Raw genomic sequence first — 115,343 nt, 5'->3', positions numbered from 1 at the left:
CGAGATCACCGCCCCCAACACCGATGACGGTGTGGCCCGGGTGTTGGAACGCTGGTGGCGCTAACCCCCGCGAGTGGACCTAGACGCACAACCATGAAGCGCGCTTGGGGGCTGCGGCACGGTTCTGCGGCGGCGCAAGAAGTATTCGATTCCTCCGAGGAGGATCGCTAGGACAACGGCGTCGGTGCCGAGTGCGAGGGTCAGACGCATGTGGGTGCTGTGGTAGGCGCGAGCGTCCTTCTCGCTCCAGGCGTGGTTGGTGATGTGGTGTGCTACCCATCCGGGCCGGAACCATTCGATGAGTGATTCGGTGATGGGCCGATTTCTGATCAGGCCGGCGATGACGAAGATCTCGAATACCACGTCGGGGATGTGTGAGCAGCGCCGTATAGTCCACCCGGAGCGCTGATACCGCGGTACTGATCATCAGGGGCTGCCATCGCGGTCGTGCTCAGATAGCGTGGCCCCATAGTAGGAGCCCAGTCCGAGGAGCAGGCTGATCAAGCCGCGACGCAGTTCGGCATCGCCTGGTGTGTCTCGCCTCGCCGGCTCGGTTGACCGAGCGGATTGCGGGTCGACGGCGGATGAATTTAGCTGATCATGTTGAATACCGGGTTCAGTCAATAGATTTCCTTTACAGCGATGGATCTGTCGGTTCAAACGGCGCCAACAAGAATTCATCGAGGAAGCACGCGAACGCGTCATCGACATACTCGGGGTTGTCGGCGGTGAAATATTCGATGATGAATCCCTGGAACGCGGCAAGCGCGATCCGCGAGCGGGTTTCGGCCACATGGGTGGGCATGCCCAGAGCTTCCAGCCGGGCCTGAGAATTGCGGGTCAGCAGGGACAGGGTTTCCCAGGTGTAGGTGCGGTACGGGCTGTCGCGCCCACAGGCGGCGCCGAATACCTGGTCGCCTTCCCCGCGGGAGCGGTGCAGCTAGATGTCGACGCTGGTGGGGAAACACACCTGCAGATAACGTATTACCCACGATGGAAGATATCGCCGTCAACCACCCCAGACTGCTCTACTGAAGTCGCCCGATGTCCTGCCGAGCTCTCCATTATGGGCTCAGCGGCGAAGCTGTTAACCCGGTGCGACAGTTAAAAGATCTTGACAGTTAATATATTTCGGATGCGGGCGCTCACTGTCTGGCTGATTCCTGCCCAACTTGCGATCGCCGCGTGTATCGCCTGATTGGTGTGAAATAGGTTGGTAACGATGAAAACCCATTGAACGCCGGCGACGCGTGGCTCGAAGTATACGCGCCGGCATCGTCGATCTCGACGCTATCGCCGAGGCCCAGCATGTTACCGCCGCCGCGCGACAATGATGACGCTAAGGCGCCGGATGCGTTGGTAGCGAGAAATGTTCGGGCGGCACCGTCGGTCCGCTGGGGGTTTGTGTTGCCAGCGGCGTCGAGATCCCGTCGACGACCTGGGTGAGGTTGCCGGTCAGCCGCTCGAAGTTCAGCGTGCCATGCTGGAAATTCTGCGTGATCTGCAGCGGCTCCTGTATCTCCGCGCTAGTGGGCAGCCCGAGCGGACCACGTTCGTAGCTCAGCGAGGCCCAGGCATCGTAGATCGCGCCGGTGACTGGCTCGGCGCCAATCTCGGGCGACCAGTACATCGCGCCCTTGGCGAAGGTGACATAGCGGGCCGCGCCCTCGGCACTCGCCTCCGGTGCGGTCGGCGCACCCAGAACGCTGTTCATGCCGCCGATCGCCTGCCAGTGTTCGTAGATCGCGCCGCCTTCAAGCGCCTTGATCAGCTCCTCTGGCGGATCGTTGAAATGCGAAGCAATGTCCCGGATTTCATCCATCAGTGCGTAGGCGGCATTGCCCGGGCAGTCGGTGTTGCCGACGTCGCGATGGGTGAAGATGGTGGGCAGGGTCGCGGTGGTGCCAGCGGCAAAGGTGGTGTAGTGGCTCCCCGCCGATTCCAGCGCCACCGTGCCCTTAGGGTCGACGCCGTCCAGGCCCAGACGCCAGCCGAGGAGCCGGCCCACGGTTCGGATTTGGATTGGCGTTGGCGCCACGTCGTCAAAGTTGCCGATCATGGCCACACCCCAGGTGCTGCGATTGAAGCCGCCGGTGTGGAAGGCCTCGACTGCTTTAGTGAGCCCCCCGGCGCTGCCCTCGAACACCTGGCCGTATTTGTCGACCATCGCGTTGTAGGCGATGTCGCACCAGCCCAGCGTTTTGCTGTGGTAGGTGTAGATGGCCTTGACGATCCCGGCCGATTCCAGCGGCGAATAGTCATTGCTGCCCGCGGTGTGGTGTACGACCGCGGCGCGAACCCCATTGTCGTACTGCGGAGTACCGCATCGCAGCGACTCGTCGGCGCCCCACTCCGCGCGGCTGATGATGCTGGGCGCCTGGCCCGGCATGATGACCCCGGACGGCGGTGTCCACTGAGCTCGGGCCGGCGCTTGCGGCGGCGAAATGAGGATCGCTGAGATGTTCTGGGGGTCCGGCCCGAGGGGCAGTTCCTTGGTGGCAGGCTTATAGCCCAGCCCGTGTTTATCGGGCTTATCCGGTCCTTCCGGCGCGGCGCTTCGTGGCTGGGTCACTGGCGCATCGGCGGGACGGGTGATTGCGATCTGCACGGTTCTGGTGCTGCCGATGAACACCGGATCTGTGCTGCGGGGGCCTTGAGTCGGCTGGGCCGAAGCATCATCGGCCGCCGGGTCGGGTGCGGCGGTCTCATATTCGGTTTGGTACCAGGGCCCCCATGAACCATCGGGCCGCTTTGCGCGCACGCGGGTGGAGGTGCCGGCCAGGTCACCGGTCAAAGCGACCAATGAAAACGGGGTGTCCTGGGTGAGTTCGCGAATCGTGACACCGCCACCGAGCCCGATCAGCGGCTGCTCGGTGAGTTGGGTGTCGCGAACCGGTGGCGAGGCGGGAGCGTTTTCGCGTGTCGGATCCGTGATCCACGAGACGATGACGACCGTTGCCGCGATCGCGGCGAGCAACATCGTCGGGCTGCGGGACGACACCAGTCGATGTTACGTGTGTTTCTATTGTTATTCATGAGGCGACACACGGTGGACGCGTCCGGAATCTCGCCGAAAGCCTGTTCGACGGCACCGCAGAGGGTTAGTTGCTGGGCGGGTTAATTGGCCCCTCGATCGAGTGCGACTCTGCGGTGCCGTCGGGTGACGGGTTCGGCAAGGCTGCTATGCGACAGGCACCAGTTGCGTCGCGGGCGGTGCCACTGCGCCCGGCATGCCACCGGCCGCGCCGCCGTTTTGGACGCCCTGCATGATCGCCGGCATCAACACCCCCTTGAGCAGGTCGATGACCTGGTTGGCGCCCAACTGGTTCGCGACTTGCATCACGTCATTGACAATCCCACCACCGCCGGTGCTGGTGTTGCTGCCGGTACCGATCGGGCTGGTCGGTGACATACCGCCCAACGTGGAGGGATCGCCGAGGATCGGGTAGGTGCCGTCGGCGCCCGGGTCCAATGAGGCTGGCGTGGTGATCGGCACCTCACCGGGGCCGGTGCCCGGGTTCAGGCCCGGGGTGGTCCCTATCGGGCTGGTCAGCCCAGGGTTCGTGAGTGCCGGGTTGGTCAACCCGGGGGTCGTCAGCCCGGTGCCCGGCGTGGGGAGCCCAGGTGTCCCCAGCCCTGGATTTGTCAGGCCGGGGTCGGTCAGGCCGGGGTTGGTCAGACCGGGAGTGCCCAGGCCATTGCCGGTATCACCGGGGCCAGTGAGCGCAGGCACTGGCGGCATGTTGATTCCGAACTGCGAGAGTCCCTGCGAGAGCGCGGACATCACTTCTCCGGGCAGATCGGCTATCGCTGCCGCTTGTTTGAATTCATGGTGCTCGGGCGCGGGTTTGGCGCCGGCGGTCGATTCGTAAACAAGGAAGTATGCGCAAGGACTCGCGACTGCCAGGGCGGCGACCGCGCTCATGGCTGTCGAGAGCTTGCGTCGGCGTCGGTTCGGCACGGAGGTCTCCTCAATCTGGACTATGTGTGTTGTCGGGCTTGCCTGCCCTCGACGTTGCGAGTGTGCAGGATGGGCCCCACACGGTCGATGGTACGAGTGTGGCCGGTGTGACCAGAGTGGTTATATCGAATCGTGAGGTAATTGCGACCTTGAGTTCGCCCCTCGATTCCCGCCGTCGTCAGCCGTTCCTGCCCGGTCGAATCACGACCAACCCGAGCCGTCAAATGGGGTTATGCCCGAAAAGTCAGATACCCTAGGCAACCGATGACCGCTCGTTTCGATCTCCTCATTGTTGGCTCGGGGTTTTTCGGCCTGACAATTGCCGAGCGCGTGGCGACCCAGCTGGACAAGCGCGTGCTTATTGTCGAGAAGCGCCCGCACGTCGGTGGCAACGCCTATTCCGAAGCTGAGCCGCAGACCGGCATTGAAGTTCACAAGTACGGGGCTCACCTGTTCCATACCTCTAATAAGAGAGTGTGGGACTACGTGCGGCAGTTCACCGAGTTCACCGACTACCGGCACCGGGTTTTCGCGATGCACAATGGGCAGGCATATCAGTTCCCGATGGGCCTGGGCCTGGTGTCGCAGTTCTTCGGCAGGTACTTCACTCCGGACGAAGCACGGCGGCTGATCGCGGAGCAAGCCGCGGAGATCGACACGGCGAATGCACAGAACCTCGAAGAGAAGGCGATCTCGCTGATCGGCCGGCCGCTCTACGAGGCGTTCGTTAAGGGGTACACCGCTAAGCAGTGGCAGACCGACCCCGCGAAGCTTCCGGCTGCCGTCATTAACCGGCTGCCGGTGCGGTACACCTTTGACAACCGATACTTCAGCGACACCTATGAGGGCCTGCCGGTCGATGGTTACACGGCATGGTGCACGAAGATGGCCGCCGACGACCGCATCGAGGTGAGGCTTGACACCGACTGGTTCGATGTCGCCGATCAGCTGCGTGCTGACAGCCCCGCGGCCCCGGTGGTTTACACCGGCCCGCTGGACCGCTACTTCGACTACGCCGAAGGCCGCCTCGGCTGGCGCACCCTGGACTTCGAGGTGGAAGTGCTACCGACCGGGGATTTTCAGGGCACGCCGGTGATGAACTACAACGATCTCGACGTGCCTTTTACCCGCATCCACGAATTCCGCCACTTCCACCTTGAGCGCGACTACCCGACCGACAAGACGGTGATCATGCGGGAGTACTCCCGGTTCGCCGCGGATGACGACGAGCCCTACTATCCCATCAATACCGAGGCCGACCGCGCCCTGTTGGCCGCTTATCGGGCCAGGGCGAAGTCCGAGACCGCGTCGTCGAAGGTACTGTTCGGCGGGCGGCTGGGCACCTACCAATATCTGGATATGCATATGGCCATTGCCAGCGCGTTGAACATGTACGACAACATCCTTGCGCCGCACCTGCGCGACGGCGCCCCACTCGTTGAAGAGGAAGGCGCGCGCACATGACCCGTGCCGGCGACGATGCAGAGCGCAGCGATGAGAAGGAGCGGCACCAGTGACCGCCGTCAGCCTGCTCTCCCGGATTATCCTGCCGCGCCCAGGTGAACCCCTCGATGTCCGCAAACTGTATTTAGAGGAATCGACCACCAACGCCCGGCGTGCGCATGCGACCAGCCGCACCGCGCTGCAGATCGGTGCGGAATCCGAGGTGTCGTTCGCCACGTACTTCAATGCGTTCCCGGCCAGCTACTGGCGCCGCTGGACGACCTGCGAGTCGGTGGTGCTGCGGGTCGAAGTGACCGGAGCTGGACGCGTCGACGTCTACCGCACCAAGGCCACCGGGGCGCGCATCTTCGTCGAAGGCCGCGAGTTCGCCGGTGTCGAGGATGACCCCAGCACGGCCCAAGTCGTCGAGGTCGAGGTGGGCCTGCAACCGTTCGAGGATGGCGGCTGGATTTGGTTCGACATCACCACCGACTCGCACGTCACCCTGTGCAGCGGCGGTTGGTATGCCACCACACCGGCTCCGGGCAAGGCCAATATCGCGGTCGGCATCCCAACCTTCAACCGACCCGCAGACTGTGCCAACGCGCTGGCCGAACTCACCGCCGACCCGTTGGTGGACGAGGTGATTGGGGCAGTGATCGTGCCCGATCAGGGCGTCCGGAAGCTGCGCGATCATCCGGACTTCCCCGCCGCGGCTGCCCGGCTGGGCGGTCGGCTCTCCATTCACGATCAGCCCAACCTGGGCGGTTCCGGCGGGTATAGCCGAGTTATGTATGAGGCGCTGAAAAACACTGATTGCCAACAGATTCTGTTCATGGACGACGACATCCGCATCGAGCCGGACTCGATTCTTCGGGTGTTGGCGATGCACCGCTTCGCCAAGAGTCCAATGCTGGTCGGTGGCCAGATGCTCAACCTGCAGGAGCCGTCGCACCTGCACATCATGGGCGAGGTGGTGAACCGGTCGAACTTCATGTGGACCGCCGCGCCGCACGCCGAGTACGACCATGATTTCGCCGAATATCCGTTGAACGACAAAGAGGACAAAAGCAAGCTGCTGCACCGGCGCATCGACGTCGACTACAACGGCTGGTGGACGTGCATGATCCCGCGGCAAGTCGCCGAAGAACTGGGACAGCCGCTGCCGCTGTTCATCAAATGGGACGACGCCGACTACGGGCTGCGGGCCGCCGAACACGGCTACCCGACGGTCACACTGCCCGGCGCAGCGATCTGGCACATGGCGTGGAGCGACAAAGACGACGCCATCGACTGGCAGGCCTACTTCCATTTGCGCAACCGGTTGGTGGTCGCGGCCATGCACTGGGACGGCCCAAAGACGCAAGTCGCCGGCCTGGTCCGCAGTCACCTGAAGGCGACGCTGAAACACCTTGCCTGCCTTGAATATTCAACGGTGGCAATCCAGAACAAGGCCATCGACGACTTCCTGGCCGGCCCGGAGCACATCTTCTCGATTCTGGAATCGGCGCTGCCGCAAGTGCACCGCATGCGCAAGGAGTACCCCGACGCGGTTGTCCTGCCAGCAGCGACTGAGCTGCCGCCGCCGGTGCACAAAAACAAGGTGATGAAGCCGCCGGTGAACCCGCTGTCCATCGGCTATCGGCTGGCGCGCGGGATATTCCACAACCTCACCGCGGCTGACCCGGAATGCCACCAACGCCCGGAATTCAACGTGCCAACTCAGGACGCGCGCTGGTTCCTGCTCTGCACGGTGGACGGGGTCACCGTCACCACCGCCGACGGGTGCGGCGTGGTCTACCGGCAGCGTGACCGGGCCAAGATGCTCTCGTTGCTGTTTTCCTCACTGCGCCGTCAGCGTCAGCTGGTGCGCCGATTCGATGAGATGCGCAAGCTCTACCGCGATGCGTTGCCCGTGCTATCTAGTAAGCAGAAGTGGGAGACGGCGTTGTTGCCGGCCGCAGACTCATCCATTAGCCCTCCCGCCAAACAAGAGTCCGAGCATGCCTGAAGCACCTCTTTTTGAGGCGCCTACTGGCGAGGTGGCCGCGATGGTGGCCGTTCAGTCGGCGCTGGCTGGCCGAGCCGGTGTGCTGCCCACGGCGCGAGGAATGTCGCACTTCGGGGAACACAGCGTCGGCTGGCTGGCGGTGTCATTGCTCGGTGCGATCCTGGTGCCGCGCCGTCGCCGGGACTGGCTGGTGGCCGGGGCCGGCGCGTTCGTCGCACATGCGGCCGCTGTGTTGATCAAACGGATGGTCCGGCGTACCCGGCCGAACCATCCGGCCGTCGCAGTGAATGTCGGCACACCCAGCCAGCTGAGCTTCCCGTCGGCGCATGCCACGTCGACCACGGCCGCGGCCATCTTGATCGGCCGGGCCAGCGGGCTGCCCAAAGGAATAGCCGCCGCGGTGCTGGTGGCTCCGATGGCGCTGTCGCGGATAGTGCTGGGGGTGCACTATCCCAGCGACGTGGCCTTCGGCATCGCGCTTGGTGCCGCGGTCGCGGGTACTACCGCCCGTTTCGAAAGCCGGCTATCACGCAGATGGCCGGCCCAACACGGCCCCAGCGCGGGAGGTGCGGCCAAATGAGCGAAGACGTGATGATAGGGCCTCCGGGGAACCTGGTCACCGGGGTGGTCAAGGCGATTCGCCCGCGGCAGTGGGTGAAGAACGTGCTGGTGTTGGCCGCGCCGGTGGCCGGGTTGGGCGGCGGCATGCACTACAAATATGCCGAACTACTGACCGACGTGTCGCTGGCCTTCGTGGTATTCAGCCTGGCCGCCTCGTCGGTGTACTTGATCAACGACGTGCGCGACATCGAGGCGGATCGGGAGCACCCGACCAAAAGGTTCCGGCCGATCGCGGCCGGCGTGGTTCCCGAGTGGCTGGCCTACACCCTCGCGGCGGTGCTGGGAGTGGCCTCCCTGGTCATCGCCTGGCTACTGACGCCGAATTTGGCGCTAGTAATGGCGATTTACATTGGCATGCAGCTGGGCTACTGCTTCGGCCTCAAACACCAAGCCGTGGTCGACATCTGCATCGTGTCGTCGGCGTATTTGATCCGGGCTATCGCCGGCGGTGTGGCCACTAACATCCCACTGTCACAATGGTTTTTGCTGACTGCGGCGTTCGGGTCGCTATTCATGGTGGCCGGTAAGCGATACGCCGAGCTGCAATTGGCCGAACGCACCGGCGCGGCGATCCGCAAGTCGCTGGAAAGCTACACCAGCACCTATTTGCGGTTCGTCTGGACGTTGTCGGCCACCGCAGTGGTGATGTGTTACGGGCTGTGGGCATTCGAGCGGGACCGCCACTGCGGGTCTTGGTTCGCGGTGTCGATGGTCCCGTTCACTATCGCGATCCTGCGTTACGCGGTGGATGTCGACGGCGGGCTGGCCGGGGAGCCCGAAGACATTGCGCTACGTGACCGGGTGCTTCAGCTACTGGCACTGACATGGGTCGGAACAATTGGTGCCGCTGTTGCCTTCGGCTAGTCCCGATCTGACTGGCCGCACGGGCCCAAAGGGCCTAAATGGTCCGGTAATTCGGCGCCGGCCGGTGATCAGGCAGGTCGGTTGGCCGCTGTTTCCGTACCACATCGTGGTCCGGGTCAGCCTGTGGGTCAGCGTGGTGTTGGTGGCCGTGGTGTTTGGTTGGGGGGCCTGGCAACGACGTTGGATCGCTGACGACGGACTGATCGTCTTGCGCACCGTGCGCAATCTGTTGGCTGGCAACGGACCGGTGTTCAACCAAGGCGAGCGGGTAGAGGCCAACACCTCCACGGCGTGGACCTATCTGCTGTATGCGGGGAGCTGGGTCGGCGGGCCGATGCGCTTCGAGTATGTGGCGTTGGCCGCGGCTCTGGTGCTTTCTGTGCTCGGCGTGGTGCTGCTGATGCTGGGGACGGGCCGGTTGTATGCACCTAGCTTGCGGGGCCGTCAGGCGATCATGCTGCCCGCCGGGGCGCTGGTTTACATTGCGCTGCCGCCGGCGCGGGACTTCGCCACATCCGGCCTGGAGAGCGGCCTGGTATTGGCCTATCTGGGGCTGTTGTGGTGGATGATGGTCTGCTGGGCGCAGCCGCTGCGGAATCGGCCGCAAAGCCGGGGATTCATCGGTGCACTGGCGTTCGTGGCGGGGTGCAGCGTTCTGGTACGCCCCGAGTTGGCGTTGATCGGCGGGGTCGCGCTGATCATGCTGATGGTCGCCGCCCGGACCTGGCGGCTCCGCGCGCTGATCGTGGTGGCTGGAGGATTCCTACCGGTTGCCTACCAGATCTTCCGGATGGGCTATTACGGCCTGCTGGTGCCGGGTACCGCCCTGGCCAAAGACGCGGCGGGCGACAAGTGGTCACAAGGCATGGTTTATCTGTCGAACTTCAACCAACCCTACGCACTGTGGGTGCCGGTGGTGCTCTTGGTGCCGTTGGGATTGTTGCTGATGTCGATTCGTCGTCGGCCATCTTTTGTGCGCCCGATGGAGGCCCCCAACTACGGCCGGGTGGCCCGGGCGGTACAAAGCCCGCCAGCTGTCGTGGTCTTCGTCGTCGGCAGCGGGCTCCTGCAGGCGTTCTACTGGATCCGGCAAGGCGGCGACTTTATGCACGGCCGGGTGTTGTTGGCGCCGCTATTTTGTTTGCTGGCTCCGGTGGCGGTCATCCCGGTGGCGTTTCCCGACGGTGTGGACTTCTCGCGGCCGACCGGTCATTGGTTGGCTGGTGCGGCCAGCCTGCTGTGGCTGGGGGTGGCGGGCTGGTCGCTGTGGGCAGCCAACTCGCCGGGGATGGGTGACGACGCCACCCACGTCAGCTACTCGGGGATCGTCGACGAGCGGCGCTTCTACGCGCAGGCCACCGGTCACGCCCATCCGCTGACCGCGGCCGACTACCTGGATTATCCGCGGATGGCTGCGGTCCTGGTCGCGCTCAACAACACCCCTGACGGCGCGTTGTTGCTACCGTCTGGCAACTACATTCAGTGGGATCTTGTGCCGATGATCCAGCCGCCGCCACCTGCGCCGGGAAGCCCTCCGGCTGGCGCAGCGTCCCAAAAGCCCCAGCACACGGTGTTTTTCACCAACCTCGGCATGCTTGGCATGAACGTCGGGCTCGATGTCAGGGTGATCGACCAAATCGGGTTGGCAAATCCCCTGGCGCAGCACACCGAACGGCTGCAGCACGGCCGGATCGGGCATGACAAGAACCTGTTCCCGGACTGGGTGATCGCCGACGGTCCCTGGGTGAAGTGGTACCCAGGCATTCCCGGCTATCTCGACCAGGCATGGGTTGCGCAAGCGGTAGCGGCCCTGCAGTGCTCCGAGACCCAGGCGGTGCTGAGCTCAGTGCGCGCCCCGATGACCCCGCATCGGTTCGTCTCCAACCTGTTGAATTCGTTTGAGTTCACCCAGTACCGGATTGACCGTGTTCCGCTCTACGAGCTCGCCAGGTGTGGGCTGCCGGTGCCCGACGTGCCCGCTGCTGCCCCGCACGAGTGAGCACTCGGCGGCGGACTCGCCGGTGACGTGAAGCCGGCGAATTTTGGCCGCTGCGCCGTCCCGCGCAGCAGGAATTTTGGACAGCCATCGGTCGATCGAGGCCGCGGTCGATCGGCCGATCCTGCGAATACTGACAGCAAAATCACAATTAAGTCCTCACCTGCGCGGTGACGCCAGCCAGACACGTGCGGAAATGTCATTTCCAGGGGACGTGCGTGACGTGAAAATCACCGAAAACCGCCGCCGGATGGCGGTTTGAGCGACTCGCTCGATGACAGCGGATGCCCTAAGTTGTGGTTGACTACACGGGCACTGCAGCGTTTAGCGCATGCAGTCCTACCTGATTGAGGATGCGCCGAAACGTAACAATGCGCGTAAAGGATGAGGAAGCAAGGATGAAGTTTGTTGATAGGTTTCGAGGCGCCGTGGCGGGTATGCCGCGCCGACTCGTGGTTGGGGCCGTGGGTGCGGCCCTGCTGTCGGGTCTGATCGGCGTCGTCGGCTCGGCGACCGCCGGAGCGTTCTCCCGGCCGGGACTGCCGGTGGAGTACCTGCAGGTTCCCTCGGCGGGAATGGGCCGCGACATCAAGGTCCAGTTCCAAAGCGGAGGCGCCAACTCGCCCGCGCTGTACCTGCTAGACGGGTTGCGCGCGCAAGACGACTTCAGCGGCTGGGACATCAACACCCCCGCGTTCGAGTGGTACTACCAGTCGGGCATTTCGGTAGTCATGCCGGTCGGCGGGCAGTCCAGCTTCTACAGCGACTGGTACAGCCCGGCCTGCGGCAAGGCCGGTTGCCAGACCTATAAGTGGGAGACCTTCCTGACCAGCGAGTTGCCGCAGTACCTGCAGAGCAACAAGCAGGTCAAGCCCACCGGCAGCGCGGCGGTCGGTCTTTCGATGGCCGGGTCGTCGGCGCTGACGCTGGCGATCTACCACCCGCAGCAGTTCATCTATGCCGGCGCGATGTCGGGCTTGCTGGACCCCTCCAACGCAATGGGTCCCACGTTGATCGGCCTGGCGATGGGTGACGCCGGCGGCTACAAGGCCGCGGACATGTGGGGTCCGAAGGAGGACCCGGCGTGGAAGCGTAATGACCCGTCGGTGAACATTGGCACCCTGATCGCTAACAACACCCGCATCTGGGTGTACTGCGGCAACGGCAAGCCGACGGAGCTGGGCGGCAACAACCTGCCCGCCAAGTTCCTCGAGGGCTTCGTGCGTACCAGCAACATCAAGTTCCAGGACGCCTACAACGCAGGCGGCGGCCACAACGCGGTCTTCAACTTCCCGGACAGCGGCACGCACAGCTGGGAGTACTGGGGCGAGCAGCTACAAGCCATGAAGCCGGACCTACAGCAGCATTTGGGTGCGACGCCCAACGCTGGCGGTGAGGCCACTCAGGGCGCCTAGCCAATCCCGCTAACGGCGGCGACCTGTGAAGGTCGCCGCCGTTAGCTATTTCCGGGTAGCTCCCACGAGTGTGTTGTGGTCCACTACCCTGCGGACGTGGGTTCGCTGGGCGCTGGATAGTGTGCACACAGCGGCGGCGATGGAGGTAGACATGCGGGGTCTGTCAGCAGTTCTGCGGGTGGTCTGCGTTGCCACACTGGCGGTCGGGGTGGGAGCTGTGACCGTGCTGACGGGAACCACCGGCAACGCCGGGGCCGCGGGTTACGAAAGCTTGATGGTGCCGTCGGCCGCGATGGGCCGTGATATCCCGGTCGCCTTCATGGCCGGCGGGCCGCACGCGGTGTACCTGCTCGATGCCTTCAACGCCGCCCCGGATGTCAGCAACTGGGTGACCGCGGGCAATGCGATGAACACGCTGGCCGGCAAGGGGATCTCGGTGGTGGCGCCCGCCGGCGGCGCCTACAGCATGTACACCAACTGGGAGAACGACGGCAGCAAGCAGTGGGACACCTTCCTGTCCAGCGAGCTGCCCGACTGGCTGGCAGCTAACCGGGGCCTGGCGCCCGGCGGCCACGCGGCCGTCGGCGCCTCGCAGGGTGGGTATGCCGCGATGGCGCTGGCCGCCTTCCACCCCGACCGCTTCGGCTTCGCCGGTTCGCTGTCCGGGTTTGTGTACCCGTCGAGCACCAACTACAACGGCGCGATCCTGGCTGGCCTGCAGCAGTTCGGCGGCATCGACGGTAACGGGATGTGGGGCGCCCCGCAGCTGGGCCGGTGGAAGTGGCACGACCCCTACGTGCATGCCGCGCTGCTGGCGCAGAATAACACCCGCGTGTGGGTCTACAGCCCGATGAATATGGGCGGCGACGACGCCGCAATGATCGGCCAGGCGGGCGCGGCGATGGGCAGCTCCCGGGAGTTCTACCAGCAGTACCGCAGCGCCGGTGGTCACAACGGTCACTTTGACTTCCCGGGCGGCGGTGACAACGGCTGGGGGACGTGGGCGCCGCAGTTGGCTGTTATGTCGGGCGATATCGTCGGCGCCATTCGCTAGGGAGGCGCCAGCAGCACGGGCGGTGCTGTGCAACGAGCCGGTAGCGTGTAGGGCGTGCGCTCCGGGCGGTCAGGGTGCGCGTCACCACCGCCCACCGTATGTGCACCGGACCCCTTCGAAGCGACCTACCGACTCTGCTAGCAGGAGACCCCGATGGCCAAGAAGGCCAAGAACGCGCGGCGTAAGCGCCACCGAGTCCTCGCCTGGACGGCCGCCTTGTCGATGGCGGCCGTCGTGGCGCTGGTCATTGTGGCCGTGGTGATCATGTTGCGCAGCACCGAATCCCCGCCCAGTGCGGTGCCGCCCGGCGTACTGCCCACTCCGTCGACCTCACCTCACCCGCGCAAGCCCCGGCCCGCTTTTCAAGACGCGTCCTGCCCCGACGTGCAGTTGATCGTTGTTCCCGGCACCTGGGAATCGTCTTCGCAGGACAATCCACTTGATCCGGTGCAATTTCCGAATGCGTTGCTGCGCAACTTGACTACGACGATCGGCCAGCAGTTTCCGACCTCCCGAGTGCAGACGTACACGATTCCGTACACCGCGCAGTTCCACAATCCACTCAGTGGCGACAAGCAGATGACCTATAACGACAGCCGTGCCGAAGGCACCCGCGCGATGGTTCAAGAGATGACCAACGTGAACAACAAGTGCCCGTTGACCAGCTACGTGCTGGTCGGCTTTTCGCAGGGCGCGGTGATCGCCGGCGACATCGCCAGCGATATCGGCAACGGCCGCGGACCCGTCGATGACGACCTGGTGCTCGGTGTGACGCTGATCGCCGACGGCCGTCGCCAACAGGGCGTGGGCAACGACGTCGGGCCCAACCCGCCGGGCGAGGGTGCCGAGGTCACCTTGCACGAGGTGCCGGTTCTGTCCGGGCTCGGTCTGACCATGACGGGTGCGCGGCCTGGTGGTTTTGGCGCGCTGGACAGCAAGACCAACGAGATCTGCGCCCCCGGCGACCTGATCTGCGCTGCCCCGACGGAGGCATTCAGCGTCGCTAACCTGCCGGCTACGCTGAACACGCTGGCCGGCGGCGCCGGCCAGCCGATCCACGCGATGTATGCCACTCCCCAGTTCTGGCACCTCGACGGGGCGCCCGCGACCGTTTGGACATTGAATTGGGTGCATCGGCTTATCGAAGACGCGCCGCATCCTAAGCATGGATGACATGACTTAAAGTAGGCCGCTAATGGGCGCGATCAGCGGTACCTTGTGATTTGGTCTGCCGCGCGCCGCCGCCTAACATTAAGAGAAATTTAAGAGCATGTGGTTGACCCGTTCGGGTCGAAGCTAGCAGTGGCCAGCGCACGTCTAAATGTGCGCCGCGCGAAGGCTGGCCCGTGCGCAGATGGAACCGTCGGCGAAGCCGACCGAGAGATGTGTCGTGACAGGAGAGGGTCGCATGGCGTACCACAACCCGTTCATCGTGAATGGAAAGATCAGGTTCCCGGCTAATACCAACCTGGTTCGTCACGTCGAAAAGTGGGCGAAGGTTCGCGGCGACAAGCTGGCCTATCGGTTCCTGGATTTCTCCACCGAACGCGACGGTGTCGCGCGCGACATTCTGTGGTCCGAGTTCAGCGCACGCAACCGTGCGGTGGGGGCCCGCCTGCAGCAAGTCACCCAGCCGGGCGACCGCATCGCCATCCTGTGCCCGCAGAACCTGGACTATCTGATCTCTTTCTTCGGCGCCCTGTACTCCGGCCGGATCGCGGTGCCGCTGTTCGACCCGGCCGAGCCGGGGCACGTCGGCCGGTTGCACGCGGTACTTGACGACTGCACCCCCTCGACGATCCTGACTACCACCGACTCCGCCGAGGGTGTCCGCAAGTTCATCCGCGCTCGTTCAGCCAAGGAGCGCCCCCGCGTCATCGCGGTTGACGCGGTGCCCACCGAGGTCGCCGCCACCTGGCAGCAGCCCGAGGCCAACGAGGAAACCGTCGCTTATCTGCAGTACACGTCGGGCTCCACCCGCATTCCGAGCGGTGTGCAGATCACCCACCTGAACCTGCCCACCAATGTGGTGCAGGTGCTGAATGCGCTGGAAGGGCAGGAAGGCGACCGTGGGGTCAGCTGGCTCCCGTTCTTCCACGACATGGGTCTGATCACGGTGCTGCTCGCGTCGGTGCTTGGCCACAGCTTCACCTTTATGACGCCCGCGGCGTTCGTGCGTCGGCCTGGTCGCTGGATCCGCGAACTCGCGCGCAAGCCCGAAGACACCGGCGGCACTTTCTCGGCCGCGCCGAACTTTGCGTTTGAACACGCCGCGATGCGCGGGCTGCCCCGAGATGATGAGCCGCCACTGGACCTGAGCAACGTTAAGGGCATCCTCAACGGCAGCGAGCCGGTGTCACCGGCGTCAATGCGCAAGTTCTTTGAAGCGTTTGCGCCGTATGGTTTGAAGCAGACCGCCGTCAAGCCGTCTTACGGGCTGGCCGAGGCGACGCTGTTTGTCTCGACCACCCCGATGGACGAGAAGCCCACCGTGATTCACGTGGATCGCGACGAGCTGAACAACCAGCGGTTCGTTGAGGTGGCCGCCGACGCACCGAACGCGGTCGCCCAGGTCTCGGCGGGCAAGGTCGGGGTCAGCGAATGGGCGATTATCGTCGACGCCGACACGGCCACCGAGCTGCCGGACGGGCAGATCGGTGAGATCTGGCTGCACGGCAACAACCTCGGTACCGGTTATTGGGGCAAGGAAGAAGAGTCCGCCCAGACCTTTAAGAACATCCTCAAATCGCGGATCAGCGAGTCGCGCGCGGAGGGAGCCCCCGACGACGCGCTGTGGGTGCGCACTGGCGACTACGGCACCTACTTCAAGGACCACCTCTATATAGCGGGCCGGATCAAGGACCTCGTCATTATCGACGGCCGCAACCATTACCCGCAGGACCTGGAGTACACGGCACAGGAATCGACCAAGGCGTTGCGCGTTGGCTACGTAGCCGCTTTCTCCGTCCCAGCTAACCAGCTGCCCCAGACGGTGTTCGACGACCCGCACGCCGGCCTGAAGTTCGACGCCGAGGACACCTCCGAACAGCTGGTGATCGTCGGTGAGCGCGCCGCCGGCACGCACAAGCTCGACTACCAGCCCATCGCTGACGACATTCGCGCGGCCATCGCTGTCGGGCACGGGGTGACCGTGCGTGATGTGCTGCTGGTGCAGGCTGGAACGATTCCCCGGACCTCCAGCGGAAAGATCGGGCGCCGCGCCTGCCGCGCCGCCTATATCGACGGCAGTTTGCGCAGCGGCGCCAGCTCCCCGACGGTCTTCGCTGCTGAGTCCTGAAATCATGGCTGATACAGACGAACCGCAGGAGAACCCCCCCGCCAACAAGACCGAGATGCGCGCCGGCGACGATGCAGAGCGCAGCGATGAGGAGGAGCGGCGCATAACAACCGTGCCCGAAATGCGGCAGTGGTTGCGCAACTGGGTGGGTAAGGCCGTCGGGAAGTCGCCCGACGACATCGACGAGTCGGTGCCGATGGTGGAGCTCGGATTGGCGTCGCGGGACGCCGTGGCGATGGCGGCCGACATCGAAGACCTGACCGGCGTCACGCTATCGGTCGCGGTGGCCTTCCAGCATCCGACCATCGAATCGCTGGCGACCCGGATCATCGAGGGCGAACCCGAGCCCGACGATGACGGCGTGGACGCTGTCGACTGGTCGCGCACCGGCCCCGCGGAGCGCGTTGACATCGCGGTCGTGGGCTTGTCGACGCGGCTACCGGGTGACATGAACTCCCCTGAGGAAACCTGGCAGGCGCTGCTGGAAGGCCGCGACGCCATCACCGATCTGCCCGCAGGCCGCTGGTCGGAATTCCTAGACGAGCCGCGGCTGGCGCAGCGAATCGCGCAGGCCCGCACCCGCGGTGGCTATTTGAAGGACATCAAGGGTTTTGACTCCGAGTTCTTCGCGGTCGCCAAGACCGAAGCCGACAACATCGACCCGCAGCAGCGGATGGCGCTGGAGCTGACCTGGGAGGCCCTCGAGCACGCCCGCATCCCCGCGTCGAGTCTGCGTGGCGAGGCCGTCGGCGTGTACATCGGCAGCTCCACCAACGACTACAGCTTCTTGGCGGTCTCGGACCCGACGGTCGCCCACCCCTATGCGATCACCGGTACGAGCAGTTCCATCATCGCCAACCGGGTGTCGTACTTCTACGACTTCCGCGGCCCGTCGGTCACCATCGACACCGCATGCTCGAGCTCGCTGGTGGCGATCCATCAGGGCGTGCAGGCGCTGCGCAACGGTGAAGCCGATGTCGCGGTGGCCGGGGGGGTTAATGCCTTGATCACGCCCATGGTGACCCTTGGTTTCGACGAGATCGGTGCGGTGCTGGCTCCCGACGGCCGGATCAAGTCGTTCTCGTCGGACGCCGATGGCTACACCCGCTCCGAGGGTGGCGGCATGCTGGTACTCAAGCGGGTGGACGACGCCCGCCGTGACGGCGACCAGATCCTGGCGGTCATCGCCGGCAGCGCGGTCAACCATGACGGCCGGTCCAACGGTCTGATCGCACCCAACCAGGATGCGCAGGCCGACGTGCTGCGCCGGGCCTACAAGGACGCCGGCATCGATCCGCGCACCGTCGACTACATCGAGGCGCACGGCACCGGCACCGTGCTGGGTGACCCGATTGAGGCCGAGGCGCTGGGCCGCGTCGTCGGTAGGGGGCGTCCCGCCGACCGGCCGGCATTGCTGGGCGCGGTGAAAACCAATGTGGGACACCTGGAGTCGGCGGCCGGTGCGGCCAGCATGGCCAAGGTGGTGCTGGCTTTGCAGCATGACAAGCTGCCGCCGTCGATCAACTTCGCCGGACCCAGCCCCTACATCGACTTCGATGCGATGCGGTTGAAAGTCGTTGACACCGCGACTGATTGGCCGCGCTACGGCGGCTACGCGCTGGCCGGGGTATCCAGCTTCGGCTTCGGCGGCGCCAACGCGCACCTGGTGGTGCGCGAGGTCCTGCCTCGCGACGTGATCGAGCGTGAGGCCGAACCCGGGGCCCCCGCGCCAGCAGCGGCTCCGGCCGAAACGCCCACGCTCGAAGGTCACGCGCTGCGGTTCGACGACTTCGGCAACATCATCACCGACACGCCCGCGCCCGAGGACGAGGCTGAGCTGGAGCTGCCCGGCGTCACCGAAGAGGCGCTGCGGCTCAAGGAAGCCGCACTGGAAGAGCTTGCGGCCCAAGAGGTTGCTGAAGGTTTGTCCAAGCCACTGGTCCCCTTGGTGGTGTCGGCATTTTTGACATCCCGCAAGAAGGCCGCCGCCGCCGAGCTGGCGGACTGGATGGACAGCCCGCACGGCCGGGCGTTGTCGCTGGAGTCGATCGGTCGCTCGCTGTCGCGGCGAAACCACGGGCGCTCCCGCGCGGTGGTGCTGGCCCACGACCACGACGAGGCCATCAAGGGTCTGCGGGCGATCGCCGAGGGCAAGCAGCGGCCGAATGTGTTCAGCGTGGACGGTCCGGTGACCAACGGCGCGGTGTGGGTGCTGGCCGGGTTCGGCGCGCAGCACCGCAAGATGGGCAAGAGCCTGTACCTGCGCAACGAGGTCTTCGCCGAGTGGATCGAGAAGGTCGACGCCCTCGTGCAAGACGAGCTGGGTTACTCGATCCTCGAGCTGATCCTGGACGACGCGCAGGACTACGGCATCGAAACCACCCAGGTCACCATCTTCGCGATCCAGATTGCGCTGGGGGAGCTGCTGAAACATCACGGCGCCAAGCCCGCCGCGGTGGTCGGCCAGTCGCTGGGCGAAGCCGCCTGCGCCTACTTCGCTGGGGGGCTGTCGTTGCGCGACGCCACTCGGGCGATCTGCTCGCGCTCGCATCTGATGGGTGAGGGCGAGGCGATGCTGTTCGGCGAGTACATCCGGTTGATGGCGTTGGTGGAGTATTCCGCCGACGAGATCAAGACGGTGTTCTCCGATTTCCCCGATCTCGAGGTGTGCGTCTACGCCGCGCCCACCCAGACCGTCATCGGTGGCCCGCCCGACCAGGTGGACGCGATCATCGCCCGCGCGGAATCGGAGGGCAAGTTCGCCCGCAAGTTCGCGACCAAGGGCGCCAGCCACACCCAGCAGATGGATCCGCTGCTCGGCGAACTCGCCGCGGAGCTACAGGGCATCAGGCCGATGAGCCCGACGGCCGGCATCTACTCGACGGTGCACGAGGGCAGTTACATCAAGCCCGGCGCCGACCCGATCCACGACGTCGATTACTGGAAGAAGGGGCTGCGGCACAGCGTCTATTTCACCCAGGGCATCCGCAACGCCGTCGACAGCGGCCACACTACGTTCCTGGAACTGGCGCCCAACCCGGTGGCGTTGATGCAGGTGGGTCTGACCACGGCAGCGTCCGGTTTGCCTGACGCCCAGCTGATCCCGACGCTGGCCCGTAAGCTTGACGAAGTTGAGTCGATGATCTCGACCATGGCGCAGCTTTATGTGTATGGCCACGACCTGGACATCTGGACTCTGTTTAGTCGCGCCGTTGGACCCGAGGATTACGCCGACATTCCGCCGACCCGGTTCAAACGCAAGGAACACTGGCTCGACGTGCATTTCGCCAGCGACGGCTCGGTGCTCATGCCGGGAAACCATGTCGGGCTGCCGGACGGTCGGCACGTCTGGGAATTCGCGCCCCGGGACAAAACGGATCTCGCGGCGTTGGTGAGAGCCGCTGCGGCGCAAGTGCTTCCGGACGCACACTTGACGGCTGCCGAGCAGCGCGCGATGCCCGGCGAGAGTGCACGGCTGGTGACGACGTTGACTCGGCACCCCGGCGGCGCCTCGGTTCAGGTGCATGCCCGCATCGACGAATCCTTCACGCTGGTGTACGACGCCCTGGTCGCCCGGGCTGGTCAAGAATCAGTGCTGCCGGCCGCGGTGGGTGCGGGTACAGCGATGGCGGCTGCACCGACGGTGGCCCCAGAGGCTCCGCCAACGGAGACAGTGGAACCGGCGGCGGAAACCCTGACGGACAGTTTGACCAACCGTTACCTGCGGTCCGACATGGGCAGATGGTCACCCGACTCCGGCGAGACCATCAGCCAACGACTGGGCGCCATCGTGGCGGCGGCCATGGGTTACGAACCCGAAGACCTGCCGTGGGAGGTGCCGCTGATCGAGCTGGGCCTGGACTCGCTGATGGCGGTGCGGATCAAGAACCGCGTCGAATACGACTTCGACCTGCCGCCGATCCAGCTGCAGGCGGTACGCGACGCCAACCTTTACAACGTCGAGAAGCTGATCGAGTACGCGATCGAGCACCGCGACGAAGTCGAGCAGCTACACGAGTACCAGAAGACCCAGACGGCTTCCGAAATAGCCACTGAAATCGCTAAAGCGCAGGCGGACTTGGTGGCCGGTACTGCCGTCAGCACCCCCGCCCCCGCGCCGCCGGCAGCCGAGGCGCCGATTCCTCCTCCACCGACGGATCCGTCGGGCCCGTTGGGTAACGGCAGCAAGCCGGATCTCGCTGCTGCAGCAGAAGCGCTGAGCCAAGAAGCGGTGGCTAAGGCGCTGAACTCTGACGTGCCGCCGCGTGATGCCGCCGAGCGAGTCACCTTCGCGACCTGGGCGGTCGTCACCGGGAAGTCCCCGGGCGGCATTTTCAATACGCTGCCCAAGCTGGACGGTGACACCGCAGCCAAGATGGCGCAACGGCTCTCCGAGCGCGCTGAAGGGCCGATCACCGCCGAGGACGTGCTGACCTCGGAGAACATCGAGGCGTTGGCCGACAAGGTGCGCAACTACCTGGAGGCCGGGCAGATCGACGGGTTCGTCCGCACCTTGCGTGCTCGGCCGGAGGGCAGCTCGACGCCTCCGGTGTTTGTGTTCCACCCGGCCGGCGGCTCGACCGTGGTGTATGAGCCGTTGCTCAAGCGGCTGCCGGCCGATACCCCGATGTACGGCTTCGAGCGGGTCGAAGGCTCGATCGAAGAGCGCGCGGCGGCCTACGTGCCGAAGCTCATCGAGATGCAGGGCGACGGCCCCTACATTCTGGCCGGTTGGTCGCTGGGCGGCGTGCTGGCCTACGCGTGCGCGATCGGGCTCAAGCAACAGGGCAAGGACGTCGCGTGGGTGGGGCTGATCGACGCGGTACGCGCGGGCGAGGAGATCCCGCAGACCAAGGAGGAGATCCGCAAGCGCTGGGATCGCTACGCCCGGTTCGCTGAGAAGACCTTCAACGTCACCGTCCCGGCGATCCCCTACGAGCAGCTTGAGGAGCTCGACGACGAGGGCCAGGTCCGGTTTGTGCTGGACGCCGTCAGCCAGAGCGGGGTGCAGATCCCGGCCGGGATCATCGAGCACCAGCGCACGTCGTATCTGGATAACCGGGCGATCGACACCGCCCAGATCCAGCCCTACGACGGGCATGTCACCCTGTACATGGCTGATCGCTACCATGACGACGCGATCATGTTCGAGCCGCGCTATGCCGTTCGTAAACCGGACGGCGGCTGGGGCGAGTACGTTTCCGACCTCGAGGTGGTGCCGATCGGTGGCGAGCACATCCAGGCCATCGACGAGCCGATCATCGCCAAGGTGGGCGAACACATGAGCCGGGCCTTGACCAAGATCGGGGCTGAGCAGAAGGCGCCCAAATGACCACGAAGAGCACGGCCGCGAGCCTGGCCGAGTTACGCGAAAAGCTGGAGCTGGCCAAGGAGCCCGGCGGTGAGAAGGCCGCCGCGAAGCGCGAGAAGAAGGGCATCCCCAGCGCCCGCGCCCGGATCTATGAGCTGGTCGATCCGGGCAGTTTCCTCGAGATCGGCGCGCTGGCGCGGACCCCGGGTGATCCCAACGCGCTGTACGGCGACGGTGTTGTCACCGGGCACGGCCTCATCAACGGCCGGCCGGTCGGGGTGTTCTCGCACGACCAGACGGTGTTCGGTGGCACCGTCGGTGAGATGTTCGGCCGCAAGGTGGCCCGGCTGATGGAGTGGTGCGCGATGGTCGGTTGCCCGATCGTCGGCATTAACGACTCCGGCGGCGCACGCATCCAGGACGCGGTGACCTCGCTGGCGTGGTACGCCGAGTTGGGCCGCCGGCACGAACTGCTGAGTGGCATCGTGCCGCAGATCTCCATCATTTTGGGCAAATGCGCTGGGGGAGCGGTGTATTCGCCGATCCAGACCGACCTGGTGGTCGCGGTGCGCGACCAGGGCTACATGTTCGTTACCGGCCCCGACGTCATCAAGGACGTGACCGGTGAGGACGTCAGCCTGGACGAGCTGGGCGGTGCCGACGCCCAGGCCAGTTACGGCAACATCCACCAGGTGGTGGAGTCCGAGGCCGCCGCCTTCGGCTACGTGCGGGATTTCCTGTCGTTCCTGCCGCCCAACTGCTTCGACAAAGCGCCGATCGTAAACCCCGGGCTGGAGCCGCAGATCACGGCAAACGACCTTGAGCTCGACGCGATCGTGCCGGATTCGGACAACACGGCGTACGACATGCATGAGGTGCTGCTGCGGATCTTCGACGACGGTGATTTTTTGGATGTTGCCGCACAAGCCGGACAGGCCATCATCACCGGCTACGCCCGCGTCGACGGCCGCACCGTCGGCGTGGTGGCCAACCAGCCCATGCACATGTCCGGGGCGATTGACAACGAGGCCTCCGACAAGGCCGCGCGGTTTATCCGGTTCTGCGACGCGTTCAATATCCCGTTGGTGTTCGTGGTGGACACGCCTGGGTTCTTGCCGGGAGTGGAGCAGGAGAAAAACGGCATCATCAAGCGCGGCGGTCGGTTCCTGTACGCGGTGGTGGAAGCCGAAGTGCCGAAAGTGACGATCACGATCCGCAAGTCCTATGGCGGCGCGTACGCGGTCATGGGATCCAAGCAGCTGACCGCAGACCTGAACTTTGCCTGGCCGACCGCGCGCATCGCCGTGATCGGCGCTGACGGTGCCGCGCAGCTCTTGATGAAGCGCTTCCCCGACCCGAATTCGCCAGACGCGCAAGCGATCCGCAAGACCTTCGTCGACAACTACAACCTCAACATGGCGATCCCGTGGATCGCCGCCGAGCGCGGGTTCATCGACGCTGTGGTCGAGCCGCACCAAACCCGGCTGTTGCTGCGCAAGTCGCTACATCTGTTGCGCGACAAGCAGCAGTGGTGGCGGGTCGGACGTAAGCACGGGCTCATCCCGGTCTAGGAGTCCTCTTCGCCGAGTGTGAATTCTGCGACGCGACACGCCGATTCGGCGTCGGGCAATTCACACTCGAGGCGTAAACGCGCCGTCGACGAGTTCGTCGAAACGTTCCAGCGCCTCGTCGGAGTCGGCGTCGATGCCGCGCAGCGGCCCGCGGTCGGCGAGATGGCGCCGCGCATACAGTCGGGCAACCAGTGCCTTACGGTCGCTGCCCCGGGTGGCCTGTTCCCAGGCGGCCTGCTCGGTGAGCAACGCACCGGCGTAGACGTCGCCCATGAACTGGGCCAGCGGGAACAGTCGTGCCTCGGCGACTTCGCGGTCGAGTTTGGTCCAGGCGGTGATCGCGGCGTCCAGGTCGTCGAGGCGCTCGGCAACCAGCCGTGTGGTGTCCCCACCATCCTCGGTGTCGTCCGACACCGAGATCGCGTCGTGCAATCGCGCCAACAACGTCTCGTGGGCGCGGGTCTGCTCGATGCCGCGCCGCACGTCGAGGCACAGGATGTTGTCCGGCCCCTCCCAGATGGTGTTCACCTGCGCATCGCGCAGCAGCCTGGCCACCGGCCAGTCCTCGATGTAGCCGTTGCCGCCGTGGATCTCGATCGCGTCCGACGCCGCGGTGATCCCAAGCCGGCACACCTTCAGTTTGGTGACCGGCACCGCGATGCGTTGCCGCCTGTTGCGGGGCTGGCGGTGGTTGGTGGCTCCGGTGCAGTCGAATACCAGCGCCAGTGCGGCTTCGACGTCGACGATCAGCTCGCTCAGCTTGCGCCGCATCAGCGGCTTGTCGATGAGCGGCCCGCCGAACGCCCGCCGCTGCCGGGCGTAGCACAGCGACTCGACCAGGGCGCGGCGCGCGTTACCCAGCCCGAACAAGGCGATGCCGAGTCGCGCGGCGTTGGTCAGCTCCATCATCCGGCCGAGTCCCTTGCCGTCGGCGGGACCCGTATCACCGCTTGGCTTCTCGGACAGCAGAAAGGCTTCCGCATCGACAAATTCGACCTCGCCGGACGCGACCGAGCGGGTGCCGAGCTTGTCTTTGAGTCGGCGCACCCGCACGCCGTTGCGCGAACCGTCGCGGCGGGTGCGAAGCACGAGAAAGGTGGCGACACCACGGGTGGAGTCGGGCGCGCCCTCGGGTTTGGCCAAGACGACGAACGCCTCCCCGGCGCAATTCGAGGCAAACCATTTGACGCCGTTGAGCAGCCAGGCGTCGCCGCCTTCGGCTGCCCGTCGAGCCGTCGTCTCCAGCGCCCCCAGATCGGAGCCGCCGGTCCGTTCGGTCAGCAGCTGCGCTGTCCGGCCCGCCCATTCACCGGAGTCGAATTTGGCCAGCACATGCTCCCGCACATCGGGCGGCGCATAGGCGGCCACCAGCGATTGGACCATTCCGCCGCCGGTGCCCAGCGCGCAGCCCATCCCGATATCGGCTTGGTTGAGCAGATAGTTGGACGCGAACAACGGCAACGATGAGCTGAGCTTGGCGGCTTGCGCTTCCGAGCGCAGCGTCTGCTGCGCATCCAACACCGCACGCCTGGCCTGCGTGAACGAGGCCGGCATGGTGACGCGGCTGATGTCATGTCCCCAGCGGTCGTAGCGATCGAGCCGCGGCGGGTTACGGTCGGTCTCCTCGGCCCACCGTGCCACCGGGCCGCCCATCAGCTCACCGATGCGCGTCAAATGCGGCTCGGCGAACGCCAACTCGTCGGGCTGCAGGTAGTACGCCATGGTGAACTGCAGGGTGGGATCGGTGCGGTACCAATTACGCCCCACCGCACCGCGATAGTTGTCTGTTCGATAGCGCTGCGCCTTTTCTGCAGTGCAGAAGGGCAACCTGTCCGCAGGCTCTACGTCGTACTCATACATGCCAGGACCCACGGTATTACAGCGGGGGCGGCGGGTGGATGGGTTCGGCGGTGTCGGTTATGGCGGTGGCTTTGTGGCGAATGCGCTCAACAGTGGCTGTGACCGCTGAGCAGGCGGTGTCGATGATGAGATGGTCACGGTCCCAGGGCTCGTAGGTCCGATCGACCACTTGTTGCCAGGTCGGCAGAACCAGGCCTGGGATGTCTGATGTGCGGCTTTCGACTCGGCGCCGGTGTTCGTTTGGGTCGGAACAGACGAGTTCAACCTCGAGTATCCAGCAGTTGAGTTGAGCGGCGACGCGTTGCCAGGCGTCGCGCGTGATCTTGAGTGGATTGACGCATTCGGCGATCGTGGGCAGCCCTACGCGCAGTTGATCGGCGGCCAGGGCGTAGCCGGCGACGTAGCCCATCGCGGCGGGTGCCGCGGTGAGCTCACCGGAATCGACTAAGGCCTGCTCGATGGTGTCGATGCGCAGATACGCCGCGAGCAATCGGCGCGCCAGAGGCAGCGCTACTGACGACTTGCCGGTGCCGGGAAGGCCGGAGATGACGATGAGGCCAGGGCTGGGCAAATGACTTCTCCGATCGGCGGTTGGCTGCTGAATGCTGCCGTATGAATTGTGGCCGTTAGCATGGCCTAGCGTTGGGTTGGGGGTGAACTTATGAAACGTAGCGGCGATCTCGGCGCCGAGGGCCTTCATCGTGGTCTGGGAGTGTGGTCTGTGGTGTTGATGGTCTTAGCTGGCGCGGCTCCCTTGGCCTCTGTCGGCGCGGTGCTACCGATGGTGGTTCGGGTTAGCCAAAACCCTGTTCTGCCTATGTTTTTCATCGGTGCGACGATGATCCTCGCATTGTTTGCGATTGGATTCACCAGGATGACGCGATTTGTCGGTGATGCCGGAGCGTTTTACTCGTATATCCAAACTGGTTTGGGCCGCATCCCGGGCGTCGGAGCCGCTGCGCTGGCGATCAGTAGCTATTTCCTACTGCTGGTGTCCATCAGCTGCTATCTGGGTGCGGTGACTGCTACCACCGTCGCCCACCTGGGCGGTCCGGGCTCACCGTGGTTGCTGTGGACAGCGTTGTGGCTGGTCCTCACTGGGGTATTGGGCTACCGCGACATCGAACTGAGCTCCAAGGTTCTTGCATTTATGCTCGTTGCTGAGTGTGTTGTCGTCGTTGTCGTCGACGTCGCGCTGATTGCCGCCGGCGAGCATTTGGGGGGGAACGCTAGATTGGCCATGTTTGATCCGACCGCGCTGTCGCGAGGGGTGCCGTCGTTAGGGCTGATGTTCGCGTTCTTGTGTTTTATTGGATTCGAAACCACCGCTGTTTTTCGCAGCGAAGCCCTCACCCCGGAGCGCACGCTGCCGCGTGCCACATACATCGCGGTGATCGGGATCGGACTGTTCTATGCCATCTCGGCGTGGGCCTTGACGGTCGGTGTGGGCGCGGACAATCTTGTGGCGGCCGCTACCGATGATCCGGCGAATCTCGTTGTGGGCCTGGCCAAGACCCATGTTGGCCCGGCGATGCAGGACACGATGCAGCTGTTGCTGTTGCCCAGCCTGTTCGCTTGCACATTGACTTTCCATAACGTGTCAACCCGTTACGTGTTCACTATGGGAACTCGTGGGCTGCTGCCGCGAGCGGTGGGTGTCGTGCATGCCAAACACCGGTCACCTGCGCGCGCCTCACTGGCCATCACGACCGTTACCGCTGTCGCGGCGCTGCTGATCGCGGCGGCGCGGATGGATCCGGTCACGAAGATCTACCCCTGGCTGTCGGGAACCGCCACCTTGGGGGTAGTGGTGTTGATGTCGCTGACTTCACTGGCCGTGGTGATTTTCTTTTGGACGCAGCCAGGTACCGGCGAATCCACGTTGGTGTCAACGCGGATCGTGCCGGTGATCGCGCTGTTTTGCCTGGCCGGGCTGGCCTGGATCGTGGTCTCAAACTTTGTCTTGCTCATCGGCGATGTCACGGCCAGCCGGGCGTTGCTGGCGGGGATCGTTGCAACGTTCATCGCGGGCATGATCGTCGCGGGAATTCTGCGAACCCGCCGCCCGCATGCCTACCGGGCGCTGACCCAGCCCATACCGGAGGTATCGGGTGGCGTTGTCTAGTCGGTGCGGCGCGGACTCGAGGTGGCCTACCTGCACGGTGGCCGAGGCCAACGCTGCCCTGACCGCGCCGGGACAGCTGTATGAAACCGAACAGCGAATCATCGCCGGACATCTCAACACGGTGTGGAAGAACGCGCCCCCAACGTTGCTGGACGTCTTCACGTCTGCGAGCGCTTTCGCTGACCGCCTGTTCCTGGTGTATGAAGACCAGCGGGTCACCTATCGACAGTTCGCCCGGGCGGCACACGCTTTGGCCGATGCCTTGACTGATGACGGGGTCCGGGTGGGGGATCGAGTTGCGGTGCTCATGTCGAACCGGCCGCAATGGCCGGTTGCCTTTTACGGCGCACTGCTTGCCGGTGCGATCGTGGTACCGCTGAATGCCTGGTGGACCGCCCAGGAGTTGGAATACGTGCTATCGGACTGCGATGCGCAGGTAGTCATCGCGGATCGGGAACGGCTTGCCCGCTTTGAACATTCGTCGGGTATCGGGGTGCGGCGGGTTTACGTTACCCAAGACAGCACTGAACTGGGCCACTGTGATTACGCTGACTCCGCTGTTGTGACGCTGGAGGCGGTGATCGGCGACTGCTCGGCGTGGGACGCGCTGCCCGACGCGTCGTCGCCTGACTTACGGCCGGATCCAGATACCAACGCGACCATCTTCTACACCTCTGGCACCACCGGAAAACCCAAGGGGGCCATCGGAACGCACCGCAACGCCGTCACGGTCGCGTTCGCGTCAGGATTTGGGCTCGCCCGCGCAGCGCTGCGCCGCGGCGAACCGATTCCGCTGCCCGACCCTAATGCTCCGGTGAAATGCACCTTATTGTCGGTGCCGCTGTTTCATGTGACCGGGTCGCTGGTGCTCCTCAATACCACAATGCTAGCCGGCGACCGGATCGTGCTAACGCCGCGCTGGGATCCCCTTGCGGCCCTTGGCCTGATTGAACGTGAACGGTGCACCAGCATCGGTGGCGTGCCAACCATTGCCTGGCAGATCTTGCATCACCGCGACCGTGCACAGTTCGATCTGTCGTCGATCGAAACGGTCAACTACGGAGGTGCCCCGGCAGCAGCAGCGCTAGCACACCGGATCACCGAAATCTGGCCAAACGCCGCGCCTGCTCAGGGCTGGGGGATGACCGAAACGTCTGGCACATTCACTACGCACGGCGGCCAAGATTATCTCGCCCACCCTGATAGCTGTGGTCTGGCGTTGCCGACCGGAGCGATGATTATCGTCGATGACAACGGAAAGTCGTTGGGCCCTAACCAGGTCGGCGAGCTATGGGTACGTGGGGCCAACGTGGTCGCCGGCTACTGGAATAACCCCGCCGCTACCGCTGATGCGTTCACCGATGGTTGGCTGCACACCGGGGATTTGGCCCGAGTCAGCCCCGAGGGGTATCTGACTATCGTCGACCGCAAGAAAGACATGCTCATCCGCGGCGGGGAAAACATCTATACCGCTGAAATCGAAGCCGCGCTCTATGAACATCCTGCTGTTGTTGACGCTGCTGTCATCGGACTAGCCCATCCCACCCTGGGGGAAGAACCCGCCGCGGTGATCCACCTGGCCCCCGACGCCGATATCAGCGACGCCGAACTGCACGCCCACCTTGCCCAGCGCCTGGCCCGCTACAAACTCCCTGTCGCCATAGCCCGTCACCCCGAAACGCTGCCCCGTAACCCCAACGGCAAAATTCTCAAACACGCACTGCGGCAGCACTTCCCATAACGCCCTAAGCCGTCCCTTCCACGATGGGAGTCTTCTTCTCACACTTGAGGGATGGGTCGCAACGCGGCGGTGCTCAGCTCGGCGATCGATCGCAGACCCGACAAGCCCAGGGTAAGATCGAATTCGGCAATCAGGTTTTGCAGCACCTCGGTGACCCCACGTCGGCCGGCCAGCGCCAATCCGTATATGTGTGGTCTGCCGACGGTCACCGCGTGTGCGCCCAGCGCCAGGGCCTTGAAGATGTCCGCGCCGCTTCGGATGCCCGAGTCGAATACGATGCTGGTCTGATCTCCGACCGCGGCGACGATGTCAACCAGCGCATCGGCTGCCCCGATGACCGAATCGACTTGCCGTCCACCGTGGTTCGACACGACGATGCCGTCGACGCCGAGGTCAACGGCTCGGCGGGCGTCGTCGGGATGCAGGATGCCCTTCAGTAGGATCGGCAGCCGTGTCCGTTTTCGTAATTCGGCGATGTTGTCCCAATTCAGCGACGGGCGCGAATAGGTCTCCAAAAACGTTTCCACGCTGGCACGGGGTACGGGCGACACCAGGTTGTGCAGGAAACTACCGGGCATGCGGCGGGCTAGGGAGATCAAGGTCCGCAATCCCCCGAGCGTTAGCTGCATGTCGGGTCGTCGACCAGACCGGCGCGCCTCGGCTATCCGCTCGCGAACCGACTGGGCGAACGCGGTGTCGGAGTAGTACTGCGCGATGCCGATAGCTTGGGCGAAGGGAAGTGAGCCGATATTGAGATCATTTGGCCGCCAACCCAATTGAGTGGTATCCAATGTGACGGCCAGAGCGTCGCAGTCCAGCGCTTCGGCGCGTCGAATCAGACTCGTCACGACCGCGTCGTTAGTGGACCAGTACAGCTGAAACCAGCGCGGCGCGTGCTCGCGGCCCGCTTGCCGGGCAACGTTATCCATTTCTGCCGCGGTGTCTTCCATCGGCGCCGAGCCTTGGTTGGAGAAGATGTACGGCACCCCGACGGCAGCGGCGGCCGCGCCGATCTCCACGTCTGCCCCGTTGCGCACCAAGTCGGCTGCTCCGACCGGTGCCACCAGGACCGGTGCCGGCAGTCGGCGGCCGAACAACTCGACGGTCAGATCACGGTCGGAGGTATCGCGCAGCATCCGTGGCACGATGGCCCACCGATCCAAGGCGGCCCGGTTGTTGATCATTCCGGTGCCTGCACCGGCGCCACCAGCGACGTATGCCCAGGCGCGTTTCGACATGCGTTGCCGGGCAGCGCGCTCCAACTCAGAGAAGTTCGTCGGCACCGCCGGAACCCGGCCGAACACGCCGGCGCGGTAGATCGCGTCCTGGCGGCTTCTGCCCGGGTGGGGCGGTGTCGAAGTCACGGCTTAATCCGGATCTTGCCCGGCGACCACCATCCGCTGCGGGTCGCGGTGCCCAAGTCGAGCTGCGCGGGGTGGGCATCCACGAGGGTATCGAACTTACGCAGTGAACCCCAGTCACGGCCCCAGTCGCGGGACAGGTACGTGGACATCACCTGGGCTCGCAGCAGCAGGTCGGTGATGCCCAGCAGGCCGCCGTTGGTGCCGTCCTCCCAGGTGTCGGTGTCCATTTTCTTGGCCGAGTAGTCCGGTGTGATACGGAATTTCGGGATATCGGTGACACCGTTAGCGTGCAGCATCGGCTGCTGACACGGGAACGCTAGCCCGACCGCCCAGTCCAGCAACACCGGCTGCGACGAGCCGACGTACTCCTGCAGCGAGCGCAGCTCCGGCACCCGCGGCGGGGTCACCGCGATCCAGTCTTCCGGTGTCAGGGACAGGTTCTCGGCGACGACCCGGACCGCCACCGCGTCGACGGGCATTTTGGATCGCGCGAAACGCAGGTTGCGCCACGCTTTTGGCTGCTCGCCGTACAGATCGTCGGGCACCAGCCGTCCCGCCGGCACCAAGCCGCCGTCGGGACCGGGTTTGCCGTATTCCAGCACGACGGTCTGGCCAGACGTGTGCCCGTGCAGCACGCTGTTACCGGCGATTTTGCCTGCGGCGGTCACCACCACCAGCGGATGCCCGTCGTCGGGTTTAGGTAGTTGGTACCACGCGGAGGTAAGTCTGCTCTGCTGTCGAGCGCCGGTGGTGTAGGTGCCGGCCAGCGGCACCTGACTGGGGTTGAGGCCGTAGGGCAGCGGGACCACCGACCCGTTGATGCCCGGCGCTTTCAACTTCGTCGGGGCGTCCCAGTCGTAGTCGGTGCCAGGCTGATTGGGTGTTATTCGAATCGCCTCGGCCACTGTGTGTTCCGGTACCCCGTTCGGTGTGAAGCCGATCGCGCTGACCCCACCCAGCGGTCCCAGCGGGCCGTAATTGCCAGGCAGCGGCGTCATGTAGCCCGCGTTGCTGTCCGGCTCGACGAGCACGTCGTCGGCCAGGCCGCAGCCGCCGGTGAACGCCCGGATGTTGGCCCACCCGTTGGAGTAGGTGGGGTACTGGCGCACGATCCCGGCCACCATCGACGCGATGAACACCAGCGTCATGAACCCGGCCGCGAGCGGGATAGGCGCCCAGAAAGACACTGTCAACGCCTGGGTCAGTCGACCTTCCCCATGTCCGCTTGTTGTGAAATGCAAATAAGTCGCATAGAGCGCGGCGATCGCAAACAGTATGAAAAAGATTGTGCTAACTGTGATTCCGTCTATTCTCGGCTTGGCACTGTTGAACGGAACGCCGTAGCTAGAGACATACCACCAGCCGTTGGTGGTCGCCAGGCACAATGCCATGACGAACAGCAACGCCGCCAGGAACGCCATCCGGTTGCGGGACCAGCGCAGCACCTCATGTGACACCAGCACGGTGGTCAGCGCGGCCATCGCGGCGCCCACCGCGGCGAACAGCCCGAAGTGGTGTACCCACTTGGTCGGGGCGAACTGCAAGAAAAACATGGTGCCCAAGATGGTGCCGATGAGTCGCCACGCCGGGCCGCGGGCCACGCCGGGAATCCGCTTGCGCCGCAACATGATGAACACCGCAGTGAACAGGCACAGCGCGGTGATCAAGAAGCCGAATCGGCGTGACAACGAACCGTCGACGGTGGGCAGGATGAGGTAGTAGTAGCGTAGGTTTTCGGTGTACCACGCCTGGGCGGGTCCGATCGCGGTGCGTATCCTGGTGGCCTCCAACACCGTTGCCAGTGTCTGGCCGGCGAATACCACTGTGAGAACGACGGTGCCGGCGGCCAGCAGCGGCGCCACCAACGGCCAGGTTCCGACGACGCGGTGCCTGCGCACTAAAATTCGCAGCAGTGGACGTCCGCCGGCCAGCAATGCGGCCACCGCAATCAGTCCGGTGGGCTGAATGCCTAGCGTGAACGCGGCGGTGACGACTGCCAGCGCGGCCGGGCTCATCCGTCCGGACATGATGGCCCGTTCGATCAACACGTAGGTGATCAGCGAGCCGAGCGCGATCTGCCCTTCGGGGCGAAGACCGTTATCGAACGGCATCCACGCCGCCAACAACACCAGCCCGGCGGCCCACAAGGCGGGCTTGGAGCCCGCAACCGCGGGACCGAGTCGTGGCAATACCTCGCGAGACAGCAGCAGCCAGCACGCCACTGCGCAGACCAAGTCGGGTAGGCGCATCCAGATGCTGGCGTCGCTGACATGGGTCATCAAAGCGAGCAGGTTGTAATACCAGCCGAACGGGTCCTCGGGGCTGCCGAACCAGCGGAAATAGTTGGCCATGTAATTGGCGTGGTCGGCGGTCCGCGCCATCTGCAGCTGATAGCCGTCGTCGGCGGAGTTCGCGCCGATCACATGCCACAGCAGAAACCCGAATATCACCGTGGCGTCGGCCAGGGTGAAGGTGCGCCACCTCGCCGGAATCAGCCGGCGCATCCGTCGGCCGTCCAACTGGTCGAGCCGCCACAATGCGATCAGGGCGACGACGGTAGCCACGATCGCCAGCACCATCGCAACCAGTTTCAATGTGGTCGGGGTGCTGGTGAACCGAGTGTCAATGGTCGCCGAGAGCCGCAATCCGGACGGTGCGGCACCGGTCAGATCGGTGAACACCCCGACGATCTGGGGGCGCAGGTTCGGATCGGGAAAGCCGCCACGCAGCGGATTGCCGGCCGGATCGGTGAGCCCGACGAAGGTGGCGAAGGTGCCGGTGTGCGTCGACGTGACCTCGATGTGCTGGCATTGCGGTCCCGCCACCTGCTCGCGCGGCACACTCAGGATCACCACATTGCGGTCGGTGACGTCCACCCGCTGACTGCTGGCGATGACGAACAATGCGTTGAGATTGGCGTCTTTGCCCTGCTTGGGCGCAGTCCCCAGGACGACCCCGCCGGTGGGCGGCAACGCGGCGACCACACCGCACGGCACGGTGGCGGTCATGTCGACCGGTGTCAACGAAATCAACGGCGCCGTCACGCTATTCAGTTGGCCGTTCTGTGGCCAGTTCAGCATCGCGGTCGTCTGCACCACCGGCAGCAGCGGTGTCGCGACCGACAACACGAACCCGATCAGCCCGGCGATGGCAGCCACCCAGCGCGTCACCGGCACGTCGCGGCTGGTAGTGCGGGCCGCGGTGACGACCCGGTCTTCGCGGTTCAGCACACTCACGGCAGCGCCCTAATCGGTCCTCGCCGGCTCCAGCCCGGCACAGTGATCACGCCCTGTTCCACCGCGGCCTCCGGTGCCTGGTCGGCGGGCACCAGTCGGTAATACTGCTCCACCGATCCCCAGTCCCGGTACCAGTCGCCCCGCAGGTACGTCGAAATCGTCGAGGTACGCAGCAGCGCCTGCAAGAACAGGAATGGTCCGCCGGCCTCACTGGATTGCCACAGGTTCGACGACGCCGCCGTCTGTTTGCGGTCGGGCAGGATGCGGTATTGCGGGAGTTCGGCAATGCCAAGGTGTTCGGCGAACGGCCGCTGGCAGGGGAAGTTCGCCGCGGTCGCGATGTCCATCAGCACCGGGGTCTGCGACCCGACCAACTGCTGCAGAGTTTGCAACACCGGCACCCGCGGCGGCGTGAACGCCAGCCACTGCTCGGGGCTTAGGTTCGGGTCGTAGGCGACGACGCGTGCCACATTCGCCTCCGGCGGCGCCCAGGTCAGCGGGAACCGCAGATTGCGCCACGCCGGCTGCGGCCCGATGTCGATCGGCATCACCTGCGCGAGCGGCTGGGTAGTACCGTCCGGACGGGTGACCCCCCACTGCAGCTTGAGCGACTGCCCATAGATGAAGTTGCCGTCCTCTTTGTAGGACCAGATGGCGCCGGCGGCGGAGACCACCACCAGCGGCCGGCCCGCGATGCTCGCTTTCCAATTGGGCGGCAGCTGATACCAGGCCGAGGTGGCCGAGGCGGCGAGCGTGTTTTCGCCGTAGCTGCCCATCACCGGTGTGCGGGCCGGGTCCAGGCCGAACGGCAGCGCCACATGCGACCCGTTCACCCCTCCCGGCGCCTCCTTGGGGATCGATCCGCCGGCGGTGCCCGCGGAGTCGCTGAAGGTGACGTTGGGTTTGTTGGGGGAGGCGTCGGAGTTGACCAGACCGGGTTTACTCACCACCGGGTCGGATTTCAGGTCGTCGTTCACGCCGTCGGGCTTGAAGCCGATGGGATTGATCCCGCCCAGCGGCCCGGCCGGCCCGAAGGCCTGTCCTGGAACCGGCTGTAGCAGACCGGCATTGGGGTCGGGTTCGGCCAGCACGTCGTCGGCCATCGCGCAGCTGCTGGGTGAGAGCCTGGAACTGAGCGCGGCCAGATTGGCCTTACCGGTGGTGTAGAGGGGATAGCGGACCACGGCGCCCTTGGCCAGTGAGCCGACTTCGCAGACGACCATGATGGCCGCGACCACCAGCAGCGGCGTCGAGGTCAGGAAGCGGTTGCGTCGGTTGTCTTTGACTTCGGTGTGTCCGGCGTAGTCGAGCCGGAAGTGCTGCCAGGCGGCCAGCAGCCCGGTAAAGATCGACAACGTCAAGAACATCGACGTCACCGGGTGGCTCGCGATGACGGGTTGGATGTCGAACCACGGAACCCCGTAGTTGCCGACGTAGAACCAGCCGTTGATGCCGGAGGTTGCCCACGCCAGCACGAACAGCAACGCGGTGATGTACAGCGTCAGGTTGCGGCGGCTGTGCAGCCCGATCCGGGCGAAGGTGAACGCGGCGACGGCACCGAGCGCGCCGGCCAGTCCGGCGAACGCACCGAACTGGATGGCCCACTTGGTCGGTGTGAACGTCAACAACAACAGACCGACCGCGGTGGTGCCGATCAGCCGCCAGGCCGGGCCACTGGCCAAGCCCGGCACCCGGCCGCGGCGCAGTATCACCACCAGCACTCCGAACAGGCACAACAGCAGCACGAGCACCGCGAACCGCCGGGTCATTGAGCCGTCGGCGTTGGATTCCACAGTGAGGAAGTAGTAGCGCAGGAAGTCCTGGTACCAGGCGATCGTTGGACCGACCTGGTACTTGATGCGCGCCGACTCGCCGACCGTGGCCAGCGTTTGACTGTGGAACACCACCAGGGTGATCAGCGATAAAGACGCCGCCAGCACCAGCAGCGGTGCCTGGGGGCACCACCCGCTTGCGGGGGACACTCCGTCGGTCGCCCGGCGCCGGCGAATCACCTGGGCGATGGCGCGTGCCCCGGTCAGCAGCGCTGCGATGGCGATCAACCCCTGCGGTGCCAGGGTCGCGGTGAGGATCGCGACCACCACCGCGACCGCGGCCGACGCCAGCCGCCGTAGCGCGATCGCACGCTCTACCAGCACCCAGGTGACCAGCACGCCAAGCGCGATCAGCGGCTCGGGGCGCAGGCCGTTGTTGAACGGCAACCACCCGGCCAGGAACACCGCGCCCGCGGTGAGCACGGCCACCCGGTTGGTCGACAGGCCACCCGTTCCGGGGCCCAGCCGCCGCAGCACCCAATGGCTAATGATGAGCCAGCACGCGATCCCGGCCAGCGTGGCCGGTAGCCGCATCCACACGCCGGCGGTGCTCACCGACGCCAATTTGGCCAGCACCGTGAGATACCAATCGAACGGCGCCTCCGTCGTCCCGAAGTATCGGTAGTAGTTGGCCACGTAGCCGGCTTTCGGCGCGACCCGCGCGACGGTCAGGTTATAGCCGTCGTCCGATGAGGTGGCGCCGATGATGTGCCACAGCAGCAGCGTCGCGATCACTCCCCCGTCGGCGATCCCGGTCGCCAGGCCGGCGCGCCACGTCGAGGGCCGGTGTGCACCCGAGCGGTACCGGGCCAGCCTGGCCATCGGGGCCCGCCAGTTGACCAGGCTGTCGCCGCCCCGGCTGCGACGATCCAGCGCCGCCAGCGCCAGGATGGCGATCAGGACCGCCAGCGCACCCAGAGCCATGACGACCTTCTTGATCGCGGTAGGTGCCGTGATGAAGCGGGTGTCGATGTCGATGCGGGCCGACAGCCCGGGCTGTGCGGGCACCTTCAAGTCGGTGAAAATCCCACCGACCTGTGGTTTCTTCTCAGCAGGCAGGATTCCGGTGGCGCCCGGTATGCCGACGAAATCCGCGCCTGCGCCACGGGCGTCGGCCCAGATGTGCAACACGCTGCAGGCGCCAGCGGCGACCGTCGAGCGCGGTGCTACCGCGGCCACCGAATCCCGGAACGCGACGACGACCACGTCTTTGTCGGCGCGCACGAAGAGCCCGCTTTTCCCGGCATCCACACCACCGGCGGGCAGCGTGGAGACCACCAGTCCGCCGCTGGCGGGCAAGGTGGCCATGGCCGAGCAGGGGATAGAGATATCCAGCGCGCGCGGCGCTCCGGACACCAGCGGGGCAGTGATCTGGGTGATGCGGCCATCCGTGGTGGCGCCTTGCGGCCACAGGATAGTCGCGGTGGTTTGTTGGACCGGAAGCAATGGAACCACGGCGCACAACAGCAGACCCGCGATTCCCGAAACGACGGCGATCAACCGGATGATTCGCTGCGGTGGTTCATGACCGTCGTGGGGCACGAGGGTCGATCGTAAGCGACGCCGCTATGTCCGGTGAGGATGCGGGGGCGATGCGGACCTTAGTGGGACTGACCCAGCCGGGCGGCCAGGGTGGCCTTTCCGGCACCAGCGAGCTCCGGGATAGCCGCGGGCCGGCCGGACATCGCCATCAAGAGTGCCTCGCCGGTGCCGGTGATCTCCGGGCCGCGGCCGTGCACCCAATCGAGGTCGGTGGCGCGTAGTCGCAGCCCTCTGATCCGGCGCCACGCGCCGAGCCTGGGGTTGTTTGGCACCAGGCCGAGAACGCGGCCCAGCCGATCGGCGGGGATGATGCGAGGCTGCCCCAGTGCGCGCCTGATGTCTTGGTGATGGATCGTGCCGTCGACGAGCGCGATCATTCCGCCGAAACCCGCGGTCAGCCCTTGCGGCTCGAGGTGATTGCCAAGGAATTCGAGCAACTCCTGGGGACATAGCGCGGCGAATTCATCGACCCCCACCTGGTTGGCCCGCACCAGCCGGCCCTTCGCGAATCGCTTCAGGAGCCCCATCGTGCCGAGTTCTTCGTAGCTGATCATATGCGCGACAACGTCTTTGACGCTCCATCCGGCGCAGAGGCTAGGCGTCTGCCACTGCTGCGGCGACAAGGTGGCTAGGAACGCAGCGAGGTCGGCCCGCTCGGCGCGGGCCATGCTCATCAGGGTGGATTGGGAGCCGGCCTCGTTTGCTGCCATCACCGCACCTCGCCATCTCGGCGCTAACTTCGAACCGCGAAAGTGTAACTGGGCGACCCCAGAAGTCGAGAAATAGGTCGGCAGTTGCACTCTCGCGGCCAATCTAATGGCGAAGTGGGGCGGGGTTCCACAGACCGCTGCGCGTGGCGGTGCCCAGCGACAGATGAGCGGGCTGGGCATTGGGATAATAGGGCGTCAAGCGCTGCAATGCACCCCAGTCGCGGGACCAGTCGTCTTTGAGGTAGCTGGCTACCGTGGTCGCCTTCACCAGCAACTCAGTGACACCCAGCGGGCCACCGCCGTTGTTGTCCATCACCGGTGAGTTGGCTTCGGCACCGAACCGGTCCGGCAGAATGCGCCACTTCGGCGTTTCGTCGACGCCGTATTGATGGCCGAACGGCCGCTGGCAGGGGAACGCCAGACCCACCAGCCAGTCCAGGAACACCGGGTCCTGGGAGCCGACCACATCCTGCAGGGTGCGCAACTGCGGAATCCGCGGCGGCGTGAGCGCAATCCAATGCTGTGGCGACAAATCCTCGTCGTCGGCGACTAGGCGGATTTGGGTCGCAGTCCTCGGGATCGCCGACATCGGCAGCCGTAGGTTACGCCAAGCCGGCGACGCCCCGACATCAGAGAATTGGAGTGACCCACCGGGCTGTCCGCTGGCCGCTCCGCTATCGGTGGCCCATTGCAGCTTCACCTCGTGAGGGGCGAAGCGGCCGGCCGCACTCACGACCAGCAACGGCCCGGCCTTGTCCGGTGCTGGTAGTCGGTACCAGCCTGACCGGAGCCTGGCGACCACCTGAATGCCGGGCTGCCAGCTGCCCAGCACCGGTGTGCGAGCCGGATCCAAGTTGTAGGGCAGCTGGGCGCGGGAGCCGTTGATTCCTGGTGCGGCGTTGGTGCCGCCCTCGTTGCCGGCTTCGCCGCCGGTGATCGTCCCGTTTTCGTTGATAAAACTGCGGTCGCCCGGGCGCTCCATCACCGGGTCGGCCGACACGTCGGCGGGAATTCCGTTGGCCGTGAAGGCTTCCGATAAGCCCGCCCCCAGTGCCTCGGCTACCGGGGCGGACACCGGGAGCAACATGCCGGCGTTGGGATCTTGCTCAACCAAAACGTCTTCGGCCAGTCCACAGGTCTGGCCGGTCTTGAAACCGGCCGCAGCCTGCAGGTTGGACCGGCCCACCGTCCATGCCGGGTACTGGCCGATCATTGCCAGGGTCAGCGATGTCACCTCGAATATGACCAGCGCCCAGGCCGCAATTGCCAACGGGGATTGAACGGTTCTGGCTATTCGCGCTCCGAACCGAGTTTTGACAGGCCTGTTGGTGGGAGCAACGAAGTGAAACCACGCCGCCAACAGCAGCACCACCACTGTGAGCTCGAGCAGTGCGGTGGTCAGAGACCATCGCAGCTTCGGGAACGAATTTGACCATGGCACACCGAAGTTAGAGACGTACCACCAGCCGTTGACGCTCGCGAAGGACAACGCCACCACGAACAGCACCACGGCGGCGAACACGGTGCGGTTGCGTCGGGACCGCAGTGCCGCACTGGTCACTGCGACCGCGGCCAGTGCCCCCAGTGAGCCGGCCAGCCCGGCGAACACCCCGAAGTGGTGTGTCCACTTGGTCGGGGTGAACATCATCGCCAGAAACGAGATGACGGTGATGCCGATGATGCGGCGGCTCGGCCCGGCCGCAAGGCCCGGAATTCGCCCCTTGCGCAACGACATTGCCACCGCCACCGCGAGCGCGACGAGCAACGCCAGCACGGCGAAGCGGCGGGCCACCGACCCGTCGGGGCTGGCCATGAACAGCCGCTCGTAGCGGATGTGCTCGTCAAACCACTTCAGGCTGGGCCCGACGGCGCGCTTGAGCAAGCTGGCCTGGCTCTCGCCGGCGAACGTCTGGTCTCGGAAGATCAGGATCGCGGTGACCGTGGCCGCCGCCAGGATGGGTGCCACCAGCGGCAACGCGCCGAACTGCTTGGAGCGGCGATGCAGGATGGTCAACAGCGGCCCGACGGCGACCAGCAGTGCGCCAATGGAGGCGATACCCGTCGGTCCGGAGAACAGAGTCAGCGCACCGACGATGCAGGCGATCGCCACCGGCAGCAGCCGGCTGGTGGCCACCGCGCGCTCCACCGAACACCAGGTCAGCAGGATGCCCAGGGCGATGATCGGTTCCGGCCGCAGGCCGTTGTCCAGCGGCAACCACACCGCCAGGAACATGCCCGCCGCAGTCCACGCCGCGGCCCGGCTGGTCTTGGCGGCGTGTCCCAGGCGGGGAATGACCTCCCGGCTGATCAGCCACCAGCAGGTCAGCGCCATCGCCAGGGTCGGCAACCGCATCCAGACGCTGGTGGTCGTCACGTGCGCCCACAGCGCCAGCAGGTCGTAGTACCAGCCGAACGGTGCTTCGGGAGTGCCGAACCACCGGTAGTAATTAGCCATGTAGCCGGCATGTTCGGATACTCGGGCCATCGTCAGGATGTAGCCGTCGTCGGAGGTGTTGGCGCCAACGAAATGCCACCACACCAGTACGGTGATGACCAGGGCATCCAGTCCGCCGATGGACCACCACCGGGAGGGTAGGAACCGTCGGTGCCGGGTGCCATCGGCGGTGTCAAGAATGTGGAGTGTCAGTAGGGCGATGGCGGTCAGCACCACCCCCAGGATCATCGCGATCATCTTCAGCGGCGTGGGGCTGCTGCTGTAGCGGGTGTCGATGGTCGCGGAGAAGCTCAGGCCCTGCGGGACCGGCCCGGACAGATCGGTGAACACCCCGACGATCTGTGGCCGGAAGTCGTAGCCGCTGCGTTCGCCGCGCAATGGCGCGCCAGGATGTTCGGCATGGGGTCCGTGCGTCAACCCGACGAACTCGGCGGTGACCTTGTCGAAGTGTGCGGTGAACGTCAAGCGCTGGCAGGCCGGGCTGAGCACCTGGCTCATCGGGGCACTGACCACCGGGACGTTGCGGACCACCAGCACCAGGTCATCGTTGGCGCGCTGAATGAGCAGCCCCCGATCGACGGCCTTCGGGGCCTGCTTGGGCACGGTGGACAGCAGCACGGTCTTGCCCGCGTTCTGCGGTCCGGCCAGCCCGACGGCGGCTGCACACGGCACGGTGAGGTTGAGTTCGGTGGCCACATACCCGATCAGCGGCGCCTCGACGCTCTCGAACGTGCCGTTTTGCGGCCAGTTCAATTGGGCGGTGGTCTGGTTGACTGGGAGGAATGGGGTTGCCATCGCCAGCAGGGCCCCGAGCAGGCCGGCGATCACAGCGACGAGGCGGGTGATCCGGTGGTTTGCTCCCGCGCCGCTCACGCGGCGAGGTGGTAGTTCTCCGACCAAGTCAGGCGAGGTTTCGGTGACCATCGGACTATCCCACCGGCCTGCGGATTGCCAGCACGAACGGGCCGGCGCTGTCGACGATGAACCGCGGGTCATCGAACAGGGCGGCCCGCATGTCGACGGTGTAGCGGCGAACGTTGGGCTGGTTCGGGTACACGTCCTGGGCCAGCCGCAGCGTGTAGTTGCTATTTGCTCCGCGGCGCATGAGAAACACGGTAGGCGGAGGCCAGGGTGACGTGTCCAACGCGTGGATAAATTCGTCGGGGGTCTGCAGCGTGGACCACTTCGCAATCTGCGCGGCCCGCAGGTCGAATTGCGCCAGCGGGTTGGCATAGTGCGACGTCAATCCCTGAAAGCCCCAGTAGGGGTAGTAGGACAGGAAGCTGTAGTCGGCGGTGAGCACGACGGTCTGATCGCGGGGTTTACCGGTGGCGTGCAGGATGGCCTCGTCGATGGCCCAGTAGTACTTCTCGGCGCCCGGTGGCCGCCGGTCGCCGCGTTGGCCGTGGCCGTCGGTGTCGGTGTAAGCGATGGTGAGATCCGGTCGCAGCACGTCCGGGATGTCCTGGCTGAACGCGATCGCCCCGGCTAGTCCGATAGCGCCGGCGACCGGGAGCACGGCGCGGTTGCGTTTGGTCAACGCTTGTGCAGTTTCGATGAAGCCGAACACGCCGGCGGTCACCAGCAGCACGGTCAGTGTTGGCTGCAGCCGGAACGACAGCAGCGTGGTGCGCGCCAATGTGGTCAGCATCGACAGCAGGGACCACAGATAGACGGCCAGCACGCTGATCGCCAGCGCACTTGCCCGCACCGACGAGCTCGTGCGCACCACCAGCCACAGGGTGCCCAGCATGCAGATCGTCCCCAGCAGAGAGAACTGCAGCATCGGGAAGGTGAGTTCGGCGCCGTCGGCTGGCAGGTAGTGCTGGGCGCTGCCGGTGTCGCTGATTGGGTGATGGGCTGCCCGCACCAAGAACGGCAGCCAGGTGGTGGCCCCGATGGCCGTCGCGATGACGACGATGACGGCCAGCCGGCGCAGCGGGTCGAGCGCGGCTTTGATGCCGGCCCTTCGCCAGCGTGCGACGGCCAGGCTCAGGGCCATCAGTCCCACGGTGAACGCCGTGTAGGCGAACAGCAGCGTGTACCAGGTGGCGGCGAAACCGAGGAAGATACCGGCGCCGACGACCGCGGCCCACCCCGTCCCGCCTGGCGCGAGCGTGTGGCTAGCTTCACGGTCGCGGCCGCCGGCACGCAGACCCGACCACGTCAGGACGAGCACTGGCGGCAGCAGCACCGTGATCATTGCGGCGTAGGGTTCCGGCGAGCTGTAGGCCAGCGTGACCGCCGCGGTGGCGATAGTGACGAGCAGGGCGTACTCGAAGCGGATCATTCGCCACCACAGCACTAGCGCGACGGCGACCGCGATGGTGATGGACGTGATTGCCCACGGCTTGAATATCTCCCAGGCCGGGGTTCCGGTCAGCGCAGCGGCGCGTCCGCCGATCCAGAACCAGCCCGGCGGGTAGAACGGTGGCAGTCCGATGTAGGTCATGTCGTGCAGGGCAGCGCTGTCGGTGAGCCGGGTCAGATATTCGGTGCGGAACTGTTGGTCGACGGAGATACCAAACAAGTACAGCTGGGTGGCTCCTAGCGGCATGCCCAGCGTCACGACGGTGAAGGCGGACACGAACACGAGCCCACCTAGTTGCGCGAAACGCCGGAATCGCCCGGCCCGCCACACCCAGCCGACGACCAACAGTCCGGTCAGGCAACCGACCTGGCCGACGGTGGTTAGCGCATGCAGCTGGTTGGAGGATGGAAAGGCCGGCCAGTGCACCCGGGCAATGGCAATCAGCGACACTGCGGCTACCCCGCTAGCCACCAAGACGGCCAACACCAGCTGGCCGAGGCTGGCCAGTGCATTGCGCATGGTCAGATTGGCAGCTTGCGGAAGATGCTCCGCGGGATGTGCCGCAACACCATCATCACATAACGGAATGTTGCTGGCGCCCAAACCAATTCCTTACCTTTAGCGGCTGCGGTCACCGCGAGGTTGGCGACGTACTCCTTGTCGACGGTCAGCGGCGCTTCCTTGACATGCGCGCTCATTCTGGTGCGCACCTGGCCGGGTCGAATCACCAGAACACGAACGCCATACTCGTGTAAAGCCTCTGACAGTCCTAGGTAGAAACCGTCCAGGCCGGCCTTGGTGGAACCGTAGACGAAGTTGGACCGTCGCACCCGCTCGCCGGCGGCCGAACTCATGGCAATGATCTGGCCGAAACCCTGCGCGCGCATCTTCTCGCCGAGCAGCACGCCCACGGAAACCGCTGCGGTGTAGTTGATTTCAGCGATCTGCACAGCCTTGCGTTGGTTCTGCCACAGCTCTTCTGCGTCGCCGAGTAAACCGAACGCGACAATGGCCACATCGACGTCGCCGCCGGTAAAGGCTTGCTCGATCATCTTCGGATGGCTGTCGGTGTCTAGCGCCTCGAAGTCGATCAGCTCAACCGACCGTGCGCCTGCGGCCGTCATCTGTGTCACCGCGTCGTCACGGCCCGGGTCGTCGGGCATCGCGGCCAGCACGATCCGCGCGGGGGCGTTGCGCAGGTAGCGCTCGCAGATGGCCAGTCCGATCTCGGAGGTGCCGCCGAGCAGCAGCACTGTCTGGGGGTTTCCTACGGCATCAAGAACCATTACGCACCATTTAGAGCAGCTCCAAACGTCGGGCCAGGTCGGACGCGAAAACTCGCAAGGGGTCAACCTTGCGGCGGATAGCGATCCACTCGTCGATGCGCGGGTACATGGCGTGAAAGGTGTCAGCGGTGGTACGAGAGTCCTTGGCGGTGTAGAGCCGGCCGCCGAATTCCATTACGTGGCGGTCCAGTTCGGCGATAAACTCGTTAAGTCCGGGTTTGATCGGGAAGTCCACGCAGATATTCCAGCCTGGGATCGGGAAGCTCAACGGCGCCTGGTTGCCAGGACCGAACAGTTTAAACACATTGAGGAATGAGTAGTGGCCGCTGGCTTGGATGTCACCGATGATCCTCTTGAACTCGTCGACAGCCTCGGTTGGTATCACGAACTGGTACTGCAGGAAGCCTGCTGCGCCGTAGGCGCGGTTCCATTCGCCGAACATATCCAACGGGTGGTAGAACTGCGTCAGATTCTGGATCTTGCCTCGGTAGGTACCGGACTTGCGGTACCAGAGTTCGCCGATGGGCCCGAAGGTGTATTTGTTGGCCAGCCCGTTCGGAAAAATATCGGGCAGGGTAAGTAATTGTGGCGCATCAAATTTCAGCGGATTGCGCTGCAGCTTCTTGGGTAACTGGTCCAGCTTGGCCAGCGAGCCGCGCGACACCGCAGCCCGGCCCAGCTTCGGGGCAGCGCTAATGGCGTCGAACCACGCGCTGGAGTAGGTGTAGTCGGCCTCACTGCCGTCGCTATGCAAGGCGATGGTTTCGTCGAGGTTGGCGGTGACGTCGCCGTCGGCGACGAAATAGGCCGTCTCGGTCGGCGTCATTTCGATGGTGGCGCGCATGATGATGCCGGTTAGGCCGTTGCCGCCGACGGTGGCCCAGAACAGTTCGGAATCCTCACCTGCTGGCGTGAGTCGGCGCACCTCGCCGCTGGCGGTCAGCAGGTCCATGCTGCGCACGTGGTTGCCGAAGCTGCCCGCGCTGTGATGGTTCTTGCCGTGGATGTCGCACGCGATTGCACCGCCGATGGTGACCTGCCGGGTCCCCGGCAGCACCGGGACCCACAGGCCGAACGGTAGGGCCGCCTTCATCAGCTGGTCCAGGTCGACGCCGGCGTCGACGTCGGCCAACTTGGTGTCGGCGCTGATGGAGTGGATGGTGTTCAGCGGGGTCATGTCGATCACCAACCCACCACCGTTTTGCGCATTGTCGCCGTAGGACCGGCCCAGCCCGCGGGCGATCACCCCCCGGCCGCCGGCGTCAGCGACCCGGGCCACTGCCTTGGCGATCAGCTCGGCATCGGGGGTGCGGAGCACGTTTGCCACCGACGGTGCGGTGCGCCCCCATCCGGTCAGCCGGGTGGCGGTGGTGGAAACTCCCATGCTCAACATCGTCAAAGAGGGTACCGCTTGGTCCGGCGACGATGCGGGACGCTTGCGTCCCGTTGAAGAGTTGGACGAATCCAGCCTGGGTCCGGCGACGATGCGGGACGCTTGCGTCCCGTTGAGGAGTTGGACGAATCCAGCCTGGGTCCGGCGACGATGCGGGACGTCAGCGGATCCGAAAGATTACGGCTCGTTGCACGATGAAATTGATCACCGTGGCGATACCCTGCGCAATCACGAAGGCGACGGGTATCGCCCATGGTCGTTGGTAGTGGAATAGGAAAAGGCAGAGATGGTTGAGCCCAACCTGCACAGCGAAGGTGATCCCGTAGAGCACCATGACCGCGGCGAACCGGGTGGTGCTCGGTGACGCCTGGAACGTCCATCGGCGGTTGATCAGGTAGGCGGTGATAGTGCCGATGACGACGCTGGTGAATTTCGCCAAGTCGACCTGCAAGCCCGCCCCGAGATAGAGCGTCACATAGACGCTGAAGTCGACGGTCGCCGCCAAGCCGCCGGTGAGGATGAAGCGCAGCACTTGCGTCGTCAGGTTCAGACGTGGGCGCGACGCGGCCGCAGACTCTGGGGGGACCATCGGGGGTTCCATTTGGGGGCGAGTCTAATGGGGCCGCGGGGTTGTTCGCCGGGTTCTGAGCGACTGCTCGGCGCAGCGGCTAGGTGGGTAACTTCACAGCCAGTAGCTGGACCTGGTTTGTTCCTTGCGGTGTGGAATAGGTCACCGTGTCGCCCGGTTGGTGTCCGGCCAGGGCCTGTCCTAACGGACTACGTGCGGTCAATGTCTCGGCTTCGCGGCCGTCGGGGGTCTCTTCCACGATGGAGATCACGTGCATCGTGACGACCTCTCCGTCGGGAAACCGCAATGTCACCTCGGTACCGCTGGGCAGCACTTCCGATTCGTCGACCCGCGACGGATCGGTCCGCAGCCGGCGGTCCAGTTCGTTGATCCGGTCGCTAAGGACGACGAGTTCGTCAGCTCGTTGTATCGCTTCGGCCGCGTCTCCGTGATCGCCGATCATGCCGCGGTCGTTCTTGACCTCGACCTCGAGGCGATCACGGCGCTGCCGCAGCCGGTTCAGCTCCGCGGCGAGGTGATTGCGCGCCGCATCTGCCAGACCCGTTGATTGGACTTCCTCGCTCACGATTGTCGACCTTTCGCGGCGCGCCGGTGACCGCCTTGTCGCCGAGCGCCCAGCTTGCTTTGTCCGGTCTTGGGTTGCCCGATTACTCATGTGTACCGCGAATTCGATTCGTAGCGTTTCAGTGTTACATCATCACGACGCAGTCGTCATCAATATTCGACAAGCAATTTGCAGCCGATTCTCTACCGGGAGACCAGCCTGCTGGCCAGCTGGGTGAGCTCTTCGGCGGGCGTGGGCCGCCGGGCTATACCCAGTAGGGCACCCGGGCGCGGTATTGCCGCATCGCGAACGCCGCCAGCAGCCATCCGACGGCTGTTAGCGCCACCACCACTGCCCAATGCCGCAGCTCCTGGTGAGCACCCAGCAGTGGTGCACGCACGATATCGAGGTAGTGCAGCAGCGGGTTGAGTTCGACGATGCTTGACCAGCGTCCCGCGCCCTGCTGCCGCAGCGTGTCGTCGTTCCAGATGATTGGCGTCATAAAAAACAGCAACTGCACCACGGAGAACAGCAGGGGGCCGATGTCGCGGTAGCGAGTTGCCAGAATGCCGAAACACAGTGACACCCACACACTATTGAGGATGATCAGCGCTAGCGCCGGAAAGACCGACAGATCGGCCCAAGACCACGATTTGGGGAAGATGATCGCAACGACGAGATAGATGACGATATTGTGCGCGAACAAGATCATCTGCCGCCACACCAGCCGATAGACGTGCACGCTCAACGGCGTGGGTAACTGTTTGATCAGGCCCTCGTTGGCGACGAACACCTCGGCGCCCTCCAGGATTGCGGCGTTGATCAAATTCCAGATGATCAACCCAAGAGTGACGTACGGCAGGTGCACAGCCAGCTCCAGGTGAAACAGCTTCGAATACAGCCCGCCCATCGCGACGGCGGTGGTCCCGGTCGCGATGGTGATCCAGAACGGTCCTAGCACCGAGCGGCGGTAGCGCTGCTTGATGTCCTGCCAGCCCAGGTGTAACCACAGTTCGTGGCGGCGGAAGCCCTCGATCAGATCACCTCGAGCGCGGGCAAGGGTCCGTGACTGTGCCGCCGCGTCAATAAACGTCATGTGCGCCGCTCCTCTCCCCCGCAAGCGGGTGGGGGTACCTCCCTCTGGGGGCGTACCCCCGCATCGCTCTTTTCCTCTGCATCGTCGCCGGCGCGCGTCATGAGGATCCTCTCATGTCGGGCTTGCCGAATTTCTCGCGACGTCCCAAGCGGCGCAAGCGAATCCACTCCCGTAGCCCGTTGGGGTCGCGGCGGGTCACCAGGAAGAACCAGCCGAACCGAAGCCACTCCTGGGCCAGCAGCTTGCGCAGACCCGGTTGTGACAACAGGTAGCCGCGATTGCGGTAGGTGAAGAACCGCTTAATGGGGTCGTCGGGATACTGGGTGTGCATCCGGCCGCCCAGGATCGGCCGGAACTCGTCGGATCCGCAGGGATGTAGGTAGATCGTCTCCAGACATGTCCCGAACGGCAGGCCGGACCGGACCAGCCGGCGATGCAACTCCACCTCGTCGCCGCGGATGAACAGCCGCATATCCGGAACGCCGATCGAGTCCAAGGTGGATGCCCGGAACAGCGCGCCGTTGAAAAGCGACGCGATTCCCCGCAGCAGATCCTGCCCCTCCTCGGTACGCAATTCGCTTGCGCGCCTGCGCCATACCAGGCCACGTCGCAACGGAAACGCAAGCCGCTGCGGGTCGTCGGAGTTGCACACCATCGGCGATACTTCGGCCAGGCCGTACTTGTCGGCGCAGGCCAGTAGGGTCGCCAGCACCCGGGTGTCCTGTGGGCGCCCGTCGTCGTCGGCTAGCCATACCCAATCAGCGCCCTGTGCCAGGGCGTGCAACATCCCGAGTGCGAAACCGCCTGCCCCGCCGAGATTTCGGCGTGAACCCAAGTAAGTTGTGGGTATTGGTTGGCCGGCAACCAGATTACGAACCCGGCTGTCGGAACCATCCTGGGCACCGTCGTTATCCACCACGATCAAGTGATCAGGCAACCGGGTCTGGGTGCTCAGCACATCCAGCGACTTGGCCAGCTCGTCGGGACGCCGATGGGTAACCACGACGGCGAAGACGGAGTCACTCATCTCCGGAAGCTCTTTGCGCGGCGGCGGTTTCGGCCATCACCTCGCGCACATGCCGGGCTGCGTCCTCGCCTTCGTAGGCACGCACCACGTCTTCGATGCCGCCGGACAGCTTGATGACTCCGTGGTCGATCCACATCGCGGTCTTGCATAGTCGGGCCAGGAACTCGTTGGAATGGCTAGCGAAAACCAGGATTCCGGAGCGCTCCACCAGGCTCTGCAGCCGGGACTGTGCCTTCTTCAAGAAGTCGGCGTCCACCGCGCCGATGCCTTCATCGAGCAACAGGATCTCGGGGTCGATGCTGGTGACCACGCCCATCGCCAGCCGGACTCGCATCCCGGTGGAATACGTGCGTAGCGGCATCGACAGGTAATCGCCGAGCTCGGTGAACTCGGCGATCTCGTCCACCTTGCCCAGCATCTGCTTCCGGGTCTGCCCGAGGAACAGGCCGCGGATGATGATGTTCTCGTAGCCGGAGATCTCAGGGTCCATGCCAATCCCGAGATCGAAGACCGGTGCCACTCGGCCGGTGACCTTCGCCCAACCGCGGGTGGGCTCGTAGATACCCGAAAGTAGGCGCAGCAGCGTCGATTTCCCGGCACCGTTATGCCCGACCAGACCAACCCGGTCGCCGAGCTCCAGCGACATCGTGATGTCCCGCAATGCTTCGATGACGACGACGTTGGAGTTGTTGCGCCCGATGGTGCCGCCGGCCTTACCCAGCACGGCTTTCTTCAACGAACGCGACTTGGCGTCGAAAATGGGAAATTCCACCCACGCATTGCTTGTCTCGATATGAGGACCCGACACCATGAACTACTTAAGTCTGCTTACAGATACTGTCCGGTGCCGTGACCGCCTGTTTGGCCCGGTTTGCCCAATCCCGGCGGCAGCGCGCTGTGCCGCATCTGCTCCAGCTGCGCGCGGGCGGCCATCTGCTGAGCGAACAGTGCGGTCTGGATGCCGTGGAACAGCCCTTCCAGCCAGCCGACCAACTGAGCCTGCGCGATGCGCAACTCGGCATCCGACGGCGCTGCACCTTCGTTGAAGGGCAGGGTGAGCCGATCGAGTTCCTCGCGTAGTTCGGGCGCCAGGCCCTCTTCCAGCTCCCGGATGCTGGTGGCGTGGATCTCGCGCAGCCGGTTGCGGCTGGCTTCGTCCAGAGGCGCGGCGCGCACTTCCTCGAGCAGCTGCTTGATCATGGTGCCGATTCGCATCACCTTGGCGGGCTGCTCGACCAGGTCGGTCAGGGAAGGTTCATCGGAGTCCCCGTCCTCATCCGTGTCGCGGATCGCCATGACCCGCGGATCGACCCCACCGATGATCTCGATGCCGTCGTCATCGTTGCCGGTACTCAATCCAAACACCATCCTCTTGCGTACTTTCTAGGCGTGAGCCGCGGCGGCGTTCCCGCGCCACTCGAAGATTCGGGCCGCACCGTTGTCGTAAATTTTTGTCCACGACTTCGATTTCTCTAGTGAGACTAGTCCGTCGGGTACGGCAAACCCTCGCACCGTCGGGCTGGTGGTCAGGATGTAGCGAATATTGAGCACCCGGACCGCTTCGACGGCCCACGGATTGCCGGTGCGCGCGTAAGCCCAGAAGGCGTACCGGAAATAGCCAGGGCCCGTCTGCTGCGGGAAGTCGTAGTGGGTCCACAGCGGATGGAGGTCGGCCACCGCGTACATCCACGAGCTGCCGTCGGTATTGGCGTTGCCGATGATGGTGTTGTGTGCATCCGGCAGGGTCGCCAGGTAGGCCATGGCGTCGAGGTCCTTCTGGTTGACCATCACCGAGTCGTATTTGTCACCGAACAAAACCAGGTGCCGAAAAAGATAGTGTCGGGCGGTGAGCACGGTCGCGACCACCAGCAGCACCGCGGTGGCCGACGCCCAGACGGGTCCGGGCAACGGTGTGAACCGGGCAGTGACTCGCTGAGCGCCGGCGACCAGGAGTAGCACCCCGGCAAACAACGCGATGCCTGCCATCGGCGTCAACAGCATGGTCACCACGGCCGAGAGCCGTCGCGGATCGTTGTAGAAGAACTGGCTGAACCCTTCGATGGCGTCGCCGATCGGGCCGCGAAACGGCGCCCCTGAGTAGACGGTCGCCACGGTCAGCACCAGCCAAACCACCGGGGGCCACCAGATTTTCTGGTACAGCAGGATCGCCATGCCGATGGCGGCCAACACCACCAGACCGTATTGCGTCGGGAAATCGTTGAGGTGGCGGGTGTGCAACAGCAGTGCATCGATCACGCCCTGTTTCACGCTCTTAAAGCTGGGGAATGAGTGCCCAGCAATGATGTCGGCCTGCCTTAACACCCCGATGAACTGTGGCGCCAGCACCAGCGCGGTCGGCACGGCCACCGCGGCCAGGGTCCACGCGTCGGCTGCCCGGCTGTGCACCGGATGCAACAGCACGTCCAGTAACCACCAACCCAACAGGAAAAGGACAACGACGAACCCGCCGGTCAGATGCACCGAGAAGGTGCCCACCAGCGCCAGAACGGCCGCCGGGATGCGGTCGCGGTGGCGCAACGTCGAGGTGATCAAGGCCATCGTCGGTACCGCGACCCCGTAAGCCGCCAGGTTCGGCATCGCGGCGACCCCGAACTCGACATAGGGGACCGAGGTGAACGACGCCGACAGCGCGGCCGCGGTGGCCGACGCCCCGGCGGCGCGTTGTTGCGTCGTAACTGGGCGTAGCAGCCGCCACGTGAGGATGGCTGCGCTGACCGGAAACAGCCACACCGACGCCGCCAGCGCACTCACGGTGTAGCCGGTGGTGGGTGCCGCCCCGGTGAGCTGGCAGTAGACCGCTGCCAAGGCGTGGAACACCGACGGGTAATACAGCACCGCGTGGGTCTCGACGTTGCGAAGCTCACCCATGTGGGTGGACGACGCCTGGCCGGTGTCGAGGATGAAACGCACCGTGTTGGCGTGCCAGACCGCGTCCCAGGTGCTGGGGATGGATTGCCAGTGCAGCAGGCCGCGGTGGGCCGCCCAGCCAATCAGTAGAGCGCCCAGCAACACTCCAGCCGTCACCGTAACGGCTGGCCGGCCGCTGATCCCTCGGGCCCCGGCTTCTCCCGAGGCCGCGGTGTCGCGGCAGCGGGCGAGTAGCAGCTGAAAAGCGGTCATCAGCGCGCCGACTGCGACCAGAGCGGCCAGCGCTGTCCAACCGTTCCAAGGTATTCCAAGCGCGCCAAAGGGAATGATCGCCAGCGCAATCACGCCGTACGTCAACGCCGGACCAACCGCAATTGCGATCGGCCAAGTTAGCTGAGCGACACGCGCGACGATGGTCCCCGGCGCGATCAGCAAAAACAATGCGATCAGCGTTCCGAAGCACAGCCCCACTCGACTAGTATGGCTGGCCGGGTGACCTTGCTCGCGATGCCCGACTGGTCGGAACGGCTGGGGCGATTCTAGGTACCCGCTACCGTCGCGAATTCGCGGAATGGCGGAGCTCTAAGGTGGCTGGCATGGCATACGACGTCGCCCGGGTGCGCGGTCTGCACCCGTCCCTGGGTGACGGCTGGGTGCATTTTGACGCGCCGGCCGGGATGCTGATTCCGGATTCCGTCGCGACCACAGTGTCGACTGCATTCCGCAGATCCAGCGCTACCACATCGGGTGCGCACCCGTCCGCGCAGCGCAGTGCCGCGGTGCTGGACGCGGCGCGCGTCTCGGTGGCCGATCTGTTCAACGCTGACCCTGCCGGTGTCGTGCTGGGCGCCGATCGCGCGGTCTTGCTGTCATCGCTGGCCGCAGCGTCGTCGTCGCGCGCCGGCCTGGGATACGAGGTGATTGTCAGTCGCCTCGACGACGAGGCGAACATCGCTCCGTGGTTGCGGGCGGCACACCGCCACGGCGCAAAGGTGAAATGGGCCGAGGTCGATATTGAGACCGGTGAGCTGCCGACGTGGCAATGGGAGAGCCTGATCGGCAAGTCGACCCGGTTGGCGGCCGTCACATCCGCGTCGGGGACGTTGGGTACCGTGACCGACCTGCGGGCGATGACCAAGCTGGTCCACGATGTCGGCGGGCTAGTCGTAGTCGACCATTCCGCCGCCGCCCCCTACCGGCTACTCGATGTCAAAGAGACCGAGGTCGATGTGGTGGCGGTGAACGCTCATGCCTGGGGCGGTCCGCCGATCGGGGCGGTGGTGTTTCGCGACCCGGGGTTGATTAACACCTTCACCTCGGCGTCGATGGACCCTAACGCCGCGGGCCCGGCGCGCCTCGAGGTTGGTTTGCACCAGTTCGGACTGCTGGCCGGTGTAGTCGCCAGCATCGAATACCTTGCAGCACTTGATGAGTCGGCTCGTGGCAGCAGGCGCGAACGGCTATCGGTGTCAATGCAATCCGCCGGCTCGTATCTGAACCGGATCTTCGACTACCTGATGATGTCGTTGCGGTCGTTGCCGTTGGTGATGGTGATCGGCCGTCCGGAGGCGCGGATACCGGTCGTCAGTTTCACGCACCAAGGGGTCCCTGCCGACCGGGTGGTGCAGCGCCTGGCGGACAACGGCATTCTGGCGATTTGCGACCCACGCTCACGAGTGCTGGATGTACTGGGCGCCAATGATATTGGCGGCGCGGTTACCGTCGGGTTAGCGCATTATTCGACGACGGCCGAAGTCGATCAGCTGGTGCGCGCGCTGGCATCGTTGGGCTAACGGGTTTTCCGAAATGCTTGCGGTCGTTAGACGGTGAGCACGATCTTCCCGGACACTTTCCCTGACACCAACCGTTGGTGCGCCTCAGCCGCCTGCTGGACCGCCATGCGCGCTCCAATGATGGGCCGCACCGCCCCGTCGGCGATCATCGGCCAGACCTTCGCCGTGACGGCGGCCACGATTTCACTTTTGCTGTTCGGACCGTTTGCCGGCCGGGCCCGCAACGTGGTGCCGATAACCCGCGCTCGTTTGGTCAGCAACTTGCCGAGGTTGAGCTCGGCCTTCACCCCGCCCTGCAGGCCGATGACGATCAGCTGTCCGTCGGTGGCCAGGGCGTCGATATTGCGGTCCAGGTACGCCGCGCCCATGATGTCAAGGATGACGTCGGCGCCGTCGGTCTGCTGCCGCAGCCGTGCGACGAAGTCCTCGTCGCGGTAGTTAATGGTGATTTGGGCGCCCAGGTCGCGACAGAATTCCAGCTTGCCTGGCGATCCGGCCGTGACCGCCACCGTGGCGCCCAACGCTCGGGCCACCTGGATCCCGTGGCTTCCGATGCCGCTGGCCCCGCCGTGCAATAGCAGCAGTTGGCCTTCGCTCAGCTGAGCGACCATCACCAGGTTCGACCACACCGTGCAGGCCACTTCCGGTAGTCCCGCGGCGTCGACCAGGTCGACGCCCTTCGGGATCGGCATCACCTGGCCGGTGGGGACGGCCACATATTCCGCGTAGCCACCACCGGCTAGCAAAGCGCAAACTTCTTGTCCGACAGACCATTCGGTAACACCTGAGCCGACTGCTGAGACGACGCCGGCTACCTCCATACCGATGATCTCGCTGGCCCCCGGCGGGGGCGGATATTTTCCGGCGGCCTGCAGCACGTCGGCGCGGTTGACGCCGGCCGCTGCGACCTTGATCAGGACCTCGCCGGGGCCCGCCGTGACATCGGGTACTTCGTGCCACACCAGTTGCTTGGGTGATTCAGCGACGACGGCGTGCATGCCGTCACGGTACTACCCCTTACTCTTGTCTTACCCTTGTCCGGGGTGGCGTGGCAGAGCGGCCTAATGCACTCGCCTTGAAAGCGAGAGACGGCTAACACCGTCCGGGGGTTCAAATCCCTCCGCCACCGCACCTCCGCCACCGCATTTGTGGCGTGCCGGTACCGCGAGCGTGCGTGTCCGTACGTCGACACGCCGCTGCGGCTGTCATTTTGCGCACGCTCGCGCAGCGGCTTTTTAGCGTGGCGGGATCGCGGCGGTGATGGTGTTCATCAGGGCGCCGTAGCGCCCGGCATCGGGATCCTGACCGGGCTTGCCGCTGCTAATCACACCGGCGGCCAGGCCGCGCTCGGGGTCGGCCCAGACCGCGATGTTGACCAGGCCAAGATGTCCGAACGCCGCCGGCGCGTTGCGCCCGAATGGACCGAACCGGGTCGACCCCAGCATGAACCCGGTGCCCCAGCGAAGTGGCATGAGTCCGGTCGCCACATCCGGTCGCAAGCGTCGGCATTCGGTGACCGCGCCGCGCAGTGTTTCCGGGCGCAGCACTCGCACTCCGTCCAGTTCGCCACCGCGACGCAGGATTTCCATAAACCGGGACAGCTCGTTGGCGGTGGACACGGTGTTGGACGACGGGACGATGGTGGTCAGGTATTGCGGCTGGTTGGTGTAGGGGATGACTTCGTGCACGGTTCCGCCGATCGCCTTACGGAAGATCGCGGCAATGACCGGCGGCAACGGCCGTCCGGTGGCATGACTCGGCGCGACCAACGGAACGTCCTTTGTGGCCACGCCAAAGTTCGTCCAACGGAAGCCAAGTGGGTCCAGGATCTCGGTGGCCAGAATGTCGCGAATTTCCTTACCGGTGGTCGCCCAGATGATCTCGCGCATCAGCGGACCCCAGGTTAGGGCGTGGTAGATGTGTACCAATCCTGGTCGGTAGAGCGGGCGCAGTTCGCCGAGCTTTTGCTGCGCGTACGCGTGATCGTCGGCGCGGGTGACGTCTGGTCTGGGCCCGGTCGGGAAGGGAACACCCGCGCTGTGGGTCAGCACATGCCGGATCGTGGTGCGATGTTTGCCGTGGCTGGTGTAGGTCGGCAGGTACTCGCAGACCCGGTCGTTGAGTGCGAAGTGTCCCCGCTCCACCAGCATGTGGACCACGGTCGCGGTGATGGCCTTGGCCGCCGAATACGCACAGAACGGCGTGTCGGTCGTGACGGGGACCTTTTCGGCATCGGGCGGATCGGTCGGGGCATTGCCCCAGCCGTGGCCGATCGCGCGGTTGAGCACTACCCGCCCGTGTTGTCGGATGCATACCTGGATTGCGGGGTGCATGCCGGCCTGGTACCAGTGGCGGGCGGCTTGCCAGATCCGTTCGACGGTGGCGCTGTCGATGTCGGAATGGTCCTCGTCGCCGATCGCCGTTACCGCATCGAGGTCGGTCGGGACACGGATCCTGCCGTCGGAAGTCAACGCAGGTCCTACTCCCCGGTGAACTGCGGCGGCCGCTTGGTGAACGTGGCCGAAATACCCTCGGTCAGATCCTTAGACGGCAGGAAGGCGGCGTTCCACGCGGCGACGTAGCGCAGGTTCTCTGAGACAGCGGAGAGGCGTTGCTGGTCCAGGACGTCTTTGACGCCGTAGACCGCCAATGGCGGGTTGGCGGCGATCTCGGCGGCGGCGGCATGGGCAGCGGCTAGCGTCGTATCGGCGTCGTCGTAGACATCATTGACAAGGCCAATCTTCTCGGCGCGGGCCGCATCGATGTCTTTGCCCGTCAACGCCAGCTCACGCAGATGTCCGTCGCTCAAGATCAGCGGGAGGCGGGCGAGACTGCCCATGTCGGCGACGATGGCCAGTTTGACTTCCCGCACGGAGAACTTGGCGTCGGCGCTGGCGTAGCGGATGTCGACCGCGGAGATCAGGTCGACGGCGCCACCAATGCACCAGCCGTGCACCGACGCGATCGTGGGCGTGCGGCAATCGGCGACGGCGTTGATCGCCTTCTGCATCCGCAGCACCTCGGCGTGGAAGTCGGTGCGAGGGCGGGCCAGCGCGCCGTCAGCCAACAACGGGGTGAACGTCCCGCTCATCGCGGGCACGTCCAGGCCGTAGCTAAAGTTTTTGCCCGATCCGGTGATAACGATGGCCCGTATCTCACGGTCGGCGTCCAGCTCTGCGAATACCTCCGGCATTTCCGACCAGAAGGCGGGCCCCATCGCGTTGCCCTTGCCCGGTCCGATCAGTGTCACCTGTGCAACCTGATCTTTGGTTTCGACGGTGACGGATTCATATGCCCGATTTGTGTCTGAGCCCATATCAAGACCGTAGCGTGTCAGCGGTTCGCCCAGGTTCAGGCGGTAAGGACGAAGGCCTCCACTGGCTTCGCGTGTCCACGCAGGGAAAGCGCGCGCACCGGTGCCTGGCCCACCAGCTCGTCTGCGACACCGCGGGCGACGAGTAATTCGCCGCCGGCCGCTTGTTGCTGCATCCGTGCCGCAACGTTGACCGGGTCGCCAAGCGCGGTGAAGTCCACGACAGCTTCGCCAACATTGCCCACGTATGCCACGCCGGCATTAACCGCCACACCGATGTTCAGCCAGGCGCCTTCCTGCGTGCCATAGCCAACGGCTTGCAACAGATCTCGTCCCGCGTTAACTGCTGCCGACCGATATTCGGGGCCGCTGATGCCTTTGACGAAAAACGCCATGACTTCGTCGCCGATCAACTTGTCAACCACGGCGTCTCTGCGCAGCAGAGCCCGCGTCGCGGCTCCGTAAAACCGGTTGAGCAGCGCAGCGAAGTCCGAGGCTGCGGTGGCCTCGCCCATGGTGGTGGACCCGCGCACGTCGGCGAACAACACCGCAATGTCGACCTCGGCTCCGCCGGGGGGAATCCTTTCGCAGCAGCGGACGCACAGGTTGGGATTCTTGCGCGACCGTGCGTAGCCTGCGGCAGCAAAAATGCGACCCACCACGCCGCCGAACGGGTTACTGCAACCCTTACAGCGCGGTTCCGACGGTAATAATCGGAACAGGTGCCGCTCTCTGCTATAGCGAGCGTGACCTTCGGTTAGCAGCGTCTGCCAGAAATCAGAAGTGGGCCCCGGCGAACCCGGAGACGTGGGCGAGACAGAATCAGAATTGTCCATGTCGCTCTCTAATACGCTCTTGCCGTCATAAGCTGTGGGCAGTTACTACAACGGGTTTCGTGTTGTCACCGTTGCTACGTATCGCCTCCTTCCGATGCCGCCTCGAAATCGAGGCCATGGACCTGGAACGGGGTAGAGCAGTACGGCCCGTCACAACAAGAGGCGGTGCCAGAACCTGGTTTACCAGGCTCAATCCAGCATCATGCAGTCTACCTGTCCGGCTAGACACATTGGTGAGCTATCGCCGCCAGCGACGTTTCTGCCGTTCCTAACACGACTTGTCAACGACTACGCCTACGCAGCTAACGTCCGTGATGTCAGAAACGACCCAGGAACCGCGAAGCCCGAGCGTCACGGTCGTCCGGCCGGGGTCTCGGGCTCACTTCCTGAAGCTCAGCGCCTCAGGCACACCTATCTATAGGCCTATAGCAGCCGCTCCAGATAGAAGTAGTAGTACCGGCCGTTATCCAGGACGCCTTTGCCGTTCATGCTGCCCATCACCGCGTCGTCGTCGATCTTCTTGAAGTGGTCGTGCACGGGTTGGCCGTCATACACCATGGTGGCGGTAACTTCGCCATGTTGCGCGCCAAGCTCATCGGGTACTCCTCGGTTCGGTACCTGCAATCCAGTCACCGGCAAACCGCAGCAAGGCGTCGTTTTCTTCCGGTGCGCCGATGGTGACTCGGACACCGTCGGTGCCGTACGGGCGGACCACGATGCGCGCATTCGCGGCCTGCTCAACGAAATCCAGTGTGCGAGGTCCCAGCGGCAGCCAGACGAAGTTGGTTTGTGTCGGCGGCAGCGTAAACCCGGCGTCGCGTAACGCGGCGCTGACCCGGGCGCGCTCACCGACCAGGGTGTCGGTGCGCGCTAGCAGCTCGTCGGCGGCGTCGAGCGAGGCAATGGCGGCGGCCTGTGCGACGCTCGACACGGTGAACGGCACGTAGACCTTGTCCAGCGCGGTGATCACGTCGGGATGGCCGATCGCGTAGCCGACCCGCAGACCGGCCAGCCCGTAGGCCTTTGAAAAGGTGCGTAGCACAACGACATTGGGGTGGGCCCGGACCAGCGCCGGGCTGTCGGGCAGCAGACCGTCGCGGATGTATTCGACGTAGGCCTCGTCAATGACGATCAGGATGTGCGGCGGGACCGTCTCCACGAAGCGGGCCAGCGCGTCCGGATTTACGACGGTGGACGTCGGATTGTTCGGGTTGCAGACGAAGATCAGCCGGGTGCGGTCGGTGATCGCGGCGAGCATCGCATAAAGGTCGAAGGTGTGGTTGGCCAACGGCACTTTAACGGCGGTCGCGCCGGCGACCTGGACTTGCGGCGGATAGAGCTCAAAACTGCGCCACCCGAAAACCACCTCGTCGCCGGCCGAGGCAGTGATCTGGACGAGCTGCTGGCAAAGGCTGACCGAACCGCAACCGACGGCCACATGCTCGGGGGCGAAATCTACCGAGCTCACCGAACTGAGGCGCTTGGCTAGCGCCGCCTTGAGCTGCACGCAACCGTTATCGGGATAGCGGTTGATGGTGTCGGTGGCTTGCTGGATGGCCGCGCGCACGCTGGGTAGCGGTCCGAACACAGTCTCGTTGCTGGCCAGTTTGATGGCGCCGGGCACTGTCTTACCAGGCACATAAACTGGCAGCCCGGCCAGCTCGGGCCGCAGGCGGGCAGTCACTTCGACAGCATATGTTGCCGCTGTGTACGCTATGCCTCCGGCGGTTCAGGGATTCCAGGAAGGGGTCGGGTACCCTCAGGGGGTCAAAGGAGGCGTGCCAGAGCGGCCGAATGGGGCTCACTGCTAATGAGTTGTCCCCCTTCAAGGGGACCGGAGGTTCAAATCCTCTCGCCTCCGCCACGGACATAACTAAAGACAGGCGCCCGTAGCTCAACGGATAGAGCATCTGACTACGGATCAGAAGGTTAGGGGTTCGAATCCCTTCGGGCGCGCTTTCTACCAGCGGAAACAAGTCTGAAACCTCGAGGCGACACGCCCGGAATTTGATACTTTCCCGCTACTTTTAGTCTCCACTTTGCTGGCCAGCGAATTTATCCAGCACGGCCCGTACCTCGGGGCCGCGGGTCTGCCGTTGAAGGTAGTGTGCCTCGGTGGTCGCCAGCTTCGCGTGGGAGAGCTGCTGCTGAGCCAGCGCCGGCCCCTAGGGCATCGCGGACGACGGTGGCCACCGTCCGCAGAAACGAGTGGGTGGTCACCCATGACGGATCGGCCGGCAGTGCTGCTCGCAGTGCCCGCCGCATGTTGTTCAGGCTCGTCCATCCGCCGTCCCGGTTGGCGTACACCGGCCCGTCCATCCCGGACTTGCTGACCAACCCGGTCGGCGATTCGACTCCGAACCGAGGCAGCACGACAGTGTGCGGGGGAGCGCTGCCCTTACGCTCGTCCTGGCGGTGCACGGGTTTGCCGGCGATGCGGCCGTGGTCGATCAGAGTGCCGGTGATCGTAACGGGCTTAGTCGGCGGCGTCGCGCGCCGGACGCACGCCGTCTGTGCAAATGCTGGCCACGTCGTCGATACGCCAGACGAAGCCTAGGTCTGAGTCTTTCGAAATCCGGCCGGTGTAGATGCCCAGCAGACGCGAGTGTGTGCCGAGCGTCCATTGGAAGCGGCCATCCTCGGATGGCAGGGGGGTTCCCGGCAGGCGGAAAAGGATTGTGGGTGAACCGGATTGTCCCTTTCGTGTCCTTGCGTCAATAAGGAATGCTGGCAAGGTCTGGTTTCGGTGGACGTAGTTGAAGGCCGGGTCTGAGGCGATTGTCCCGCGAATCCAGAGTGGAAGGAGAGGTCCATTGGTGAGGCCGAATGGGTAGCCGATGATTGAGACATCTTGCGTTATCCACAGTTTCGAGTCCCCACTGTCATCGTCTGGATGCTCCCAGGGGATGATCAGGAGGTGGTCGGTGTCCGGGTTGCTGAAGGCGACCGCGGCGACGTCCATCGCCGAACCGTATTCGGGGTGTTCGAGCCACAACGGATTCAGTCCCTCATCAACAAGGGGAATTAGATGACGCGCGAAAGGTATGAGCATCTGGTCGCTGCCGAGTGTTGTCGACCATCCCTGGGGCGGTGGGCTACCGCGAAGGGCAAGGCGAAGGTGCGTCGGCTCCACTGAATAGTCCGAGCATAAGAATTCATTTGTCTCCCAATGGTGCCCAGTGACGTTATGCCTGGCGGTCAGAATGAAGTCATGGCCGTCCACTCGATAGAAAAAGCCCGTGCCCGTCGCTAAGACCTTGAGCCCTCCATCATCAGAAGACACTGGCTCGCCTCCACTCGGGTTGAAGATCATCTCGAGAAAGACCGTCCGGAACGACACGCCTGGTATCTCAATCTTGAACGCAGTCGGGCCGACCGTTGTAGCTTCTGTACCGGCGCCGCCGGCGCCAGGGTCAATGACGTCGCCAGGGCTCACGGTTACCTAGTCTCCTCTTTCGGAAAGCGAGTCGGCAGGAAGCCGGCTCAGAAGATCCGTTGAACTTTCCCATCGGGTATCAACCGCCCACCTTCGACCAGTTAAGTCGGTATAGGCCACTGCAAAGTAGTCAGCCGGCTTATTCGGTAACTCGTTAGGAACTAGGTAGAGCGCTTGTTCGGTTTCGATCGAGAGATACGGGAGCTCGGCAAACCGTGTAGTAGCTATCTTGCTTGGGGTGCAGATCGATCGATGCGAGCAGCAAGGGACGAATCTCGTGTCCGTCCATTACGAACTTGGTGATCTCGATCTCGAAGATTCGCCCCGTGCGGTGGTTTTGAACTCAGGGGCTGGCCGCGTCCGGCAAGTGGGTGGCAACCGGCACTTAGCAGCGGCTACGGATCCAGTACTCCAAGAACTGCGTCGGCGAACCAACGATGACGCGTCCCCGGTCCTTCGCCCACCTCCCGAACAATGCCCTCCGTGGTAAGCGTGCGGAGCAAGTTCGTGGCACCGGGTTGGCTGACTCCGAGTCGCTTCTGCACCGCACGTACGGTCATGATCGGATTGGCGAACAGCAGATCCGCCACTTCGATTGCACGACTTCTAGATCCCTGCAACTTGAGTCGATAGCTCTCGCGCAGGTCTGCGAGCTCTTCGGCTCGGGTTACTGCGTCAGCTGCTTGACCGGCGATACCCAGCAGGAAGAAATCCAGCCACTCCTTGATCTCGCCACGTTCGCGGACGAACTGGAGCCGGTCGTAGTACTCCTCTTTACGCTGATCGAAGTAGCTCGATATGTAGAGCAAAGGAGTAGGTAGCCGTCCGAGTTTGACCAGGTACAAGATGATGAACAGTCGACCTATTCGGCCGTTGCCATCGAGGAACGGGTGGATCGTCTCGAATTGAAAATGAAGCAGCGCGCAACGCACAAGCAGGGGAAGCTTGGGCTGGTCAATGTGTAAGTATTTCTCCCAATTGTCGAGTGATTTCCACATGTTTTCGATCGTGGGAGGAACGAAACGAGCCGTTTTGGGTTGGTTGTCGGGAGACGAGATCCAGTTCTGGGTTTGACGGAATTCTCCGGGGGTTCTTTCCTGACCACGGACTCCGGTGAGCAGGATTTCGTGCATCTCTCTGATCAGGCGTAGAGAAAGCGGAAAGCCGTCGTCGAGCCGATCCAAGCCGTGCCTGAGCGCACGGATGTAGTTGCGTACCTCTTGGACGTCGGCTCGCGCGGTGACTCCGGTGACGGCCGCGTCGAACACCTCGGTTACAGACGCCTGCGTACCCTCGATTCGCGAACTCGCCACCGCCTCTCGGGTGATGTAGGCATTCACCAGAAGGTGCGGATCGGGCAGAAGCCGCCCGGCGCCAGCCAGTCTCCCAAGCGCCGAGTCCGCCTCGGATAGCAACATGATGGTTCCGGGTGCCAGGGTGAGCTCGTCGGGAACGGGCATTGGGACGAAGGCGTAGTAAGCCGCTGGTCCTCCGGTCGAGACGGCGCGCCCCCATTCGGGAGCTACAAACCTTGTTGGGTCCACGACCACAACCTATAACATAATCCCCGTTTTCTTATAGGTTCCGTGTGTACCTACAACGGTCGTTGGCATCGAACCAATTCCGGTCTAGGAAACTGCCCCGACTACCGACGATGCCGGCGTAGGTAGCCGCGCTACCTCGCGGCTCTGCGTGTGAGTCTCATCTGTCGATGACAGGCGCCACAAAGGTCGACGGGTTGGCGCGTGGACAACATCAGCTCTTATCCTCGGCGAATCGGCTGTGTGACCGACCAGTGGTCGGCCCGGGCCAGCGAGTGCTTCCCGCCGGCGCCGCTCACAGGCGAGCAGCCACGTCCCGATTGCGCCGGCGCCCAGCGCGGTCATCGTGCGCGTCGCGGCGGGGTGGGTGCTGATTATCATCGACATCTACACCAAGGTGAAGAGTCCGGCTGTGACGGCGGCGGGATGCCGATGCGCCCAGCTTCCGTGCGAGCAGCGGACCTCTAGCCCGCAGCGCATACATGTGTGGTTGGTCATGACTTCTCCCTGCCGCTGAGTCTCCATTTTGCTGATACAAACACCTGCAAATCCAACAATATTCGTATGGACTGACACGGACCCATGACTTCGTATCCTGTTGAACAGCAATACTTTAAAAGACTCTGATGGATGGAGCTGTGCGCGTAAAATACGCCAGAAGGTTAGGGGTTCGAATCCCTTCGGGCGCGCATCTTCAGGCGCGCACCTTCGGGCGCGCTCAGCAAATGTATGCCGTCGGTTGATCCTTGACACTCCCTAGGTGAGGGAGTTGCGCGCGGCACATTCAGCGGTGTGCTGTGACGGCGTCCCCCGATGCGATGTCGTCCGCCAGCGGCGCAATCACACCGAATATTTCCACGACTGTGTCCGAGGGGACTCCAGCCGAAAACAGCGAGTCTATGAGATGCCCTGCCACGAGATTGAAGTGGTGCTTGGTGATTCCACGACCTTGATGCACCTGCTTCATCGATACGCCGGTGTATCGCTCCGGGCCGCCGAGAGCGGCCGCAAAGAATTCGACTTGCCGGCCTTTCAGGCGGTTCATATTCGTTCCGGTGAAAAACCTCGACAGGTGATCATCGGCAAGTACACGGGCATAGAAGTCCTCGACAACGAGCTCAAGGGCTTCATGGCCACCGACCCTGTCGTAGATACTGGACTCCGTTCCTATGTCAAATCGTGACATTGGTTTCGTCTCCTCTTAGGTCGAAGTTTCCTCGCTCCGCTCAGCGGACGGGAAGCGACGATTGTTGCGGGTCTGTTGTGCCGGTTACCAGACGTCGGCGAAGGGGCCATTGGAAGTGCCAGAAACGAATTGCGAAGGCGTGGGGTCGATCCGTCTCGCCGGTGAGCTATCAGATGACATTCATCGCGCCCCCTAGGGCTGATCCCTTGGTTGGTCTGAGCAGGTCGGTGATGCGCGCAAGGTCCACATTGGTTGCGAATAGGTGCCGGTTGCTGTCCGAGTCCGCCAACCTATCGCAGCGCGCACCATCCCAGATGCAGATCTGATCCAGACCAACGCTGCTGGACACCGCTATCCGGTCGATATGCCTCGACGCTCCTGTGCACATGACTTTCAGTCTTGGTCGCCGATCGGCCAATCGCTATCGCATTTGACACCCATTTGCGGGGGAATTAAACCTGTATGGACAAACCTGTTGTTCCCGTATCAGGCTAGTGGTGTGAAGCTTCGCTCAGCGGTGATCAACATATTTCGGCGACGAGCGATAATCACAGCGGGCGGTTTGTTTCGCTGGGTTGTTTTGATCAACGGTCTGATCTTTACCCTCGGCACGCTGGTCCTCGTTATGTCGCCGGCAACCGTGTCGAAGCCCATCAAGCTGGCAGAGATCCCGGTCCTTGTGGTCGGGTTGGCGGTCATGTTGACCGCCAACGCGCTGCTCCTGCGCTCGAAGCTTGCCCCCCTGGACCGGCTCGCTGCGTCTATGCGGCGGGTCGATCCGCCCCGGCGGAGCCCCCGCATGCACGACGACCGAGGCTATGGCGACCTACACCACCTCATCATGTCCTTCAACGCCATGCTGGACCGGCTCGAAACCGAGCGGGCTTCCGCGAGCGCGGCGGCGCTGGACGCGCAGGAAAACGAGCGTCAACGGATCGCCCGGGAATTGCATGACGAGATCGGCCAAACCCTCACCGTCGCCCTGCTGCGCCTCAAGCGGGCCGTTGACTGCGCGCCCCCTAAGATATGCGGCGAACTCCGGGACGCTCAGGAAACCGTGCGCGCCAGCCTCGATGAGGTGCGTAGCATCGCTCGCCGACTGCGCCCGGATGCGCTTGATGAGCTTGGCTTGCCGAGCGCGCTGCATGCACTGTGCGACGAGTTCCCACAAGCGACGGGTGTCGACGTCGTCAAACACATTGCCCCGCAATCCGACCGGCTGAAGCCTGACGTCGAGCTGGTCTGCTACCGCATCGCCCAAGAGAGCCTGACCAACGTCGCCCGCCATTCCGGCGCCAACAAGGCGTGGTTGGACTTTCATGTCACCACAAACGAACTCACGCTGCGGATCGCCGACGACGGCCGCGGCGGGATAGTCTCCGAGGGCGCGGGGATCAGCGGTATGCGTGAACGCGCACTGCTGGTGAATGGCACCCTGAGGATCACCTCGCCGACCACCGAGGGGACTGAAGTCAGGCTAGTGGTACCGCTGCCGTCGACTGGTCGAAACCGATGATGGTGTCGCAGCCAGCGCGCATCCTGCTTGCCGACGACCACGCGCTCGTGCGAAGTGGTTTGCGGATGATCCTGGATGCTGAGCCGGACCTCTGCGTGGTCGCCGAGGCTGCCGACGGGTGCGAGGCGCTCGCGGCTCTCGACGACACCCCCGTCGACCTGGCCATCCTCGACATCGCGATGCCGAGGATGACCGGGCTGCAGGCTGCGCGAGAGATCCACCGCAGGCACCCCCGTGTGCGGATACTAATGTTGTCGATGTACGACAACGAGCAGTACTTCTTCGAAGCGCTTAGGGTCGGCGCATCTGGCTACGTCCTCAAATCCGTGGCCGACCGCGATCTACTCGAGGCGTGCCGGGCGACCATGCGCGGTGAGCCATTTCTGTATGCCGGTGCGGTGACCGCCCTGATCCGGGAATACCTGCGCCGAGCACGGCAAGGTGATGCGTTGCCCGACACCATTCTCACGCCACGTGAGGAGGAAGTGCTGAAACTAATCGCTGAGGGCCACTCAGCTCGCGAAATTGCGGAAACCCTTGGCATCAGCAACAAAACGGTGGACCGGCACCGGACAAACACCCTACAGAAGCTGGGCCTGCGCGACCGCTTGGCGCTAACCCGATACGCGATCAGAACCGGCCTGACCGAGCCCTGATGGCCGTCAATATGGTCAATACGATCTTCAGCGCATCGGCAGCACAAACGACGGACCGCTCAATCTGCCGAAGCCTGCCGTTCACGGAACCGCTGGCTGATCCCCACGGCCGCCGCCATCGTGCGGGGCTGGCCCCCTATCGAGTTGGGCCGGCGGCCGCACCAGCTGACGTCCACACGTGCGGTGCGGGATACAACCACAGTTGAGGCCGATTATACAACCCTGGTGGTCACTAACTCCGCTCTTGCCGGTGTGACCTCTGGGACCAGTCGGAAACGGATGTGCTGCCGTTACGCTGAACGAAGGGGTGGTTGTCGTCGTCCTAGTTGCCGACTTACCGGCGACGCCAGCGTCGTATCCGACCGCTGAGACAAGGATGGCTACACCACCGAAAAGCGTCACTGCCGTCCTAGTCGTGAATGTCATCAGATTCCTCTGTTCTTCAGATTCCTCTGTTCTTTGCATGTTCCTTTTTCGTCTCAGAGCAACGTTATTCATTCACGCGCCTGCGCAAAATCGGGTTTAACCCTCACCGGCAAGGCAATTGGACCCGTAGTTCGAAGCAGTTTGTCCTGGGTGATCGCGACGAGCTGCCCGGTGGCCCGCGTCGCGGCCGAGATCGGAGTCGGCAAGCAGGAGTTGGGTGTGTCTCGAACTATGGCGCGCTCGGCTGGTCATACTGGCCCGACCCCGATCGGTTGGTCCGGGGTGATCTGTCCCGGTCGTTTTGAGCCGTGGTTATGCGAGCTGAGGGACCGAATAGGTGGATGTCGTTTGCCAGGGGGATAGGACCAGTTTGGAGCTGGTTTTGCCATGAGCATGGGACCACCCGCAAGACGGTCGACGTCAAATTTGTTGAGCCGCTACCAGCCAAGGCCGGCACGCCGCGGCATCGCCCAGCACAGTGGGGTCGGCGCAGCTGGCGATCAAGTGGTGGTGCGGCATGTCGGAGTCGGCCAGTGCGGCAAGGACTTTGACCATGCCGTCCCGGAATACGAACGTGTCGACGCCGTCGTCACCGCGGCTGACCGCTGAATCGGCGGCCCACCTTGCCCCGCGAGACTCCGGCCGCGGTGATTATCACGGAATCATCGGTGTAATCGGCGACGATCTCGTCGAGGTCGCCCGTGGCGGGCGAAGACTTCTGCTGCGTGCGTGTCGGCGTTGATGTCACGGCGCTCCGCTGCGAGCTGTCCAGTGTCTGGGAAAAAGCGTAGGCCATTCTTAATGAGCGGGCCCGGCGGTCGGCAGCTGAAAGAATGAAGTGGAACTAATTTTCTGGCTGGGAGGCAGAGGCGATGCCGCGTACCGACAATGATTCCTGGGATATTACCCAGAGCGTGGGAGCCACCGCGCTAGGTGTTGCTGCGGCGCGCGCCGCGGAGACCGAGAGCGAAAATCCGCTCATCAACGACCCGTTCGCGCGTGTGTTCGTGGACGCGGCGGGCGACGGAATGTGGAGCATCTACGCCAATCCCACGCTGCATGCCGCGGCATCGGAGCTGGACCCGACGATACCGGCGCGGATCCAGCTGATGATCGACTTCATGGCTACCCGGACCGCGTTCTTTGACGAGTTCTTTCTCGCCGCCGCCGACGCTGGTGTTCGCCAGGTGGTGATTTTGGCGGCGGGCTTGGACGCACGGGCATGGCGGCTGCCATGGCCCGACGGCACCGTCGTCTACGAGCTTGACCAGCCCAAAGTGTTGGAATTCAAATCCGCCACGTTGCGAGAGCACGGTGCGCATCCGACGGCACAGCTGGTGCAAGTTCCGATCGACCTCCGTCAAGATTGGCCAAAGGCTTTGCAGGATGCTGGGTTTGACGCATCACAGCGGTGCGTTTGGTCGGCGGAGGGACTGGTGCGTTACTTGCCGGCGCAAGCGCAGGACCTGTTGTTTGAGCGCATACATGCGCTTAGCTCGGGCGGCAGCTGGCTGGCTTCCAACGTTCCCGGCGAGGGTTTCCTCGACCCCGACCTCGTGCGGCGCCAGCGGGAGGAGATGCAGCGCATGCGGGATGTGGCGGCCAAGCTGGCCCATACCGACGTCACGGACTACGAAGACCTTTGGTATCCCGAGGAGCGCACGGCCGTCGCCGACTGGCTGCGCGATCGCGGCTGGGACGTCTCGGCGGCAACCTTCAGGGAGCTGATGGCTCGCTACGGCCGCAACGTTCCGCCCGATGCCGAGGACACAATGCCGCCAACCCTTTTCGTGTCCGCGCAGCGGGCAGGCTACGGGCGTCGGTAGAACGACACGCGCTGAGCGTGGCCAGTTCAGCTAGCGCGTGAACGCGAGGCGCGAATTCCGCACCCCGTTTAGTTGGCGTCGTCCCTAGCTGGGGGCAACTGTTCGGCGTGCTGCTTGAGTTTTTCGGCGAGGCGGTCGAGTGCGGTGTTGAGGAGCATCTTCACCATGGGCGCGGGCACCGGCAGGGTGAGCTCGATATCGAGATCCACCGTCAGCACGCTGCCCGCCTCGGCCTCCGTCACGCAGAACAGCTGCTCCTGCTTGGAATACAGGTCGCCTTGCTGCATGACGGTTTGAATCTGGTTCACGTCCGGGTAGTACACGGCTTGGATATAGGTGCCCTGCATGCCTTGAAAGTCGATGTCGATGCGCAACTGGCTGGGACGCCCATCGTCGTAGCGAGCGAGCACCCAGACGCCTTTGATCCACTCATGCCACTGTGGGTACGACTCGAAATCGGCGACGATGGCCATGATCGTTGCAACGTCGGTACCGATCTCGACGGTCTTGCTTAAAACTGGCATTGGCGAAGCATAGCCGGGTGCAGGGCGACTCATCGAACAAGCAGTCTGGGAGTCCATCAGGCCCCGCGGCCACAATTTGCCGTATTTTCCAAGTTCGCGCGTAGTGCGTGTACGCTACGGCGTCGAGGTGGGGAACTAACGATTAGCGGTCGCAGTGACGTGAGAAGGGACGCCGGCATGAGCACGGCACCGGACGCCGGAGCTGAGCCTGCGCCCCGCAGGCTGCGGATCCTATTTTTCGGCGAGGCAGTGACCCTGGCCCACGTCGTTCGGCCGTACGTCCTGGCGCAGTCGCTGGACCCCAGCCGCTATGAGGTCCACTTCGCCTGCGACCCGCGGTACAACAAGCTTCTAGGAGCCTTCCCTTTCCGCCATCACCCGATCCACACCATCACTAGCGAGCGGTTTCACGGCAACCTGGTTCAGGGCCGCTTCTACTCCACGCGGGCACTGCGGAAGTACGTGGAAGAGGACACTAAGGTGCTGGCCGAGGTCGCGCCGGACCTAGTCGTCGGTGATCTCCGTATTTCACTCTCGGTCAGTGCCCGACTGGCTGGCGTCCCATACATCGCCATCGCGAACGCCTACTGGAGTCCCCAGGCCCGCCGCCGCGGATTTCCGCTGCCGGACTTGCTGTGGACCCACTTGTTCAGCGTCAGGCTGGTCAAACTCCTCTACCGCCTGGAACGCCCGTTGTTCTTTGTTTACCAGTGCCTGCCGCTCAATTGGGTCCGCCGGAAGCACAGGTTGCCGAGTCTGGGCTGGGATTTGTGCCGCATTTTCACCGACGGTGACTACACCCTGTACGCCGACGTGCCCGAACTGGTGCCGACCGACAACCTGCCGGCCAACCACCAATACCTCGGCCCGGTCTTGTGGTCGCCCGCTGTGCAGCCGCCGGACTGGTGGGACTCGTTGCCCACCGACAGACCGATCGTCTATGCCACCCTAGGTAGTTCCGGCCGGAAGAACCTGTTGCAGGTCGTGTTGAACGCCCTGGCGGACTTGCCGGTGACGGTGATCGCGGCCACCGCGGGCCATAGCACGCTGCAAAACGTGCCGGCCAACGCCTTCGTGGCCGACTATCTGCCGGGCGAGGCGGCCGCAGCCCGCTCGGCTGTGGTGGTCTGCAACGGCGGCAGCCCGACGACCCAGCAGGCCTTGGCGGCCGGAGTACCGGTGGTCGGGATAGCCGGCAACCTGGATCAACACCTGAACATGGAGGCCGTCGAGCAGGCCGGCGCGGGAGTGCTGCTGCGCACGGAGCGGCTCAAGAGTCGCCGGGTGGCCGACGCGGTAAACCAGGTGCTCAGTCGGGCCGAGTACCGACAAGGTGCCCAACGACTCGCCGAAGCCTTCGGGCGAGACCGCATTGGATTCCCGCAACACGTGGAGAGTGCATTGCGGCTGGCGCTGGAGAACCTGCCCCCGACGTCGCTGGCCAGCTAGTTAGACAACACCGCGGATCCAGCGCGGTGACGAGTGATCACCAGTGATGTTGTGAGCGGCGCTGATTCGGCGCGAATGTGGGGCAAAAGGTCGGGCAGCGCGGCCAATGACGATGCTGCGGCCGATTGATGTTGGCTGCGAACGCCAACTGCCGCAAGAGGTTCTGGTGCAAACGTTGAACGGGTGGGGTGGCTTTTCCCCAGCTTCGCGGTAGTCTCCGGCTCCCAACGTGCACCACTTTAGATGCTGGCTTAGGATACGAGCGGGTCAAGAGCTTGAATTACTTTGACGAGCCACAGTTCTAGGAAGGTGGCTATCTCATTTGGCGGCTGGTTCCTGACTGGCTCGCATACCATTATTCAAACAATAGTTCGATGCCATATACGGGCTAGGGTTGTCCGTCTCGGCGAAAGGAACCTGCCATGGGAGTAACCGAAACTGCGAATGCGCTCATGTGGCGCGTCCTCGAAGAAAGTTGGAACAACATCCAATTCTTCTTGGGGAAGGATCGTCACCGGATCAGGGCCGTGCGGCAGGCGCTTGAGGGGCGCGCGGCGCCTGTCTACCTCGAGATCGGTGTGTCGCGCGGATTTGTATTTCGGCATATTGCCGCCGACGAGAAGGTCGCCGTCGACCCGGCTTTCCAGCTTTCGGCGCGCTCCCGCAGGTTGGCTGCCGCGCAGGCGCGTGCTACCCACTACTGCGAGATGACTAGCGACGCTTTTTTCGCGAACGAGACGGCGTTGCTGGAGCGGCGCGCCATCGATGTCGCCCTGATCGACGGGCTGCATACCTATGAACAGGTCGTGCGTGACGTCGAGAACACCCTGCGCTATCTGCGCGACGATGGCGTCATCGTGCTGCATGACTGCAACCCCAAGTCGGCGTCGGCCGGCTGCCCGGCGACGTCTTACGCCGACTTTCGTGCGCAGAACCACTGGTGGGAAGGCCTGTGGTGCGGCGATGTTTGGAAGGCGATTGTGCACCTGCGCAGCACCCGGCCAGACCTACGAATCGCGGTGCTGGACTGTGACTTTGGCGTCGGGATCATACGAAAGGGATCGCCGGAACGGCCGCTGTCGTACTCGGCCGAGCAGGTCGCGGCGCTTAATTACGCGGATCTTGCCGCCGACCGCGAGCGCTTGCTTAACCTGAAGCCGCCCGCGTACCTAGACGAATTTCTCGGCTCGTCGAGCGTGATTTAGCTTGGCAGCCTCAGCAAAAACCGGTCGTCGATACTGAAGTCGACTACGGCGCTGCGCGAAACACGCAAATCGCCAACCCAAATCGGGGCGCCCCCATACCGCCCGCCGCACATTTTGCCGACATTTTCCCAGTGTGCGTGTACGCTACGGCGTCGGGGTGGCGGGTAGCGATTGACGTCGCCAGCGATGTGAGAAGGGACGCATGCATGAGCATCGCACCGAACGCACCTGAGCCTGCGCCCCGCAGGCTGCGGATCCTATTTATTGCCGAGGCAGTGTCCCTGGCTCACGTCGTGCGGCCGTTCGCCCTGGCGCGGTTGCTGGACCCGAGCCGCTATGAGGTCCACTTCGCCTGCGACCCGCGGTTCAACAAACTGTTGGGCCCGCTCCCTTTCCCTCACCATCCGATCTACACCGTGCCCACCGACCAACATCTCGCCAAGATGGCTCAGGGCCGACTTTGCTACACCCCGAAGACGTTACGGAAGTACGTTGCGGAGGACACAAAGCTGCTGGCCGAGGTCGCCCCGGACCTAGTCGTCAGTGACCTGCGCCTGACGCTGTCCGTCAGCGCCCGACTGGCCGGCATCCCCTACATTGCCATCGCGAACGCCTATTGGAGTCCCCACGCTCGGCGCCGGTTTCCGATGCCGGAAGTGCTGTGGAGCCGCCTCCTCGGCGTCTGGTTGGTCAGCCTCCTGTTCCGCATCTACCACCCAGTGGTCTTTGCTTTCCATTGCCTGCCGTTCAACTGGGTCCGCCGGAAGTATGGATTGCCCAGTCTGGGCTCAAATCCTTGCCGCCATTTCACCGAAGGTGACTACACCCTGTATGCCGATGTGCCCGAGCTGGTGCCGACGGACAACCTGCCGGTCAACCACCAATACCTTGGCCCGGTCTTGTGGTCGCCGGCCGGGGAGCCGCCGGACTGGTGGGATTCGTTGCCGACCGACCGGCCGATCGTCTATGCGACCCTGGGTAGTTCCGGCGGGAAGAACCTGTTGCAGCTGGTGTTGAACGCGCTGGCGGACTTGCCGGTGACGGTGATCGCGGCCACCGCCGGCCGCAGCGAGCTGCAGAACGTGCCGGCCAACGCCTTCGTGGCCGACTACCTGCCGGGTGAGGCGGCCGCAGCCCGCTCGGCTGTGGTGGTCTGCAACGGCGGCAGCTTGACGACGCAGCAGGCGTTTGTGGCAGGAGTGCCGGTGGTCGGGGTCGCCAGCAATCTGGATCAGCATCTGAACATGGAGGCCGTCGAGCAGGCCGGTGCGGGTGTGCTGCTGCGCACGGAGCGGCTTAAGAGTCGGCGGGTGGCTGACGCCGTAACGCAGGTGCTCAGTCGGGCCGAGTACCGACAAGCCGCCCAACGGCTCGCCGAAGCCTTCGGACGGGACCGCGCCGGATTCCCGCAGCACGTGGAGCACGTGTTACGCCTCGCGTCGGAGAACCTGCCCTCGTCATCGTTGGCCAGCTAGCAGACAACACGGCAGGGTGGGGGCCCTCACGCTACGGATCGTCATGTGACGGTCGCCGCCGTTCACTTCGGTGAGCTCGCTGCTGGTGTGACCTCGCGGGCCAGAGGCCGTCGTTTGGGTAGTCGGGATGGCGGGGTTGATGCTCGAGTAAATACTCGATCATGGCCGGTTAACGGACGCGGCGCACCTCGTGGTGCGTCGCACAGCCGGTGGTCACTCATTAGGTGAGCGAATGACTTCTAGGATGGTCAACGTCATCCGTTCGCGCGAGTTGGCGGTCAGCCGTTGTGCGAGCGAATACCAGCGTCTGCTGCTACCATCCCTGACAGCATCAAGGGGATGGCTGAGCCGGGAGGCCGGGTCACGCCTGGCACTGTGCCTCAGAGTGGCGGCGCACGGAGCCAACATAGGTGAACCGGATCGTTGGCCTACGAATTACCGCGATCATATGTGAGTCCGTGCTGGCGCCATTAGTTCTTTTAAAGAGGCCAGCTTGACCAACATGTGAGCGACCACGGATTAGCAGTGAGGAGATGGTGGTATGAGCCCAATAAGTCGACTGATCGCCTTGGTCAGGCAAGCGTTGAGTTTTCTGCCCACATTAATTTACCGACCGTCCGGTTCGGTCGCTGAGGAGTACCACAAGTGGTACTACGACAACGCCGTGTGGACTACGACCACTTGGGCGGGGATCAAATGCTGGAAGTCCGTCAGTGATATGTGGAATTACCAGGAAATCCTGGCCGAGTTGAAACCATCCCTGGTGATCGAGTTCGGCACCCGCTACGGTGGCTCGGCGGTGTTTTTCGCCAACGTCTTGCGGCAGATCGGTCAACCATTCAAGGTGCTTACCGTGGACGTCTCGCACAAGGTGCTCGATCCAGCAGCCCGGCGCGAGCCAGATGTCTTGTTCATTGAATCGTCATCCACCGCCCCGGCCATTGCCGAGCAGATTCAACGCCTCAAAGACGAATACCCCGGCAAGATCTTTGCCATCCTGGACAGTGACCACTCAATGCATCACGTACTGGACGAGATGAAACTGCTGCGTCCTTTACTGTCCAGCGGCGACTATGTGGTAGTGGAAGACTCCAACGTCAACGGACATCCGGTCCTTCCCCTGTTCGGGCCCGGCCCGTATGAAGCCATTGAGGCGTACGAGCGTGAATTCCCAGGTGACTATAAGCATGACGATGCGCGGGAAAGAAAATTCGGCTTTACATTTGCGACCAACGGCTTTCTGATCCGCAACTAATCGTTCATGTTTGAAATGGCTTATGGTACGCGATCAGCGCCTCGACCAGGCCTAGCCTATTCCTAACCACGTTCTAAGGTATTCACCATGGCGGCTGAACCGGCATCTATACCCGATTTTGTGATACCCCTCACCGCACCTGCCGACGGGGCGCGGCCGCGATTTTCGATCTGCACACTGGTCACCCGCCCCGCCGAATATTCCGAGATGGTGGAGTCATTTGTCAGCCATGGCTTTACTCCGGCCGACTGTGAATATCTCTGTCTCGACAATAGTGAATCGAATCGATTCGACGCCTTCCGTGGCTACAATCTGTTTCTTTCCGAAGCGCGAGGCGACTTCATTATCCTGTGCCACCAAGACATTGTGCTCCTCGACGACGGGCGAGCCGAACTTGAGCAGCGCCTAGATGAACTCACAGCGCACGATCCAAAATGGGCACTGTGTGGCAATGCGGGTGGAGTTTCATTCAATCGCCTGGCCGTCCGCATTTCCGATCGCTTTGGAAAAAACCAGTCCATCGGCTCCTTCCCGGCGGCGGTCACAGCGCTTGACGAGAACTTCATCGTTGTGCGACGCGAAGCCAACCTGGCGATGTCGCATGATCTTTCCGGTTTTCACTTTTACGGTGCCGATCTGTGCATCGTCGCAGATTTTCTTGGGCGCAGCGCTTGGGTGATCGATTTTCACCTGCGTCACAAGGGTGTCGGTACAACGGGTGCGAGTTTCTACCGACACCGCAAAGATGTTGCTCGAAAATATCGGAATGCGTTCCGGCGCCGTTTTGTAGTGACTACGGTGACCCACTTCTTCCTGTCCGGGTCACCCATTTTAAGCCGCATATTGACTTCGCGTGTCGTTGGTATTCGGAAATATTCGATTGACTTGGCGATCCGCTTCTATTCAGCGCTACCTGACGATCTGCGCTACCCGATTGACTCGGCGATCCGGTGGTATCGGCGTCGGGAGCGTGCTCGCGCACTAGCAGAATCGAAGAACACGCGGTGACTGGCCTCTCAACGGCACTGCAACAGCTGTTCAACCGGCTCCGCTTAGCGCATACGATTATTCAAACAACAGTTCGATACTGAGTACGGCCTATGGTTGGCCGTCTCGGCGAAAGGAACCCGTCATGAGAGCAACCGCAGCGTCGAAGGCGCTCATCTGGCGCATCGTCGAAGAGGGGTGCAGTAACGCGCAGTTCTACCTCGATCGTCGCATGAACCGGATCAGGGTTGCGCAGCGGGCGCTCGAGGGGCGGGCGGCGCCTTTCTACGTCGAGATCGGTGTGTCGCGCGGATTTGCGTTTCGGCATATTGCCGCCGACGAGAAGGTCGCCGTCGACCCGGCTTTCCAGCTTTCGGCGCGCACCCGCAGGTTGGCTGCCGCGCAGGCGCGTGCTACCCACTACTGCGAGATGACTAGCGACGCCTTTTTCGCGAACGAGACGACGTTGCTGGAGCGGCGCGCCATCGATGTCGCCCTGATCGACGGGCTGCATACCTATGAACAGGTTGTGCGTGACGTCGAGAGCACCCTGCGCTATCTGCGCGACGACGGCGTCATCGTGCTGCATGACTGCAACCCCAAGTCGGCGTCGGCCGGCTGCCCGGCGACGTCTTACGCCGACTTTCGTGCGCAGAACCACTGGTGGAACCTCGTCTGGAGCGGCGATGTTTGGAAGGCGATTGTGCACCTGCGCAGCACCCGGCCAGACCTACGAATCGCGGTGCTGGACTGTGACTTTGGCGTCGGGATCATACGAAAGGGATCGCCGGAACGGCCGCTGTCGTACTCGGCCGAGCAGGTCGCGGCGCTTAATTACGCGGATCTTGCCGCCGACCGCGAGCGCTTGCTTAACCTGAAGCCGCCCACGTACCTAGACGAATTTCTCGGCTCGGATCGCCGAATCCCGCCGAATTCTCACGATGCGGCCCGCGCAGACCTTGCTTGACCGCCGCCGTGTAAACGGCGCTCTTATTTTGGGAAGGCTAATTCGGGGAAGTTCGCCGAGCCTGTTCAACGGCGCACTTTTGCGGCGACCGGGTTGGTGTCAGCTCAGCCGGGTTGTCCCCACGGCTACGCCTGCGTCGGGCAGACGCGTTAGCAGCGCATCGCCCATCGCCGCGGCGGGAGTGAGCACACCCCGCAGCTCGGAGAGCCGATCGCGATCGAGCGCTAGCGCCAGACCACTTTCGGCGAGCAGCACCGCTGTCGACTTGTACGCGTCAACGTTGTGCGCGAAAGTCGCCATGTAGCGCGCACCGGTCGTTGTCGTGGTGTACGTCTCGAACGTGTAATGGCCCCGCTCCTGAGTTTTCCGGCTGGGACCGGTGCCTGGTCTGGGCGTGACGCGCTCCACTAGCCGTCGGGGTAACCGGTTGAAATACCTATTCCCCAAGCCGATGGCACCAGCCACAGCACCGGTGACAGCCGCGGAAGCGAGCGGCGCCGCCCACGACTTTCCTAGACTCATCGTCTCCGAGTAGCGGAATCGCCGGCCATAGGCCCAGTCCTGTAATGCGTTGCTACGCCGAACAATTCGAGTGTTAAACGGGCCCTGCACAAATCCGCCGGTCCAGAAGCCGGCAAGCTCGGGGGCCAGGTCGCTTCCTCGACGCCGGGGAAAATCCGGCTGCGGACCCAGTTCGGGTTCGGCGTCTCGGTCTGTGGTCAGCGTATACGGGTCGGTGACGAGCCGAAGGGCCTCGGGATCGCTGGATGCAGTGCGCATTGCCTCCGAATACGTTGCAACCGAGCCACCGGAGACCCAACGCTGAGAGAACGAGCGAAGCACAAGATCGGTGTCGCAGAGTTCACCGGTGCCGTCCTCGATCGCCCGGCGGTACAGCTGGTATACGCTCAGATCCGAAGGGACCGAATCGAATCCGCACGCGAGAATTATCCGGGCGCCAGTGTCGGCGGCCTGTTTGTGGTGTAAATCGATACTGTTTCGGCAGAACATTAGCTCGCCGGTCAAGTCGGCATAGTCCGTTCCAGCCTTCGCGCAGGCCGCCACCAGCGGCAGGCCGTAGCGCGTATAGGGGCCAACAGTCGTCAGCACCACCTGGGTTCGGGCGGCCATCGCCTCGAGCGTCGACGGTTGTGACGCGTCGGCGACAATCAGCGGCCAGTCCCGTGCGGTTGGGCCCAACATCACCCGCACGGTCCGCAATCGTTCGCTGGACCGGCCGGCCAGCGCGATCCGTGCTGTGGACCCGCTGAGTGCGAGGTGTTCGGCGGTCAACTTGCCGGAGAAGCCGGTGGCGCCGTACAAGACGATGTCGAACTCGCGCTCAGCTGGGCTCATCCGGGCGACACTACCCGAGCGCGGGACATCGACGCAGCCTCAGTCCTTGGTGAAGCAGTACATCCGGTAGGAGAGTTCCCCGCCCGCCAGATAGCGGGACAGTTGCGTGCCTTGCACGCCAATGAATTCGCGGCCCGCGAAGCGCAGAAAGGCCGGCAGATGGCGATCGACCAGGTCTCGCGACTTTTGCGAATTGTTCGCAATGCCGCGCAGCACCTCGGCATTGATTTCTCTCTGTGAAAGTTGCCGCAACGGGCTATCGGCGAGGTCAGCCTCCCATGCGGCGACCTCATTGCTGGGACGCAGGTCGGCGTAGGCGAAATACCCTCCTGGGCGCAGCACGCGAACCACCTCGGCGAGAAAACGTGGAAAGTGTGGGTAGCAGTGCGAGGCTTCGACATTGAGCACCACGTCGAAGGATTCGTTGTCGAAGGGCAGGTTTTCGGCGTCGCCTCGCACGAAATCCAAACCGGGCAGCTGGTGTCGCTTTTGGCACAACTTGATGCCTGCCGGGTTCAAGTCCAGCCCCGTGTAGGAGGCCGGGTGCAAGGTGCGGGTGAGGTACGAGGCTCCGCCGCCGTGGCCGCAACTAACCTCCAGTACTCGCTTGCCGCTCAGATCGACCTGGCTCGCCGTGCGGTGGTACAGGTTGATGTGGGCTCGGTTGGGCTCGTCGGATTCCTCCAGCGGCAGGGCCATCGGCGGATCCTCTTCGTAGGCCCAGTTGATGAACACAATTTCGTCGGTACCGAGCCCACGCGTCATGAGCGGGTACCAGAACCTCCAAACCCTCTTGTATAGGGAGGTACTGCCCGCGCGGGCGAGAAAGCTATGGGTGCGACTGAAGGCCATGGGCAAGGAGTATGGCAAAAACTCTGGGCCGCTGCCACGGCACGCCGCGTGAGTTCGGCGACGCCGTCGCGGCGTTGTCGGGATGCCCGAGCGCAGGAAACGGCTGCCGCTGCGGTAGCGTCGCCGAAATGACGTTGGTCGGCGGCGCGGAATGGGGGCAATGAGCGTGGCTGGATTTCGTTTCGGCTTTGTCGATGCGCTTGTGCACACGTTGCTTCCGCCGAGCCTGCCGGCGCGGGCAAGTATCGTGGGCGGCGCAGTCATGGGCGCCGACTCCTACTGGGTCGGCGATCATCTGAACGCGCTGGCGCCGCGCTCGGTCGCGACGCCCGAATATCTCGGATATGCGGCGAAGCTGGTACCCAAGATCGACGCCAACTACGAGCCGTGGACGATGCTGGGAAACCTCGCCTATGGGAGCAGGTTCAACGGCCTGCGACTGGGCGTGTGCGTGACCGACGCTGGTCGCCGCAATCCCGCGGTCACGGCCCAAGCCGCCGCGACTCTGCATCTGCTTACCCGAGGCAAAGCCATGCTCGGTATCGGTGTTGGGGAGCGTGAAGGCAACGAGCCTTACGGCGTGGAGTGGACCAAACCGGTTGCCCGGTTCGAAGAAGCGTTGGCGACAATTCGCGCGTTGTGGGATTCAAACGGGGAGCTTGTCTCGCGTGAATCACCGTACTTTCCGTTAAATAACGCCTTGTTCGACCTTCCGCCATACAAAGGGAAATGGCCCGAGATCTGGGTTGCGGCGCACGGGCCGCGGATGCTGCGGGCCACTGGACGCTACGCCGACGCCTGGATTCCGATTGTTTTGGTTCGACCCACCGACTACAGCCGCGCCCTCGAAGCCGTGCGTACCGCGGCGTCCGACGCCGGACGTGACCCAATGTCGATCACCCCTGCAGCAGTGCGTGGCATCATCACTGGCCGGACTCGTGACGACGTGGATGAAATGCTGGACTCTGTCCTCGTGAAAATGACCGCGCTCGGAGTACCCGGGGAAGCCTGGGCACGCCACGGCGTTGAGCATCCAATGGGAGCCGATTTCGCCGGCGTGCAGGACATCATTCCGCAAACCATAGATGAGGAGACGGTCTTGTCGTATGCGGCCAAAGTCCCGGCCGCACTTATGAAAGAAGTCCTCTTTAGTGGGACGCCCGACGAAGTCATCGATCAAGTAGCGGAATGGCGTGATCACGGCCTGAAGTACCTGGTCGTTATCAACGGCAGCCTGGTTAACCCGAGCCTGCGCAAGACTGTTTCGGCGCTTCTGCCGCACGCCAAGGTGCTGCGCGGTCTTAAAAAACTGTGACCTGCGCCACTACGGATGAAAACGGCCGGTGGTCCGGTCTGGCTGTTGGCGCGCCAACAGCAGCCAGCGGCAGGTCATTTCGGTTTGCCAGCCCTAGGGCTCAAGCATACTTTTCCAAAGTTATCACAGGACTTCAACGTTCGCATTACAGTTTAGTCATGGGCAGGCTGCTGACCTGCGGGTATTTGCGTGCGTAGGGCGTTGCTCCGGCCGGCGAGATATGAGTTTGGTCACTTTGGTTGCGCGAGTGGGAACGACAGGTAACGGCGCATTGTTCTCTGCCGCAACGGATTTGCTGAGATTCGTGCGAGTGCAGGACCCGCTGCAGTGCGCGGACCGGTCAATCATGATTCTGGCGCCATGACTTGTCTCGTGGCGCGTGTTCCGCCAGAATCAGTCCCAGACCGGATCGAAAGGGTGTCAACGCAGACGCCACTCGGCCCTCGGTGCGATCAACAGGTCGACGTCGAAGGCCAGATCGCTAGGACGGGCGAAGCCGCCCCTTACCCTGTATCACGCAAACCCGGGGTCCTGCCAGCGCCGACGCTGCGCGGGGCAATCAGCTTAATTGTTTCGGCAAGAAGCACGGCCTTCACCTGCTATCGTGGGGCCTCATCGATTTCGCGTCGCGGGCCCGGGCGAGGTACGAATCGTCTATGCGGCGACTCGGATTCGAGGACACGGCAGCAAAACGGTCGTACCCTCTTGCCGTCAAGAGCCGAAGGATCATCATGAAAACGAACTTGTCATTTCGCGCTGGGGGTGAGGTGGCAACGCAACCTGCGCAGGGCACGGCTGAGCAAACGAGACAACCGGCCAACGGGACTGCCACGCGATTCGCGATGAGCGAGTCGACGCTCACCGATCTGTTGCAGAAAGCAGCCAGCCAGTTCCCCAATCGCGCGGCGTACAAGTTCATCGACTATGACGTGGATCCAGCGGGATTTACCGAAACTCTCACTTGGTGGCAGGTCTACCGGCGCTCGATGATCGTGGCGGACGAGCTCAGGATCTACGCGTCGGACGGCGATCGGGTCGCGATATTGGCCCCGCAGGGGCTCGAATACATCGTTGCCTTTATGGGCGCGCTGCAGGCCGGTCTCATTGCTGTTCCTCTCCCCGTGCCTCAATTCGGCATTCATGACGAACGAATTTCTGCAGCATTGCGGGATTCCTTGCCCAGCGTCATTATTACGACCTCGTCGGCCATCGCTGAGGTCACAAAATATGCGCCACATGCGCGCTCTGCGCAGGGCCCTGCGCCGGTCGTGGTGGCGGTGGACGCGCTGGACCTGGACTCCCCGCGAGAGCTCGATGCGAGTCGGTATGCGCGTCAGAGCACGGCATATTTACAGTACACGTCGGGATCCACCCGCACACCGGCTGGTGTTATCGTCTCGCACAAGAATGTCATCACCAACTGCGCGCAGCTGATGACCGGTTACTTCGGGGATTCAGAAAAGGTTCCGTCAATTGCTGTATCGTGGCTGCCGTTCTATCACGACATGGGGTTGGTGCTGGGCATTATCCTGCCGATGATCGTTCAGGACACCGCGGTGTTGTTGAGTCCGATGGCATTTTTGCAGCGGCCGGCTCGCTGGATGCAATTACTGGGCAAATATCGCGGACAGGTTTCCAGTGCACCGAATTTCGGTTTCGAATTGGCGGTGCGCAGGACATCGGATGACGATATGGCCGGACTTGATCTCGGGCACGTGCGGGCGATCGTTACTGGTGCCGAACGCGTAAACGCCGCGACACTCCAGCGCTTCACCGACCGGTTTGCCCGCTTCAACCTCAGCGAGACGGCAATCCGACCGTCATACGGGCTTGCCGAGGCGACGGTGTACGTGGCCACGGCCGGACCAGGCCGCCCACCTAAGAGCATCTGCTTCGACTACCAGCACTTGTCGGCCGGTCAGGCGAAGCGCAGCGACAGCGCCGCGGGCGATGGCGCCAACCTGGTCAGCTACGGTGCGCCGCGGGCGTCAATACTGCGGATCGTCGATCCCGAGACCAGGATTGAGACCCCGGAGGGGACGGTCGGGGAAATCTGGGTGCAGGGGGACAACGTCGCCAGCGGTTATTGGCGCAACTCCGAAAACACCGAGCGGACGTTCGGTGGACAACTTGTCAATCCCGCGCCCGGCACACCAGACGGCCCGTGGCTGCGGACCGGAGACCTCGGCGTCATTTTTGAAGGCGAACTGTTCATCACCGGCCGCATTAAGGATCTCCTGGTGGTGGATGGGTCCAATCACTATCCGGATGACATCGAGGCGACGATCCAGGAAATCACCGGTGGTCGGGTCGTGGCGATAGCTGTGCCGGATGAGCGCACCGAGCAGCTGGTCACCATCATCGAACTCACAAAGTGGGGTCACGCGGACGGTGATGCGATGGACAAGCTGCGCACGGTCAAACGTGCGGTCACCTCCGCGATATCCACGTCGCACCGGGTGCGTGTCACGGACGTCGTTCTGGTGGCGCCGGGTTCAATTCCCGTCACGACCAGCGGCAAGGTTCGACGTGCAGCCTGCGTCGAGCGTTATCGAAACCACGAATTCAACCGCCTGGACGCTACGGCATGACTGCACACGTATGTGGATTGTCCACTTTACCCCGGGATGAGATATGACCAACCGCGCTCTGTCTAAGGAAGAAATCCGAAAGCTCGATCGCGACCTTCGGATACTTGTCGCAACGAATGGCACCCTCACGCGTATTCTCAACGTAGTGTCTAACGAAGAGATCGTCGTCGAGATTATCAACCAGCAAATTCTCGATGCTGCGCCGAAAATACCTGAATTAGAGCATTCGGAAATTGGCCGGGTCCTTCAGCGTGATATCTTGCTTAAGGGCCGGAAATCGGGAACGCCGTTCGTCGCTGCGGAATCATTGATTGCCATTGATTTGTTGCCTCCCGCAATCACGACGTGCTTGACAAAGACGTACCGTCCCATCGGCGAGGTGATGGCGGCGAGTTGCATCGAGACCTATAAGGAGGACGCTAAGGTCTGGATGGGGGATTTGCCGTGTTGGATCGCGGATGGCGGGTATCAGAATTCGCCAAAGAGAGCTGTCGGCCGCCGGTATCGACTCATCGCCGGAGGTCAACCGGTCATTATTACCACCGAATATTTTCTTCGAAGTGTATTCCAAGACGCTCCGCGTGAAGAACCCGATCGTTGCCGGCATTCAAACGACATCGACACCAGGAGTGGAGATCGCTTTGTCCTTCATAGTCGAGTCCTCAGAAGTTTCTAGTGCTGACAATGTCAGGTCGCAGTCGTCGAGTCTGCGGAATGAAATCGCTTTGCGCGTAGTGTCGCCGGCCAGGAAAAGTATCAATTTGCGGCAGACCTGGGCGGTCGTCCAATAATGCGGAATGAGAACCTGGCAGCACTACTCGCTCAACAGGCATCAGAAGCGGGATGGTACGACAAGCCCGCCTACTATGCGCCGGACGTCGTGACTCATGGCCAAATCCATGACGGTGCGGCACGTCTTGGAGAAGTGCTGAGAAACCGCGGCCTTTCGGCAGGAGATCGGGTACTGCTGTGTCTCCCCGATTCGCCGGACCTAGTCCAGCTGTTGCTGGCCTGCCTGGCTCGCGGGATCATGGCGTTCCTGGTGAATCCCGAGCTGCATCGCGACGACCACGCGTTTGCCGAGCGCGACACCGAAACGGCGCTTGTTGTCACAACTGGTCCGCTCCGCGATCGGTTTCAACCGTCAACCGTGGTAGACGCCGCCGAGCTGCTGTCTGATGCCGCTCAAGTCGTGCCGAGCGACTACGAACCGGTGAGTGGTGATGCGTTTGCGTACGCTACGTACACATCCGGCACCACGGGTCCGCCGAAGGCGGCGATCCATCGGCACGCCGATCCGTTTGTGTTCGTCGACGCGATGTGTCGTCAAGCTTTGCGACTCACTCCCCAAGATATCGGGCTATGTAGCGCACGCATGTATTTTGCGTATGGCCTAGGTAATTTGGTCTGGTTTCCGCTCGCGACAGGCGGGTCCGCGGTCATCAATTCGGTGCCGGTCAGTGCAGAATCTGCCGCCACGCTAAGTGCGCGATTTGAGCCATCGGTGCTTTACGGTGTGCCGAGTTTCTTTGCAAGAGTTGTCGACACATGTTCTCCGGATTCCTTTCGTTCGCTGCGCTGTGTGGTATCAGCAGGAGAGGCCCTTGAGCTGGGTCTCGCCGAGCGGCTCATGGAATTCTTTGGCGGTATCCCTATTCTGGATGGAATTGGATCCACGGAGGTCGGCCAGACATTCGTATCGAATAGCGTTGACGAATGGCGGGTGGGGACTCTAGGAAAGGTTCTTCCGCCCTACGAGATTCGCGTTGTGGCGCCGGATGGAGCAACCGCTGGACCTGGGGTTGAGGGGGACCTATGGGTCCGCGGACCATCGATTGCACCGGCCTACTGGAATAGTCCCGATTCGCCCCTGGAGAATGAGGATTGGTTCAATACGCGGGATAGGGTATGTGTCGACGGTGACGGATGGGTTACGTACGGTTGCCGTGCGGATGACACGGAGATCGTCGGAGGCGTCAACGTTAATCCGCGGGAGGTTGAGCGGCTCATTATTGAAGCCGACGCCGTGGCGGAGGCCGCGGTTGTCGGAGTAAGAGAGTCCACCGGTGCGTCCACGCTGCAGGCATTTCTGGTTCCGGCGAGCGGCGCATTCATTGATGAATCAGCTATGCGAGACGTCCACCGGCGATTGCTTTCCCAACTGTCTGCATTCAAGGTGCCACATAGATTCGCTATTGTTGAGCGGCTTCCGAGAACTGCGAACGGGAAATTGTTACGTAACGCGCTTCGCACGGAGAGCCCAACGAAACCGATTTGGGAACTCTCGTTGACCGAGCCTCAATCCGACGCGAACGCGCAGCTTGATGGTCGGCCGGTGTCGAGCACGCAGGTTGCTGTGGGAAGCGCCGGCGGAGCGACGCTCAAGCAGCGGCTGTCCGCTTTGCAGCAAGAACGTGAGCGGCTGGTAGTCGAGGCTGTCTGCGCGGAGGCCGCTAAGATGTTGGGCGAACCGGATCCCGGAGTGATAAATCGGGATCTCGCCTTCTCGGAGCTGGGTTTCGACTCGCAAATGACAGTCACTCTGTGCAACCGATTGGCGGCAGTTACCGGCCTGCGGCTGCCTGAAACGGTCGGGTGGGATTACGGCTCGATATCGGGATTATCCCGGTATTTGGAGGCTGAGCTCTCCGGTGGGCACAGTCGGGCGGGGATGCCCGCTGCAGCGAATGCCGGTGCGAAGGGCCTCTCGCCGATCGACGAAGAGCTGAAGAAGGTCGAAGAGATGGTGGCGGCGATCGCGGACAGCGAGAAGCCGCGCGTGGCCGATCGTTTGCGTGCCTTGCTGGGGACTATCGCCGACAGCGAAGCTGGCTTGAGCCAACGGATCCAGGCTGCCTCGACTCCCGACGAAATTTTCCAGCTAATCGATTCTGAGTTTTGCGAGTAATGATGAGGAGCGGTAACTGACCATGACTGCGAGCGTTGAAGGCGCCGACCAGCAGAGCGAAAAGCTGGTCCGCTACCTCAAAAAGGTTGCTGTCGAACTTGATGAGACACGCGCCCGGTTGCGGGAATACGAACACCGCGCAACTGAGCCGGTGGCCGTGGTCGGGATTGGGTGCCGGTTCCCAGGTGGCGTGGATGGTCCAGACAGGCTGTGGGATGTCGTTTCGGAGGCTCGCGATGTCGTGTCGGAGTTTCCCACGGATCGCGGTTGGGATGTGGAGGGTTTATATGATCCAGATCCCGATGCGGAGGGCAAGACCTACACGCGGTCGGGTGCGTTTCTAGACGATGCGGCCGGCTTTGACGCCGGGTTTTTTGGGATCGCCCCGAGCGAAGTGTTGGCGATGGACCCTCAGCAGCGGTTGATCTTGGAGGTTTCCTGGGAGGCGTTGGAACACGCCGGGATTGACCCGCTGTCGTTGCGGGGGTCGGCGACCGGGGTGTTTACCGGGATCTTCGCGGCGAGTTATGGCAACAGGGACACCGGGGGGTTGCAAGGGTATGGCTTGACCGGCACGTCAATCAGCGTGGCCTCGGGGCGGGTGTCTTATGTGTTGGGCCTGGAGGGCCCGGCAGTCTCGGTAGATACGGCGTGTTCGTCGTCGTTGGTAGCGATCCATTGGGCGATGTCGTCGTTGCGCTCAGGCGAGTGCGATTTGGCGTTGGCCGGTGGGGTGACGGTGATGGGGTTGCCGTCGATTTTTGTGGGCTTCAGTCGGCAGCGAGGGTTGGCCGCTGATGGGCGTTGTAAAGCGTTTGCGGGAGCGGCGGACGGGACCGGCTGGGGCGAGGGTGCCGGGGTGGTCGTGCTTGAGCGGCTTTCGGACGCACAACGACTGGGTCATACGGTGTTGGCGGTGGTGCGTGGTAGCGCGGTCAACCAAGATGGCGCGTCCAATGGGTTGACCGCACCCAACGGGCTTGCCCAGCAGCGGGTGATCCAGGCGGCGTTGGCCAGCGCAGGGCTGTCCTCGGCCGACGTGGATGTGGTTGAGGCACACGGGACCGCCACCACGTTGGGCGACCCCATCGAAGCGCAGGCGTTGCTGGCCACTTATGGGCAGGGACGTCCGGCAGACCAGCCGTTGTGGGTGGGCTCGATCAAGTCGAATATGGGCCACACTCAGGCCGCCGCGGGAGTGGCCGGGGTGATCAAGATGGTGCAAGCGATGCGTCATCACGTGATGCCGGCGACGCTGCATGTGGATGAGCCTTCCCCACGGGTGGATTGGACCACCGGCGCGGTGTCGGTGTTGACCGAGGCCCGGGATTGGTCGGTTGAAGGGCGCCCGCGCCGGGCGGGGGTGTCTTCGTTTGGGATCAGCGGCACCAACGCGCATGTGATCTTGGAAGAAGCCCCGGCCCCAGCTGACGTGAGCGACAGCACCGCGGACCAGCCGCGGTTGTCGGTGGTGCCCTGGGTGGTTTCGGGTAGATCGGCTGAGGCGTTGATGGCGCAAGCGAGTCGATTGGCGTCTTATGCGCAGGCTGACCCGGAATTGGATCCGGTCGATGTGGGATGCGCGTTGGCGGGTCGTTCGGTGTTTGAGCATCGAGCGGTGGTCGTCGGTGAAACCCGTGAGCAGCTAATAGCGGGGCTAACTGGGCTCGCAGCGGGCGAGCCGGGCGCTGGTGTGGCAATCGGTCAAACCGCGTCGGTCGGCAAGACGGTGGTCGTGTTTCCCGGACAGGGCGCGCAGCGCATCGGGATGGGCCGCGAGCTGCACAGCAAGTTGCCAGTGTTTGCTGAGGCGTTCGATGCGGTGGCCGATGAGTTGGATCGGCATCTGCGATTACCGTTGCGCGACGTTGTCTGGGGTGCCGACGCGGGTTTGCTTGACAGCACCGAGTTTGCTCAGCCGGCGTTGTTTGCGGTGGAGGTGGCGTCGTTCGCGGTGTTGCAGCACTGGGGCGTGCATCCGGATTTTGTGATGGGGCACTCCGTTGGGGAGTTGTCGGCGGCTTACGCGGCCGGCGTATTGACGTTGGCGGACGCGGCAATGCTGGTGGTGGCGCGAGGCCGGATGATGCAGGCGTTGCCGGCAGGCGGCGCGATGTGGGCGGTGGCCGCCTCGGAAGACGAAGTGGTGCCGCTGCTCGGCGAGGGTGTCGGGATCGCTGCGATCAACGCGCCCGAATCAGTGGTGATCTCCGGTGCGCAGGCCGCGGTGAGCGCCATTGCCGATCAGTTCGCCACGCAGGGCCGGCGGGTGCATCAGCTGGCCGTCTCACACGCGTTTCATTCGCCGTTGATGGAGCCGATGCTCGAGGAGTTCGCGCGCGTCGCGGCCCAGGTTGAGGTACGCGAGCCCCAGATTGGGCTGGTGTCAAACGTGACGGGCGAGTTGGCCGGCCCTGATTTCGGTTCGCCCCAGTACTGGGTGCAGCACGTTAGCCGGGCGGTGCGTTTTGCCGACAGCGCGCGTCATTTGCAGACTCTGGGGGCGACCCACTTCATTGAGGCCGGTCCCGGCAGTGGTTTGACGGGCTCCATCGAGCAGTCCTTGGCTCCGGCCGAGGCGGTGGTGGTGTCGATGCTGGGTAAAGACCGGCCAGAGCTGGCGTCGGTACTCGGTGCCGCCGGTCAGTTATTCACCACTGGTGTGCCGGTGGATTGGACTGCGGTGTTTGCCGGCTCACGTAGCCGGCGGGTGACGTTGCCCACCTATGCGTTCCAGCGACGGCGGTTTTGGGAAACCCCGGGCGCGGATGGGCCCGCCGATGCGGCCGGTTTGGGCCTGGGCGCGACCGAACATGCGCTGTTGGGTGCGGTGGTTGAACGACCCGACTCTGGCGGGGTGGTGTTGACCGGCAGGTTGTCGCTGGCGGATCAGCCGTGGTTGGCCGATCACGTGATTGGCGGGGTCGTACTGTTCCCCGGGGCGGGTTTTGTGGAGTTGGTGATCCGCGCGGGTGATGAGGTCGGTTGCGCGGTTGTCGAGGAGTTGGTGCTGGCGGCACCGCTGGTGCTGCACCCGGGTGCGGGGGCGCAGGTGCAGGTGGTCGTGGCGGACGCTGATGAGTCGGGACACCGGGCAGTGTCGGTGTATTCCCGGGGTGATCAATCCGACGGGGGTTGGTTGCTGAATGCCGAGGGCATGCTGGGGGTGGATGCCCCAGCGGACCAAGCGGCCCCGGCGGATTTGTCGGTGTGGCCGCCGGAAGGTGCCGAGAGTGTGGATATCTCGGACGCCTATCCGCAGTTAGCCGAGCGCGGTTACGCATACGGCCCAGCGTTTCAGGGCTTGGTGGCGATCTGGCGGCGCGAGTCGGAGCTGTTCGCCGAGGTGGTCGCTCCCACCGGTGTGGCTGTCGACGGGATGGGGATGCACCCGGCGGTGCTGGACGCGGTCCTGCATGCTTTGGGGTTGGCGATTGAGACCACCGAGACGAGACTGCCATTTTGCTGGCGCGGGGTGTCGCTGCATGCCGGTGGTGCGGGGCGGGTGCGGGCCCGCTTCACCTCGGCGGGGGCGGACGCGATTGCAGTGGATGTCGCAGACTCTGCGGGGTTGCCGGTGTTGACGGTGCGCTCGCTGGTCACTCGTGCGATGACCGCCGAACAGTTGCGCGCCGCCGTGACCGCGGCTGGCGGTGCACCCGAACAGGGACCGCTGGACGTCGTGTGGTCGCCAATATCGGTGCCCAGCAGCGACGCTAACGGCGCTGGCCAGCCTTCCGTGGTGTCGTGGGCGGACTATTGCGCCGGCAGCGGCAATGACGCGGGCGTCGTGGTGTGGGAATTCGGGTCGGCCGGTGCCCAAGCGCCCGTGGACTCGGTATCCGCGGTCTATGACGCCACCCACGCCGCCCTCGAGGTGCTGCAGTCCTGGTTCGGCCAGGATCGAGCGGGCACGCTGGTGGTGTTGACCCATGGTGCCGTGGGGTTGGTCGGTGAGGATGTCAGTGACTTGGCCGCCGCTGCGGTGTGGGGCATGGTGCGGTCGGCGCAGGGCGAAAGTGACGGCCGGATCGTGTTGATCGACACCGACACGGTGGTGGACGCGGCGGTGCTGGCTGACCTCGGGGAATCCCAACTGTTGGTGCGCGGCAGCACTGTGTATGCCGCTCGGCTGTCCCCGGCTCCGCCGCTGCTGACCTTGCCCTCCGAGCCCTCCGCGGAGGGCTCGGCATGGCGGTTGGCCGCCGGCGGCGGCGGGACGTTGGAGGATCTGGTGATCCAGCCCTGTCCAGAAGTGCAAGCACCGCTGCAGGCGGGGCAAGTGCGGGTGGCGGTGGCTGCGGTCGGGGTCAACTTCCGCGACGTGGTGGCCGCCCTGGGAATGTATCCCGGCCAAGCCCCACCGCTGGGTGCAGAAGGCGCCGGGGTGGTGATCGAGATCGGTCCCGAGGTGACCGGTGTGGCCGTCGGTGACGCGGTGATGGGATTCCTGGGCGGGGCGGGTCCGCTGGCCGTGGTGCACCAGGAACTGATTACCCGGATGCCGCAGGGTTGGTCGTTGGCTGAGGCCGCCGCCGTGCCGGTGGTGTTCTTGACGGCCTTGTTCGGGTTGGCGGATTTGGCCGGGATCCGGGCCGGGGAATCGGTGCTCATCCATGCCGGAACCGGTGGTGTGGGCATGGCGGCGGTGCAGCTGGCTCGCCACTGGGGTGTGGAAGTTTTCGTCACCGCCAGCCGCGGCAAGTGGGACACGCTGCGCGCCATGGGGTTTGACGACGACCACATCGGTGATTCCCGGACGTTGGAGTTCGAGGAGAAGTTCCTGGCAGTCACCGAGGGCCGCGGGGTTGATGTGGTGCTCGACTCGCTGGCCGGTGATTTCGTGGACGCTTCGCTGCGCTTACTCGTCCGCGGCGGGCGTTTCCTCGAGATGGGTAAGACCGACATCCGCGATGCCCAGGAGATCGCCGCCAACTATCCCGGTGTGACCTATCGGGCGTTCGACCTGTCGGAGGCCGGCCCGGTGCGCATGCAGGAGATGCTGTGCGAGGTGCGCGAGCTCTTCGACACTCAGGTGCTGCATCGGCTGCCGGTCACTACCTGGGATGTGCGCTGCGCGCCGGAGGCCTTCCGGTTCATGAGCCAGGCTCGCCACATCGGCAAGGTTGTCTTGACCATGCCCTCAGCGCTGGCTGATGGGCTAGCCGACGGCACGGTCCTGATCACCGGCGCGACTGGGGCGGTCGGTGGGGTACTGGCCCGCCACATGGTCAGCGCCTTTCGCGTGCGCCATCTGGTGTTGGCCAGTCGGCGGGGCGATCGCGCCGAGGGAGCGGCTGAGTTGGCTGCCGAATTGGTCGAGGCCGGCGCCAAGGTACAGGTGGTGGCCTGCGACGTGGCCGATCGCGATGCCGTGCGGGCGTTGTTTGCCCAGCTGTCGCGGGAGTTTCCGCCGGTGCGCGGCGTGATTCATGCCGCCGGGGTGCTCGATGACGGGACAATCACGTCATTGACACCGGATCGCGTCGATACGGTGTTGCGGGCCAAGGTGGACGCGGCGTGGAACCTGCACGAGGCCACTCGCGATCTGGACGTGTCGATGTTTGCGCTGTGTTCCTCGATCGCGGCCACGGTGGGCTCACCGGGACAGGGCAACTACTCCGCGGCAAACGCGTTCCTCGACGGGCTGGCCGCTCACCGGCAGGCCGCAGGGTTGGCCGGGGTATCGCTGGCGTGGGGGTTGTGGGAGCAGCCCGGCGGTATGAACGCTCATTTGAGCAGCCGCGACCTGGCCCGGATGAGTCGCAGCGGGCTGGCTCCGATGAGCCCTGCCCAGGCGCTGGAATTGTTTGACGCTGCGCTGGTGATCGATCACCCCCTCATGGTGGCCACCCTTTTGGACCGGGCCGCACTCGATGCCCGGGCCCAGGCCGGCGCGTTGCCGCCACTATTCAGCGGGCTGGTGCGCCGTCCACGGCGACGCCAAATCGAGGACGCCGGGGACGCCACCCAGTCGAAGTCGGCGCTGGCCCAGCGCCTACAGGGGCTGGCCGCGAACGAGCAACTTGAGCTGCTGGTAGGGATCGTCTGCATGCAGGCAGCGGCGGTGCTGGGCCGGCCCTCACCCGAGGACATCGACCCCAACACCGAGTTCCAGGACCTCGGTTTCGACTCGCTGACGGCCGTCGAATTGCGCAACCGGCTAAAGTCGGCGACCGGGTTGACGCTGCCGCCGACCGTGATCTTCGATCACCCCACTCCCACCGCGGTCGCCGAGTACGTCGCCCAGCAAATGCCGGAAAGCCGCCCTGCGGAATCCGGTGAGGGAACCGCACAGGCTGCCGAACCGAGGGCCGAGGAAGTGTCTGTCCACGCCTAACACATTCCGTATCAGTATCAGTCAGTACTATCCGGGTTGCGAGCCCACTAGACAGATCGAGGTAGTTTGCAAATGAATGATCGGAAGCAGGCAGCGACGTCCGTCGTTCTGGTGGCGTTGAGTGCTTGTCTGGCGCTGGGGCTATCCGGATGCTCTTCAGCAAAACCTGATGCCCAGGAACAGACTAGTTCGACCAGCTCGGCGCCCTCTGACCCTGCGCTCGTCGCTGAGATTAAGCAGTCGCTGGAGACGACAAAGGCTTTGACCAGCGTGCACGTAGCGGTCCAAACGACCGGGAAAGTCGACGCTTTGCTCGGTATCAGCAATGCCGACGTCGACGTCCGGGCCAATCCGCTCGCGGTAAAGGGCGTATGTACTTATAACGACCAGGCGGGCGTCCCGTTCCGGGTACAGGGCGACAGTATCTCGGTGAAACTGTTCGACGACTGGAGCAATCTTGGCTCCGTCTCCGAGCTGTCAACTTCACACGTGCTCGACCCCACCACCGGTATGACGCAGTTGCTGTCGGGTGTCACCAACCTACAAGCGCAAGGCACCGAGGTGATTGACGGAATCTCGACCACTAAAATCACTGGAACCATCCCCGCCAGCTCGGTCAAGATGCTGGATCCCAAGGCCAAGGGTTCCAAGCCGGCGACGGTGTGGATTGCTCAGGACGGTTCGCATCACCTGGTCCGGGCAAGCATCGACCTCGGGTCCGGGTCTATTCAGCTTACCCAGTCCAAATGGAACCAACCGGTGGCCGTTGACTAGTTCGGTCGACTCCCCAACGCGGTAGGCGGCGTGGCAGCGGGTGCTAACGCCGCGTTGGCGTGGCCGGAAGCCACGTTCGCTCCACCGCAGTCAGCGCGCCCAGCCCGATCACCAGAACCGTACCGAGCTGACTGAGCACGCTGAAGGAAACTCCCGACACCAGCACCAGTCCGGCGCCGAATATGGCGCCGAGCGCGGTCAGCGGCGCAATCGCGCGCCGCACGGACACGGTCGCCGCGGTCTTCGCCTCGGCGGCGACGCGAGCGGCCTTGAGGCTGGCAACCAGATACGGGACCCCGCACGAAGCGAGGATGGCGAACGACACCACCGGGACCGAAGCCTGCAGCTCGCGACCGAGGACGTGTTGCCACAGCGCAACCGAGATCCCCAACCCGGCGAGGTAGGCGGCCAGTACGCCTAGGCCAACCGCAAGCCCGCCGGCGGCACCGCCCCAGATGCTGATCAGGCCGGCTACTGCGACGAGCGTGACGGCCAGCAGCACGGCATCGTGGGTGAGGGCAGCACGGGTAGCCACGGCGACTAGCACCGCTCCGCCCAGAGTGATCTGGCTGTCGACAAGGCTTCCGTATTTCATCGCCTTGCCGGCGGCGATTTCGAGCTGCTGCGCGCGTGCCGCCGCGCCAAGGTCCAGTTCGTCCCCGTCGGAATAGACGAACAGGCGGGTCGCTGTTCCGTCTGATGAGAACATAGATTCCCGTACGTGCTGGTACGACGGACTCGCCAGCTCCTTCATGGATAGGTGGAAGCCGCCCTCACCGGTATCGGCGAAATCGGCGCTGAGATTCTTCAGCATCGCCGAGGCTTGCGCTATTTGCGGCATGAGGTCCTGGATGGTCGTTTCCAGCCTGGGTACGAAGGAGCGCACCTGCCCCAGCGCTGACCGCATTTGCGCCACCATCCGCGGTGCCGCGGACAAGGTGCTCATGGTTTGGGTCGATATCGCAGAGATGCGGTCTACGCCATTGGACAGCTGGTCCATGCCGGCGACCACCTGGTCGTAGGGTTCGATGACGTTGCGCAGGGCCGCGCACAGCACGTCGCCGGGACAGTTTGTGACGCTGACCATCCAGCTGCGGATCGTGCCCAGGTATCCCGAAAACTCAGTCGCTTTGCTCTTGAGGTTCCGCGTGGCCGAGAGGATCGGGTTGAGGTACTGCTGTGCTTGCTGTGCCCCGGTGACCGCTACGTTCACGGTGGTTTCCAGCTGGTCGACCGCGGTGCTCATCTGATCGATCATGGCCTTCATTTGTTTGATCGCGGTCACCGCCGGCACGAACGACCCGGCCTGCTGCCCCAGCTGATCAGCGAGCCTGCCCGCGGCGGAGCTGAGCGAGGCGTCGGTCCACGGCACGCCGGCCGGCCAGGCCGCCGACTCCACCTTGCGCACGCCGGGAATCTCCATCAGCCGGTGGCTGACCTGGTCGATGGCGATGAGCGCAGCGGGGTCCCTGAGGTCCCGGGCGGACTTGATCACCAGCACATCGGGCAGCGGGTTCCCCGGGAGAACCTGTGCGCCGCGTTGTCCTGCCTGACTCTCGGCCAGACCTAACCGCATCCCGATGACGGGTAGCGCGCAGATCGCCAGCACCACAGCGGTGATGCGGGCCGGACGAGAAAAGTTGGGTCCCGACATCCGGCGTGTCCGGGTATCGCCGCAGGCCAGCAGCGATACCTGCCCGCTTGCCCCCGCGAGCTTGATCAGCGTAGGCAGCAGTGTCAACGAAGCCGCCAGTGCCACAACGACACCCAGTGCGGCGATGCCGACGCTGTGCAGCGCTGGTGTTCGGGCAAGCAGCAGCGGCCCGGTCAGTGATGCGACGCACGCCCCGGGCAGGGCCAACGCGGGCAGGTGGTCGCGGTAGGTCGGCGCGGCCGAATCAGCTGCGTTGGACTTGAGCACCAGCATGGTGGAAGCGGTGATGGTCCCGATCGTCAGGACTGCGGCCAGGGCCCAAGAAAATCCTGAAACGGTTCCCCCAGCTTGTCCCCGCACCACCGCAGCGAGCGGCCAGGCTACCGCGAGCGACAAGTCGGCGGTCAGCAGCACGATCCCCGCGGCCCGTACCGACTGCCGCGCGCGCTGCAGCAGAAAGACTGCGATCACCGCCGCGGCCGTCACGGTGACCGCGGCCTGCCAGGCCGCCATCTCCATCGGCATGTCGGTGGTGGTCGCCGGGACCACAAGGCGGGCGCGTAGCCCCTCCGTCGGCGGTAACTGGCGCACCACCGATCGGACAGCGTCGAGGGATTCTCGAGCTTGGGCGGTCCCCGCTTCGCCCCGTAACCACATCATGGCGATAGCGGAGCGGCCGTCGGGGCTGGTTCCCAGCGGGGCGGTGAGGGGGTCTGACCACCAATCCAGGACGGATCCCACATGGCGGGTGTCGGCGCGCAGGGCGCTGACGGCGTCGTCGTAGAACGGCTGTTCTTCCGGCTCAAGTGCGCTGCTGCCATCTACCACCAGGTAGGCGATGGCGTTGGTGCCGGTGCCGGGGAAAGCCTTCGCGATCCGGCTGGTTGCGGCAACTGTCGTGGCATCTTGTGGCAGGAGCGCCGAGCTAGTGCCGCTGGGTTTCGCCGGTGTCAGCGTGAGAACTAAATTCGCAATTATCGCCGCCGCAATCCAGGCGGCGACAACAAGGAGGTTGACGAGCCGGGGTGACCTACGGTTGTCGTCGGCCGGCACGCTCGTGGTTTTCGGGTGGATGTACCAACGTCTGCACAGTACGGTCCCGTCCGTGGCTAAGCGTCTAATCGGGCGAACTGATCTTGTCGATACTGCTCGACACACGCCGCACGCCTGATCTTGCCGCTGGTGGTAATCGGGATCGAGCCAGGCGCCACCAGGACCAGATCGGCGACGCTCAGGCCATGTGAACTCGATAAGGCCGAGGTGACTTCGCGTTTGATAGCGCCTAGCCGGGCAAGCGCATCCTGGTCTGAGTCGCCCCGCTGCTTGAGTTCGATTATGGCGACTAGCTTTTCGGTGCTGCGGTCAGGAACCGATATTGCCGCGCAGCGGCCTCGGGTGATTTCCTGGATCGTCGCCTCGATGTCGTCCGGAGAATGGTTGCGGCCGTACACGATTAGCAGATCCTTGATCCGGCCAATGATGAACATTTTGCCGTCGGCGACGAATCCCAAGTCTCCCGTTCTAAGCCAAGGACCTTCGGGTGTGCCCTCCGAAGGGTCGGTAATCTTTCCGCCGAACGTGCGCTCAGTCTCGTCAGGTTTTTGCCAATAGCCGTTAGCAATGTTGTCTCCGTGCACCCAGATCTCACCGACGGTTCCGTCCGGACATTCGATGCAGGTGTCCGAGTCAACGATCCGCACGATCGGTGACTGTGGCAAAACGTAGCTGATCAACGATGTACCACCGCCGTTTGCGCAGGGCTTGGCCTGGCCAGCGGACAAACTCTCAGCATCGAAGTCAACGAGTTCCGGTGGTTGACCCGGTCTACTGGTCGCCACGTACACCGTTGCTTCTGCGAGCCCATACGAAGGCCGAAGCACCTTCTCGTGCAGATTGAACCGGGCAAAACGGTTGGCGAAGCGCTTAATCGTCGCGGGCTGTACCCGCTCGCTGCCATTGAGGAGGGTGTGTATATTGCCGAGATCAATCCCGGCCATGTCGTCGTCCGATATCTTCTTTGTCGCCAGTTCGTAGGCGAAGTTCGGTGCCGCCGAAAAGACCGGAAAATCGGCGGCCAGCATGTGCATCCACCGGGCCGGGCGTTGCAGGAACGACACCGGGCCGGTGAGTATTGCCGGATATCCCCCTAAAATCGGTGCGCAAACTCCCAGCACCAAACCCATGTCGTGGTAGAACGGCAGCCACGACACGACCGTCCCGCCCAGCGGGACGATCCCGTCGGTGTCCGCAAAATAGCCGGACATCAGTTGTTCGAAATTGGTCCGAAGGTTCTGATACGACATCACCACGCCCGCGGGGGTGCGGGTCGACCCGGAGGTGTATTGCAGATAGGCGGTGGTTGGGTAATCGTCGTTACCGGCACCAGATCCATTCGGCGAGTCCAGATCTAGCAAATCAACTTCAATGATTGATGGCGCGGATTCACCGGGCCGCTGCGTAACGTGCTGCGCGACGTCGTCCACGACAGATGATGTTGTGAGGATCGCCACAGGCGATGAATCGCTGAGCACCGACTCGAAACGTTCATCGGTGACGCCGCCCTGTGGAACCGACAGCGGAACGGCGATGCGCCCGGCTTGTAATGCGCCGAGAAAACCGACGACGTAGTCGAGTCCTTGTGGAGCCGAGATCGTCACCCGATCACCCGTTGAACCGCAACGGCTCAGCTCTTGTGCCACGTTCAGCGTTCGCCGGTACAGCTGCGACCACGTCAGGGTGATCGCAACACCGTCCCAGTCCTGTTCGTAATCCATAAACGTGAAGACCGGATCGTTGGGTTGCAGACGCGCGCATGCGCGCAGCACGGCGGGGATGGAACGCACACTCATGGCGATAACGTTACTGGACTAGTTCTGACTCGGAACAAATGTTGTCGCAAGTTGCCGAAGAACTCGGTGCCGGCTTGACAGCGTCGGCCAAGTCACATTTTGGCCAGCTCAGCGGTGATTACTGCACCGTCAGCAAACTTGCGACGGCGCCCGACAGCCGGAAAACCTGTGGAGTGCCCCCAGATGTGGGACCTGCCCGACACTTGACCGGTGTGGGGTGGGACCGACCGATTACTGGGTGGCGGCCACGTCGGCCTTGGCCTGCGTGGCGGTCACCGACGTCGTTAGCCCTGCTCGGCATGCAAACCCGGCCAGATGGGGGGAAATCGTGCTATTGTTCCACAGCCTCCCTATGAGGCGTCTAAGCTGCGGTCCTATACCTGCCAACGGTGGCGAGATCCGGGTCAGCCCGGTGTAGTGGCTGTGCGAGCGGTGCTGCGGCCATTTCGTTGCCCGTATGAAAAATTCGGTGATGTCGCCGGGAAACGCCGGTTGAGCTGAGACGAGGTTAATAAGCGATGGAAACACGTGTCACTCCCATTGCGGTCATCGGAATGGGATGTCGGCTTCCCGGGGGCATCAACTCGCCAGACCAGCTATGGGAGTCGTTGTTGGGCGGCGATAACCTGGTCACCGAAGTTCCAGCCGACCGTTGGATCGCTGACGACTTTTACGACCCTGAGCCGGGGGTTCCCGGGCGATCGGTATCGCGATGGGGTGGTTTCCTCGACGACGTCGCCGGTTTCGATGCTGAGTTCTTTGGGATCAGCGAGCGGGAGGCCACCTCGATCGATCCGCAGCAGCGATTGCTGCTGGAAACCTCGTGGGAGGCGATCGAGCAGGGTGGTCTGGATCCGGCGTCATTGGCCGGGTCCTCGACAGCCGTTTTTACTGGCCTGACCCACGAGGACTATCTAGTACTCACCACCGCTGCGGGCGGTTTGGCCAGCCCGTATGTGGTAACCGGCTTGAACAACAGTGTGGCGTCCGGGCGGATCTCGCACACATTGGGCCTGCACGGTCCGGCGATGACGTTTGACACCGCGTGTTCGTCGGGTCTGATGGCGGTGCACCTGGCCTGCCGCAGCCTGCACGACGGCGAAAGCGACCTCGCTTTGGCGGGAGGCTGCGCAGTGCTGCTGGAGCCGCACGCAAGTGTGGCGGCGTCCGCGCAGGGCATGCTTTCGTCCAGCGGTAAGTGCAAGTCATTCGACGCCGACGCGGACGGGTTTGTGCGTTCCGAAGGCTGCGCGATGGTGTTGCTCAAGCGACTGCCGGATGCGCTGCGCGACGGCAACCGGATCTTCGCCGTGATCCGCGGCACGGCCACCAACCAGGACGGTGGCACGGAGACGCTCATGATGCCGTCCGAGGACGCCCAGGTCGCTGTGTACCGGGCGGCATTGGCGGCGGCGGGCGTGGAGCCCGAAACGGTCAGTGTGGTGGAGGCGCACGGCACCGGCACACCAATCGGTGACCCGATTGAGTACCGCAGCCTGGCGCGCGTGTATGGCGCGGGCACTCCCTGCGCGCTCGGTTCGGCCAAGAGCAACATGGGGCACAGCACGGCATCGGCGGGGACGGTCGGGCTGATCAAGGCGATTCTGTCACTGCGGCACGGGGTGGTGCCGCCGCTGCTGCACTTCAATCGGCTGCCCGATGAGCTTTCCGACGTCGAGACGGAACTCTTTGTGCCGCAGGCGGTTACGCCATGGCCCAACGGAGACGGTCAGGCGCCGAAGCGGGTCGCGGTGTCCTCGTTCGGGATGTCGGGAACCAATGTGCATGCCATCGTGGAAGAGGCCCCAGCAGAAGCTGCCACACCTGACGCACCCCAGACGTCAACCGGAGACGCTACGGCGGGCCCGCGGCTGTTCATGCTGTCGGCCACGTCCAGCGACGCACTGCGGGAGACCGCACGCCGGCTCGCCACGTGGGTGGAAGAACGCCAGGACTCCGTGACGTCGTCGGATCTGGCTTACACGTTGGCGCGGGGCCGCGCGCACCGGCCAGTGCGCACCGCGGTGATTGCCGCCGACCTGCCTGAGCTTGTCGCGGGTTTGCGTGAGGTCGCCGACGGTGACGCCCTATATGACGCCGCGGTGGGACAAGGTGATCGGGGACCGGTCTGGGTTTTCTCCGGGCAAGGGTCGCAGTGGGCGGCGATGGGTACGCAATTGCTGGCGAGCGAACCAGTGTTCGCGGCCACCATCGCCAAGCTGGAGCCGGTGATCGCTGCAGAGTCGGGATTCTCGGTGACCGAGGCGATTACGGCGCAGGAGACGGTGACCGGGATCGCTCACGTGCAGCCGGCGGTGTTCGCCGTGCAGGTCGCGTTGGCCGCCACTATGGAGCAAACCTACGGAGTGCGCCCGGGCGCGGTCATCGGACACTCGATGGGTGAGTCGGCCGCGGCCGTCGTTGCGGGGGCGCTGTCACTCGAAGACGCGGCGCGTGTCATCTGCCGCCGCTCGAAGCTGATGACCCGCATCGCCGGTGGCGGGGCCATGGGATCGGTGGAATTGCCTGCCAAGCAAGTGAATTCGGAGCTCATGGCCCGCGGCATCGACGATGTCGTGATCTCGGTGGTGGCTTCGCCGCAGTCCACGGTGATCGGCGGCGCCACCGAAACTGTGCGCGACCTGATCGCGCGGTGGGAGCAGCGTGACGTCATGGCGCGCGAGGTGGCTGTTGACGTGGCGTCGCACTCGCCTCAAGTCGATCCGATACTCGACGATTTGGCCGCGGCACTGGCCGACATAGCCCCAATGACACCGAAGGTTCCCTACTACTCGGCGACCCTGTTCGACCCGCGTGAGCGGCCGGTGTGCAACGGCGCTTATTGGGTGGACAACCTGCGCAACACCGTGCAGTTCGCCGCGGCGGTGCAGGCCGCGATGGAGGACGGCTACCGGGTCTTCGCCGAGCTGTCACCACACCCGCTGCTGACCCACGCGGTCGAGCAGACCGCCCGAAACCTCGACATGTCGGTTGCCACCCTGGCCGGCATGCGGCGCGAGCAGCCGCTGCCGCACGGACTGCGCGGCTTGCTGACCGACCTGCACCGCGCGGGCGCCGCGTTGGACTTCGCGGAGCTGTATCCCGCGGGCCGGTTGCTGGATGCGCCGCTGCCGGTGTGGACTCACCCCCGCTTGTTCATCGACACCGACGGGCAAGAACAACGGGCGCAAGGTGCCTGCACTGTCACCGTGCATCCGCTGCTGGGCTCGCATGTGCGGCTGCTTGAGGAACCTGAGCGCCACATTTGGCAGGGCGACGTCGGTACCGCGGCATTGGCCTGGCTCGCCGACCATCAGGTGCATAACGTCGCCGCTCTCCCCGGCGCCGCCTATTGTGAAATGGCGTTGGCTGCGGCCGTGGAGGTCTTCGGCGAAGCGGCCGAAGTCCGTGACATCGCTTTTGAGCAGATGCTGTTGCTCGACGAGCAGACCCCGATCGACGCCATCGCGTCGGTGGATGCGCCTGGTGTCATCAACTTCATGGTGCAGGCGAACCAGGACGGGGAAAAGACCCGGAACGCCACCGCGACGCTGCACGCCGCCGACGATGCCGAGGGTGATGGTCCACCACCGGCGTATGACATCGCTGCCCTGCTGGAGGCGCATCCGAATAGCGTGAACGGGACCGACATGCGGGAATCGTTCGCTGGGCGTGGTGTTCAGCTGGGTGCTGCGTTCGCCGGCTTGGCCACCGCGCACACTGGCGAGGCGGAAGCCGGCACCGTGCTGGCCGAGGTCGCGCTGCCCGCTTCAATTCGCTTCCAACAGAGCGCCTACCACATTCACCCGGCGTTGCTGGACGCCTGCTTCCAATCCGTCGGCGCCGGCGTCGACGCCACCAAGGCCAGCAGCAAGGGTGGCCTACTGCTGCCATTGGGTGTGCGCAGCCTGCGTGCCTACGGACCTACCCGCAATGCCCGCTACTGCTACACACGGTTGACCAAGATCGAAGCCAGAGGCGGTGAGGCCGACCTCGACGTGCTCGACGAGCACGGGACGGTTTTGTTGGCCGTGCGTGGGCTACACATGGGAACTGGGACCACCGAACGCGGCGAGCTCGACCGCCAGCTCAGCGAGCGGCTGCTGACCCTCGGGTGGCAGCAGCGGACGCTGCCCGAGGCCACCCACGTCGAGCCTGGATCGTGGCTGTTGATCGACACCGCCAACGCCGTAGACACCCCCGACATGTTGGCTTCGACGTTGACGGACGCGCTGAAATCCCACGGCCCCCAAGGCACCGAATGCGCCAACCTGTCCTGGTCGATCCAGGATGATCCCGCAGCGAGCCGAGAGAAGCTTGGCAGCCAACTGCGTGGCCGCGACGGTGTGGTGATCCTCTACGGGCCACGCGCCGGCGACCCCGATGAGCAAGGTCTGCTGGCCGGCCGTGAACAGGTCCGTCATCTGGTTCGGATCACCCGGGAGCTGGCTGAATTAGAGGGCGAGTTGCCGCGTCTGTTCATCGTGACCAGGCAAGCCCAGATAGTTCAGTCGGACGACAAGGCCAACCTGGAGCAGGCCGGGTTGCGTGGCCTGCTGCGGGTGATCAGCAGCGAACACCCGATGCTGCACCCCACCCTGATCGACGTGGACGAGCACACCGACGTTGAGCGGGTGGCCCAGCAACTGCTGAGCGGATCGGAGGAGGACGAGACCGCCTGGCGGAATGGCGACTGGTATGTGGCACGCCTGACCCCCAGTCCGTTGAGCCATGAAGATCGGCGAACTGTGGTCTTGAACCCCGAGCACGACGGGATGCGGGCGCACGTGCGCAAGCCGGGCGACTTGCAATCGCTGGAACTCGTTGCCAGTGACCGAGTTCCGCCCGGCCCCGGGCAGCTCGAGGTCGCGGTCAGCATGTCCAGCATTAACTTCGCCGACGTCCTGATCGCATTCGGCAAATTTCCCATCATCGACGACCGCGAGCCGCAGTTAGGTATGGACTATGTCGGTGTGGTCACCGCGGTCGGGGAAGGCGTGACCGGTCATCAGGTCGGTGACCGGGTTGGCGGATTCTCCGAAGGCGGTTGCTGGCGGACGTTCCTCACCTGTGACGCCAACCTCGCCGTCACGCTGCCGTCCGGCTTGACCGACGAGCAGGCCATCACGGCGGCCACCGCGCATGCCACCGCCTGGTATGGGCTGAACGATCTGGCCGGGATCAAGGCCGGCGACAAGGTGTTGATTCATTCCGCGACCGGCGGCGTGGGGCAGGCGGCCATTTCGATCGCCCGCGCTAAGGGTGCGGAAATCTTCGCGACCGCCGGCAACCCAACCAAGCGGGCGATGCTGCACGACATGGGCATCGAGCATGTCTACGACTCGCGCAGCGTCAAATTCGCCGAGCAGATCCGCAGCGACACCGACGGGTACGGCGTAGATATCGTGCTGAACTCGCTGACCGGTGCCGCACAACGCGCCGGGCTGGAGCTGTTGGCCTTCGGCGGACGGTTCGTTGAAATCGGCAAGGCCGACGTTTACGGCAACACCCGGTTAGGGTTGTTCCCGTTCCGTCGCGGCCTGACGTTCTACTACTTGGACCTGGCGCTGATGTCCGTCACCCAGCCCGACCGGGTCCGTGAACTGCTCGCCACGGTGTACCAGCTCACCGCAGACGGTGTCTTGACCGCACCGGAGTGCACGCACTTCCCGCTGACCGATGCGGCCAATGCCATCCGGGCAATGAGCAACGCCGAGCACACCGGCAAACTCGTGCTCGACATACCGCGCAGTGGCAGTAGAAGCGTGGCGGTGCCACCGGAGCAGGCTCCGGTCTACCGCCGCGATGGCTCCTACATCATCACCGGTGGTTTGGGTGGCCTCGGCCTGTTCTTCGCCTCAAAGCTGGCCGAGGCAGGCTGCGGTCGGATCGTGCTGACCGCGCGCTCGCAACCCAACCCCAAAGCCCGGCAGACCATCGAGCGTCTCTGTGAGGCCGGGGCTGACATCGTGGTGGAGTGCGGCAACATCGCTGAGCCCGATACCGCGGACCGGTTGGTGAGTGCGGCGACCGCCACTGGGCTTCCGCTGCGCGGCGTGCTGCACTCGGCGGCCGTGGTCGAAGACGCCACGCTGACCAACATCACCGACGAGCTCATCGACCGCGACTGGTCGCCGAAGGTCTACGGATCGTGGAACCTGCACCGCGCGACGATCGGGCAGCCGCTGGACTGGTTCTGCTTGTTCTCCTCGGGAGCAGCCCTGCTGGGCTCGCCGGGTCAGGGTGCCTACGCGGCAGCCAACAGTTGGGTCGATCTCTTCGCCCACTGGCGCCGCGCCCAGGGCCTGCCGGTCAGCGCGATTGCGTGGGGCGCGTGGGGAGAGGTCGGCCGCGCCACGTTCTTGGCCGAAGGGGGCGAAATCATGATCACCCCCGACGAAGGTGCGTATGCCTTCGAGACGCTGGTGCGCCATGACCGGGCCTACAGCGGTTATATTCCGATCCTCGGGGCGCCATGGTTGCCGGACCTCGTCCGACGCAGCCCGTGGGGTGAAATGTTCGCATCCACTGGGCAAGGTTCAAGGGGCCCAAGCAAATTCCGCATGGAGCTGCTTGCGTTGCCGCAAGATGAATGGTCCGGCCGGCTGCGGCGTCTGCTAGTCGAGCAGGCTAGTGTGATTCTGCGTCGGACGATCGACGCGGACCGCTCCTTCATCGAGTACGGCCTGGACTCGCTGGGCATGCTCGAGATGCGTACCCACATCGAATCCGAGACCGGAATACGCCTGACCCCCAAGGTCATTGCTACCAATAACACTGCGCGCGCCTTGGCGCAGTACTTGGCGGACACGCTGGCCCAGGAGGAGGGGGCGGCGGCACCGGAAGCTGCGACACCGGCGGCTGCGGCGACGCCTGAGGCCGCCGCGGCACCGGACGCACCGGAGGCGCCGGAGGAATCCTGAGAAGCGGATTGCGCTACGCCGCGAGGTGAGCCGTGATGCTGAAGTACGTCGACGAAGTTAACGCCTAATTCCTGTCGTCTTCGTATGTGGTCGTGTCTCGATTTTGTAAGCGAGGTTCCAAGTTGAAGCGGCTGGACGCCAGAGATGCAGTCATGCTCTACTGCGAATCGCCCAACCTTCACATGCATACGCTCAAAGTCGCGGTCGTCAAGTTAGACGAGGACCTTCGGGATTTCGATATCGAGGGGTTCCGTGAGGTCATCCGCGGTCGGTTGCATAAGCTCGAGCCCCTTTGCTTTCAGCTGGTCGGCATTCCGTTCAAGTTTCATTACCCGATGTGGCGCGAGCGCTGCTTTGTTGACCTCACTTACCACATCCGGCCTTGGCGGCTGCCCGCCCCGGGTGGTCGCCGTGAGCTGGACGAGGCGATCGGAGCGATCGCCAGCACCCCGCTTGACCGCAGGCGTCCATTATGGGAGATGTATTTCGTTAAAGGCCTGGCCGACAACCGAATCGCAGTGGTTGGCAAAATCCACCACGCCCTAGTTGATGGGGTCGCTGCCGCTAACCTGATGGCCGTTGCCATTGACCTGCTGCCCGGGTCGGAAGAAGGCCGGTACATACCCGACCCCGCCCCCACCAAGCGGGAGCTGATACGTTTGGCGTGCGCGGACCACCTACGCCAGGCCAGGCGGATTCCGCGAACAATCAGCTACAGTGTCCAGGGTCTGACCCGGGTGCGCCGCAGCTCGCGCAAGCTTTCAGAAATGCTGAGTCGGCCGTTGGCCCCGCTACCAACCTTCATGAATCACCTGGTGACCAGCCCGGAGCGCAGATTCGCTGCCACCACCCTGGCGTTGGCCGACGTCAAACAGACCGCTAACCATCTGGGGGTCACCATAAACGACCTGGTGCTGGCGATGTCGACCGGTGCGCTGCGTACGTTGCTGTTGCGCTACGACGGCAAGGCCGATCGCCTGGTGGCGGTCATCCCGATTGGTATCGACTTTTCAGTGGATCGGGTTTCCGGGAATTTCGCCGACGGGTTGTCCGTCACGCTGCCCGTTGACCTCGAAGACCCGCTGGAGCGGGTACGACACTGCCGTGAGGGCGCCATCTTGGCCAAAGAGCGGCAGAGGCTCAGAGGGCCAAAGCTGGTCAGCAGCTGGTTGATGTATACCCCGCCGATGGTTGCGGAAGTTTTTGGCCGGTTGGCATCCAAACGCAAGGCGGTAAGCAGGATGGCCAACCTGACCATCTCGAACGTTCGCGGTCCCTTCGAACGACGCGGTCGGGTCGGTGGCGGGCTAGTTACCGAAGTCTATTCGGTAGGGCCGTTGGTCCCTTGCTGTGGGCTCAACATCACCGTGTGGAGTTATGTTGATCAGCTCAATATTTCGGTGCTGACAGACGACGCCACTGTCGAGGACCCCCACGAGGTCACTGCGGCTATGGCGGCAGAATTCGTCGAAATCCGTAGACGCGCGGGCCTTTCCGGGCAGTTGACTGTCCTGGCGACTGCGATGGCGCCCGCTGAACTAGCTGTTGAAAGCACCGGGTAGCCGAATGCGCAGTGTCGTCGCCGCCGGCTGCGATAGCAACCTGACCGAGCGCCGCGGCCATTGCGCGGTTTGAGTATTTTCGTATGGTGGCTGCACTTTCCGAGCCCTCCGGGCCTGCTGGGCCGCCGGACCCAGAGCTAGTCCCACCCCAGTATTTGTTGTCGCCTGATGCACCGAGCCCGCGCACGCTCATCGACATCCTCAATGAGACCGCGGCGCGTTACCCGGACGCCGCGGCGATCGACGACGGCGCCGTACAGCTCACCTATAGCGAGCTGATCGCCGACATCGAGGCCGGCGCGGCCTGGCTGGCCGCGCGCGGCATTGGCCGTGGCGACCGGATCGGCATCCGGATGCCGTCGGGCAGCTATGCGCTGTATGAGGCGATCCTTTCGGTGCTGGCCACCGGTGCGGCCTACGTACCGGTCGACGCCGACGACCCCGACGAGCGCGCCGAGCTGGTATTTGGCGAGGCCAACGTCGCAGCGGTCATCACCGAAACGGGCCTGCAACGAGGCCCCGGCTCCTCCCGCGGTTGGCGGGCCGCGGCGCCGCTGGTCCGCGACGACGCGTGGATCATCTTCACGTCCGGATCGACTGGCACCCCGAAGGGTGTGGCCGTCACGCATCGCAGTGCCGCCGCGTTCGTCGACGCCGAGGCGCGGACGTTTTTGCAGGACAACCCGATTGGTCCAGGTGACCGGGTACTGGCCGGGTTGTCAGTGGCTTTCGACGCATCGTGCGAGGAGATGTGGCTGGCCTGGCGCAACGGCGCCTGCTTGGTACCTGCGCCGCGATCGCTGGTCCGCAGCGGGATGGACCTCGGCCCGTGGCTGGTCACCCGCGACGTGACCGTTGTCTCGACGGTGCCGGCGCTGGCGTCGCTGTGGCCCGCCGAGGCACTTGAAGCGGTTCGGCTGTTGATTTTCGGCGGCGAGGCTTGCCCTCCGGAACTGGCCGAGCGGCTCGGCCCAAGTATCCAAGACGGTCGGGAGGTGTGGAATACCTACGGCCCGACCGAAGCCACGGTGGTCGCGTGCGCCGCCAAGCTCGACGGCGGGGGCCCCATTAGCATCGGGCTGCCGCTGCCGGGCTGGGACCTGGCCGTCGTCGATAGCAACGGCCGGCCGGTCGGCTATGGAGACAGCGGCGAGCTGATGATCGGTGGTGTGGGGCTGGCTCGCTACTTGGACCAGGACAAAGACGCCGAGAAGTACGCCGCGCTGCCGACGCTGGGTTGGCGCCGCGCTTACCGCAGCGGTGATCTCGTCCGGTTGGAACGCGACGGGTTGTATTTCTGCGGCCGAGCCGATGACCAGGTCAAGGTCGGCGGCCGCCGCATCGAGCTCGGCGAGGTCGACGCCGCGCTGGTCCACTTGCCGGGGGTCAGTGGCGGTGCGGCCGCGGTCCGTCGTACTGCCGCCGGCACGCCGGTGCTGGTCGGCTACGTCGTCAGCGCGGACCCGTCGTTTGATATCAACGAGGCCCGCAGCCGGCTCGCCGCGCAGCTGCCCGCCGCGCTGGTGCCACGGCTGGTTCGAGTCGAGGAGCTGCCCACCCGCACGTCGGGCAAGGTCGACCGGGATGCGCTGCCGTGGCCGCTACCCGGCTCAGATATTTCGGACGCCGAGGAAACACCTGACCTGGGCGGCACGACGGGTCGGGTGGCCGAGATGTGGCGGGATCTGCTGGGGGTTGTCGTTGACGGTCCGGAGGCTGACTTCTTCGCGCTTGGCGGCGGCTCGCTGGCAGCCGCCCAGCTCGTGGCCACGCTGCGGCACCAGTATCCGCAGATCACCGTCGCCGACCTGTATGACCACCCTCGGCTGGGCTCGCTCGCCGGGTTCCTCGACGAGCTTGAACCCCCACCGCAGGTCACCGAGCGGGTCGTGCAACCCACCCCGTGGCTGACCCAGCTGGCGCAGACCGCCTTGTCGGTGCCGTTGGCGACGCTGGCGGCGTTGCAGTGGGTGACCTGGTTGGCGGTAGGCAACAACGTCGCGCGCGCCCTACATCTGGTGCCGTGGACCGTTGCGGTGAACTGGAGGCTGGTTGCGGCGGCGTTCGTGCTGTTCGTCACGCCGGTGGGGCGGATGGGTACCGCGGTGCTGTTCGCGCGCATCTTGCTCTGGAAGGTGAAGCCCGGCACCTACCCCCGGGGCGGGTGGGTGCACCTGCGTGTGTGGTTCGTCGAGCGGCTGGCCGAGGCCAGCGGCGCCGAGAACCTGGCCGGAGCGCCATGGTTGGTGTACTACGCCCGCGCGCTGGGCGCCGATATCGGCAAGGGCGTCGATCTGCATTCGGTCCCGCCCGTCACGGGGCTGTTGACGCTCGGGCACCGCAGCGCAGTCGAACCCGAGGTGGACCTGTGCGGGCACTGGATCGACGGGGACGCGTTCCACATCGGTGCGATCACGATCGGCAACGACGCAACGATCGCCGCCCGGACCACATTGTTGCCGGGCGCGGTCGTCGGCAAGAACGCCGATGTGGCGCCGGGTTCGGGTGTGATTGACAAGATCAAGAGCGGCCAGTACTGGCAGGGTTCACCCGCGGTGAAGTCTGGCAAGGCCCGCCACCCGTGGCCCGACGAACGGCCAGCACGCAAAAGCCACTGGGTCCCGGTGTACGGGCTGACGTCGCTGCTGCTTGCCGGTCTGCCGCTGATCGCGGTGGCGACCAGCCTTGCGGTCATCGCAGTGGCCATCCGCCACACGGGCCGTTTGTCGCAGGCTGTGCTGCCCACACTGCTGTGGACACCTGTCGCGACTTTGGCCGGATTGGTGGTGTACGCGCTGCTGACGGTGGTGGCGGTGCGGGGGCTGTCGATGGGGCTGCGCGAGGGCTACCACCCGGTGCGCAGCCGCGTCGGCTGGCAGTTGTGGGCGACCGAGCGGCTCATGGACGCCGCGCGCAATTACCTGTTCCCGTTGTATGCCAGCATGCTGACGCCGCTGTGGCTGCGGTGCCTCGGCGCCACGGTCGGCCGCGGCACCGAGATCTCCACGGTGTTGCTGACCCCCAAGTTCACCGCGATCGAGGACGGCGCGTTCCTGGCCGATGACACCATGGTGGCGTCCTACGAGCTCGGCGGCGGCTGGATCTACGCGGCCAAGGCCACCGTCGGCCGGCGTGCGTTTCTCGGCAACTCAGGCATCACTCAGCCGGGCCGCCGCGTCCCCGAAGACGGACTGGTCGCGGTGCTATCGGCGACGCCTCCCAAAGCCAAGCGTGGTTCATCCTGGTTGGGCAGCCCGCCGATGCGGCTGCGGCGGCGCCCCGCCGAGTCCGATGCGGAAACTACCTATGATCCGCCGCCGCGGTTGAAGATAATGCGCGCCGTCGTGGAAACGTGTCGGTTGCTGCCGGTATTCGTGACGGTCGCGATCGGGCTGGCGGTGCTGGGCGCACTGCAGGCGCTGGCAAGGACATTCGGCATCTGGTGGGCGGCGCTGGGCGGCGGCCTGGTGCTGCTAGCCGCGGGCACAATCGCCGGTGTTGTCACGGTTGCCGCGAAATGGCTTCTGGTCCGCCGGATCAGAGCCAGCGAATTTCCGCTGTGGTCGTCGTTCGTGTGGCGCAACGAGGTCGCCGATACGTTCGTCGAAACCGTCGCCGCGCCATGGTTCGCGCGCGCGGCCAGCGGCACACCGGTAATGAACCTATGGCTACGTGCGCTGGGCGCCCACGTCGGGCGCGGCGCGTGGTGTGAAACCTATTGGCTGCCTGAGGCGGACCTGGTCACGCTTGGCAAGGGTGCCACCGTCAACCGCGGCTGCGTGGTGCAAACACATCTTTTCCATGATCGGATCATGCGGATGGACACCGTCGTACTGGAACCCGGCGCGACCCTGGGGCCGCATTGCGTCGCGCTGCCCGCTGCCCGGCTAGGTGCCGGCGCCACCGTCGGTCCCGCGTCATTGGTGGTGCGCGGCGACGAAGTGCCTGCTTCGACACGTTGGCAGGGCAATCCGATCCGGCCTTGGAAACCCCAGAACCTTCACCGTAAGAAGTCCAACGACAAGGACGCGCCCGCCAGCGGCGTGCAGGACGCCGCCGCGTGAAAGCGTCCGCCAAGTCGACCAAGATGATCCCGAAGGAAGTCGCGCCCGCGGTCATCGACCCGTACCTGCCGAAAAATGGCAACGCTGGCTACCGGGTGTCGCGTTATGAGTTGGAGCTAGAGTACCGGGTCGCGATCAATCGGCTGTCGGGATCGGCGACCATCACGGCGGTGACGCTGATGGAGTTGCAGCAGCTAACGCTCGACCTGTCGAATGCCTTGACGGTGTCGAAGGTTTCGGTGAACGGCAAGCCGGCCGCCCAATTCTCTTGTCGCGGAGGCAAGTTGCATATCCGGCTGGTATCGAAGCTGGCGGCCGGGGTGGCGCTGTCGATCGTGGTGCGCTACGGCGGTTCACCGAGACCGCTGCAATCGCTGTGGGGTGATGTCGGTTTCGAGGAGCTGACCAACGGTGTGCTGGTCGCCGGGCAACCCAACGGCGCCGCATCGTGGTTCCCGTGCAACGACCACCCCAGCGCCAAGGCCGCTTACCGCATTCAGATCAGCACCGAAAGCCGATACCGGGTGATCGCCAACGGCAAATTGGTGGCGCGACGGGTACGAGCTTCGCAGACCGTGTGGACTTACGAACAACCCGAACCGACATCGACGTATCTCGTCACCCTACAGATCGGCATGTACGGGACGACGCGGCTGGCTGGGGCGCCGGTGCTGATCCAGGCGGCGTTGCCGCAGCGGCTGCGCCGCGACTTCGAACACGACTTCATCCGCCAGCCTGAGATGATGAATCTGTTCGTCGAGTTGTTCGGACCATATCCGTTGGCGAACGGGTACACGGTCGTTGTTACCGACGATCCGCTCGAGATACCACTTGAAGCACAGGGCATTTCGATCTTTGGCGCTAATCACTGCGATGGCACCCGTGCTCACGAGCGTTTCATCGCCCACGAACTAGCGCACCAGTGGTTCGGCAACTCGGTGACCGCGCGTCGGTGGTGTGACATCTGGTTACACGAGGGATTCGCGTGCTACGCGGAGTGGTTGTGGTCCGAATACAGCGGCGGGCCGAGCGCTGACGAGCTCGCCCGTGGCCACCACGAGCAACTGCGCGAGCAGCCACAAGACCTGCTGCTCGCCGATCCCGGACCACGAGATATGTTCGACGACCGCGTGTACAAGCGCGGCGCGTTGACTCTGCACGCGCTGCGCGGGCTGCTGGGCGACGAGAAATTCTTTGCGCTGCTTAAGGATTGGACGACCCGGTATCGCCATGCCACGGTCGTTACCGATGACTTCACCGGTCTGGCCGCCAACTACTCCAGCAAGCCACTGCGGCCACTGTGGGATGCATGGCTGTACTCGACGGAAGTGCCGTAACTGACACGCGGTGGGTTGTCGGCGTTACAAGTTAGCCAGGTCGTCGGGAACGTCGATTTTGTGTTCTTGTAGCGCCTCGAGCGGGACCACCTCCAGGGTGCGCTCATGCGTGGACGCCAACACCACAGGGGCGGCGCAGCCGTCGTGGTGTGCCCGCAGCCAGTTCAACGCGGTCACGCACCAGCGGTCGCCCGGTAGCAGGCCGGGAAACCGATACTCGGGCACCGGTGTCAATAGGTCGTTACCGATAGAGCGTTGGTGCTCTAGGAACTCAGCGGTCATTACAGCGCAGATAGTGTGCCGGCCGAGATCCTCGAGCCCGGTCGAGCAGCAGCCGTCGCGATAGAAGCCGGTGAGTGGTTCGGTGCCGCACGGTTCCAGCGGGCCGCCCAGCACATTGCGATCAGGCACGTGCTTAGTATCGCGCTCCCCGGCGTGAGTTTGAAATGAACGCCTGATCCGCTGCCCACGCAGAAAAGCTCCACGCCCGATATGCGCCCTAAAAGCCGGCCAGCTCATTGGCCCGTATCGCGTTGCTCGCAGCCAGGTCGGCTTCCGAATACATCCGGGCTATCTGTGTTAACGTCTCGCCCGCTCGCATAAGTTCTTCGTGCGCTGCCTGGTTCATAGCCAGCATCTGATTAGCCTCCGCCGTGAAGAACTCCACCGCGCACAACGAGACCTCGTCGGCACCGGCGGGTGCCAGCGCCGCCAAACCGGTCGACACGTTCTGGCCAGCCTGAATGCCTTGCGTCGCGGTGTCGAGCACCTGCGAACCGACGGTGGCCACGGCCGGGTCGAACGACATGGGCTGCATTGGCGTACCTACCTCCCGTACCTGCGGCCGCTGTGTGAACACGCTTGGCTCCCACGCCACCGATGCCGTCAGGGTGAAACAGCGCCCCGCTGGTCACCGGTGAGATCGCGGAGCAAACAATTCTGCAATACTAGCAATAGGTAATAATTTTCGTCTACGAAAGTAGAAGAGTGCAATGATGTGGCGGTTGACACACCTGGCATCACGTTTAGCGGGTGCTGACCTTTGTCGAATGGTCAGTCGGGGGTGCGCGGTAGGTTCGTTGATGTGATCGTTACCGGGGCCTTCCTTGCCGAGGCGGCTGCGACCGTAGATAACAAACTCAATGTGCAGGGCGGCGTGCTGTCCAGGTATACGGTCGGGCCTGATCGGGCGGCCCGGTTTGTGCTTGTGGTGCTGACTCAGGCTGAGGCTGAGGCCAGCGATGGGGACCGTCGGCTTGACGTCGAGATTATGCCTCCGAAGCTTGACGAAGTGCCCCAATACCGACGCTTCGAGGTGCCAGAAGTCGCCATCGGCATGTTCCCGGGGTTCGCTTTCTTCGCGATCGAAGTAACCCTGCCTTTCGATGGCCGTTGGGTGATCGTGGTGACTTGTGGCAGCGGAGCGATCTCCCTTCCGCTGCTGGTGGATGGTTGGGTGCCGCCGCCGTCGCTAGGCATTTGAACGCGCCGGAGATAACCGGTACTGTGCCGCGGAACTTGTTGCGTAGTAACACTTTACGGCCTGCCTCAGCGGGCTCCTAGACCATGAAGTCCACTGCGGCTGCGAACGATCGCCACGATCGCCCAAAGACGAAGCCACCGATATGGGCGAAGAACGCGACCCCGCTGCCAGAAACCAGCCCCCGAGGAAGATCCATGCCGGGATCGTGATCGGGAACCACCCACGAACGTCAGGATGCGGGAGCCAGCACTGTTGCGAGGGCCGTCGCCGGCACTAGTTCGGTATCTGCGCGTCGGACGCAGGACCGAAGAGCGGGGCCATCGTGGTTTGCAGCACCGTCGCGACGAATCCGCCGGTGGGCCGCGATCCAGCCGACGCCCACGCATTCGACGCCCCCGCCGCGTCGCCGGTGAGTGCGGGTGCGATAGACCCGGTGCTCTCAGCGCGCCGCAGAACAAGCAATTGCCGAAACGGGACGGTACTCTGCAGCGGGAACCAGCCCAATCTCTTTTCTGCAGAAAGGTTGTCCGGTGCTCGTCGTCACTACCAATGACATTCCCGGTTGGGAGATCCAACGCGTCTGCGGCGAAGTCTTTGGCCTCACCGTCCGGTCGCGAAATGCTTTCTCCCAGTTCGGTGCTGGATTCAAATCGATGTTCGGCGGCGAGCTGCAGGGCATGACTAAAAACCTGGCCGAGAGCCGCAACGAGGCAATGGGACGGCTGATGAGCGAAACACGTAACAAAGGCGGCAACGCGATCGTCGGGATGCGCTTCGACACGACGGAGCTCGGCGACGTGTGGACCGAGATCTACGCCTACGGCACCGCGGTGTATGCCGTACCCATCACCGAAGCCGCTCGTTACACCGCCGCCCAACTGGGTTATGGGGGTGCCCCACAGCCGCAGCCTCTGCAGCACTAGCAGCTAGACCTCGCCGGTTGAGCCGCACGCGGTGTTGGTTGTTGCTTGGTCGGCGGCTCTAGTGGATGCTTAGTCGTCCGCTAGCAGGGTGGGAACGCGGGAAGGGAATCTCGGGTTGAAGACGGCTGTGTTGGGTGCGGCGGCGCTGGTGATCGCCTTGGGAGGGACTTGCGGTGTGGCGGATGCTTCGCCGCCTGTCCCAGTTGACGAGCCGCTGATCATCGCGCACCGCGGGGGTACCGGCGATTTCCCGGAAAATACCGTCGCGGCGATCACCAACGCGGTCGCATCTGGCGTGGATGGTGTGTGGCTGACCGTGCAGGCCAGCAGCGATGGGGTGCCGGTGTTGTATCGACCGGCTGATCTGGCGACGTTAACCGACGGCACGGGACCTGTGAATGCCAAGACGGCCCAGCAACTGCAGCAGCTCAACGCGGGGTGGAACTTCACCGAGCCAGGCGTCGATGGCTATCCGTACCGCCAGCGGGCCACGCCGATACCGACGTTAGAGCAAGCCATCGCCGTGGTCCCGCCGGATATGACGCTGTTTCTCGATCTCAAGCAGACACCGGCGCAGCCGCTGGTCTCCGCGGTCGCGGAGGTGTTGACCAGGACGGGCGCTGCCCCGCGGTCGACCATCTACTCCACCGATGCTGACATCACCAACGCGGCTTCTCAGCAGCAGGGACTGCGGGTCGCCGAAAGTCGCGATACCACCCGCCAGCGCCTGCTCAACATGGCGTTGAACCGTCGCTGCGACCCAGCACCCGAGGCAGGCAAGTGGGCAGGATTTGAACTGCATCGCGATGTCACCGTCACCGAAAAATTCACCTTGGGGACCGGTGTGTCTCAGGTGAACGCTGATTTGTGGGACCCGGCCGCCGTCGAGTGCTTCAAATCGCAGCCCGGGATGAAAGTCATGGGTTTCGCCGTGAAAACAGCCGACGACTACCAGCTTGCTAAGAAAGTCGGACTCGACGCTGTGCTTGTGGACTCTCCTCGAGCGGTCCAACAGTGGCGCGATGGCCAAGCCCGGCGGTAACTGAGCTAGCGGCGTCGCGCACATAACGCTCCGGCGATTTCTCGCTGGCAATTGGCGGTGGCGGAGGGATTTGAACCCCTATTCAGCTACCCTGGCCAAAAGGCGTGAAATCACGCTTGAACTGGATAACTACATCGCCATAATTCACGTTGGCTATCTGTGATTCAGGCGAGTTTGTGTCCAAAGTGTGTCCACGGAAGCGCCTTTAGGGGGATCGCCGCCCGCAGTTTCTGTGGCGTGTAGAGCGATCCTCTTTTACTACCGTGGTCGGCATGAAGTCCCCGACCAAGTAGAAAGGAGTTGCCGCCCCCGATGACGCTCGACACCTTCCGCTGCCCTGCGAAGGATCTGCACCACCGCTGTCTTGTGGGATGCTCCATGTGGTTGCGCCTTGAAGGCGACTCTGACGACCCCAACGCTTGGCATCCCATCAAGACCGTCGCAGACCACTTCGGCGACATCGATGCCTTCACCGTTGCGTTTCACGACGGGACGCCAGACATCGCATCTTGGTCACGCTCCACCCGCACTTCGGGCAGGTCGGCACCATCACCCGAATCTCGATACTGTCGTCGGCGACACGACCCTGTTGCTCTGGTTCCAACGTGCCCTCATGACAGTTGGGGCAGGTCTCATGCTCACCCATACGCGGGATGGTAGATCGCTTCCTTGCTATAGAGGGATCACAGACATGTGGCGTGTTCCGAACTGTCCGGTGGCCGGTTCAGAGACGTGTATTATGGCGACGACAGAATCGATAGCGTCAGCTCCGCCGACTGATGTCGGCTAGGCATGGCCCGGGCACCTGACCCAGGCGTTCCGGTCTAGCGAGCAGGCGATCGTGCCCACCTACCAGCCGATGGGTCGGTAGAACGGGCCCACAGGATTGGGCATCTGGTGGTTGTAATAGTCCTGGTCGCATAGCTTTCGCCACCAATGGTGGCCAGGCCCTTCATTTCGGTCGCCTTTGAGGGCACCCGCGAGAGGTTTAGCGCCCGGGTTCACCGTCCCGACCGGAACCATCGACCGCGCAATCGACAGGGGCAGAGCGAGATCAGAGTCATTTGAGATGACGATTGCGGCCTCGACATCACCGCGAAAGATGTCAGCAAGAAGATGTGTCGCGACGTTAACGTCGGAGCCTTTCTCCTCACGGTTTCGAACCGTCACCATGAACACATCGTCGTTCGCGTTAGTGACCCTGGTGATCGGGAGGCCCTTCCAGGTCTCGGCGCCTGACGGCACAACCAATTTGGCGCGACCATCGGGTAGCTCCTCAGCGAGTGGCAACCTCTTCGGCCAAGCCACGTAGTAGCCCAGCTCCAAGACATCGATAGAACCGTGCTCGCGGAGCGCCTTGATGTAGACGGATTGGTCTGCAAAAGCCCCGAGATTATCAGTCTGGTCAACGTAAGCAGTGCAGTACACGATGCG

Annotated in this window: 76 protein-coding genes, 3 tRNA genes and 4 pseudogenes (2 of these 83 running past the window's edge); 42 read left to right on the top strand and 41 right to left on the bottom strand. The window is 64.0% G+C overall.

Going from position 1 to position 115,343, the window contains the following annotated elements; all coding sequences use genetic code 11:
- Positions 1-64 carry the 3' end of a Cof-type HAD-IIB family hydrolase gene (locus tag B586_RS19250; protein WP_054879097.1) on the top strand. 782 nt of this gene lie to the left of the window's left edge, so only the last 64 of its 846 coding nucleotides appear in the window; the start codon falls outside the window, past its left edge; the stop codon is at positions 62-64.
- Here B586_RS19250 and B586_RS19245 read toward each other — a convergent pair.
- The 4 genes from B586_RS19245 to B586_RS19230 all read right to left on the bottom strand — a co-directional run bounded on the left by B586_RS19245 (position 61) and on the right by B586_RS19230 (position 3,961).
- Positions 61-363: a hypothetical protein gene (locus B586_RS19245; RefSeq protein WP_054879098.1), complete on the bottom strand. Its 303-nt coding sequence runs from the start codon at positions 361-363 to the stop codon at positions 61-63. The genes B586_RS19250 and B586_RS19245 overlap by 4 nt on opposite strands.
- Before the next feature lie 271 nt (positions 364-634).
- Positions 635-805, bottom strand: a complete 171-nt coding sequence (locus B586_RS22340; protein ID WP_236971334.1) for a hypothetical protein — start codon at positions 803-805, stop codon at positions 635-637.
- 534 nt (positions 806-1,339) lie between these two features.
- Entirely contained in the window at positions 1,340-3,004 is a 1,665-nt protein-coding gene (locus B586_RS19235; protein WP_211141651.1) for an LGFP repeat-containing protein, read from the bottom strand.
- Between the two features lie 177 nt (positions 3,005-3,181).
- Positions 3,182-3,961, bottom strand: coding sequence for a hypothetical protein (locus B586_RS19230; protein WP_054879100.1), 780 nt, complete (start codon positions 3,959-3,961; stop codon positions 3,182-3,184).
- Positions 3,962-4,225: 264 nt separating this feature from the next.
- Here B586_RS19230 and glf point away from each other — a divergent pair, with 264 nt between their 5' ends.
- The 11 genes from glf to B586_RS19170 all read left to right on the top strand — a co-directional run bounded on the left by glf (position 4,226) and on the right by B586_RS19170 (position 23,545).
- Positions 4,226-5,425: a UDP-galactopyranose mutase gene (gene glf, locus B586_RS19225; RefSeq protein ID WP_054879101.1), complete on the top strand. Its 1,200-nt coding sequence runs from the start codon at positions 4,226-4,228 to the stop codon at positions 5,423-5,425.
- A 49-nt stretch (positions 5,426-5,474) separates the two neighbouring features.
- Positions 5,475-7,415: a glycosyltransferase gene (locus B586_RS19220; RefSeq protein WP_054879102.1), complete on the top strand. Its 1,941-nt coding sequence runs from the start codon at positions 5,475-5,477 to the stop codon at positions 7,413-7,415.
- Positions 7,408-7,995, top strand: coding sequence for a phosphatase PAP2 family protein (locus tag B586_RS19215; protein WP_047314790.1), 588 nt, complete (start codon positions 7,408-7,410; stop codon positions 7,993-7,995). Before B586_RS19220 ends, B586_RS19215 begins: the two co-directional genes overlap by 8 nt.
- Positions 7,992-8,900 carry a decaprenyl-phosphate phosphoribosyltransferase gene (locus B586_RS19210; protein WP_047314791.1) on the top strand — a complete coding sequence of 303 codons (909 nt, stop codon included), beginning with the start codon at positions 7,992-7,994 and terminating at the stop codon, positions 8,898-8,900. Before B586_RS19215 ends, B586_RS19210 begins: the two co-directional genes overlap by 4 nt.
- Positions 8,887-10,899: a terminal beta-(1->2)-arabinofuranosyltransferase gene (aftB, locus tag B586_RS19205; protein ID WP_418001111.1), complete on the top strand. Its 2,013-nt coding sequence runs from the start codon at positions 8,887-8,889 to the stop codon at positions 10,897-10,899. Before B586_RS19210 ends, aftB begins: the two co-directional genes overlap by 14 nt.
- Positions 10,900-11,294: 395 nt before the next feature.
- Positions 11,295-12,311 carry a diacylglycerol acyltransferase/mycolyltransferase Ag85A gene (ag85A, locus tag B586_RS19195; RefSeq protein WP_047314793.1) on the top strand — a complete coding sequence of 339 codons (1,017 nt, stop codon included), beginning with the start codon at positions 11,295-11,297 and terminating at the stop codon, positions 12,309-12,311.
- A gap of 151 nt (positions 12,312-12,462) precedes the next feature.
- Positions 12,463-13,365, top strand: a complete 903-nt coding sequence (locus B586_RS19190; RefSeq protein ID WP_047314869.1) for an esterase family protein — start codon at positions 12,463-12,465, stop codon at positions 13,363-13,365.
- A gap of 153 nt (positions 13,366-13,518) precedes the next feature.
- Positions 13,519-14,538, top strand: coding sequence for a carboxylesterase Culp6 (culp6, locus tag B586_RS19185; RefSeq protein WP_047314794.1), 1,020 nt, complete (start codon positions 13,519-13,521; stop codon positions 14,536-14,538).
- 235 nt (positions 14,539-14,773) lie between these two features.
- Positions 14,774-16,663: a long-chain-fatty-acid--AMP ligase FadD32 gene (gene fadD32, locus B586_RS19180; protein WP_047314795.1), complete on the top strand. Its 1,890-nt coding sequence runs from the start codon at positions 14,774-14,776 to the stop codon at positions 16,661-16,663.
- Between the two features lie 4 nt (positions 16,664-16,667).
- Positions 16,668-21,995 (top strand): polyketide synthase Pks13, encoded by a 5,328-nt coding sequence (gene pks13, locus B586_RS19175; protein WP_054879104.1) that lies wholly within the window; start codon positions 16,668-16,670, stop codon positions 21,993-21,995.
- The gene (locus tag B586_RS19170; RefSeq protein WP_054879105.1) at positions 21,992-23,545 is read left to right on the top strand and encodes an acyl-CoA carboxylase subunit beta; all 1,554 of its coding nucleotides are present in this window, start codon (positions 21,992-21,994) and stop codon (positions 23,543-23,545) included. Before pks13 ends, B586_RS19170 begins: the two co-directional genes overlap by 4 nt.
- A gap of 60 nt (positions 23,546-23,605) precedes the next feature.
- Here B586_RS19170 and B586_RS19165 read toward each other — a convergent pair whose 3' ends face one another.
- Together B586_RS19165 and B586_RS19160 are read right to left on the bottom strand one after the other, a co-directional pair.
- On the bottom strand, positions 23,606-25,405 hold the full coding sequence (locus B586_RS19165) for an acyl-CoA dehydrogenase family protein (protein ID WP_054879106.1): 1,800 nt from the start codon (positions 25,403-25,405) through the stop codon (positions 23,606-23,608).
- 16 nt (positions 25,406-25,421) lie between these two features.
- On the bottom strand, positions 25,422-25,976 hold the full coding sequence (locus B586_RS19160; RefSeq protein ID WP_047314870.1) for a P-loop nucleotide/nucleoside kinase family protein: 555 nt from the start codon (positions 25,974-25,976) through the stop codon (positions 25,422-25,424).
- 90 nt (positions 25,977-26,066) lie between these two features.
- Between B586_RS19160 and B586_RS19155 the strand changes: the two genes are divergently transcribed.
- Together B586_RS19155 and B586_RS19150 are read left to right on the top strand one after the other, a co-directional pair.
- Positions 26,067-27,530 (top strand): APC family permease, encoded by a 1,464-nt coding sequence (locus tag B586_RS19155; protein ID WP_056936248.1) that lies wholly within the window; start codon positions 26,067-26,069, stop codon positions 27,528-27,530.
- Positions 27,531-27,567: 37 nt separating this feature from the next.
- Positions 27,568-29,271 carry a class I adenylate-forming enzyme family protein gene (locus tag B586_RS19150; protein ID WP_211141542.1) on the top strand — a complete coding sequence of 568 codons (1,704 nt, stop codon included), beginning with the start codon at positions 27,568-27,570 and terminating at the stop codon, positions 29,269-29,271.
- 38 nt (positions 29,272-29,309) lie between these two features.
- On the opposite strand, the gene B586_RS19145 is transcribed toward B586_RS19150, so the two are convergent.
- From B586_RS19145 to B586_RS19075, 15 genes are all read right to left on the bottom strand, one after another.
- Positions 29,310-30,635 (bottom strand): alpha-hydroxy-acid oxidizing protein, encoded by a 1,326-nt coding sequence (locus tag B586_RS19145; RefSeq protein WP_054879108.1) that lies wholly within the window; start codon positions 30,633-30,635, stop codon positions 29,310-29,312.
- Positions 30,632-33,862 carry an arabinosyltransferase domain-containing protein gene (locus B586_RS19140; protein WP_236971441.1) on the bottom strand — a complete coding sequence of 1,077 codons (3,231 nt, stop codon included), beginning with the start codon at positions 33,860-33,862 and terminating at the stop codon, positions 30,632-30,634. Before B586_RS19140 ends, B586_RS19145 begins: the two co-directional genes overlap by 4 nt.
- 5 nt (positions 33,863-33,867) lie before the next feature.
- Positions 33,868-37,245 (bottom strand): arabinosyltransferase domain-containing protein, encoded by a 3,378-nt coding sequence (locus B586_RS19135; protein WP_054879110.1) that lies wholly within the window; start codon positions 37,243-37,245, stop codon positions 33,868-33,870.
- 59 nt (positions 37,246-37,304) lie between these two features.
- Entirely contained in the window at positions 37,305-37,955 is a 651-nt protein-coding gene (locus tag B586_RS19130; RefSeq protein ID WP_047314803.1) for a maleylpyruvate isomerase family mycothiol-dependent enzyme, read from the bottom strand.
- A 103-nt stretch (positions 37,956-38,058) separates the two neighbouring features.
- Positions 38,059-41,334: an arabinosyltransferase domain-containing protein gene (locus B586_RS19125; RefSeq protein ID WP_054880806.1), complete on the bottom strand. Its 3,276-nt coding sequence runs from the start codon at positions 41,332-41,334 to the stop codon at positions 38,059-38,061.
- A gap of 4 nt (positions 41,335-41,338) precedes the next feature.
- A complete protein-coding gene (locus B586_RS19120) occupies positions 41,339-43,240 on the bottom strand; it encodes a galactan 5-O-arabinofuranosyltransferase (RefSeq protein WP_054879111.1) in 1,902 nt (633 codons plus the stop codon).
- 2 nt (positions 43,241-43,242) lie between these two features.
- Positions 43,243-44,007 carry a decaprenylphospho-beta-D-erythro-pentofuranosid-2-ulose 2-reductase gene (locus tag B586_RS19115; RefSeq protein WP_047314805.1) on the bottom strand — a complete coding sequence of 255 codons (765 nt, stop codon included), beginning with the start codon at positions 44,005-44,007 and terminating at the stop codon, positions 43,243-43,245.
- A 10-nt stretch (positions 44,008-44,017) separates the two neighbouring features.
- Positions 44,018-45,400: an FAD-binding oxidoreductase gene (locus B586_RS19110; protein ID WP_054879112.1), complete on the bottom strand. Its 1,383-nt coding sequence runs from the start codon at positions 45,398-45,400 to the stop codon at positions 44,018-44,020.
- Positions 45,401-45,560: 160 nt separating this feature from the next.
- Positions 45,561-45,929 carry a GtrA family protein gene (locus B586_RS19105; protein ID WP_168162605.1) on the bottom strand — a complete coding sequence of 123 codons (369 nt, stop codon included), beginning with the start codon at positions 45,927-45,929 and terminating at the stop codon, positions 45,561-45,563.
- A 139-nt stretch (positions 45,930-46,068) separates the two neighbouring features.
- Positions 46,069-46,554 carry a GreA/GreB family elongation factor gene (locus B586_RS19100; RefSeq protein WP_047314807.1) on the bottom strand — a complete coding sequence of 162 codons (486 nt, stop codon included), beginning with the start codon at positions 46,552-46,554 and terminating at the stop codon, positions 46,069-46,071.
- 244 nt (positions 46,555-46,798) lie between these two features.
- Positions 46,799-47,629 (bottom strand): galactan export ABC transporter permease subunit Wzm/RfbD, encoded by an 831-nt coding sequence (wzm, locus tag B586_RS19095; protein ID WP_054879113.1) that lies wholly within the window; start codon positions 47,627-47,629, stop codon positions 46,799-46,801.
- A 97-nt stretch (positions 47,630-47,726) separates the two neighbouring features.
- Entirely contained in the window at positions 47,727-48,656 is a 930-nt protein-coding gene (gene glfT1, locus B586_RS19090; RefSeq protein WP_047314809.1) for a galactofuranosyltransferase GlfT1, read from the bottom strand.
- Positions 48,649-49,467, bottom strand: coding sequence for a galactan export ABC transporter ATP-binding subunit Wzt/RfbE (gene wzt / locus B586_RS19085; RefSeq protein WP_047314810.1), 819 nt, complete (start codon positions 49,465-49,467; stop codon positions 48,649-48,651). Before wzt ends, glfT1 begins: the two co-directional genes overlap by 8 nt.
- 17 nt (positions 49,468-49,484) lie before the next feature.
- Complete coding sequence (locus tag B586_RS19080; RefSeq protein WP_156166447.1) at positions 49,485-50,024, bottom strand: bacterial proteasome activator family protein; 540 nt, start codon at positions 50,022-50,024, stop codon at positions 49,485-49,487.
- Positions 50,025-50,039: 15 nt separating this feature from the next.
- Positions 50,040-52,016, bottom strand: a complete 1,977-nt coding sequence (locus B586_RS19075; RefSeq protein WP_054879114.1) for a DUF6541 family protein — start codon at positions 52,014-52,016, stop codon at positions 50,040-50,042.
- Between the two features lie 125 nt (positions 52,017-52,141).
- Between B586_RS19075 and B586_RS19070 the strand changes: the two genes are divergently transcribed.
- Positions 52,142-53,338 carry a cysteine desulfurase-like protein gene (locus tag B586_RS19070; protein WP_047314812.1) on the top strand — a complete coding sequence of 399 codons (1,197 nt, stop codon included), beginning with the start codon at positions 52,142-52,144 and terminating at the stop codon, positions 53,336-53,338.
- A 26-nt stretch (positions 53,339-53,364) separates the two neighbouring features.
- On the opposite strand, the gene B586_RS19065 is transcribed toward B586_RS19070, so the two are convergent.
- A complete protein-coding gene (locus tag B586_RS19065) occupies positions 53,365-54,336 on the bottom strand; it encodes an NAD(P)H-quinone oxidoreductase (RefSeq protein ID WP_054879115.1) in 972 nt (323 codons plus the stop codon).
- A gap of 44 nt (positions 54,337-54,380) precedes the next feature.
- Here B586_RS19065 and B586_RS19060 point away from each other — a divergent pair.
- Positions 54,381-54,467, top strand: a tRNA-Ser gene (locus tag B586_RS19060).
- 106 nt (positions 54,468-54,573) lie between these two features.
- Here B586_RS19060 and lipE read toward each other — a convergent pair.
- The 5 genes and pseudogenes from lipE to B586_RS19040 all read right to left on the bottom strand — a co-directional run bounded on the left by lipE (position 54,574) and on the right by B586_RS19040 (position 59,171).
- A complete protein-coding gene (gene lipE / locus B586_RS19055; protein WP_054879116.1) occupies positions 54,574-55,809 on the bottom strand; it encodes a lipase LipE in 1,236 nt (411 codons plus the stop codon).
- Positions 55,810-55,817: 8 nt separating this feature from the next.
- Positions 55,818-56,654 (bottom strand): crotonase/enoyl-CoA hydratase family protein, encoded by an 837-nt coding sequence (locus B586_RS19050; RefSeq protein ID WP_054879117.1) that lies wholly within the window; start codon positions 56,652-56,654, stop codon positions 55,818-55,820.
- 35 nt (positions 56,655-56,689) lie between these two features.
- The gene (locus B586_RS19045; RefSeq protein WP_231584623.1) at positions 56,690-57,310 is read right to left on the bottom strand and encodes an adenylate/guanylate cyclase domain-containing protein; all 621 of its coding nucleotides are present in this window, start codon (positions 57,308-57,310) and stop codon (positions 56,690-56,692) included.
- A gap of 600 nt (positions 57,311-57,910) precedes the next feature.
- Positions 57,911-58,063, bottom strand: a pseudogene (locus B586_RS20555) (DUF4334 domain-containing protein); the annotation flags it as partial.
- A 16-nt stretch (positions 58,064-58,079) separates the two neighbouring features.
- Positions 58,080-59,171: a pyridoxal phosphate-dependent aminotransferase gene (locus tag B586_RS19040; RefSeq protein WP_054879118.1), complete on the bottom strand. Its 1,092-nt coding sequence runs from the start codon at positions 59,169-59,171 to the stop codon at positions 58,080-58,082.
- Between the two features lie 88 nt (positions 59,172-59,259).
- Between B586_RS19040 and B586_RS19035 the strand changes: the two genes are divergently transcribed.
- Both B586_RS19035 and B586_RS19030 read left to right on the top strand, forming a co-directional pair.
- Positions 59,260-59,351 (top strand) — tRNA-Ser (locus B586_RS19035).
- Positions 59,352-59,370: 19 nt separating this feature from the next.
- Positions 59,371-59,443, top strand: a tRNA-Arg gene (locus B586_RS19030).
- A gap of 71 nt (positions 59,444-59,514) precedes the next feature.
- Here the strand turns inward: B586_RS19030 and B586_RS22335 are convergent.
- The 4 genes and pseudogenes from B586_RS22335 to B586_RS19010 all read right to left on the bottom strand — a co-directional run.
- Positions 59,515-59,980, bottom strand: a pseudogene (locus B586_RS22335) (site-specific integrase); the annotation flags it as partial.
- The gene (locus B586_RS19020) at positions 59,964-60,800 is read right to left on the bottom strand and encodes a trypsin-like peptidase domain-containing protein (protein WP_236971439.1); all 837 of its coding nucleotides are present in this window, start codon (positions 60,798-60,800) and stop codon (positions 59,964-59,966) included. The gene B586_RS19020 and the pseudogene B586_RS22335, both read right to left, overlap by 17 nt.
- 518 nt (positions 60,801-61,318) lie before the next feature.
- Positions 61,319-62,383: a Fic family protein gene (locus tag B586_RS19015; RefSeq protein ID WP_211141540.1), complete on the bottom strand. Its 1,065-nt coding sequence runs from the start codon at positions 62,381-62,383 to the stop codon at positions 61,319-61,321.
- An 865-nt stretch (positions 62,384-63,248) separates the two neighbouring features.
- Entirely contained in the window at positions 63,249-63,650 is a 402-nt protein-coding gene (locus tag B586_RS19010) for a group I truncated hemoglobin (RefSeq protein WP_047314820.1), read from the bottom strand.
- Between the two features lie 499 nt (positions 63,651-64,149).
- Here B586_RS19010 and B586_RS19000 point away from each other — a divergent pair, with 499 nt between their 5' ends.
- From B586_RS19000 to B586_RS21515, 3 genes are all read left to right on the top strand, one after another.
- Positions 64,150-65,166: a sensor histidine kinase gene (locus B586_RS19000; protein WP_236971333.1), complete on the top strand. Its 1,017-nt coding sequence runs from the start codon at positions 64,150-64,152 to the stop codon at positions 65,164-65,166.
- Positions 65,166-65,822, top strand: coding sequence for a response regulator (locus tag B586_RS18995; RefSeq protein WP_047314877.1), 657 nt, complete (start codon positions 65,166-65,168; stop codon positions 65,820-65,822). Before B586_RS19000 ends, B586_RS18995 begins: the two co-directional genes overlap by 1 nt.
- An 813-nt stretch (positions 65,823-66,635) precedes the next feature.
- Positions 66,636-66,857 (top strand): hypothetical protein, encoded by a 222-nt coding sequence (locus B586_RS21515; RefSeq protein ID WP_168162490.1) that lies wholly within the window; start codon positions 66,636-66,638, stop codon positions 66,855-66,857.
- Here the strand turns inward: B586_RS21515 and B586_RS18990 are convergent.
- Positions 66,798-67,044: pseudogene (locus tag B586_RS18990) on the bottom strand (nuclear transport factor 2 family protein); the annotation flags it as partial. The gene B586_RS21515 and the pseudogene B586_RS18990 overlap by 60 nt on opposite strands.
- 76 nt (positions 67,045-67,120) lie before the next feature.
- Here B586_RS18990 and B586_RS18985 point away from each other — a divergent pair.
- A complete protein-coding gene (locus B586_RS18985) occupies positions 67,121-68,074 on the top strand; it encodes a class I SAM-dependent methyltransferase (protein ID WP_054879122.1) in 954 nt (317 codons plus the stop codon).
- A 68-nt stretch (positions 68,075-68,142) separates the two neighbouring features.
- On the opposite strand, the gene B586_RS18980 is transcribed toward B586_RS18985, so the two are convergent.
- Positions 68,143-68,598: an SRPBCC family protein gene (locus B586_RS18980; RefSeq protein ID WP_047314824.1), complete on the bottom strand. Its 456-nt coding sequence runs from the start codon at positions 68,596-68,598 to the stop codon at positions 68,143-68,145.
- Between the two features lie 107 nt (positions 68,599-68,705).
- Between B586_RS18980 and B586_RS18975 the strand changes: the two are divergent.
- The 6 genes and pseudogenes from B586_RS18975 (at position 68,706) to B586_RS18950 (ending at position 75,936) form a co-directional block, all read left to right on the top strand.
- Positions 68,706-70,047: pseudogene (locus B586_RS18975) on the top strand (glycosyltransferase).
- Positions 70,048-70,469: 422 nt separating this feature from the next.
- Positions 70,470-71,252 (top strand): class I SAM-dependent methyltransferase, encoded by a 783-nt coding sequence (locus B586_RS18970; RefSeq protein ID WP_047316961.1) that lies wholly within the window; start codon positions 70,470-70,472, stop codon positions 71,250-71,252.
- Positions 71,253-71,458: 206 nt separating this feature from the next.
- Positions 71,459-72,727, top strand: a complete 1,269-nt coding sequence (locus B586_RS18965; protein WP_054879123.1) for a glycosyltransferase — start codon at positions 71,459-71,461, stop codon at positions 72,725-72,727.
- A 541-nt stretch (positions 72,728-73,268) separates the two neighbouring features.
- Positions 73,269-73,982, top strand: a complete 714-nt coding sequence (locus B586_RS18960; protein WP_054879124.1) for a rhamnosyl O-methyltransferase — start codon at positions 73,269-73,271, stop codon at positions 73,980-73,982.
- Between the two features lie 87 nt (positions 73,983-74,069).
- On the top strand, positions 74,070-74,990 hold the full coding sequence (locus tag B586_RS18955; protein ID WP_052915671.1) for a hypothetical protein: 921 nt from the start codon (positions 74,070-74,072) through the stop codon (positions 74,988-74,990).
- A 124-nt stretch (positions 74,991-75,114) separates the two neighbouring features.
- On the top strand, positions 75,115-75,936 hold the full coding sequence (locus B586_RS18950) for a class I SAM-dependent methyltransferase (RefSeq protein WP_054879125.1): 822 nt from the start codon (positions 75,115-75,117) through the stop codon (positions 75,934-75,936).
- Between the two features lie 99 nt (positions 75,937-76,035).
- Here the strand turns inward: B586_RS18950 and B586_RS18945 are convergent, their stop codons facing one another.
- Positions 76,036-77,292 (bottom strand): saccharopine dehydrogenase family protein, encoded by a 1,257-nt coding sequence (locus tag B586_RS18945; protein ID WP_054879126.1) that lies wholly within the window; start codon positions 77,290-77,292, stop codon positions 76,036-76,038.
- Positions 77,293-77,331: 39 nt separating this feature from the next.
- Entirely contained in the window at positions 77,332-78,144 is an 813-nt protein-coding gene (locus B586_RS18940; protein ID WP_047314831.1) for a phthiotriol/phenolphthiotriol dimycocerosates methyltransferase, read from the bottom strand.
- An 11-nt stretch (positions 78,145-78,155) separates the two neighbouring features.
- On the opposite strand from B586_RS18940, the gene B586_RS21215 reads away from it, so the two are divergent.
- The 7 genes from B586_RS21215 (at position 78,156) to B586_RS18910 (ending at position 92,072) form a co-directional block, all read left to right on the top strand.
- The gene (locus B586_RS21215) at positions 78,156-78,308 is read left to right on the top strand and encodes a hypothetical protein (protein ID WP_156166450.1); all 153 of its coding nucleotides are present in this window, start codon (positions 78,156-78,158) and stop codon (positions 78,306-78,308) included.
- Between the two features lie 2 nt (positions 78,309-78,310).
- A complete protein-coding gene (locus B586_RS18935; RefSeq protein WP_047314879.1) occupies positions 78,311-79,459 on the top strand; it encodes an LLM class flavin-dependent oxidoreductase in 1,149 nt (382 codons plus the stop codon).
- Positions 79,460-80,301: 842 nt separating this feature from the next.
- A complete protein-coding gene (locus tag B586_RS18930) occupies positions 80,302-82,050 on the top strand; it encodes an AMP-binding protein (protein WP_211141538.1) in 1,749 nt (582 codons plus the stop codon).
- A gap of 43 nt (positions 82,051-82,093) precedes the next feature.
- Positions 82,094-82,726, top strand: coding sequence for a chorismate--pyruvate lyase family protein (locus B586_RS18925; protein ID WP_047314832.1), 633 nt, complete (start codon positions 82,094-82,096; stop codon positions 82,724-82,726).
- Positions 82,727-82,840: 114 nt separating this feature from the next.
- Positions 82,841-84,958: a p-hydroxybenzoic acid--AMP ligase FadD22 gene (locus B586_RS18920; protein WP_054879127.1), complete on the top strand. Its 2,118-nt coding sequence runs from the start codon at positions 82,841-82,843 to the stop codon at positions 84,956-84,958.
- Positions 84,959-84,980: 22 nt separating this feature from the next.
- Positions 84,981-91,298 carry a type I polyketide synthase gene (locus B586_RS18915; protein WP_054879128.1) on the top strand — a complete coding sequence of 2,106 codons (6,318 nt, stop codon included), beginning with the start codon at positions 84,981-84,983 and terminating at the stop codon, positions 91,296-91,298.
- 72 nt (positions 91,299-91,370) lie between these two features.
- On the top strand, positions 91,371-92,072 hold the full coding sequence (locus B586_RS18910) for an LppX_LprAFG lipoprotein (protein WP_054879129.1): 702 nt from the start codon (positions 91,371-91,373) through the stop codon (positions 92,070-92,072).
- A 43-nt stretch (positions 92,073-92,115) separates the two neighbouring features.
- Here B586_RS18910 and B586_RS18905 read toward each other — a convergent pair whose 3' ends face one another.
- Both B586_RS18905 and fadD28 read right to left on the bottom strand, forming a co-directional pair.
- Positions 92,116-94,818 (bottom strand): MMPL family transporter, encoded by a 2,703-nt coding sequence (locus B586_RS18905; RefSeq protein ID WP_054880810.1) that lies wholly within the window; start codon positions 94,816-94,818, stop codon positions 92,116-92,118.
- Positions 94,819-94,835: 17 nt separating this feature from the next.
- Entirely contained in the window at positions 94,836-96,575 is a 1,740-nt protein-coding gene (gene fadD28, locus B586_RS18900) for a fatty-acid--AMP ligase FAAL28/FadD28 (protein WP_054879130.1), read from the bottom strand.
- Positions 96,576-97,093: 518 nt separating this feature from the next.
- On the opposite strand from fadD28, the gene pks2 reads away from it, so the two are divergent.
- The 4 genes from pks2 to B586_RS18880 all read left to right on the top strand — a co-directional run bounded on the left by pks2 (position 97,094) and on the right by B586_RS18880 (position 110,461).
- Positions 97,094-103,498: a sulfolipid-1 biosynthesis phthioceranic/hydroxyphthioceranic acid synthase gene (gene pks2, locus B586_RS18895; RefSeq protein WP_054879131.1), complete on the top strand. Its 6,405-nt coding sequence runs from the start codon at positions 97,094-97,096 to the stop codon at positions 103,496-103,498.
- 122 nt (positions 103,499-103,620) lie between these two features.
- Entirely contained in the window at positions 103,621-105,060 is a 1,440-nt protein-coding gene (locus tag B586_RS18890; RefSeq protein WP_047314882.1) for a WS/DGAT/MGAT family O-acyltransferase, read from the top strand.
- Between the two features lie 83 nt (positions 105,061-105,143).
- Positions 105,144-109,124, top strand: a complete 3,981-nt coding sequence (locus B586_RS18885) for a Pls/PosA family non-ribosomal peptide synthetase (RefSeq protein WP_054879132.1) — start codon at positions 105,144-105,146, stop codon at positions 109,122-109,124.
- 23 nt (positions 109,125-109,147) lie between these two features.
- On the top strand, positions 109,148-110,461 hold the full coding sequence (locus tag B586_RS18880) for a M1 family metallopeptidase (protein WP_054880811.1): 1,314 nt from the start codon (positions 109,148-109,150) through the stop codon (positions 110,459-110,461).
- A gap of 24 nt (positions 110,462-110,485) precedes the next feature.
- Here the strand turns inward: B586_RS18880 and B586_RS18875 are convergent, their stop codons facing one another.
- Complete coding sequence (locus B586_RS18875; protein WP_047314839.1) at positions 110,486-110,872, bottom strand: DUF2237 family protein; 387 nt, start codon at positions 110,870-110,872, stop codon at positions 110,486-110,488.
- 88 nt (positions 110,873-110,960) lie between these two features.
- On the bottom strand, positions 110,961-111,278 hold the full coding sequence (locus tag B586_RS18870; RefSeq protein WP_047314840.1) for a PE family protein: 318 nt from the start codon (positions 111,276-111,278) through the stop codon (positions 110,961-110,963).
- 267 nt (positions 111,279-111,545) lie between these two features.
- On the opposite strand from B586_RS18870, the gene B586_RS18865 reads away from it, so the two are divergent.
- Entirely contained in the window at positions 111,546-111,944 is a 399-nt protein-coding gene (locus tag B586_RS18865; protein WP_047314884.1) for a hypothetical protein, read from the top strand.
- A 273-nt stretch (positions 111,945-112,217) separates the two neighbouring features.
- Here the strand turns inward: B586_RS18865 and B586_RS18860 are convergent, their stop codons facing one another.
- Positions 112,218-112,406, bottom strand: coding sequence for a hypothetical protein (locus tag B586_RS18860; protein WP_156406839.1), 189 nt, complete (start codon positions 112,404-112,406; stop codon positions 112,218-112,220).
- A 68-nt stretch (positions 112,407-112,474) separates the two neighbouring features.
- On the opposite strand from B586_RS18860, the gene B586_RS18855 reads away from it, so the two are divergent.
- Together B586_RS18855 and B586_RS18850 are read left to right on the top strand one after the other, a co-directional pair.
- Positions 112,475-112,867 (top strand): YbjQ family protein, encoded by a 393-nt coding sequence (locus tag B586_RS18855; RefSeq protein ID WP_047314842.1) that lies wholly within the window; start codon positions 112,475-112,477, stop codon positions 112,865-112,867.
- A 127-nt stretch (positions 112,868-112,994) separates the two neighbouring features.
- Positions 112,995-113,909 (top strand): glycerophosphodiester phosphodiesterase family protein, encoded by a 915-nt coding sequence (locus B586_RS18850; RefSeq protein ID WP_054880812.1) that lies wholly within the window; start codon positions 112,995-112,997, stop codon positions 113,907-113,909.
- Positions 113,910-114,758: 849 nt separating this feature from the next.
- Here B586_RS18850 and B586_RS18845 read toward each other — a convergent pair.
- A protein-coding gene (locus tag B586_RS18845; RefSeq protein WP_054879134.1) for an NYN domain-containing protein crosses the window boundary here: on the bottom strand, positions 114,759-115,343 show its 3' portion. It continues 144 nt past the right edge of the window; 585 of the gene's 729 nt are visible here — the last part of the coding sequence; its start codon lies beyond the right edge, outside the window; its stop codon occupies positions 114,759-114,761.

The sequence above is a fragment of the Mycobacterium haemophilum DSM 44634 genome (assembly GCF_000340435.2).
Lineage (GTDB): Bacteria > Actinomycetota > Actinomycetes > Mycobacteriales > Mycobacteriaceae > Mycobacterium > Mycobacterium haemophilum.
Note: the sequence above shows the minus strand (reverse complement) of the source record. Positions and strands in the feature narration are given on the sequence as shown.

What these genes read in the sequence shown, in the direction of transcription:
- B586_RS22340 (WP_236971334.1), bottom strand. Translation starts at nt 805, where the DNA reads ATGCCCACCCATGTGGCCGAAACCCGCTCGCGGATCGCGCTTGCCGCG.
- glf (WP_054879101.1), top strand. Translation starts at nt 4,226, where the DNA reads ATGACCGCTCGTTTCGATCTCCTCATTGTTGGCTCGGGGTTTTTCGGC.
- B586_RS19215 (WP_047314790.1), top strand. Translation starts at nt 7,408, where the DNA reads ATGCCTGAAGCACCTCTTTTTGAGGCGCCTACTGGCGAGGTGGCCGCG.
- B586_RS19210 (WP_047314791.1), top strand. Translation starts at nt 7,992, where the DNA reads ATGAGCGAAGACGTGATGATAGGGCCTCCGGGGAACCTGGTCACCGGG.
- ag85A (WP_047314793.1), top strand. Translation starts at nt 11,295, where the DNA reads ATGAAGTTTGTTGATAGGTTTCGAGGCGCCGTGGCGGGTATGCCGCGC.
- B586_RS19190 (WP_047314869.1), top strand. Translation starts at nt 12,463, where the DNA reads ATGCGGGGTCTGTCAGCAGTTCTGCGGGTGGTCTGCGTTGCCACACTG.
- culp6 (WP_047314794.1), top strand. Translation starts at nt 13,519, where the DNA reads ATGGCCAAGAAGGCCAAGAACGCGCGGCGTAAGCGCCACCGAGTCCTC.
- fadD32 (WP_047314795.1), top strand. Translation starts at nt 14,774, where the DNA reads ATGGCGTACCACAACCCGTTCATCGTGAATGGAAAGATCAGGTTCCCG.
- pks13 (WP_054879104.1), top strand. Translation starts at nt 16,668, where the DNA reads ATGGCTGATACAGACGAACCGCAGGAGAACCCCCCCGCCAACAAGACC.
- B586_RS19170 (WP_054879105.1), top strand. Translation starts at nt 21,992, where the DNA reads ATGACCACGAAGAGCACGGCCGCGAGCCTGGCCGAGTTACGCGAAAAG.
- B586_RS19165 (WP_054879106.1), bottom strand. Translation starts at nt 25,405, where the DNA reads ATGTATGAGTACGACGTAGAGCCTGCGGACAGGTTGCCCTTCTGCACT.
- B586_RS19155 (WP_056936248.1), top strand. Translation starts at nt 26,067, where the DNA reads ATGAAACGTAGCGGCGATCTCGGCGCCGAGGGCCTTCATCGTGGTCTG.
- B586_RS19130 (WP_047314803.1), bottom strand. Translation starts at nt 37,955, where the DNA reads ATGGCAGCAAACGAGGCCGGCTCCCAATCCACCCTGATGAGCATGGCC.
- B586_RS19125 (WP_054880806.1), bottom strand. Translation starts at nt 41,334, where the DNA reads ATGGTCACCGAAACCTCGCCTGACTTGGTCGGAGAACTACCACCTCGC.
- B586_RS19120 (WP_054879111.1), bottom strand. Translation starts at nt 43,240, where the DNA reads ATGCGCAATGCACTGGCCAGCCTCGGCCAGCTGGTGTTGGCCGTCTTG.
- B586_RS19115 (WP_047314805.1), bottom strand. Translation starts at nt 44,007, where the DNA reads ATGGTTCTTGATGCCGTAGGAAACCCCCAGACAGTGCTGCTGCTCGGC.
- B586_RS19110 (WP_054879112.1), bottom strand. Translation starts at nt 45,400, where the DNA reads ATGTTGAGCATGGGAGTTTCCACCACCGCCACCCGGCTGACCGGATGG.
- wzm (WP_054879113.1), bottom strand. Translation starts at nt 47,629, where the DNA reads ATGACGTTTATTGACGCGGCGGCACAGTCACGGACCCTTGCCCGCGCT.
- glfT1 (WP_047314809.1), bottom strand. Translation starts at nt 48,656, where the DNA reads ATGAGTGACTCCGTCTTCGCCGTCGTGGTTACCCATCGGCGTCCCGAC.
- wzt (WP_047314810.1), bottom strand. Translation starts at nt 49,467, where the DNA reads ATGGTGTCGGGTCCTCATATCGAGACAAGCAATGCGTGGGTGGAATTT.
- B586_RS19080 (WP_156166447.1), bottom strand. Translation starts at nt 50,024, where the DNA reads ATGGTGTTTGGATTGAGTACCGGCAACGATGACGACGGCATCGAGATC.
- B586_RS19070 (WP_047314812.1), top strand. Translation starts at nt 52,142, where the DNA reads ATGGCATACGACGTCGCCCGGGTGCGCGGTCTGCACCCGTCCCTGGGT.
- B586_RS19065 (WP_054879115.1), bottom strand. Translation starts at nt 54,336, where the DNA reads ATGCACGCCGTCGTCGCTGAATCACCCAAGCAACTGGTGTGGCACGAA.
- B586_RS19050 (WP_054879117.1), bottom strand. Translation starts at nt 56,654, where the DNA reads ATGGGCTCAGACACAAATCGGGCATATGAATCCGTCACCGTCGAAACC.
- B586_RS19020 (WP_236971439.1), bottom strand. Translation starts at nt 60,800, where the DNA reads ATGATCTTCAACCCGAGTGGAGGCGAGCCAGTGTCTTCTGATGATGGA.
- B586_RS19015 (WP_211141540.1), bottom strand. Translation starts at nt 62,383, where the DNA reads ATGCCCGTTCCCGACGAGCTCACCCTGGCACCCGGAACCATCATGTTG.
- B586_RS19010 (WP_047314820.1), bottom strand. Translation starts at nt 63,650, where the DNA reads ATGTCACGATTTGACATAGGAACGGAGTCCAGTATCTACGACAGGGTC.
- B586_RS18995 (WP_047314877.1), top strand. Translation starts at nt 65,166, where the DNA reads ATGGTGTCGCAGCCAGCGCGCATCCTGCTTGCCGACGACCACGCGCTC.
- B586_RS21515 (WP_168162490.1), top strand. Translation starts at nt 66,636, where the DNA reads ATGAGCATGGGACCACCCGCAAGACGGTCGACGTCAAATTTGTTGAGC.
- B586_RS18985 (WP_054879122.1), top strand. Translation starts at nt 67,121, where the DNA reads ATGCCGCGTACCGACAATGATTCCTGGGATATTACCCAGAGCGTGGGA.
- B586_RS18980 (WP_047314824.1), bottom strand. Translation starts at nt 68,598, where the DNA reads ATGCCAGTTTTAAGCAAGACCGTCGAGATCGGTACCGACGTTGCAACG.
- B586_RS18970 (WP_047316961.1), top strand. Translation starts at nt 70,470, where the DNA reads ATGGGAGTAACCGAAACTGCGAATGCGCTCATGTGGCGCGTCCTCGAA.
- B586_RS18965 (WP_054879123.1), top strand. Translation starts at nt 71,459, where the DNA reads ATGAGCATCGCACCGAACGCACCTGAGCCTGCGCCCCGCAGGCTGCGG.
- B586_RS18960 (WP_054879124.1), top strand. Translation starts at nt 73,269, where the DNA reads ATGAGCCCAATAAGTCGACTGATCGCCTTGGTCAGGCAAGCGTTGAGT.
- B586_RS18955 (WP_052915671.1), top strand. Translation starts at nt 74,070, where the DNA reads ATGGCGGCTGAACCGGCATCTATACCCGATTTTGTGATACCCCTCACC.
- B586_RS18950 (WP_054879125.1), top strand. Translation starts at nt 75,115, where the DNA reads ATGAGAGCAACCGCAGCGTCGAAGGCGCTCATCTGGCGCATCGTCGAA.
- B586_RS18945 (WP_054879126.1), bottom strand. Translation starts at nt 77,292, where the DNA reads ATGAGCCCAGCTGAGCGCGAGTTCGACATCGTCTTGTACGGCGCCACC.
- B586_RS18940 (WP_047314831.1), bottom strand. Translation starts at nt 78,144, where the DNA reads ATGGCCTTCAGTCGCACCCATAGCTTTCTCGCCCGCGCGGGCAGTACC.
- B586_RS21215 (WP_156166450.1), top strand. Translation starts at nt 78,156, where the DNA reads ATGGCAAAAACTCTGGGCCGCTGCCACGGCACGCCGCGTGAGTTCGGC.
- B586_RS18930 (WP_211141538.1), top strand. Translation starts at nt 80,302, where the DNA reads ATGAGCGAGTCGACGCTCACCGATCTGTTGCAGAAAGCAGCCAGCCAG.
- B586_RS18925 (WP_047314832.1), top strand. Translation starts at nt 82,094, where the DNA reads ATGACCAACCGCGCTCTGTCTAAGGAAGAAATCCGAAAGCTCGATCGC.
- B586_RS18920 (WP_054879127.1), top strand. Translation starts at nt 82,841, where the DNA reads ATGCGGAATGAGAACCTGGCAGCACTACTCGCTCAACAGGCATCAGAA.
- B586_RS18915 (WP_054879128.1), top strand. Translation starts at nt 84,981, where the DNA reads ATGACTGCGAGCGTTGAAGGCGCCGACCAGCAGAGCGAAAAGCTGGTC.
- B586_RS18910 (WP_054879129.1), top strand. Translation starts at nt 91,371, where the DNA reads ATGAATGATCGGAAGCAGGCAGCGACGTCCGTCGTTCTGGTGGCGTTG.
- fadD28 (WP_054879130.1), bottom strand. Translation starts at nt 96,575, where the DNA reads ATGAGTGTGCGTTCCATCCCCGCCGTGCTGCGCGCATGCGCGCGTCTG.
- pks2 (WP_054879131.1), top strand. Translation starts at nt 97,094, where the DNA reads ATGGAAACACGTGTCACTCCCATTGCGGTCATCGGAATGGGATGTCGG.
- B586_RS18885 (WP_054879132.1), top strand. Translation starts at nt 105,144, where the DNA reads ATGGTGGCTGCACTTTCCGAGCCCTCCGGGCCTGCTGGGCCGCCGGAC.
- B586_RS18880 (WP_054880811.1), top strand. Translation starts at nt 109,148, where the DNA reads ATGATCCCGAAGGAAGTCGCGCCCGCGGTCATCGACCCGTACCTGCCG.
- B586_RS18870 (WP_047314840.1), bottom strand. Translation starts at nt 111,278, where the DNA reads ATGCAGCCCATGTCGTTCGACCCGGCCGTGGCCACCGTCGGTTCGCAG.